This window comes from Streptomyces sp. NPDC005496 (genome assembly GCF_042872045.1).
GTDB lineage: Bacteria > Actinomycetota > Actinomycetes > Streptomycetales > Streptomycetaceae > Streptomyces.
The window spans coordinates 286647-397799 of the sequence record NZ_JBIAJQ010000005.1 but is presented as its reverse complement, the minus strand read 5'-3'; the positions used below and the strand labels follow the sequence as shown (position 1 = coordinate 397799).

At 73.1% G+C, this 111153-nt stretch carries 99 protein-coding genes and 5 pseudogenes (1 of these 104 cut by a window edge); 52 read left to right on the top strand and 52 right to left on the bottom strand.

Annotation, left to right across the window (positions count from 1 at the left end; translation table 11 throughout):
- Together ACFYQQ_RS17860 and ACFYQQ_RS17855 are read left to right on the top strand one after the other, a co-directional pair.
- Positions 1-46 carry the end of a 3-hydroxyacyl-CoA dehydrogenase gene (locus ACFYQQ_RS17860; RefSeq protein ID WP_355783036.1) on the top strand. 1469 nt of this gene lie to the left of the window's left edge, so the window shows 46 of its 1515 coding nt (coding positions 1470-1515); its start codon lies off the left edge, out of view; it ends in the stop codon at positions 44-46.
- The gene (locus ACFYQQ_RS17855; protein ID WP_355783039.1) at positions 43-633 is read left to right on the top strand and encodes a TetR/AcrR family transcriptional regulator; all 591 of its coding nucleotides are present in this window, start codon (positions 43-45) and stop codon (positions 631-633) included. The genes ACFYQQ_RS17860 and ACFYQQ_RS17855 overlap by 4 nt, the downstream gene beginning before the upstream one ends.
- Positions 634-850: 217 nt before the next feature.
- Here ACFYQQ_RS17855 and ACFYQQ_RS17850 read toward each other — a convergent pair whose 3' ends face one another.
- Complete coding sequence (locus tag ACFYQQ_RS17850; protein WP_355783041.1) at positions 851-1351, bottom strand: Lrp/AsnC family transcriptional regulator; 501 nt, start codon at positions 1349-1351, stop codon at positions 851-853.
- A 174-nt stretch (positions 1352-1525) separates the two neighbouring features.
- On the opposite strand from ACFYQQ_RS17850, the gene pdhA (ACFYQQ_RS17845) reads away from it, so the two are divergent.
- From pdhA (ACFYQQ_RS17845) to ACFYQQ_RS17820, 6 genes and pseudogenes are all read left to right on the top strand, one after another.
- Positions 1526-2680: a pyruvate dehydrogenase (acetyl-transferring) E1 component subunit alpha gene (gene pdhA / locus ACFYQQ_RS17845; RefSeq protein WP_355783044.1), complete on the top strand. Its 1155-nt coding sequence runs from the start codon at positions 1526-1528 to the stop codon at positions 2678-2680.
- Entirely contained in the window at positions 2677-3681 is a 1005-nt protein-coding gene (locus ACFYQQ_RS17840) for an alpha-ketoacid dehydrogenase subunit beta (protein WP_355783047.1), read from the top strand. The genes pdhA (ACFYQQ_RS17845) and ACFYQQ_RS17840 overlap by 4 nt, the downstream gene beginning before the upstream one ends.
- Complete coding sequence (locus ACFYQQ_RS17835; RefSeq protein ID WP_388904831.1) at positions 3681-5246, top strand: dihydrolipoamide acetyltransferase family protein; 1566 nt, start codon at positions 3681-3683, stop codon at positions 5244-5246. The genes ACFYQQ_RS17840 and ACFYQQ_RS17835 overlap by 1 nt, the downstream gene beginning before the upstream one ends.
- A gap of 75 nt (positions 5247-5321) precedes the next feature.
- A pseudogene (locus tag ACFYQQ_RS17830) lies at positions 5322-5744 on the top strand (molybdenum cofactor guanylyltransferase); the annotation flags it as partial.
- Between the two features lie 237 nt (positions 5745-5981).
- Positions 5982-6833, top strand: a complete 852-nt coding sequence (locus ACFYQQ_RS17825; RefSeq protein WP_388904864.1) for a DUF6457 domain-containing protein — start codon at positions 5982-5984, stop codon at positions 6831-6833.
- Positions 6830-8200, top strand: a complete 1371-nt coding sequence (locus ACFYQQ_RS17820) for a molybdopterin molybdotransferase MoeA (protein WP_388904830.1) — start codon at positions 6830-6832, stop codon at positions 8198-8200. Before ACFYQQ_RS17825 ends, ACFYQQ_RS17820 begins: the two co-directional genes overlap by 4 nt.
- Positions 8201-8324: 124 nt before the next feature.
- On the opposite strand, the gene ACFYQQ_RS17815 is transcribed toward ACFYQQ_RS17820, so the two are convergent.
- Complete coding sequence (locus ACFYQQ_RS17815; protein WP_355792837.1) at positions 8325-9395, bottom strand: potassium channel family protein; 1071 nt, start codon at positions 9393-9395, stop codon at positions 8325-8327.
- A 259-nt stretch (positions 9396-9654) separates the two neighbouring features.
- Between ACFYQQ_RS17815 and ACFYQQ_RS17810 the strand changes: the two are divergent.
- Together ACFYQQ_RS17810 and ACFYQQ_RS17805 are read left to right on the top strand one after the other, a co-directional pair.
- A pseudogene (locus tag ACFYQQ_RS17810) lies at positions 9655-10302 on the top strand (potassium channel family protein); the annotation flags it as partial.
- Between the two features lie 14 nt (positions 10303-10316).
- Positions 10317-11297, top strand: a complete 981-nt coding sequence (locus tag ACFYQQ_RS17805; RefSeq protein WP_355792834.1) for an NAD(P)H-quinone oxidoreductase — start codon at positions 10317-10319, stop codon at positions 11295-11297.
- Between the two features lie 21 nt (positions 11298-11318).
- Here the strand turns inward: ACFYQQ_RS17805 and ACFYQQ_RS17800 are convergent, their stop codons facing one another.
- A complete protein-coding gene (locus ACFYQQ_RS17800) occupies positions 11319-11978 on the bottom strand; it encodes a hypothetical protein (protein ID WP_356163716.1) in 660 nt (219 codons plus the stop codon).
- Positions 11979-12136: 158 nt separating this feature from the next.
- Between ACFYQQ_RS17800 and ACFYQQ_RS17795 the strand changes: the two genes are divergently transcribed.
- Positions 12137-12679 (top strand): bacterial proteasome activator family protein, encoded by a 543-nt coding sequence (locus ACFYQQ_RS17795; protein ID WP_355782729.1) that lies wholly within the window; start codon positions 12137-12139, stop codon positions 12677-12679.
- Between the two features lie 117 nt (positions 12680-12796).
- Here the strand turns inward: ACFYQQ_RS17795 and ACFYQQ_RS17790 are convergent, their stop codons facing one another.
- The gene (locus ACFYQQ_RS17790) at positions 12797-14440 is read right to left on the bottom strand and encodes a protein kinase (protein WP_355782732.1); all 1644 of its coding nucleotides are present in this window, start codon (positions 14438-14440) and stop codon (positions 12797-12799) included.
- Between the two features lie 350 nt (positions 14441-14790).
- On the opposite strand from ACFYQQ_RS17790, the gene ACFYQQ_RS17785 reads away from it, so the two are divergent.
- Complete coding sequence (locus ACFYQQ_RS17785; RefSeq protein ID WP_356163717.1) at positions 14791-16341, top strand: protein kinase; 1551 nt, start codon at positions 14791-14793, stop codon at positions 16339-16341.
- 104 nt (positions 16342-16445) lie between these two features.
- Here ACFYQQ_RS17785 and ACFYQQ_RS17780 read toward each other — a convergent pair whose 3' ends face one another.
- From ACFYQQ_RS17780 to ACFYQQ_RS17770, 3 genes are all read right to left on the bottom strand, one after another.
- Entirely contained in the window at positions 16446-17477 is a 1032-nt protein-coding gene (locus ACFYQQ_RS17780) for a phosphotransferase (protein WP_355784908.1), read from the bottom strand.
- 65 nt (positions 17478-17542) lie between these two features.
- A complete protein-coding gene (locus tag ACFYQQ_RS17775) occupies positions 17543-17965 on the bottom strand; it encodes a pyridoxamine 5'-phosphate oxidase family protein (protein ID WP_355784911.1) in 423 nt (140 codons plus the stop codon).
- A gap of 83 nt (positions 17966-18048) precedes the next feature.
- Positions 18049-18711 (bottom strand): response regulator transcription factor, encoded by a 663-nt coding sequence (locus ACFYQQ_RS17770; protein ID WP_355784914.1) that lies wholly within the window; start codon positions 18709-18711, stop codon positions 18049-18051.
- 368 nt (positions 18712-19079) lie between these two features.
- Here ACFYQQ_RS17770 and pdhA (ACFYQQ_RS17765) point away from each other — a divergent pair, with 368 nt between their 5' ends.
- Genes pdhA (ACFYQQ_RS17765) through ACFYQQ_RS17755 form a run of 3 tightly spaced genes read left to right on the top strand, consistent with a single transcriptional unit; the run spans position 19080 to position 22680 of the window.
- The gene (gene pdhA / locus ACFYQQ_RS17765; RefSeq protein ID WP_355784917.1) at positions 19080-20267 is read left to right on the top strand and encodes a pyruvate dehydrogenase (acetyl-transferring) E1 component subunit alpha; all 1188 of its coding nucleotides are present in this window, start codon (positions 19080-19082) and stop codon (positions 20265-20267) included.
- A gap of 2 nt (positions 20268-20269) precedes the next feature.
- On the top strand, positions 20270-21250 hold the full coding sequence (locus ACFYQQ_RS17760) for an alpha-ketoacid dehydrogenase subunit beta (RefSeq protein WP_355784920.1): 981 nt from the start codon (positions 20270-20272) through the stop codon (positions 21248-21250).
- A gap of 11 nt (positions 21251-21261) precedes the next feature.
- On the top strand, positions 21262-22680 hold the full coding sequence (locus ACFYQQ_RS17755; RefSeq protein ID WP_388904829.1) for a dihydrolipoamide acetyltransferase family protein: 1419 nt from the start codon (positions 21262-21264) through the stop codon (positions 22678-22680).
- Between the two features lie 33 nt (positions 22681-22713).
- On the opposite strand, the gene ACFYQQ_RS17750 is transcribed toward ACFYQQ_RS17755, so the two are convergent.
- A complete protein-coding gene (locus ACFYQQ_RS17750; RefSeq protein WP_355793489.1) occupies positions 22714-23181 on the bottom strand; it encodes an ATP-binding protein in 468 nt (155 codons plus the stop codon).
- 171 nt (positions 23182-23352) lie between these two features.
- On the opposite strand from ACFYQQ_RS17750, the gene ACFYQQ_RS17745 reads away from it, so the two are divergent.
- The 3 genes and pseudogenes from ACFYQQ_RS17745 (at position 23353) to ACFYQQ_RS17735 (ending at position 24627) form a co-directional block, all read left to right on the top strand.
- Positions 23353-24234, top strand: a complete 882-nt coding sequence (locus ACFYQQ_RS17745; RefSeq protein WP_355793491.1) for a helix-turn-helix transcriptional regulator — start codon at positions 23353-23355, stop codon at positions 24232-24234.
- 32 nt (positions 24235-24266) lie between these two features.
- Positions 24267-24419, top strand: a pseudogene (locus ACFYQQ_RS17740) (DUF397 domain-containing protein); the annotation flags it as partial.
- Between the two features lie 22 nt (positions 24420-24441).
- Positions 24442-24627 carry a DUF397 domain-containing protein gene (locus tag ACFYQQ_RS17735; RefSeq protein WP_355793493.1) on the top strand — a complete coding sequence of 62 codons (186 nt, stop codon included), beginning with the start codon at positions 24442-24444 and terminating at the stop codon, positions 24625-24627.
- Positions 24628-24698: 71 nt separating this feature from the next.
- On the opposite strand, the gene ACFYQQ_RS17730 is transcribed toward ACFYQQ_RS17735, so the two are convergent.
- Positions 24699-25544 carry a serine hydrolase gene (locus ACFYQQ_RS17730; protein ID WP_355788531.1) on the bottom strand — a complete coding sequence of 282 codons (846 nt, stop codon included), beginning with the start codon at positions 25542-25544 and terminating at the stop codon, positions 24699-24701.
- Positions 25545-25784: 240 nt separating this feature from the next.
- Between ACFYQQ_RS17730 and ACFYQQ_RS17725 the strand changes: the two genes are divergently transcribed.
- A complete protein-coding gene (locus ACFYQQ_RS17725; protein ID WP_355788518.1) occupies positions 25785-26483 on the top strand; it encodes a GntR family transcriptional regulator in 699 nt (232 codons plus the stop codon).
- Entirely contained in the window at positions 26480-27775 is a 1296-nt protein-coding gene (locus tag ACFYQQ_RS17720; RefSeq protein ID WP_355788520.1) for an MFS transporter, read from the top strand. The genes ACFYQQ_RS17725 and ACFYQQ_RS17720 overlap by 4 nt, the downstream gene beginning before the upstream one ends.
- 164 nt (positions 27776-27939) lie before the next feature.
- Here ACFYQQ_RS17720 and ACFYQQ_RS17715 read toward each other — a convergent pair whose 3' ends face one another.
- Positions 27940-28764, bottom strand: a complete 825-nt coding sequence (locus ACFYQQ_RS17715; protein WP_355788523.1) for a maleylpyruvate isomerase family mycothiol-dependent enzyme — start codon at positions 28762-28764, stop codon at positions 27940-27942.
- Positions 28765-28908: 144 nt separating this feature from the next.
- Between ACFYQQ_RS17715 and ACFYQQ_RS17710 the strand changes: the two genes are divergently transcribed.
- Positions 28909-29703, top strand: a complete 795-nt coding sequence (locus ACFYQQ_RS17710) for a carbon-nitrogen family hydrolase (RefSeq protein ID WP_355788525.1) — start codon at positions 28909-28911, stop codon at positions 29701-29703.
- 33 nt (positions 29704-29736) lie between these two features.
- Here the strand turns inward: ACFYQQ_RS17710 and ACFYQQ_RS17705 are convergent, their stop codons facing one another.
- Both ACFYQQ_RS17705 and ACFYQQ_RS17700 read right to left on the bottom strand, forming a co-directional pair.
- Complete coding sequence (locus ACFYQQ_RS17705) at positions 29737-30231, bottom strand: LURP-one-related family protein (protein WP_355788528.1); 495 nt, start codon at positions 30229-30231, stop codon at positions 29737-29739.
- On the bottom strand, positions 30228-31295 hold the full coding sequence (locus ACFYQQ_RS17700) for a helix-turn-helix domain-containing protein (protein ID WP_388904828.1): 1068 nt from the start codon (positions 31293-31295) through the stop codon (positions 30228-30230). Before ACFYQQ_RS17700 ends, ACFYQQ_RS17705 begins: the two co-directional genes overlap by 4 nt.
- A gap of 52 nt (positions 31296-31347) precedes the next feature.
- On the opposite strand from ACFYQQ_RS17700, the gene ACFYQQ_RS17695 reads away from it, so the two are divergent.
- Complete coding sequence (locus ACFYQQ_RS17695; RefSeq protein WP_388904827.1) at positions 31348-31785, top strand: cupin domain-containing protein; 438 nt, start codon at positions 31348-31350, stop codon at positions 31783-31785.
- 106 nt (positions 31786-31891) lie between these two features.
- On the opposite strand, the gene ACFYQQ_RS17690 is transcribed toward ACFYQQ_RS17695, so the two are convergent.
- The gene (locus ACFYQQ_RS17690; RefSeq protein WP_355784388.1) at positions 31892-32185 is read right to left on the bottom strand and encodes a hypothetical protein; all 294 of its coding nucleotides are present in this window, start codon (positions 32183-32185) and stop codon (positions 31892-31894) included.
- Positions 32186-32334: 149 nt separating this feature from the next.
- On the opposite strand from ACFYQQ_RS17690, the gene ACFYQQ_RS17685 reads away from it, so the two are divergent.
- The gene (locus tag ACFYQQ_RS17685; protein WP_355784385.1) at positions 32335-34176 is read left to right on the top strand and encodes a thioredoxin-like domain-containing protein; all 1842 of its coding nucleotides are present in this window, start codon (positions 32335-32337) and stop codon (positions 34174-34176) included.
- Positions 34177-34758: 582 nt separating this feature from the next.
- Here the strand turns inward: ACFYQQ_RS17685 and ACFYQQ_RS17680 are convergent.
- The 3 genes from ACFYQQ_RS17680 to ACFYQQ_RS17670 all read right to left on the bottom strand — a co-directional run bounded on the left by ACFYQQ_RS17680 (position 34759) and on the right by ACFYQQ_RS17670 (position 38521).
- A complete protein-coding gene (locus ACFYQQ_RS17680; RefSeq protein WP_355784383.1) occupies positions 34759-35001 on the bottom strand; it encodes a DUF6458 family protein in 243 nt (80 codons plus the stop codon).
- Between the two features lie 79 nt (positions 35002-35080).
- Complete coding sequence (locus ACFYQQ_RS17675) at positions 35081-36373, bottom strand: M18 family aminopeptidase (protein ID WP_355784380.1); 1293 nt, start codon at positions 36371-36373, stop codon at positions 35081-35083.
- A 321-nt stretch (positions 36374-36694) separates the two neighbouring features.
- The gene (locus tag ACFYQQ_RS17670) at positions 36695-38521 is read right to left on the bottom strand and encodes an acyl-CoA dehydrogenase (RefSeq protein ID WP_355784377.1); all 1827 of its coding nucleotides are present in this window, start codon (positions 38519-38521) and stop codon (positions 36695-36697) included.
- Positions 38522-38664: 143 nt separating this feature from the next.
- Between ACFYQQ_RS17670 and ACFYQQ_RS17665 the strand changes: the two genes are divergently transcribed.
- The 4 genes from ACFYQQ_RS17665 (at position 38665) to ACFYQQ_RS17650 (ending at position 42168) form a co-directional block, all read left to right on the top strand.
- Positions 38665-39129 (top strand): SseB family protein, encoded by a 465-nt coding sequence (locus ACFYQQ_RS17665; protein WP_121405079.1) that lies wholly within the window; start codon positions 38665-38667, stop codon positions 39127-39129.
- 158 nt (positions 39130-39287) lie between these two features.
- Complete coding sequence (locus tag ACFYQQ_RS17660; protein ID WP_355784373.1) at positions 39288-40259, top strand: pirin family protein; 972 nt, start codon at positions 39288-39290, stop codon at positions 40257-40259.
- A gap of 149 nt (positions 40260-40408) precedes the next feature.
- A complete protein-coding gene (locus ACFYQQ_RS17655; protein WP_356238068.1) occupies positions 40409-41380 on the top strand; it encodes an ATP-binding cassette domain-containing protein in 972 nt (323 codons plus the stop codon).
- Positions 41377-42168, top strand: coding sequence for an ABC transporter permease (locus tag ACFYQQ_RS17650; RefSeq protein WP_355793560.1), 792 nt, complete (start codon positions 41377-41379; stop codon positions 42166-42168). The genes ACFYQQ_RS17655 and ACFYQQ_RS17650 overlap by 4 nt, the downstream gene beginning before the upstream one ends.
- Here the strand turns inward: ACFYQQ_RS17650 and ACFYQQ_RS17645 are convergent.
- Positions 42149-45277: an ATP-binding protein gene (locus ACFYQQ_RS17645; protein WP_388904826.1), complete on the bottom strand. Its 3129-nt coding sequence runs from the start codon at positions 45275-45277 to the stop codon at positions 42149-42151. The genes ACFYQQ_RS17650 and ACFYQQ_RS17645 overlap by 20 nt on opposite strands.
- Positions 45278-45500: 223 nt before the next feature.
- Between ACFYQQ_RS17645 and ACFYQQ_RS17640 the strand changes: the two genes are divergently transcribed.
- Entirely contained in the window at positions 45501-46601 is a 1101-nt protein-coding gene (locus ACFYQQ_RS17640; RefSeq protein ID WP_355785109.1) for an AI-2E family transporter, read from the top strand.
- On the opposite strand, the gene ACFYQQ_RS17635 is transcribed toward ACFYQQ_RS17640, so the two are convergent.
- Positions 46517-48733: a SpoIIE family protein phosphatase gene (locus tag ACFYQQ_RS17635; protein WP_355785111.1), complete on the bottom strand. Its 2217-nt coding sequence runs from the start codon at positions 48731-48733 to the stop codon at positions 46517-46519. The two genes, ACFYQQ_RS17640 and ACFYQQ_RS17635, sit on opposite strands and share 85 nt — an antisense overlap.
- A 152-nt stretch (positions 48734-48885) precedes the next feature.
- On the opposite strand from ACFYQQ_RS17635, the gene aspS reads away from it, so the two are divergent.
- Entirely contained in the window at positions 48886-50649 is a 1764-nt protein-coding gene (gene aspS, locus ACFYQQ_RS17630) for an aspartate--tRNA ligase (RefSeq protein WP_355785114.1), read from the top strand.
- 78 nt (positions 50650-50727) lie between these two features.
- Here aspS and ACFYQQ_RS17625 read toward each other — a convergent pair whose 3' ends face one another.
- The 4 genes from ACFYQQ_RS17625 to ACFYQQ_RS17610 all read right to left on the bottom strand — a co-directional run bounded on the left by ACFYQQ_RS17625 (position 50728) and on the right by ACFYQQ_RS17610 (position 56108).
- Entirely contained in the window at positions 50728-51204 is a 477-nt protein-coding gene (locus ACFYQQ_RS17625) for a hypothetical protein (protein ID WP_355792773.1), read from the bottom strand.
- 100 nt (positions 51205-51304) lie between these two features.
- Positions 51305-52072 carry a calcium-binding protein gene (locus ACFYQQ_RS17620; protein WP_355792776.1) on the bottom strand — a complete coding sequence of 256 codons (768 nt, stop codon included), beginning with the start codon at positions 52070-52072 and terminating at the stop codon, positions 51305-51307.
- 168 nt (positions 52073-52240) lie between these two features.
- Entirely contained in the window at positions 52241-53965 is a 1725-nt protein-coding gene (gene metG, locus ACFYQQ_RS17615) for a methionine--tRNA ligase (RefSeq protein WP_355792779.1), read from the bottom strand.
- A gap of 196 nt (positions 53966-54161) precedes the next feature.
- Positions 54162-56108, bottom strand: a complete 1947-nt coding sequence (locus tag ACFYQQ_RS17610) for a VWA domain-containing protein (protein ID WP_388904825.1) — start codon at positions 56106-56108, stop codon at positions 54162-54164.
- Positions 56109-56384: 276 nt separating this feature from the next.
- Here ACFYQQ_RS17610 and ACFYQQ_RS17605 point away from each other — a divergent pair, with 276 nt between their 5' ends.
- Positions 56385-58454, top strand: coding sequence for a PhoX family protein (locus ACFYQQ_RS17605; protein ID WP_356163735.1), 2070 nt, complete (start codon positions 56385-56387; stop codon positions 58452-58454).
- Between the two features lie 37 nt (positions 58455-58491).
- Here ACFYQQ_RS17605 and ACFYQQ_RS17600 read toward each other — a convergent pair whose 3' ends face one another.
- Positions 58492-59436: a LysR family transcriptional regulator gene (locus ACFYQQ_RS17600; RefSeq protein WP_356238063.1), complete on the bottom strand. Its 945-nt coding sequence runs from the start codon at positions 59434-59436 to the stop codon at positions 58492-58494.
- Positions 59437-59635: 199 nt separating this feature from the next.
- Here ACFYQQ_RS17600 and snpA point away from each other — a divergent pair, with 199 nt between their 5' ends.
- Positions 59636-60301 carry a snapalysin gene (gene snpA / locus ACFYQQ_RS17595; RefSeq protein WP_356163737.1) on the top strand — a complete coding sequence of 222 codons (666 nt, stop codon included), beginning with the start codon at positions 59636-59638 and terminating at the stop codon, positions 60299-60301.
- A gap of 125 nt (positions 60302-60426) precedes the next feature.
- On the opposite strand, the gene ACFYQQ_RS17590 is transcribed toward snpA, so the two are convergent.
- The 3 genes from ACFYQQ_RS17590 to ACFYQQ_RS17580 form a co-directional block, all read right to left on the bottom strand.
- Positions 60427-61431: an endonuclease/exonuclease/phosphatase family protein gene (locus ACFYQQ_RS17590; protein WP_355786740.1), complete on the bottom strand. Its 1005-nt coding sequence runs from the start codon at positions 61429-61431 to the stop codon at positions 60427-60429.
- Positions 61432-61532: 101 nt separating this feature from the next.
- The gene (locus ACFYQQ_RS17585; protein ID WP_355786738.1) at positions 61533-61961 is read right to left on the bottom strand and encodes a hypothetical protein; all 429 of its coding nucleotides are present in this window, start codon (positions 61959-61961) and stop codon (positions 61533-61535) included.
- A gap of 144 nt (positions 61962-62105) precedes the next feature.
- Entirely contained in the window at positions 62106-62885 is a 780-nt protein-coding gene (locus tag ACFYQQ_RS17580; protein ID WP_355786735.1) for an alpha/beta hydrolase, read from the bottom strand.
- Positions 62886-62963: 78 nt separating this feature from the next.
- On the opposite strand from ACFYQQ_RS17580, the gene ACFYQQ_RS17575 reads away from it, so the two are divergent.
- Complete coding sequence (locus tag ACFYQQ_RS17575) at positions 62964-64334, top strand: PLP-dependent aminotransferase family protein (protein WP_356238060.1); 1371 nt, start codon at positions 62964-62966, stop codon at positions 64332-64334.
- Here the strand turns inward: ACFYQQ_RS17575 and ACFYQQ_RS17570 are convergent.
- Positions 64249-65148: a hypothetical protein gene (locus ACFYQQ_RS17570; RefSeq protein ID WP_355794133.1), complete on the bottom strand. Its 900-nt coding sequence runs from the start codon at positions 65146-65148 to the stop codon at positions 64249-64251. The genes ACFYQQ_RS17575 and ACFYQQ_RS17570 overlap by 86 nt on opposite strands.
- Positions 65149-65337: 189 nt before the next feature.
- Here ACFYQQ_RS17570 and ACFYQQ_RS17565 point away from each other — a divergent pair, with 189 nt between their 5' ends.
- Positions 65338-65889, top strand: coding sequence for an SH3 domain-containing protein (locus ACFYQQ_RS17565; protein WP_355794132.1), 552 nt, complete (start codon positions 65338-65340; stop codon positions 65887-65889).
- A 135-nt stretch (positions 65890-66024) separates the two neighbouring features.
- Here ACFYQQ_RS17565 and ACFYQQ_RS17560 read toward each other — a convergent pair whose 3' ends face one another.
- Positions 66025-66486, bottom strand: a complete 462-nt coding sequence (locus ACFYQQ_RS17560) for a hypothetical protein (RefSeq protein ID WP_355792843.1) — start codon at positions 66484-66486, stop codon at positions 66025-66027.
- Between the two features lie 293 nt (positions 66487-66779).
- On the opposite strand from ACFYQQ_RS17560, the gene ACFYQQ_RS17555 reads away from it, so the two are divergent.
- Positions 66780-67955 carry a PP2C family protein-serine/threonine phosphatase gene (locus tag ACFYQQ_RS17555; protein WP_388904863.1) on the top strand — a complete coding sequence of 392 codons (1176 nt, stop codon included), beginning with the start codon at positions 66780-66782 and terminating at the stop codon, positions 67953-67955.
- A 583-nt stretch (positions 67956-68538) separates the two neighbouring features.
- Here the strand turns inward: ACFYQQ_RS17555 and ACFYQQ_RS17550 are convergent.
- Positions 68539-69642 (bottom strand): annotated as a pseudogene (locus tag ACFYQQ_RS17550) (hypothetical protein); the annotation flags it as partial.
- Between the two features lie 113 nt (positions 69643-69755).
- Between ACFYQQ_RS17550 and ACFYQQ_RS17545 the strand changes: the two are divergent.
- Positions 69756-71222 (top strand): molybdopterin-dependent oxidoreductase, encoded by a 1467-nt coding sequence (locus tag ACFYQQ_RS17545; protein ID WP_388904824.1) that lies wholly within the window; start codon positions 69756-69758, stop codon positions 71220-71222.
- 319 nt (positions 71223-71541) lie between these two features.
- Here ACFYQQ_RS17545 and ACFYQQ_RS17540 read toward each other — a convergent pair whose 3' ends face one another.
- Genes ACFYQQ_RS17540 through ACFYQQ_RS17530 form a run of 3 tightly spaced genes read right to left on the bottom strand, consistent with a single transcriptional unit; the run spans position 71542 to position 73696 of the window.
- Positions 71542-72315, bottom strand: coding sequence for a class I SAM-dependent methyltransferase (locus ACFYQQ_RS17540; RefSeq protein ID WP_388904823.1), 774 nt, complete (start codon positions 72313-72315; stop codon positions 71542-71544).
- Entirely contained in the window at positions 72312-72944 is a 633-nt protein-coding gene (locus ACFYQQ_RS17535) for a DUF2064 domain-containing protein (RefSeq protein ID WP_355792880.1), read from the bottom strand. Before ACFYQQ_RS17535 ends, ACFYQQ_RS17540 begins: the two co-directional genes overlap by 4 nt.
- Positions 72941-73696 (bottom strand): glycosyltransferase family 2 protein, encoded by a 756-nt coding sequence (locus ACFYQQ_RS17530; RefSeq protein WP_388904822.1) that lies wholly within the window; start codon positions 73694-73696, stop codon positions 72941-72943. Before ACFYQQ_RS17530 ends, ACFYQQ_RS17535 begins: the two co-directional genes overlap by 4 nt.
- A gap of 114 nt (positions 73697-73810) precedes the next feature.
- Here ACFYQQ_RS17530 and ACFYQQ_RS17525 point away from each other — a divergent pair.
- The 3 genes and pseudogenes from ACFYQQ_RS17525 to ACFYQQ_RS17515 form a co-directional block, all read left to right on the top strand.
- A pseudogene (locus tag ACFYQQ_RS17525) lies at positions 73811-74542 on the top strand (response regulator transcription factor); the annotation flags it as partial.
- Positions 74543-75079: 537 nt separating this feature from the next.
- A complete protein-coding gene (locus ACFYQQ_RS17520) occupies positions 75080-76219 on the top strand; it encodes a HAMP domain-containing sensor histidine kinase (protein WP_355794698.1) in 1140 nt (379 codons plus the stop codon).
- 175 nt (positions 76220-76394) lie between these two features.
- Entirely contained in the window at positions 76395-77471 is a 1077-nt protein-coding gene (locus ACFYQQ_RS17515; protein WP_356163744.1) for a hypothetical protein, read from the top strand.
- On the opposite strand, the gene ACFYQQ_RS17510 is transcribed toward ACFYQQ_RS17515, so the two are convergent.
- The 3 genes from ACFYQQ_RS17510 to ACFYQQ_RS17500 form a co-directional block, all read right to left on the bottom strand.
- On the bottom strand, positions 77461-78462 hold the full coding sequence (locus tag ACFYQQ_RS17510; RefSeq protein ID WP_356163745.1) for an NAD-dependent epimerase/dehydratase family protein: 1002 nt from the start codon (positions 78460-78462) through the stop codon (positions 77461-77463). The genes ACFYQQ_RS17515 and ACFYQQ_RS17510 overlap by 11 nt on opposite strands.
- Positions 78463-78552: 90 nt before the next feature.
- Positions 78553-79800, bottom strand: coding sequence for an amidohydrolase (locus ACFYQQ_RS17505; RefSeq protein ID WP_355791915.1), 1248 nt, complete (start codon positions 79798-79800; stop codon positions 78553-78555).
- Between the two features lie 76 nt (positions 79801-79876).
- Positions 79877-80053 carry a hypothetical protein gene (locus tag ACFYQQ_RS17500; protein ID WP_355791918.1) on the bottom strand — a complete coding sequence of 59 codons (177 nt, stop codon included), beginning with the start codon at positions 80051-80053 and terminating at the stop codon, positions 79877-79879.
- Positions 80054-80202: 149 nt separating this feature from the next.
- Between ACFYQQ_RS17500 and ACFYQQ_RS17495 the strand changes: the two genes are divergently transcribed.
- Positions 80203-81546 carry a helix-turn-helix domain-containing protein gene (locus tag ACFYQQ_RS17495; RefSeq protein WP_355791921.1) on the top strand — a complete coding sequence of 448 codons (1344 nt, stop codon included), beginning with the start codon at positions 80203-80205 and terminating at the stop codon, positions 81544-81546.
- A 384-nt stretch (positions 81547-81930) separates the two neighbouring features.
- A complete protein-coding gene (locus ACFYQQ_RS17490; RefSeq protein ID WP_355781179.1) occupies positions 81931-82686 on the top strand; it encodes an ANTAR domain-containing protein in 756 nt (251 codons plus the stop codon).
- 24 nt (positions 82687-82710) lie between these two features.
- Here ACFYQQ_RS17490 and ACFYQQ_RS17485 read toward each other — a convergent pair whose 3' ends face one another.
- Complete coding sequence (locus tag ACFYQQ_RS17485; RefSeq protein WP_356163747.1) at positions 82711-83508, bottom strand: hypothetical protein; 798 nt, start codon at positions 83506-83508, stop codon at positions 82711-82713.
- A 572-nt stretch (positions 83509-84080) separates the two neighbouring features.
- Between ACFYQQ_RS17485 and ACFYQQ_RS17480 the strand changes: the two genes are divergently transcribed.
- The 4 genes from ACFYQQ_RS17480 (at position 84081) to ACFYQQ_RS17465 (ending at position 88085) form a co-directional block, all read left to right on the top strand.
- Positions 84081-84284 carry a cold-shock protein gene (locus ACFYQQ_RS17480; RefSeq protein WP_010986199.1) on the top strand — a complete coding sequence of 68 codons (204 nt, stop codon included), beginning with the start codon at positions 84081-84083 and terminating at the stop codon, positions 84282-84284.
- 202 nt (positions 84285-84486) lie between these two features.
- Positions 84487-84765: an SCO5918 family protein gene (locus tag ACFYQQ_RS17475; RefSeq protein WP_355788460.1), complete on the top strand. Its 279-nt coding sequence runs from the start codon at positions 84487-84489 to the stop codon at positions 84763-84765.
- A 669-nt stretch (positions 84766-85434) separates the two neighbouring features.
- Positions 85435-86355: an LAETG motif-containing sortase-dependent surface protein gene (locus ACFYQQ_RS17470; RefSeq protein ID WP_356238054.1), complete on the top strand. Its 921-nt coding sequence runs from the start codon at positions 85435-85437 to the stop codon at positions 86353-86355.
- A 410-nt stretch (positions 86356-86765) separates the two neighbouring features.
- Positions 86766-88085, top strand: coding sequence for a hypothetical protein (locus tag ACFYQQ_RS17465; protein ID WP_356238161.1), 1320 nt, complete (start codon positions 86766-86768; stop codon positions 88083-88085).
- A gap of 22 nt (positions 88086-88107) precedes the next feature.
- Here the strand turns inward: ACFYQQ_RS17465 and ACFYQQ_RS17460 are convergent, their stop codons facing one another.
- The 5 genes from ACFYQQ_RS17460 to ACFYQQ_RS17440 form a co-directional block, all read right to left on the bottom strand.
- On the bottom strand, positions 88108-89208 hold the full coding sequence (locus ACFYQQ_RS17460; protein ID WP_355792791.1) for an ABC transporter ATP-binding protein: 1101 nt from the start codon (positions 89206-89208) through the stop codon (positions 88108-88110).
- 37 nt (positions 89209-89245) lie between these two features.
- The gene (locus ACFYQQ_RS17455) at positions 89246-90064 is read right to left on the bottom strand and encodes an ABC transporter permease (protein ID WP_355792788.1); all 819 of its coding nucleotides are present in this window, start codon (positions 90062-90064) and stop codon (positions 89246-89248) included.
- Positions 90061-90891 (bottom strand): molybdate ABC transporter substrate-binding protein, encoded by an 831-nt coding sequence (modA, locus tag ACFYQQ_RS17450; RefSeq protein WP_355792785.1) that lies wholly within the window; start codon positions 90889-90891, stop codon positions 90061-90063. The genes ACFYQQ_RS17455 and modA overlap by 4 nt, the downstream gene beginning before the upstream one ends.
- 212 nt (positions 90892-91103) lie before the next feature.
- Complete coding sequence (locus ACFYQQ_RS17445; protein WP_356163749.1) at positions 91104-91499, bottom strand: helix-turn-helix transcriptional regulator; 396 nt, start codon at positions 91497-91499, stop codon at positions 91104-91106.
- Between the two features lie 170 nt (positions 91500-91669).
- Entirely contained in the window at positions 91670-92089 is a 420-nt protein-coding gene (locus ACFYQQ_RS17440; protein WP_356163750.1) for an STAS domain-containing protein, read from the bottom strand.
- A 1003-nt stretch (positions 92090-93092) separates the two neighbouring features.
- On the opposite strand from ACFYQQ_RS17440, the gene ACFYQQ_RS17435 reads away from it, so the two are divergent.
- Entirely contained in the window at positions 93093-93488 is a 396-nt protein-coding gene (locus tag ACFYQQ_RS17435; protein ID WP_355788614.1) for a DUF5994 family protein, read from the top strand.
- 54 nt (positions 93489-93542) lie between these two features.
- Here the strand turns inward: ACFYQQ_RS17435 and ACFYQQ_RS17430 are convergent, their stop codons facing one another.
- The 5 genes from ACFYQQ_RS17430 to ACFYQQ_RS17410 all read right to left on the bottom strand — a co-directional run bounded on the left by ACFYQQ_RS17430 (position 93543) and on the right by ACFYQQ_RS17410 (position 97666).
- On the bottom strand, positions 93543-94154 hold the full coding sequence (locus ACFYQQ_RS17430; RefSeq protein WP_355788617.1) for a GNAT family N-acetyltransferase: 612 nt from the start codon (positions 94152-94154) through the stop codon (positions 93543-93545).
- Between the two features lie 549 nt (positions 94155-94703).
- A complete protein-coding gene (locus ACFYQQ_RS17425) occupies positions 94704-94967 on the bottom strand; it encodes a hypothetical protein (RefSeq protein WP_355788620.1) in 264 nt (87 codons plus the stop codon).
- Positions 94964-95680, bottom strand: coding sequence for a DUF5994 family protein (locus ACFYQQ_RS17420; RefSeq protein ID WP_388904821.1), 717 nt, complete (start codon positions 95678-95680; stop codon positions 94964-94966). Before ACFYQQ_RS17420 ends, ACFYQQ_RS17425 begins: the two co-directional genes overlap by 4 nt.
- A gap of 339 nt (positions 95681-96019) precedes the next feature.
- Complete coding sequence (locus ACFYQQ_RS17415; RefSeq protein ID WP_355788623.1) at positions 96020-96367, bottom strand: hypothetical protein; 348 nt, start codon at positions 96365-96367, stop codon at positions 96020-96022.
- A 303-nt stretch (positions 96368-96670) separates the two neighbouring features.
- Positions 96671-97666: a helix-turn-helix transcriptional regulator gene (locus ACFYQQ_RS17410; protein ID WP_356163752.1), complete on the bottom strand. Its 996-nt coding sequence runs from the start codon at positions 97664-97666 to the stop codon at positions 96671-96673.
- A gap of 160 nt (positions 97667-97826) precedes the next feature.
- Between ACFYQQ_RS17410 and ACFYQQ_RS17405 the strand changes: the two genes are divergently transcribed.
- From ACFYQQ_RS17405 to ACFYQQ_RS17395, 3 genes are all read left to right on the top strand, one after another.
- Positions 97827-98135, top strand: a complete 309-nt coding sequence (locus ACFYQQ_RS17405; RefSeq protein WP_355793856.1) for a hypothetical protein — start codon at positions 97827-97829, stop codon at positions 98133-98135.
- A gap of 419 nt (positions 98136-98554) precedes the next feature.
- Entirely contained in the window at positions 98555-98752 is a 198-nt protein-coding gene (locus tag ACFYQQ_RS17400; protein WP_355793857.1) for a hypothetical protein, read from the top strand.
- A gap of 177 nt (positions 98753-98929) precedes the next feature.
- Positions 98930-100117: a tachylectin-related carbohydrate-binding protein gene (locus tag ACFYQQ_RS17395; RefSeq protein ID WP_355793858.1), complete on the top strand. Its 1188-nt coding sequence runs from the start codon at positions 98930-98932 to the stop codon at positions 100115-100117.
- A gap of 123 nt (positions 100118-100240) precedes the next feature.
- On the opposite strand, the gene ACFYQQ_RS17390 is transcribed toward ACFYQQ_RS17395, so the two are convergent.
- Both ACFYQQ_RS17390 and ACFYQQ_RS17385 read right to left on the bottom strand, forming a co-directional pair.
- Complete coding sequence (locus ACFYQQ_RS17390) at positions 100241-101506, bottom strand: tachylectin-related carbohydrate-binding protein (protein ID WP_355791105.1); 1266 nt, start codon at positions 101504-101506, stop codon at positions 100241-100243.
- 911 nt (positions 101507-102417) lie between these two features.
- Complete coding sequence (locus ACFYQQ_RS17385) at positions 102418-102639, bottom strand: hypothetical protein (RefSeq protein WP_355793919.1); 222 nt, start codon at positions 102637-102639, stop codon at positions 102418-102420.
- 547 nt (positions 102640-103186) lie between these two features.
- Here ACFYQQ_RS17385 and ACFYQQ_RS17380 point away from each other — a divergent pair.
- Together ACFYQQ_RS17380 and ACFYQQ_RS17375 are read left to right on the top strand one after the other, a co-directional pair.
- Entirely contained in the window at positions 103187-103504 is a 318-nt protein-coding gene (locus tag ACFYQQ_RS17380) for a hypothetical protein (protein WP_355793920.1), read from the top strand.
- A 342-nt stretch (positions 103505-103846) separates the two neighbouring features.
- Positions 103847-106915, top strand: a complete 3069-nt coding sequence (locus ACFYQQ_RS17375) for an FG-GAP-like repeat-containing protein (RefSeq protein WP_388904820.1) — start codon at positions 103847-103849, stop codon at positions 106913-106915.
- A gap of 183 nt (positions 106916-107098) precedes the next feature.
- On the opposite strand, the gene ACFYQQ_RS17370 is transcribed toward ACFYQQ_RS17375, so the two are convergent.
- Entirely contained in the window at positions 107099-107377 is a 279-nt protein-coding gene (locus ACFYQQ_RS17370) for a hypothetical protein (RefSeq protein WP_355780891.1), read from the bottom strand.
- Between the two features lie 193 nt (positions 107378-107570).
- Positions 107571-108290: a hypothetical protein gene (locus ACFYQQ_RS17365; protein WP_355780894.1), complete on the bottom strand. Its 720-nt coding sequence runs from the start codon at positions 108288-108290 to the stop codon at positions 107571-107573.
- Positions 108291-108566: 276 nt separating this feature from the next.
- On the opposite strand from ACFYQQ_RS17365, the gene ACFYQQ_RS17360 reads away from it, so the two are divergent.
- Together ACFYQQ_RS17360 and ACFYQQ_RS17355 are read left to right on the top strand one after the other, a co-directional pair.
- The gene (locus ACFYQQ_RS17360) at positions 108567-108833 is read left to right on the top strand and encodes a CopG family transcriptional regulator (protein WP_355780896.1); all 267 of its coding nucleotides are present in this window, start codon (positions 108567-108569) and stop codon (positions 108831-108833) included.
- Positions 108830-109273 carry a PIN domain-containing protein gene (locus ACFYQQ_RS17355; protein WP_355780899.1) on the top strand — a complete coding sequence of 148 codons (444 nt, stop codon included), beginning with the start codon at positions 108830-108832 and terminating at the stop codon, positions 109271-109273. Before ACFYQQ_RS17360 ends, ACFYQQ_RS17355 begins: the two co-directional genes overlap by 4 nt.
- Before the next feature lie 434 nt (positions 109274-109707).
- On the opposite strand, the gene ACFYQQ_RS17350 is transcribed toward ACFYQQ_RS17355, so the two are convergent.
- A complete protein-coding gene (locus tag ACFYQQ_RS17350; protein ID WP_355780903.1) occupies positions 109708-110082 on the bottom strand; it encodes a hypothetical protein in 375 nt (124 codons plus the stop codon).
- Positions 110079-111153, bottom strand: a 1075-nt coding sequence (locus ACFYQQ_RS17345; RefSeq protein ID WP_388904819.1) for a tetratricopeptide repeat protein, incomplete at its 5' end; no start/stop codon positions are given. The genes ACFYQQ_RS17345 and ACFYQQ_RS17350, both read right to left, overlap by 4 nt.

The window sequence follows — 111153 nt, the reverse complement described above, 5'->3', positions numbered from 1 at the left end:
GTACCGCCACGGGCACGCCTCCGAGAAGCGGGAGGGCACCTCGTGACCACCGCCAAGCGGGACACGTACACCCCGGAGACGCTGCTCCATGTCGCCGTGCAGGTCTTCATCGAGCGCGGCTACGACGGCACTTCCATGGAGCACCTGTCCAAGGCCGCCGGCATCTCCAAGTCCTCGATCTACCACCACGTGGCGGGCAAGGAGGAGCTGCTGGGCAGGGCCGTGCGCCGGGCGCTGGACGGCCTCTTCGGCATCCTCGACGAGGAGCACGCGCGCGTGGGGCGTTCCGTGGAGCGCCTGGAGTACGTCGTACGGCGGATGGTCGAGGTGCTCACCGCCGAGCTGCCGTACGTGACGCTGCTGCTGCGGGTGCGGGGCAACACGGACACCGAGCGCTGGGCCCTGGAGCGGCGCCGGGACTTCGACCACCGGGTGGCCGAACTGCTGAGGGCGGCGGCCGCCGACGGCGACGTACGGGACGACGTCGAGTTCCGGCTCGCGACGCGGCTGGTGTTCGGCATGATCAACTCGATCGTGGAGTGGTACCGGCCCGACGGCCGGGGCTCCGCCGAGCGCGAGGTGGCCGACGCTGTCGTACGCCTGGTCTTCGAAGGGCTCCGCAAGGAGGGCTGACACTCCTGACGGGGGCCCTGTCCAGGCCCCGGATTCCTACGGGGCCCCCTATGCCTAACTTGGGTTCAACGGGGCCCGTCCGGGCGGCTCACGCCACGGGACCCTGTCCAGGCCGCCCACGCCACGGGGCCTCCTGGCCAGGCCCCCCTATGCCTCACTCGGGTTCAACGGGACCTCCGCCCGAGCCGCCCACGCCACGGGACCCCGTCCGGCCCGCTCACGCCTCGGGTTCCACGTCCTCCTCCTCGAAGACCAGCAGCGTGCGCGTGCTGAGTACCTCGGGGATGGCCTGGAGGCGGGTGAGCACCAGCTCGCGCAGGGCGCGGTTGTGCGGGGTGTGCACCAGCAGCAGGACGTCGAAGTCGCCGCCCACCAGCGAGATGTGGGCGGCCCCGGGCAGCGCCCGCAACTGCTCGCGGACCGTGCGCCAGGAGTTCTGCACGATCTTGAGCGTGATGTACGCCGACGTGCCCTGGCCCGCGCGCTCGTGGTTGACGCGGGCTCCGAAGCCCCGGATGACCCCGTCCTCGATGAGGCGGTTGATCCGCGCGTAGGCGTTGGCCCGCGAGACGTGGACCCGCTCGGCGACGGACCGTATCGAGGCGCGTCCGTCCGCCTGGAGCATCTGCAGGATGTCCTGGTCGATCGGGTCGAGCGGACGGGCGGGCGGCAGCTCCGTCCCGGCCCCAGCTCCCTCGGCCATTTGTTCAGGTGCCATGTCCCCCCGCCTCCCTACCATGGACGTACTGCGTCCATCTCAGGCTGTGCAGAACCGTTTGTCCACAGCCTGGCGGTGCCTGTAGCCAAAATGTGCCGACGACCGAACAATCGGTAGGTGAGGCGCATCACACCCGGTGCGTCTCTCCAGCCGCTCCCACGAGGAGGTGCCGTCATGACGGTCATGGAGCAGCGAGGCGCTTACCGGCCCACACCGCCGCCCGCCTGGCAGCCACGCACCGACCCCGCGCCGCTGCTGCCCGACGCGCTGCCCCACCGCGTCCTCGGCACCGAGGCCGCCGCGCAGGCCGACCCCGACCTGCTGCGCCGGCTGTACGCCCAGCTGGTCCGCGGCCGCCGCTACAACACGCAGGCCACCGCCCTCACCAAGCAGGGCCGTCTCGCCGTGTACCCCTCCACCACCGGCCAGGAGGCCTGCGAGGTCGCCGCGGCGCTCGTCCTCGAAGAGCGCGACTGGCTCTTCCCGAGCTACCGGGACACCCTGGCGGCCGTCGCCCGCGGCCTGGACCCCGTCCAGGCGCTCACGCTGCTGCGCGGCGACTGGCACACCGGGTACGACCCGCGCGAGCACCGCATCGCGCCCCTGAGCACCCCGCTCGCCACCCAGCTCCCGCACGCCGTGGGTCTCGCCCACGCCGCCCGCCTCAAGGGCGACGACGTGGTCGCGCTCGCCATGGTCGGCGACGGCGGCACCAGCGAGGGCGACTTCCACGAGGCGCTGAACTTCGCGGCCGTCTGGCAGGCCCCGGTCGTCTTCCTCGTGCAGAACAACGGCTTCGCGATCTCCGTCCCGCTCGCCAAGCAGACCGCGGCCCCCTCGCTGGCCCACAAGGCAGTCGGCTACGGGATGCCGGGCCGCCTGGTCGACGGCAACGACGCGGCCGCCGTCCACGAGGTCCTCGCCGACGCCGTGCGCCGTGCCCGCGAGGGCGGCGGCCCGACGCTCGTCGAGGCCGTCACGTACCGCATCGACGCCCACACGAACGCCGACGACGCCACCCGCTACCGCGGTGACGCCGAGGTCGAGACCTGGCGCGCGCACGACCCGATCGCCCTGCTGGAACGCGAGCTGACCGAGCGCGGCCTGCTCGACGAGGACGGCGTACGGGCCGCCCGCGAGGACGCCGAGGCGATGGCCGCGGATCTGCGCGAGCGCATGAACCAGGACCCGGTGCTCGACCCCATGGACCTCTTCGCCCACGTGTACGCCGAGCCCACCCCGCAGCTGCGCGAGCAGGAGGCGCAGCTGCGCGCCGAGCTCGACGCCGAGGCGGACGGTTCGCACGGGTCGGAAGGGGCCGGGCGATGACCACCGTTGCCCAGAAACCGGCGACCATGGCGCAGGCCCTCGGGCGCGCCCTGCGGGACGCCATGGCCGAGGACCCGACGGTCCACGTCATGGGCGAGGACGTCGGCACGCTCGGCGGTGTCTTCCGGGTCACCGACGGGCTCGCCGCGGAGTTCGGCGAGGACCGCTGCACGGACACGCCCCTGGCGGAGGCCGGCATCCTCGGGACCGCCGTCGGCATGGCGATGTACGGGCTGCGGCCGGTCGTCGAGATGCAGTTCGACGCCTTCGCCTACCCGGCGTTCGAGCAGCTGATCAGCCACGTCGCGAAGATGCGCAACCGCACGCGCGGCGCGATGCCGCTGCCGATCACCATCCGCGTGCCCTACGGGGGAGGCATCGGCGGCGTCGAGCACCACAGCGACTCCTCCGAGGCGTACTACATGGCGACCCCGGGGCTGCACGTCGTCACGCCCGCCACGGTCCCCGACGCCTACGGGCTGCTGCGGGCCGCCATCGCCTCCGACGACCCCGTCGTCTTCCTGGAGCCCAAGCGCCTGTACTGGTCGAAGGACACCTGGAACCCGCAGGAGCCGCCGGCCGTCGATCCGATCGGCCGCGCGGTGGTCCGGCGTCCCGGCCGCAGCGCCACCCTCGTCACGTACGGCCCGTCCCTGCCCGTCTGCCTGGAGGCGGCCGAGGCGGCGCGGGCCGAGGGCTGGGACCTCGAAGTCGTCGACCTGCGCTCCCTGGTGCCGTTCGACGACGAGACGGTGTGCGCGGCCGTCCGGCGGACCGGGCGCGCCGTCGTCGTGCACGAGTCGGGCGGGTTCGGGGGACCGGGCGGAGAGATCGCCGCGCGGATCACCGAGCGCTGCTTCCACCACCTGGAGGCGCCGGTGCTGCGGGTCGCCGGGTTCGACATCCCGTATCCGCCGCCGATGCTGGAGCGCCACCACCTGCCCGGTGTCGACCGCATCCTGGACGCGGTGGCACGGCTGCAATGGGAGGGCGAGAGCTGATGGCCCAGGTGCTGGAGTTCAAGCTGCCCGACCTCGGGGAGGGCCTGACCGAGGCGGAGATCGTCCGCTGGCTCGTCCAGGTCGGTGACGTGGTCGCCGTCGACCAGCCGGTCGTCGAGGTCGAGACCGCCAAGGCCATGGTCGAGGTGCCGTGTCCCTACGGGGGCGTGGTCACCGCCCGCTTCGGCGAGGAAGGCACCGAACTGCCCGTCGGCGCCCCGCTGATCACGGTCGCGGTCGGAGCGCCCGCGTCGGCGTCCGAGTCCGCGCCCGCGTCCGCGTCCCGGCCGTCCGCGTCCTCGAACGGCGACGGCGACCAGGGATCGGGCAACGTACTGGTGGGATACGGCACCCAGGCCCCGCCCGGGCGCCGCAGGAGGGTCCGGCCGGCGTCGCCGGTGCCCGGGACCCCGTCGGGGAGCCGCGCGGACGGATTCGCGTCCGCCGGAGCCGCGCCCTCCCTCGCGGGAGCCGCCGCGCCGTCGTCCGGGAAGTCCGCCGGGGCGGGGACGGCCGGGTCCGCCCGGCCCGAGGCCGCCGGGACGTTCGGGACGGGCGGTGCCGTGGACGGCCGTGCGGTCGCCGGGCGGACGGAGGGTCCCGTTCCGGTGATCTCCCCCCTCGTGCGCCGGCTGGCCCGGGAGAACGGGCTGGAACTGCGTGCGCTTGAGGGGACCGGGCCCGACGGGCTGATCCTGCGCGCGGACGTCGAGTCCGCGCTGCGGGCGGCCGCCGGCCGGGGTGCCGTACGGGTGCCCGAGGGCCGTGGACCCGCTGCCACCGGTGCCGCCCTCGCCGACGCGGCCTCCGCCGTGCGCGGCGACGGGACCGGAGTCCCGGCCGCCGCCGGGGCGGTCCGGACGCCCGCTGCCGGGGAAGGTGTGCGCGTGCCGCTCAAGGGCGTTCGCGGTGCCGTCGCCGACAAGCTCTCCCGGAGCCGTCGCGAGATACCCGACGCGACCTGCTGGGTCGACGCCGACGCGACCGAACTCATGCGGGCGCGCGCGGCGATGAACGCGGCGGGCGGCCCGAAGATCTCGCTGCTGGCGTTGCTCGCGCGGATCTGCACGGCCGCGCTGGCCCGCCACCCCGAGCTGAACTCGACGGTCGACCTGGAGGCCCGTGAGATCGTGCGGCTCGACCGGGTGCACCTGGGCTTCGCCGCGCAGACCGAGCGCGGGCTCGTGGTGCCTGTCGTCCGGGACGCGCACACGCGGGACGCGGAGTCGCTGAGCGCGGAGTTCGGGCGGCTGACCGAGGCGGCGCGCACCGGGACGCTGACGCCCGCGGACCTGACGGGCGGCACGTTCACGCTGAACAACTACGGCGTGTTCGGTGTCGACGGCTCCACGCCGATCATCAACCACCCGGAGGCGGCCATGCTCGGCGTCGGCCGCATCGTCCCCAAGCCGTGGGTGCACGAGGGCGAGCTGGCCGTACGGCAGGTCGTGCAGCTCTCGCTCACCTTCGACCACCGGGTGTGCGACGGCGGTACGGCGGGCGGCTTCCTGCGGTACGTCGCGGACTGCGTGGAGCGGCCGGCGGTGCTGCTGCGGACGCTGTAGGCCACCGGGGGACGCCGCCGTCCACATGCTGTGCGCGGGGGTGGCAATGATCCCCCGGGCGCCCATACTCGGGGGATGACCGCGCACGAGCCACTCGGCGCCGCCGTCGGCACGGCGGACGCCGTCGCGGCCGGCGTCCCCGCTCCGGGCGCCGCGCCCGCCGCCTATGACGCCGTCGTGCTCGCCGGGGGCGGCGCGCGGCGTCTCGGGGGCGCGGACAAGCCCGGCGTGCGGGTGGGCGGACGGGCGTTGCTCGACCGGGTCCTCGCCGCGTGCGCCGGAGCCGGGACCACCGTCGTGGTGGCCGACCCCAGGGCGACCGCCCGGCCCGTGGTGTGGGCCCGTGAGGATCCGCCAGGCGCGGGACCCGTCGCCGCCCTCGGCGCGGGACTCCGGCACATCACCGCCGAGTACGTCGTGGTGTTCTCGGCCGACCTGCCGTTCCTGACGGCGGGGACGGTACGGCGCCTCCTCTCGGCCCTGCTGACGGGCGACGCCGGCCCGGCCCGCCCCGGCCCGGGAGACGCCGCCGGCCCCGGTGCGGAGAAGGACGGGGGCACCGGCCGCCCGCGGCACCCCGTGCCCGCCACACCGGACGGACCCGGCCCCGCACCCGTCGCACCGGACGGACCTGGCCCCGCCCCCGTCGCACCGGACGGACCTGGCCCCGCCCCCGTTGTGAGCCGCGAACCCACCGATTCCGCGCCCCCCGCCGCTCCCGGCCCCGCACCCGCCGTGAGCCGCGAAGCGACCGGTTCCGCGCCCTGCGCCGCCTCCGGCCCCGCACCCGCCGTGAGCCGCGAACCCACCGATTCCGCGCCCCCCGCCGCTCCCGGCCCCGCCCCCGTCGTGGGCCGCGAACCCAACGGCTCCGCGTCCCCCGTCGCCCCCGCTGTGAGCGCCGAAGTCACCGGCCCCGTACCCCCCGCCGCCCCCGGCAGCGCCCAGCCCGCGCATCCCCGCGAACCCCACCGCGGTGACACCGTCCCGGCCCCGCATCCCGCCGCCCAGGCACCCCGCCCCCCGCAAGGCACCCCTCCCGACGGGGTGCTGCTCACCGACCGGGACGGGCGGGAGCAGCCGTTGGTGGCCGTCTACCGGGCGGAGGCGCTGCGGAGGGTGCTGGAGGGGCTGGCCGGTGCGCGGGGCGGGCTGGACGGGCTGCCCCTGCGGCAGGTCACCGCCGCTCTCGAACTCACCCGTCTCCCGGACCCCGTCGCCTCCTTCGACTGCGACACCTGGGACGACATCGCCACCGCTCGGTCACGCATCAGGGAGCATGGGCTCGTGTTGGATGAATGGATTTCCGCAGTCAAGGACGAACTGGGCATCGACCTGGACGTCGACACCGGCATCCTGCTGGACCTGGCCCGGGACGCCGCGCACTCGGTGGCCCGGCCCTCGGCGCCGCTGACCACGTTCCTCGTGGGTTACGCGGCCGCGCGGGCCGGAGGCGGCCCCGAGGCGGTGGCCGAGGCCGCCCGCAAGGCGTCGGCGCTCGCGCTGGCCTGGGAGGCCGAGGACCTCCCCGCGCCGCCGCCCGCCCCGGCCGGCGAGGGTCCCGTCGTCCGTCCGGACGCCGGATGACCGCCGCTGGCGGCACCCGCAACAGCCAGGAGGACGAGGACTTCGACGTCGAAGAGGCCCTCGCCCTGGTCAAGGGGGAGACCGTGCCCGGCCCCACGAGCAGTCCCGAGCCCGCGCCCGTACCGGAGGGCGAATGGCACGGGCGGCCCGCCGCGCCCGCCGGACACCGGGCCACCCCCTGGCCGCGGGCCCGCACCGCGGCCGAGCGGGCCGGCCGTGCCGGAGCACGCCGGGCACCGGTGTCGGTGCCGCTCGACGCCTCCCTCGGACTGGTCCTCGCCGCCCCGCTCGGCGCGCTGACCGACCTGCCCCCGTTCGACACCAGCGCGATGGACGGATGGGCACTGGCCGGTCCGGGCCCCTGGGACGTGCGGGAGGAGGGCGTGCTCGCCGGGCACGCCGAGCCGGCACGGCTCACCGACGGCGAGGCGGTGCGGATCGCCACCGGGGCGCGCATCCCGCAGGACGTCACCGCCGTACTGCGCAGCGAGCACGGACGGACCGACGACAAGGGGCGGCTGCACGCCACCCGCGAGGTCGTGCACGGGCAGGACATCCGCCCGCGCGGCCAGGAGTGCCGCAGCGGCGACCAGTTGCTGCCCGTCGGCGCGCTTGTCACCCCGGCCGTGCTGGGTCTCGCCGCGGCCGCCGGGTACGACACGCTCGCCGTCCTCCCCCGCCCGCGGGTCGAAGTCCTCGTCCTCGGCGACGAGTTGCTCACCTCGGGTCTCCCCCGGGACGGGCTCATCCGGGACGCGCTCGGCCCCATGCTGCCGCCGTGGCTGCGGGCCCTGGGCGCCGAGGTCCTCGGCGTGCGGCGGCTCGGCGACGACGCCGAGGCGCTGCACCGGGCGATCGCCGGTTCCGCCGCCGACCTGGTCGTCACCACCGGCGGTACCGCGTTCGGCCCGGTCGACCACGTGCACCCCGTGCTGGACCGGCTCGGCGCCGAACTCCTCGTGGACGGCGTCAAGGTCCGCCCCGGCCACCCCATGCTGCTGGCCCGCATCAAGGAGGACCAGCACCTCGTCGGCCTGCCCGGCAACCCCCTGGCCGCCGTGTCCGGGCTGCTCACGCTCGCCGAGCCCCTGCTGCGCGCCCTGGCCGGGCGGACGGCTCCGGAGCCGTACGGGATGCCCCTGAAGGACGGCGTGCACGGGCATCCGTACGACACCCGGCTGATCCCCGTCGTGCTGCGGGCGGAGCAGGCCGTGCCGCTGCACTACAACGGCCCCGCCATGCTGCGGGGCATCGCCGCGGCCGACGCGCTGGCCGTCGTGCCGCCCGGCGGCGCCCGGGCGGGCCAGGACGTGGAACTGCTCGACCTGCCCTGGGCGCTGGCCGGCCTCGGGGCGTGTCTCGCCTAGGGCCTGTCGTTTGGATCAGGTCGGCCGTGACGGACGGTTCGTCCCGGCGACCCCGCGACACTGGCCTGATCCAAACGACAGGCCCTAGCCGCCGAGCGGGCGGGCGGCCGGGCCGGCTGTCCGCCTACGGGTGGGGCGTGCCGTTGCCCGTCCGGCTGATCGTGATCAGGCGGTCGCCCGCCCGCAGCGGCGCGGTGTCGGGCGCGGCGTGGTCCAGCACCCTCCGGTCGCGTACGACGGCGACCACGAGGTCGGCGCAGTCCCGCGGGGCGGCGCCGATCTCCCGTTCCGACACGGCGCGTTCCGTCAGGTCGAGGCCGCTGCCGTAGGTCATCAGGCCCTCCAGGACGTCGGCGGCGTGCGGGCTGCCCACCGAGACGCCCAGCAGGCGCCCGGCCGAGCTGGAGCTGGTGACGACCATGTCGGCGCCGCTCTGCTTGAGCAGCGGCACGTTCTCGTCCTCCCGGACGGCGGCGACGATCGTGGCGCGCCGGTTGAGCTGGCGGGCGGTGAGCGTGACGAGGGTCGCCGTGTCGTCGCGCTGCGGGGCGACGATCACCTGGGCGGCGTGCTGGATCTCGGCCTTGAGGAGGGTGTCGGAGCGGGTGGCGTCCCCGAGCACGGACACCAGTCCGTCGCTGCCGGCCGCGTCCACCGTCTTCTGCTGCGGGTCGACGACGACGATCCGGTGCCTGGGGATGCCCTGCCCGAGCAGCGTCTCGATGGCGTGCCGTCCCTTGGTGCCGTAGCCGACGACCACCACGTGGTTCCGCATCCGCGAGCGCCAGCGGTGGATGCGCACCTGCTGCCGGGTCCGCTCGGTGAGGACCTCCAGGGTGGTGCCGACCAGGATGATCAGGAAGAGCACGCGCAGCGGGGTGATGACGAGGATGTTCGTGAGCCGGGCGGTGTCGCTGACCGGGGTGATGTCGCCGTAGCCGGTGGTGGAGAGGGTGACGGTCGCGTAGTAGGCGGCGTCGAGGAGGTCGACCGAGCCGTCGGAGTTGTCCTGGTAGCCGGAGCGGTCCAGCCAGACCAGGAACGTGGTGAACGCGAGGACCAGCAGCGCCATCGCCAGCCGCCGCAGCACCTGCTGGAGCGGCGGCACGGTGACCTCGACCGGCAGCCGGATCGAGCGGCCCGCCTCGGCGTCGTCCAGGGCCTCCGTGCGCGAGCGGTACCAGAGGGAGCGCAGGATGGAGAAGCGTCCCGCGCCCGGACCGTCCTCCCGGGTGGCCCCGCCCCGCCCGTCCGTCCGGCCCGGGTCGCGTCGGCCGCGGTCCCCGCGGCCCGTGCCCGCTCCGTGCGCTGCTGTCCTGGGCGGTCGTTGTTGTCCGTCCTTCATGGCCTGCTCCCAGCGGCTCGCGGCCCGGTCGGCGGACCGGTACCGGGGCCATGCTCTCGGATCTTGGCCTCCAGGTGGGTAACGTCGGCGCGGGTGACGTCCGTCGATTCGTGGGAGGCCCGCCTTGCGTGACCACACCGTGGTGGTCGGTTTCGGGACGAAAGGGCGGTCGGCCGTCCAGACCGTCTGCGCGACGGGACTGAGGAAGGAACGGATCGTCGTCATCGACCCGGCCTCGAAGGTGATCGAGGCGGCGGCGGCCGAGGGCTACGCGGGCGTGGTCGGCGACGGCACCCGCAGCGACGTGCTGCTGCGGGCCGAGGTGCAGCGGGCCGGCCAGATCATCATCGCCGCGCAGCGGGACGACACGGCCGTGCTGGTGACGCTGACGGCCCGGCAGCTCAACGCCACGGCGAAGATCGTGGCCGCGGTGCGGGAGGAGGAGAACGCGCCGCTGCTGCGCCGGTCCGGCGCCGACGCCGTCATCACCAGTGCCGGCGCGGCCGGGCGCCTGCTCGGCCTCTCGGTGCTCAGCCCCAGCGCGGGCCTGGTCATGGAGGACCTCATCCAGCAGGGCAGCGGACTCGACATCGTCGAACGCCCGGTCATAAAGGCCGAGGTGGGCAAGGGGGTGCGCGAGGTCGGCGACCTGGTGGTGAGCGTCGTACGAGGTCACCGGGTCCTCGGATACGACGATCCCGCCATCGGCACCCTGGAACTGACGGACCGTCTCATCGCGATCGTGCGGGTCTCCTGAAGTAGCCTCGCGGCATGCGAGCGATCACGATTGCCGAACCTGGTGGACCCGAGGCTCTGGTGTGGGACGAGGTCCCGGACGCGGAGCCCGGGGAGGGCGAAGTCCTGGTCGAGGTGGTGGCCAGTGCCGTCAACCGAGCCGATCTGCTGCAGCGCCAGGGCTTCTACAACCCGCCGCCCGGCGCGTCCCCCTACCCCGGTCTCGAATGCTCCGGGCGGATCGCCGCCCTGGGCCCCGGGGTGTCGGGCTGGGCCGTCGGGGACGAGGTGTGCGCGCTGCTCTCGGGCGGCGGTTACGCCGAGAAGGTCGCCGTCCCGGCCGGCCAGCTGCTGCCGGTGCCGGAGGGCATCGACCTGCACCGGGCCGCCGCGCTGCCCGAGGTGACCTGCACCGTCTGGTCCAACGTCTTCATGATCTCCCACCTGCGCCCCGGTGAGACGCTGCTCGTGCACGGCGGCTCCAGCGGCATCGGCACCATGGCGATCCAGCTGGCGAAGGCGGTCGGCGCCAAGGTCGCCGTCACGGCCGGTACCGAGGACAAGCTGCGGTTCTGCGCCGACCTCGGCGCGGACGTCCTGATCAACTACCGCGAGCAGGACTTCGTCGAGGAGCTGGAGCGGGCCACCGACGGAGCCGGCGCCGACGTCATCCTCGACAACATGGGCGCCAAGTACCTGGACCGCAACGTCCGGGCGCTGGCCGTCAACGGCCGGCTGGCGATCATCGGCATGCAGGGCGGCGTCAAGGGCGAGCTGAACATCGGCACGCTCCTCGGCAAGCGTGCCGCGGTCAGCGCGACCTCGCTGCGGGCCCGGCCGCTCGCCGAGAAGGCGGCCATCGTGGCGGCCGTGCGCGAGCACGTGTGGCCGCTGATCTCCTCCGGGCACGTCCGGCCCGTCGTGGACCGCGAGATCCCGATGAGCGACGCGGCCACGGCGCACCGCGTCCTTGAGGAGAGCGGGCACATCGGCAAGGTGCTGCTCGTCGTGCCGTAGGCGCCCGGCCGGGCGGGAGTCTCAGCCGCGCCGGACGCGCAGGGCGAGGAAGGCGAGCCCGAGACCGCAGCCGATGAGGATCAGCCCGCTGCCCAGAGGCAGTATCTGCAGCACGGGCTCCTGCGGCGCGGACCGGGTGACGGACCGCCCTGCGGGGGCCGGGGAGGGCGGCGGCAGCCCGGTGTCCCCGGGCGCCTCGGAGGCGACGGCGCTCTCGGGGACGCCGTCGCTGTCCGCGACGCCGGAGCCGTCCGTGTCGTATGCCTCGGACGTCCCGTCCCCGGCGTCCGCGTCCGTACGGCCCGCGGGCCGGACCGGCCGGTCCGGGCGCTTGCGGCCGTCGGGGTCGCGGCCCGCGTGCGTCGCTCCCGCGTCCTCCTCGCGCGGTGCCGGCTCCTCGCGTCCCGGACGCCTGCGGCCCTCGCCCGCCTCGCTCCCGGCGCGCGACGCGTCGGCCCGGGGGGTGCGCGAGGTGTCCGGCGCCGGGGAGCGGGACGGGCCCGCCGCCGGGGTGCGGGACGACGAGACGGACGGGGAGGGCGGGGCTTCCCGCGCTGCCGGGGCCGCGTACGCGTACGAGGTATGGGTGGTGCCGCCGGCCAGCAGGACCAGCAGCAGGCCCAGTCCCGCCGCGTACGGCCCGTGGCCGCCCTGCCGCTGTGTGCGCAGCCTTGGAGTCACGTCCGTGACCCCCTCCCGGTGCGAGAGTTCGCCAAGATCAACGAGACAAGCCTCACATGAGGTGAGGATCCCGGCATCCCGTCGGGGGCCGAAGGGTGGATCACTGCCCGGCGGGGGCGCCACCGTGATGAGGTGGGCGTGTGCGAGACAATGGCGGCATGGAGATGCCGAGGAACGAACGGTCGCCGGAGAACCCCCAGATCCTGGTCGTGGGCCAGGACGGAATGCCTCTCGGAGGCGCCGGGGACGAGGACTCCCGGGAGGTCCCGGTGACGGAGATGGTGGAACAGCCCGCCAAGGTGATGCGCATCGGCAGCATGATCAAGCAGCTGCTGGAGGAAGTGCGCGCGGCCCCTCTGGACGAGGCCAGCCGGGTGCGGCTCAAGGAGATCCACGCCAGCTCCGTGAAGGAGCTGGAGGACGGCCTTGCGCCCGAGCTCGTCGAGGAGCTGGAGCGCCTCTCCCTCCCCTTCACGGACGAGGGAACCCCCAGTGACGCCGAACTGCGCATCGCGCAGGCCCAGTTGGTGGGTTGGCTGGAGGGGCTCTTCCACGGGATCCAGACGACCCTGTTCGCCCAGCAGATGGCGGCCAGGGCTCAGCTGGAGACCATGCGCCGGGCCCTGCCGCCGGGCGTGGGCGGCGGTGACGACGGCGAGGACCCGCGCGCGGGCGGCCGCTCCGGCGGACCGTACCTGTAGAGCGCGGCCGTCGGGGACGGCGGCGGCCGGACGGAGTCCGGCGACCGTACACACGCAAGGGCCCGGCACTCGTGCCGGGCCCTCGGTGCGCCGGCGGTGGCCGGCGGTCTCAGCCGGTCAGGCCGGGTCGCCCGTCGAGACCCGCAGCTCGATGGAGGGCATGTCCTTGGGGTCCACGTCCGTGCCCGCGGCGGGGAACTGGTCCATGACCGTGCCCTCGCCATAGGTGTTCTCGTCGACCGGCTTCTCCTTCAGCTGCCAGCCGGCGGCCTGGAAGCACGACTTGACGGACTTGATGTACCGGAACGTGAAGTCGGGGACCTTGATCTTGTCCGGGTCGTTGTACGACTCGTCGGGCTCCGTGCACTTCGACGTCTCGATGGTCTTCGTGGTGTCCGGGCCCTTGTGGCCGGCGACCTCGGAGGCGGAGGCCGAGGACGAGGAGCCGCCGTCGCGGCCCTTGTCGTCGTCACCGCCGCCGTTCATCGTGAGCGCCGTGATCAGACCGCCTATCGCGACGAGCGCGACGAGCACCGAGCCGATGATCACGCTCTTGTTGCTCTTCCCGCCGCCGGAACCGCCCTGGGGCGCCTGGTGCGGGGAGAGGTTGTACGGCGGCGGGGTGTGCGAGCCCTGCTGCGGCGCGTACGCCGAGGTCTGCGGCGGAGGCTGGTAGCCACCCTGCTGCGGGTAGCCGTAGGACGGCGCCGGGGTGTGCTGCGGCGACGGGGTGGGCGGGCCGTAGGGACCGGGCTGGTACGGCGTCTGGACCGGGCCGGGCGGGGCCGGGGCCGACTGGTCGACCGGCGGGAAGACGGCGGAGCCGACACCGGAACCGCTCGGCGTCTGCGCGCCCGGCACGATGTTCGGCGCGGTGCCGTGCAGCGACTGGGCCACCCGCAGGCACTCGTCGCGCATCGCCTCGGCGCTCGGGAAGCGCTCGTTCGGGTTCTTCTTCAGCGCGCGGGCGATCAGCGCGTCCACCGCCGGGGGCAGCGAGCGGTTGACCGAGGAGGGCGCGACCGGCTCCTCCTGGACGTGCGCGTACGCGATGGCCAGCGGCGAGTCCGCCTCGAACGGCAGCCGCCCGGTGACCAGTTGGAACAGCATGATGCCGACCGAGTAGAGGTCGCTGCGGGCGTCCACGCCCCGGCCGAGGGCCTGCTCGGGCGAGAGGTACTGCGGGGTGCCGACGACCATGCCGGTCTGGGTCATCGACGTGACCCCGGACTGCATGGCGCGGGCGATGCCGAAGTCCATCACCTTGACGACGTTGCGCTTCGTCATCATCACGTTGCCCGGCTTGATGTCCCGGTGGACCAGGCCCATCTCGTGGCTGATCTCCAGGGCCGCCAGGACGTCCGCGGTGATCTTCAGGGCCTTGTCGGCGGGCATGGCGCCGTACTGCCGGATGTCCTCGTCGAGGACCGACCCGAGCGGGTGGCCCTCGATGTACTCCATGACGATGTACGGCGTCGTCATGCCGTCGAGGTCGTCCTCGCCGGTGTCGAAGACCGAGACGATGTTGGTGTGCGTGAGCTTGGCCACCGACTGGGCCTCGCGGCGGAAGCGCTCGCGGAACGCCTGTTCGCGGCCGAGTTCGGTGTGCAGGGTCTTGATGGCGACCTGGCGGTCGAGCACCGAGTCGTACGCGAGGTGCACCGAGGCCATCCCGCCCTCGCCGAGCAGGTCGCGCAGTTGATAGCGCCCGCCGGCGACCGCACGCCCCGCGTACCGGCCCTGTGCGCCGTCCTGGCTCATGTTTCTGCGTCCCCCATCGGCGCGGCGGCAGCGGCTCTCGTGCGTCCGCGTCCCGCGTTCGGTCCTCGGTGATCCAATGCGCTATTCCCGGCCAAGTCTGCCCGAGGGCAGTGACACGTCAAGCTCGGTGCCCGTTCCGTGACCGTACGCGAAAGAAGCGTCGCGGAAGCGTTACAGGTGGCGTACGGCCGGTACACAGGATTTGCACGCGGGGACCCGCTGCGGGTTTCATGGCCGGTCCATCTCGAATCCAACCCGGACCAGCGCCTTGCGCGGAGCCTGTAGCGTGGCCCGACGGAGACCGTAACAACCACCGCGCAGACCGCGGGCAGAAACGACGGCGAGGACTGATGGCACAGCAGCAGCGCGCTCAGGGCCCGTCCGACCCCGAGGCGACTGGCGGCGGTATGTCAGATGCGCCGGAGATGTGGGGTAACGGCGGGCTGGTCGGCGACGGCCGGTATCGACTGACCCGCAGACTCGGCCGGGGCGGTATGGCCGAGGTGTTCGCGGCCGAGGACGTACGACTCGGGCGCACCGTCGCGGTCAAGCTGCTCCGGTCCGACCTGGCCGAGGACCCGGTCTCCAAGGCCCGCTTCACGCGCGAGGCCCAGTCGGTGGCCGGGCTCAACCACCACGCCGTCGTCGCCGTGTACGACTCCGGCGAGGACGCGGTCGGCCACGGCGTCGTGCCGTACATCGTGATGGAGATCGTCGAGGGCCGCACGATCCGCGACCTGCTGCTCAACGCCGAGGCCCCGGGCCCGGAGCAGGCGCTGATCATCGTCTCCGGCGTCCTGGAGGCGCTGGCGTACTCGCACCAGCACGGCATCGTGCACCGCGACATCAAGCCCGCCAACGTCATCATCACGGACACGGGTGCCGTGAAGGTGATGGACTTCGGCATCGCGCGCGCCCTGCACGGCGCGCAGTCGACGATGACCCAGACCGGCATGGTCATGGGCACCCCTCAGTACCTCTCCCCGGAGCAGGCGCTCGGCAAGGCCGTCGACCACCGCTCCGACCTGTACGCGACCGGCTGCCTGCTCTACGAACTGCTCGCGCTGCGGCCCCCGTTCACCGGTGAGACGCCGCTGTCGGTGGTCTACCAGCACGTGCAGGACATCCCGGCGCCGCCGTCGACGGTGTCGGACACGGTGCCGCCGGAGCTCGACGGGCTCGTGATGCGCGCGCTGGCGAAGGAGCCCGACGACCGGTTCCAGACCGCCGAGGAGATGCGCGGCCTGGTCCAGTACGCGCTGCAGATGCTCTACGACCAGGGCGGCCACACCGGCACCTGGAACACCGGGCCCGTCACGGTGCACGAGGGACGGCACACCCCTGCCGCGGGCTTCGCGGGCGCGGGCATGCTGCCGCATCCCGGCGACTCCGGCACCACGCAGATCCCCTCGCCGCTGCTGCCGCAGTCCGGCGGGGACGACGGCGGCTTCGAGGGACACGGCAACCACGGCAGCGGCCGCGGCAAGCTGTGGATCCTCGCGGTCTTCGCGGTGATCGCCATCGCAGCCGGTGTGGCGCTCGCGCTGAACCACAACGGGGGCGAGGGCGGCGGGGGCAACGGCACCACGACCTCACCCACGGCGACCACGTCCAAGGACAAGGGCGACGACGCGAGCCCGAGCGACGACTCCACGGGCAAGGCCACCGAGGACTCCACGGACAACGGCACGAGCACGGGCACCGGCGACGACTGGACGCCCTCGTACACGCCGTCCGAGACCCCGACGGACGAGCCGACGGAGAAGCCGACGAAGACGACGCCGACCAAGGTGCCGCCGACGAAGACGACCCCGTCGACGAAGCCGCCGGCTTCCAGCGAGCCGCCGCCGTCGGCGGACCCGTCGGGCGGCGAGGACACCGCGGGCGGCGACGGGCTCTGAGCCCGGGTCGGCCCCCGCCACACGCGCGCGTGCGGCCCGGAGACGGGCTCCACGCGCGCGTGCCGCTTTTCCGGGTCCGTCGGGTGCCGGGCCGCCCGCGCCGCTCAGCCCGCGAACGCCTCGCCCACCGCGTCGTACTCCCGGGTCCACCACATCACCAGGGCCGAGGCGGCCGGGAACTGCGGGTCGGCGCGGGTGTCGCCGCGCTCGTAGTGCCAGCGCAGTATCCAGAAGTCGTTGAGGCGCTCCCACCACACGCGGTGCACGGCCGCCGCGAACTCGGCGCCGGAGGCGCCCGCCGAACGCCGGTACGCGCGCGCGTAGGCCCGCACCTTCGCCAGGTCGAGGGTGCCGTCCGGGCGGACGAAGAAGATCACCGCGGCGCGGACGGCCTCCTCGGCCCGGGGCTGCACGCCGAGCCGGTCCCAGTCGACGATCGCGGCCGGTTCGCCGTCCCGGTAGAGCAGGTTGTACGGGTGGAAGTCGCCGTGCACCCACCCCACGGAGCCGCCGCGCGGGGGACGCCGGTCCGCGTGCTCCTCCAGGAGCGCCCGCCGCTCCAGGAGCCGGTGCCGGGCCAGTTCGTCGAAGGCGTCCGGCGGCCGGCGCCGGTTCACGTGCCCGAGCAGGTCGTCGATGAGCGCGCGGGTGTCGGCCGGATCGGCGCCGTCCGCGGGCTTCCCGGGCGCCCGCCCGTCCGCCGGCATGACCCGCTCCAGGCAGGCGTGTACGAGGCCGAGCAGCGCGCCGAGGCGCCGGCACTCCTCGCCGGTGAGCTGGCCGCCGTGCCGGTGTCCGCCGTCGATCCAGGGGTGCAGCGCGTAGGCGTGGCCGCCGACGACGGCGACGGTGCGGCCGTCGGTGGCGGCCAGCGGCGGGGCGACGGGGACCCCGAGGTCCGCGAGGCGCCGGGTGGCGTGGTGCTGCCGGGCGATGGCGGCGGGGTCGGCGGTCTCCGGGTCGAAGTGGTGCTTGAGGAAGTAGCGGCCGCGGGTCGTGCACAGCCGGTAGCCGCGGTTGAGGAGGCCCTGGTCGACGGGCTCGCAGGTGAGCGCGGACCCGGCGGCGTAGCGGCGCAGAAGGGCACCCAAGGGGGGCGCGTGAGTCGTAGGGGGTGGTACAGATGGGCGCGGCACGCGCCAGATGCTAGGGCACGATCCGGACCTCCGACCTCGCGCTTGTCACAGACAGTCGTCTTCGGTCACAGGACGTGCTGGAACCGCCGTTCCAGGCCACCGTCGATGGTGTGCACGGTGGCGAAGCGCGGTTCGATCACCAGATGGACCGGATCGAAGGGCTCGCCGTCCACGAGTTCCGGACCGGGTCCGAGGCGGTCGAGCTCGGCCGGGGTCGGGTCGGCGCTCTCGCAGTGCCCGACGACCTGCACGGACCACAGGCCCTCGCCGGGGCGGGCGCAGCCGAGGTTGTCCGCGCCGTACGCGACGACCCCGCCTCCGCAGGCCCGGTGGTACCCGTAGCCCCGGTGCAGGCGCAGCAGGACGCGTCCGTCCGCGACGATGTGACGGGCGGGGGCGAGGAAGGGCAGCGCGCGCATGCTGGTGGCCGCCCGGCCGTGCCGGACGCGGCCGAGCAGGTCCACGGCGAGCTGTTCTTCGGTGGGCATGCCCACCAATCTCGGGCACCGGGCCCCGGGGAGACAGGGTCGCCCGCCCCGGAAAGAGGAGCCGAAAGTCCCGAACGGCCGTGTCAGGGCCGGCGGCTCTCCGCCTGGAGGCGGGCCACGTAGGCGGCGGCCTGGGACCGGCGCTCCATGCCGAGCTTGGCCAGCAGGCTGGACACGTAGTTCTTGATCGTCTTCTCGGCGAGGTGCAGCCGCTCGCCGATCACCCGGTTGGTGAGGCCCTCCCCGATCAGGTCGAGGATTTTGCGCTCCTGGTCGGTGAGCCGGGCGAGCCGGTCGTCGGCCTTGGGACCCCCGTCGCGCAGCCGTTCCAGGACGCGGGCGGTGGCCACCGGGTCGAGCAGGGACTTCCCGGCGGCGACATCCCGTACGGCCGTGAGCAGCTCGTTTCCCCGGATGGCCTTCAGGACGTAGCCCGAGGCGCCCGCCATGATCGCCTCGAAAAGAGCCTCGTCGTCGGCGTAGGAGGTCAGCATCAGGCACTTGATGTTCTCGTCCGCCGAGCGGATCTCGCGGCACACCTCCACGCCGCTGCCGTCCGGGAGCCGTACGTCCAGCACGGCGACGTCCGGGCGGGTGGCCGGAATCCGCGCCAGGGCGTCGGCCGCCGTCCCTGCCTCGCCGACCACCACGATGTCGGGCTCCACCGAGAGCAGTTCGTGGACGCCCCGGCGCACCACCTCGTGGTCGTCGAGGAGAAATACGGTGATTTTCCCGTCTTCGCGCACGGGGTCAGTTTCACACACGGCAGGAATACCCGCCTGAGGTCAAGTCTTCCCGTGCCCGGGGTGACCGGGATAACGTGCCCGTGTTCCGGCCCCCTGCAAGGCTGTGACCAGCGACTGTTCCCGACTTGAGCGACGCACTTGGAACCCCTCGTGGAAAGTACTTGGAAATCCAAGCAAAATCGCAGGTCAGGCGGGGTTTCACAGAAATGTGGAGCACTGGGTAACGTGCATCTTGCAGGGCGCTCGCCGGGGCACCTGTCACGTCTGTTCCCGGCCGAGCGGCACCCACCCCGTGCGCGGGATCGGGATCAGGCGAGCCGCACTGGCCACCCGGCAACCCCGGGGGCCGGACCGACGGAGGAGCACACGTGACCGTGGAGAGCACTGCCGCGCGCAAGCCGCGACGCAGCGCCGGTACGAAGAGCGCCGCGAGCAGGCGGGCCGGCGCGGCCGCCAAGGCGGCCCCGGGCGCCGAGCCCGAACTCGTCCAGCTGCTGACCCCGGAAGGCAAGCGGGTCAAGGACGCCACGTACGACGCGTACGTCGCCGACATCACCCCCGAAGAGCTGCGTGGCCTGTACCGGGACATGGTGCTGAGCCGTCGCTTCGACGCCGAGGCCACCTCCCTGCAGCGCCAGGGCGAGCTGGGCCTGTGGGCGTCGATGCTCGGCCAGGAGGCCGCGCAGATCGGCTCGGGCCGGGCCACCCGGGACGACGACTACGTCTTCCCGACCTACCGGGAGCACGGCGTCGCCTGGTGCCGGGGCGTCGACCCGACGAACCTGCTCGGCATGTTCCGCGGCGTGAACAACGGCGGCTGGGACCCGAACAGCAACAACTTCCACCTGTACACGATCGTCATCGGCTCGCAGACCCTGCACGCCACCGGCTATGCCATGGGCATCGCCAAGGACGGCGCCGACTCGGCCGTGATCGCGTACTTCGGGGACGGTGCCTCCAGCCAGGGCGACGTCGCCGAATCGTTCACCTTCTCCGCGGTCTACAACGCCCCCGTCGTGTTCTTCTGCCAGAACAACCAGTGGGCGATCTCCGAGCCCACCGAGCGGCAGACCCGCGTCCCGCTCTACCAGCGCGCGCAGGGCTACGGCTTCCCCGGCGTCCGCGTCGACGGCAACGACGTGCTCGCCTGCCTCGCCGTCACCAAGTGGGCCCTGGAGCGGGCCCGCAACGGCGAGGGCCCCACCCTGGTGGAGGCGTACACGTACCGCATGGGCGCGCACACCACCTCCGACGACCCGAGCAAGTACCGGGCCGACGAGGAGCGCGAGGCGTGGGAGGCGAAGGACCCGATCCTGCGCCTGCGCGCCCACCTGGAGGCCGAGGGCCACGCGGACGAGGCGTTCTTCGCGGAACTCGAGACCGAGAGCGAGACGTTGGGCAAGCGGGTGCGTGACGTGGTGCGTGCCATGCCGGACCCGGACCACTTCGCGATCTTCGAGAACGCGTACGCGGACGGGCACGCGCTCGTCGACGAGGAGCGGGCACAGTTCGCCGCCTACCAGGCGTCGTTCGCGGACGAAGGGGAGGGCAAGTAGCGATGGCAGCAGAAAAGATGGCGCTGGCCAAGGCGATCAACGAGTCGCTGCGCACGGCCCTCGACACCGACCCCAAGGTCCTCATCATGGGCGAGGACGTCGGCAAGCTCGGCGGTGTCTTCCGGGTCACCGACGGTCTCCAGAAGGACTTCGGCGAGGACCGGGTCATCGACACCCCGCTCGCCGAGTCGGGCATCGTCGGCACCGCGATCGGCCTGGCCCTGCGCGGCTACCGCCCCGTGGTGGAGATCCAGTTCGACGGCTTCGTCTTCCCGGCGTACGACCAGATCGTCACGCAGCTCGCGAAGATGCACGCCCGGGCGCTGGGCAAGATCAAGCTGCCCGTCGTCGTCCGCATCCCGTACGGCGGCGGCATCGGCGCGGTCGAGCACCACTCCGAGTCCCCCGAGGCGCTGTTCGCGCACGTGGCGGGCCTGAAGGTGGTCTCCCCGTCGAACGCGGCGGACGCGTACTGGATGATGCAGCAGGCCATCCAGAGCGACGACCCGGTGATCTTCTTCGAGCCGAAGCGGCGCTACTGGGACAAGTCCGAGGTCGACACGAGCGCGATCCCCGGCGAGCTGCACAAGGCGCGGGTGGTCCGCGAGGGCACCGACCTGACGCTGGTGGCGTACGGCCCGATGGTGAAGGTCTGCCAGGAGGTCGCCGACGCCGCCCGCGAGGAGGGCAAGTCCCTGGAGGTCGTCGACCTGCGCTCCATGTCGCCGATCGACTTCGACACCGTCCAGGCGTCCGTCGAGAAGACCCGCCGGCTCGTCGTGGTCCACGAGGCCCCGGTCTTCCTCGGTACGGGCGCGGAGATCGCCGCCCGCATCACCGAGCGGTGCTTCTACCACCTGGAGGCCCCCGTCCTGCGGGTCGGCGGCTACCACGCCCCGTACCCGCCGGCGCGCCTGGAGGACGAGTACCTGCCGGGCCTGGACCGGGTGCTCGACGCCGTCGACCGCTCGCTGGCGTACTGAGGGAGAGGGTCGTGACGACGATGACAGAGACCGCCTCCGGGCTCGCCGAGTTCAAGATGCCCGACGTGGGCGAGGGGCTCACCGAGGCCGAGATCCTCAAGTGGTACGTCCAGCCCGGTGACCAGGTCACCGACGGCCAGGTCGTCTGCGAGGTCGAGACGGCCAAGGCCGCCGTGGAGCTGCCCATTCCGTTCGACGGCGTGGTCAGCGAGCTGCGCTTCCCCGAGGGCACCACGGTGGACGTGGGCCAGGTGATCATCTCGGTGGACGTGTCCGGCGGTGCCGGCGCCCCGGCCCCCGAGGCCCCCGTCGCCGAGGCGCCGGCCTCACCGGCCGCCGAGGAGCCGAAGGCCGAGCGCAAGCCGGTCCTCGTCGGGTACGGGGTCGCAGAGGCGTCCACCAAGCGCCGTGCCCGCAAGGGGGCGGAGGTCCGCGCCGACGCCCCGTCCGAGACGTACTACGCGGCCACCGCGATCCAGGCCGAGCTGAACGGCCACGGCGGGCAGCGTCCGCTGGCCAAGCCGCCGGTCCGCAAGCTCGCCAAGGACCTCGGCGTGGACCTCGCGACGGTCACGCCGTCGGGCCCCGACGGAATCATCACGCGCGAGGACGTGCACGCCGCGGTGGCCGCTCCGGCCGCGCAGCCCGTGGCCGTGCCCGCGGTGACCGAGGCTCCGGCCCCGGTGCAGGCCGCCGCCGCTCCGGCGCCCGTCGCCTCGTACGACGGGGCCCGGGAGACCCGGATCCCGGTCAAGGGTGTCCGCAAGGCCACCGCGCAGGCGATGGTCGGCTCCGCGTTCACCGCGCCGCACGTGACGGAGTTCGTGACCGTCGACGTGTCGCGCACGATGAAGCTGGTCGAGGAGCTCAAGCAGGACAAGGAGATGGCCGGCCTGCGGGTGAATCCGCTGCTGCTCATCGCCAAGGCCCTGCTGGTCGCCATCAAGCGCAACCCGGACGTGAACGCGTCGTGGGACGAGGCCGCCCAGGAGATCGTGCGCAAGCACTACGTGAACCTGGGCATCGCGGCGGCCACCCCCCGCGGCCTGATCGTCCCGAACATCAAGGACGCCCACGCCAAGACCCTGCCGCAGCTGGCCGAGTCGCTGGGCGAGCTGGTCGCCACCGCCCGCGAGGGCAAGACCTCCCCGGCGGCCATGCAGGGCGGCACGGTCACCATCACGAACGTCGGCGTCTTCGGCGTCGACACGGGCACGCCGATCCTCAACCCCGGCGAGTCCGCGATCCTCGCGGTCGGCGCGATCAAGCTCCAGCCGTGGGTCCACAAGGGCAAGGTCAAGCCCCGCCAGGTCACCACGCTCGCGCTCTCCTTCGACCACCGCCTGGTCGACGGCGAGCTGGGCTCCAAGGTCCTCGCCGACGTGGCGGCGATCCTGGAACAGCCGAAGCGGCTGATCACCTGGGCGTAGCCCCGGTCGACCTCCTCTCGCGGGGCCGTCTCCTCACGGAGGCGGCCCCGCGAGCCGTTCCGGGCCCGGTGTCCCCGGGACGTCCAGCTCCGCCCACACCGTCTTGCCCACCGGCAGCCGCCGCACGGACCAGCGTGCGGCGAGCAGGCCGACGATGAGCAGTCCCCGCCCGAACTGGTCGTCGTCCTCGGCCGTCCGCAGCCGCGGCAGGCGCTCCCCTCTCGGGTCCGTCACCGCGACGCGCAGCACCTGTCCGGTGAGCGAGGTCTCCACCCGGAACAGGCGGTCCCGCAGGCACCCGTGCAGCAGCGCGTTCGCGCACAACTCGCCGGCCAGGAGCGCGGCGTCGCCGGCGGCGCCGGGATGCCCCCACTCGGCGGCGAGCCGGGCGACCCGTCTGCGGGCCAGCGGGACGTTCCGCGGATACGGGTGTAGCTGACGCAGTCGTAGCGGTCGGGGGCGTGGCGATCGGGATCGCAGGAGCCGTACATGGATGCGCACCTCCTCGTGCGGGGCCGGTGCCCTGGCGGTGTCCGGTCGGGTGGGGGGAGGTGGCTCGGCCGCACGACCCCGGAGCGGGCAGCAACCTGCTTGGGCAGAAAGTTTTCTGTCCAGCTTGTGTGGGAAGCGCGTGCGCCACCAGACTGGGGCGATCCACCGGAGGGACGGAAGATGGCGGGCAAGGACCCCGACCGGGGCCGGACGGTGTCGACCGTGCTGGGGCGCCGACTGGGTGGCGAGCTGCTGCGCATGCGCGAGGAGCGTGGGCTACGGCAGGCCGAGGCCGCCGAAGCGCTCACCGCGTCCGCTCCCAAGGTCGCCAAGATCGAGCGCGGCCAGGTGCCGATGCGTGATCCGGACGTGCGGGCGCTGTGCCATCTCTACGGCGAGAGGGACGAGCCGGCGATCGAACGGCTCCTGGCCCTCGCCAAGGCTGACCGCGAGCGGCGCAAGGCGCACGGCTGGTGGAACCAGTACCCGCAGCTGGGCGCCATGGTCGAATACGTGGCCCTCGAAGACATCGCGACCAACGTGAGGACCTGGCAACTGGCTGTCGTACCAGGTCTGTTGCAGACTCCCGACTACGCGCGGGCGCTCGCCGTCGGCAACGGACACTGGGAGGACCCCGACGAGATCGAACCGTTCGTGGAGTCCCGGATGGCGCGTCAGGCGCGACTCGGCGGAGAGCGTCCGCTCGAACTGTGGGCGGTCGTGCACGAGGGTGCCCTGCGCCAACTCGTGGGCGGCCGACGGGTCATGCGCGAACAGCTCGGCCATCTGCTGGACGCGGCGCGGCAGTCGAACGTCAAGCTCCAGGTGCTGCCCTTCCTGGCGGGTGCTCACCCGGGCATGACCAGCGCCTTCACGATCGTCTCGTTCGCGGAACCGGGCGCGCTCGACGTGGTCCACCTGGACACCACCTCGTCGACTCTCTGGCTGGAGAGCGATACTGATGCCGATCGCCACAACGGGCTGTTCGACCGCATCACCCGGCTGAGCCTCGCACAGCGGGCCTCTGCCGCGCTGATCGACGGAATCCTCAAGGAGATGTAGCAAGCGTAGCCGCATACGAGTTCGTCAAGTCCAGCCACAGCAGCGGCAACGGCGAGTGCGTCGAAGTCGCCCGCAATCTCCCCGGTGTCGTCGCCGTCCGGGACTCCAAGGAGCCGGACGGGCCGGTACTCCGGCTCGCGCCGGGAGCGTGGGCGTCGTTCGCCGCCCACCTGCGCCGACGCTGACGTAAAAGGGGGTCTGGTACGCGTGGCCGCATACGAGTTCGTCAAGTCCAGCCACAGCGGCGGGAACGCCGGACAGGAGTGCGTCGAGGTCGCCCGCAATCTCCCCGGTGTCGTCGCCGTTCGGGATTCCAAGGATCCGGACGGGCCGGTACTCCGGCTCGCGCCGGGAGCGTGGGCGTCGTTCGCCGCCCACCTGCGCCGACGCTGACGTGAAAGGGGCCGGCCGCTCGAAGCGGCCGGCCCCCGGCACATCCAGGTGAGGCACCCAGGGGAGGGTGACTACCTTGCGAAGCCGTAGTTCATCAGCTTCTTCGCGTCCGACGTGCGGTTGGCGACCGACGTGGAGGCGAGGACCGTGCCGATGACCGTCTTGCCGTTGCGCGTGGCGGCGAAGACGAGGCAGTACTTGGCCTCCGGGCCGGAGCCCGTCTTCACGCCGATTGTGCCGCTGTACTCGCTCAGCAGGTTGTTGGTGTTCGACCAGTTCATGTACCGGTAGCCACCGCTCTTGGTGGTCACCTTCTGCTGGGTCGACTTGGTCTTCACGACCGTGCGGAACGTGGAACTCTTCATCGCGCTGCTCGCGAGCTTGGTGAGGTCGCGCGGCGTCGAGTAGTTGGAACCGTGGCCGATGCCGTCGAACGAGTCGAAGTGCGTGTTCGTCATGCCCAGGCTGCGCGCCGTCGTGTTCATCTTGCCGATGAAGGACTTCACGCGGGCGGAACGGGTCGTGCCGCTGCCGAACTTGTCCGCGAGCGCGTACGCGGCGTCGCAGCCGGACGGCAGCATCAGCCCGTACAGGAGCTGGCGGACGGTGACCTTGTCGCCGACGATCAGGTGAGCCGAGGAGGCGTTGTTGGCGACGATGTAGTCGCTGTACGCCTTCTGGATCGTGACCTTGGAGTCCAGGTTCAGGTTCGACTGCGACAGGACGACCTTGGCAGTCATGATCTTGGTGGTGGAGCCGGTGGAACGCTTGGTGTCGGCCGCCTTGGTGTACAGGCTCGCACCGGTGCCGTTGTTCATCACGTAGCCGCCCGCGGCGACGATCGTGGGCTTGGTGACGGCCTGTGCGGGAGCCGCGCTGAGGGCTCCGGTCGCGACCACGGCGCCGCTCGTCATCATCACGGCGACAGCGCGGCGAACGCGTGCGCCCTTAATGCCGTTTATCAAGTTGAATACCCCGAATACGTTAAATGCCCCTGGAGTGCGGTCACATGGGAGTGCCGCGACTCCTCTGACACCTGAGTAGCACGGATGGTTGCACGTCCACGCGGCGGGGGTGGGACTTGTCGCATTCTGGTCGGGTGTCCGCGATCCGGACGGGGCGCGACCATGCGTACGTGTTGTATCTATGCTGTGCGCATGCCTGTCGCTCCCGTGTCCGACGTGCCCGCCGCGGCCGGTGCGTCCACCGCGCCCGCCGTCAAACCGCCCCCCGCGGCCGACCGCGTCTACGCGCACGTCAAGCAGGGCGTGCTGGAGCGCCGCTACGAGGGCGGGACGCTGCTCACCGAGGGCGAACTCGCCGAGGCCGTAGGGGTTTCCCGCACTCCGGTGCGCGAGGCGCTGCTGCGGCTGGAGGTGGAAGGGCTGATCAGGCTCTACCCCAAGAAGGGCGCGCTCGTCCTGCCCGTCTCCGCGCAGGAGATCGCGGACGTGGTGGAGACCCGCCAGCTCGTCGAGGAGCACGCCGCCCGCAAGGCCGTACCGGCCTCGCCCCGGCTCATCGCCCGCCTGGAGGAGCTGCTCGCCCGGCAGAAGGAACAGGCGGCCGCCGGTGACCTGGCCGCCGCCGCCGTCACCGACCGCTGCTTCCACGCCGAGATCGTGCGCAGCGGCGGCAACGAGATCCTCGCCCGCCTCTACGACCAACTGCGCGACCGGCAGCTGCGGATGGGAGTCGCCGTGATGCACGCCCACCCCGACCGGATCACCAAGACGCTCACCGAGCACGAGGAGATCCTGGAGGCGCTGCGGTCCGGCGACGCGGAGGCGGCTGTCGGGATCGTCCACCGGCACGTCAGCTGGTTCTCCAACCTGGCCCGGGGCGAGGTCCGGTGAGCGCCGTCTCCCTGCCCGGCGACCCGCCCGGCGGACGGCGCGCGATCGCCGTCTGGGGCATCGGCGTCTCCGTCTACTTCGTCGCGGTCATCTTCCGCACCTCGCTGGGCGTGGCCGGCCTGGACGCGGCCGACCGCTTCCACGTCAACGCCTCCGCCCTCTCCAGCTTCTCCATCTTCCAGCTCCTCGTGTACGCGGGCATGCAGATACCCGTCGGGCTGCTGGTCGACCGGCTCGGCACCAAGAAGGTGCTGACCATCGGCGTCCTGCTGTTCACGGCGGGACAGCTCGGCTTCGCGTTCTCCCCCTCGTACGGCATGGCGCTGGCCTCCCGTGCGCTGCTCGGCTGCGGCGACGCGATGACTTTCATCAGCGTGCTGCGGCTCGGCACCCGCTGGTTCCCGGCCCGCCGCGGCCCGATGGTCGCCCAGCTGGCGGGCCTGGTGGGCATGGCCGGCAACCTCGTCTCGACGCTCGTGATCGCCCGGCTGCTGCACGGGGTCGGCTGGACCGCGGCCTTCGCGGGCAGCGCGCTCGCCGGGGTCGTCGTCCTCGTCCTGCTGCTCCTGTTCCTGAAGGACCACCCCGAGGGGCACGAGCCCGAACCCTTCCCCCACCGCGGAGTCGCCTTCGTGCGGCGCCAGATCGCCCGTTCCTGGCAGGAGCCGGGCACCCGGCTGGGACTGTGGGTGCACTTCACGACGCAGTTCCCCGCCATGGTGTTCCTGCTGCTGTGGGGTTTGCCGTTCCTCGTCGAGGCGCAGGGCCTCTCGCGGGCGGCGGCCGGCGAGCTGCTGACGCTGGTCGTCCTGTCCAACATGGTGGTGGGCCTGGTCTACGGCCAGGTCGTCGCCCGGCACCACGCGGCGCGGCTGCCACTGGCGCTCGGCACGGTGACCGCGACCGCGCTGGTCTGGGCGGCGGTCCTGGTCTGCCCCGGCGCGCACGCGCCCTTGTGGCTGCTCGTGGTGCTCTGCACCGTGCTGGGCGCCTGCGGGCCCGCCTCGATGATCGGCTTCGACTTCGCGCGGCCCGCGAACCCGCCCGAGCGGCAGGGGACGGCGTCCGGCATCACGAACATGGGCGGCTTCGTCGCCTCCATGACGACGCTGCTGGCGATCGGCGTCCTGCTGGACGCGACCGGTGACAACTACCGCGTCGCGTTCTCCGCGGTCTTCGTGCTCCAGGCGCTCGGCCTCAGCCAGATCTTCCGGCTGCGCGGGCAGGCGGCCCGCCGGGAGCGGGAGCGGCTGGTGGCCAGCCGGGTGGAGACGGTGCACGTCCCCGCCTGACGCGACGGAGCCGGCCCGGCCCCTGTCGCTCGGCGAGGGAAGGGAAGGCACCGCCGGTCCTCGCGGCAGGGCGCCGGAAGGGGTACGCCGGGGCGGGCCGCGGGCCGCGGGCCGCCGGACACGGACTGCGCCCCCGTACGGCCCCGTGGGCCGGGGCCGGCCCGCTACGGAGTGACCGCGAAGTTCCGCAGGATCGCCGCGGTCAGATCCGGGTCGCCCTCCACCTTGATGCGGTCCTCGACGGAGTTGGCGCTGACGCGTCCGCAGGCGAGCCGGACGTAGGTCTCCCAGTCCAGCGTCAGCGTCGCGGCCGGGCCCAGCGAGGGGGTGCCGTCTATCGAACCGCGGCCGTCCGCGTCCACCCGGACCGTGCGCAGGAACTCGACGGGCCCGTGGACGTCGAAGACCACCGCCGAGTTGGCGGGCGCGCCCGCGTCCTTCGCGACCACCTTCGGCAGGGCGGCGAGCAGTTCGTCACGGGTGATGAACGCGCCGGGCGAGTCCAGGTTGCCCGGCTGCCCGAGAGCGGTCCGCAGGTCCTGCTCGTGCACCCACACGTCGAACGCGCGGTAGCGCATGGCCTCTTCGAGCGTCGGCTCCGTGCCCAGCGGGCCGCGCACCTTGGTGTCCGGGCTCCGCGACTCGTTCCGCAGCTGGCGGTTGCGGCGGATGATCGTGTACTCCAGCTCCGACGTCATCTCGGGCGCCGTGTGGTGGCGCCGCACGTCGACCTGCATCTCCATGTACCGCTGGTGCTCGTTCGTCACGTGGTACAGGTCGCGGGGGAGCGTGTGGATCGGCCGCGGGTCGCCCAGCATCTCGCAGTCGAGGCCGATGACGTGCGACACGAGGTCCCGCACCGACCAACCCGGGCACGGCGTACGCCTGTTCCACTCGCCTTCCACAAGCGATGACACCAGCTCCGATATCGCGTCGACGGAATGGGTCCAGGCGTCGGCGTAGGACTGAAGACTGGGATGCAGACTCACGGAACGGGACCCCTCGGGCGGTCGGTACGCGGGCAGTGGGTGTCTTGGAACGCTAAGTTACGCTGCTGTGAGGCACCCCGGCAGTGCTTTGGTGTGACGATCGTAGGCCCGTATAGACGGCTCGAATGCCAGGACGGTGGTAGTGTGCGCGCCTCCCTCATCCAGATCGGTGTAGACGAGGGCGAATCGGTCGATTCGCGCAGGCGCCGAGCCGCCTCCCTCGTACGGGATCAAGCCGGAGTCGATCTCGTCGTGCTGCCGGAGCTCTGGACCACCGGCGCCTTCGCCTACGAGGCTTTCGGCACCGAGGCCGAACCCCTCGAAGGGCCCACGTACGAGGCGATGGCGAAGGCGGCCGGCGACGCGGGCGTGTGGCTGCACGCCGGCTCGATCCCCGAGCGGGACACCGACGGCACGCTCTACAACACCTCCCTCGTCTTCTCCCCCGACGGCCAACTCACCGCCTCCTACCGGAAGATCCACCGGTTCGGCTTCGACAAGGGCGAGGCCGTGCTGATGGGCGCCGGGACGGAACTGGTCACCGCCAGGCTGACCGGGACGACCATCGGACTCGCCACCTGCTACGACCTCCGCTTCCCCGAACTCTTCCGCGGGCTCGTCGACGCGGGCGCCGAGATCCTCGTCGTCCCCGCCGGCTGGCCCGAACGCCGCCGCTCCCACTGGACGCTGCTCGCCCGCGCGAGGGCCGTCGAGAACCAGGCGTACGTGCTCGCCTGCGGAACGGGCGGCACGCATGCGGGAGTTCCCCAGGCCGGTCACTCGATCGTGGTCGATCCCTGGGGCGAGGTGCTCGCCGAGGCGGGCGCCGGCGAGGAGGTCCTCACCGTGGACCTCGACCCCGCGAAGGTCGGCGACACCCGGGAGCAGTTCCCGGCGCTCAAGGACCGGGTGCTGGGACTGCGGGCACCCCGCCGCTGAGACCGGCGCCGGCCGCCGAGGCGGGCGCCGCCCTCAGTCGTCCTCGCCCTCCTTGTCCGCCAGGTGGATGACGCACACCGCCACGGCGATCAGCAGGGCCGCGTCCGCGTCGTCGCGCACCACGTCCACGCCGTAGGTCTCCCGGACGTGCAGCCACCGCCGGGAGATCTGCGCCAGGAGCTCGTTGTCGTAGTCGATGGCGAACTCGCGGTCCAGAATCTTTCCGCTGACGTCCAGCTCCGTCCCGTCCACCAGGGACACCCGGTAGTGGTTGCGCAGCAGCGACAGACGCTTGCGCTTGATGGTCGCCAGGGGGTCGCCGTCCCGCTCGATCACCATCGTGTCGCGCAGGGCGAACATCTTCTGGTGGATGTCGATGAGGACCCGGCCCTGGCCGTCCTTCAGCTCGAAGGTGTCCCGGACCCGCATCGCCTTGCCGTCGACGAGGAACGCCTTGTTGCCGTGCTGGTCCTCGATCCAGTAGTCGTCACCGAAACCGAGCAGTCGTTCGCGTACGAGGTATCTCATGCCATCAGGGCTTCCCCGGCGGCTCCTCCGAAACGCCGCCGGTAGGCCGACGGGCTGAGTCCCGTCTCCCGGCGCAGCCGCTCGCGGAGGTTAGCGGCCGTGCCCAGCCCGCTGTGCCGGGCCACCACGTCGAGCCGTTCCTCACCCCGCTCGATCAGCCGGCAGGCGAGCGCCACCCGCTCGCCGGTGAGCCACGCCAGCGGGGTCGTCCCGAGCTGGGCACGGAACCGCCGGTGGAGGGTGGCCGGGCTGACGGACGCCCGCGCCGCGAGGTCCGCGACCGTCAGGGGGTCGCCGAGACGCTCACGGGCCCAGGCCAGCAGGGGCCCCAGCGACTCGTCCGGCACGTCCGGCAGCGGCCGCTCCACGAACTGGCGCTGGCCCCCGTCGCGGTGCGCGGCGAACACCAGACGCCGGGAGACCGCGTTGGCGATCTCCGCCCCGTGGTCACGGCGGACCACGTACAGCCCCAGGTCGAGCGCCGCGGCACTGCCCGCCGCCGTCAGCACGTCACCCTCGTCCACGAACAGGACGTCCGGCTCCAGGAGCACCCGCGGGTGCAGCGCGCGGAAGGAGTCGGCCCAGCGCCAGTGCGTGGTCGCCCGGCGGCCGTCCAGCAGGCCCGCCTCCGCCAGCGCGAAGGTGCCCGTGCAGAAGCTCATCACGCGGGCCCCGCGCGCGTGGGTGCGCCGGATGGCCTCCCACACGTCGGCGCCGCGCGGCACGACGTTGTCGGGGCGGCCGGGGACGATCAGGGTGTCCGCGTCGTCCACCGCGTCCAGGCCCGGCACCCCGGCCAGCGTGAAGAAGCCGTGGTTCATCCGGACCTCGGGCGTCGGCCCGCAGAGCGTCAGCTCGTACAGCGGCCGGTCGAGACCCAGCTCGGGGCGCGGCAGCCCGAACAGCTCGGTGGCCACGCCCACCTCGAAGGGGTTCGTGCTCGCGTCGACGATCACGGCGACGCGATGGGGACGCGGGGGTGGGGCGTCCGGCGGCGGACCGGGGCGGCGCGGCACGGAACCGTCCGGCACCGGCCGCCCCGCTTGCGAGGATCCTTGCGGCATACGCGATTTCTAGCACTCGCGCGGCGCCCGCACCACGCCCGAGCATGGGGCCATGAGCAGCGAACAGAGCGCACCCGACACCGGTACGGGCCCCCGCGCGGGCCGCGAGCCGGTCTCCCTCGCCGAGGCACTCGGCTCCTTCGACGACCTCTGGAGCCCCCGCATCGTCACCGCCGTCAACGACTACGACGTCCGCGTGGCGAAGGTCGAGGGCGAGCACCTGTGGCACGTGCACGACCACACGGACGAGTTCTTCCTGGTCCTCGACGGGGAGCTGGCCATCTCGCTGCGGGAGGCAGGAGGCGAGCGGACCGTCGTCCTGCCCAAGGGCTCCGTCTTCACCGTCCCCCGCGGCACCGAGCACAAGCCCGTCGCCCCGGCGGGCGCCTCGCTCCTCCTCTTCGAGCCGACCGGCACCCTCACCGTCGGCGACCGCCACGAGGAGATCCCCGACCACGTCGACGCGACGATCGGCCACGCCCTGGACTGACCGGGGCCGCGCGGTCCCGGTCCCCGGGGCGGACGCCGGCACGCGAAAGCCCCCCGCCGCACCGAAGCGGCGGGGGGCTCGACGCGAACCGAGCGCCGGTCAGCCGTTACCGGTAACCGTCCGCCCACATCTCGTCGTCGTCCTCGGCGGCGCGCTCGTCGCCACGGGCGCGCTCACGGACGCCGGCGCCGGGCATCCCGGCGTCCGAACCGCGCCGCTCCCTGCGGTCCCTGTCCTCCATGGGGTCGAGGTCGCGCGGGTTCTCGCGGTTGCGCATGCCCTCGGGGTCCCGCGGGTTCTCGCGGTCGCGCATGCGCTCCTGCATGCCCTCGGGGTCGCGCAGCTCGTCGCGGTCGCGCATACCGGGCTCGCGCATGGATTCGTCGGGCTGTCGTGCCATGAAACTGCTCCCTTGCAGTGACCCCCCTGTCGTATTCCGAGCATCCCTCCGTCACGCCGGGTACGCATCTCGTGGCGTTCTGTTACTCAATGTGACCGGGTTATCCACAGGGAAAAGGGTTCGCGCGGGCCGAGTGGCACCCTTGATCCATGAACCACTCCACCCCGCGCCGCGCTCGCGTCCGCGCCCCCGAGCTGGTCGGCAAGGGCGGCTGGCTGAACACGGGTGACAAGCAGTACAGCCTCGCCGACCTGCGAGGACGCGTCGTCGTACTCGATTTCTGGACCTTCTGCTGTATCAACTGCCTGCATGTTCTGGACGAGTTGAGGGAGCTGGAGGAGAAGCACCGGGACACCGTGGTGGTCATCGGGGTGCACTCGCCGAAGTTCGTCCACGAGGCGGAGCACGAGGCGGTCGTGGACGCCGTCGAGCGGTACGGGGTGGAGCATCCCGTCCTCGACGACCCGGAGCTGGCCACCTGGAAGCAGTACGCGGTCCGCGCCTGGCCGACGCTGGTGGTGATCGACCCCGAGGGGTACGTGGTCGCGCAGCACGCGGGCGAGGGGCACGCCCACGCCATCGAGCGGCTCGTCGAGGAGCTGGAGGCCGAGCACGCGGCGAAGGGCACCCTGCGGCGCGGGGACGGCCCGTACGTGGCGCCGGAGTCGGTCGCGGGCGACCTCCGCTTCCCCGGCAAGGCGTTGGTGCTGCCGTCCGGGAACCTCCTGGTGAGCGACACGACCCGGCATCAGCTGGTGGAGCTGGAGCCCGACGGTGAGACGGTCGTGCGCCGCATCGGCTCCGGCGTGCGTGGCCTCACCGACGGCGGGCCCGGCACGGCCGCGTTCAACGAGCCGCAGGGCCTCGCCCTCCTCGACGACGGCGCGGTGGTCGTCGCCGACACGGTGAACCACGCTCTGCGCCGCCTCGACCTCGCGGACGGCCGGGTCACGACGCTCGCGGGCACCGGTCGCCAGTGGTGGCGCGGGTCGGCGACGGAGGGGCCCGCGCGCGAGGTGGACCTGTCCTCCCCGTGGGACGTGGCCGTGTTCGGCGGGCGGGTCTGGATCGCCATGGCGGGCGTGCACCAGCTGTGGGTGTACGACCCGGCAGGGGGTGCCGCCGGCGGCGGGACGGTCGGCGTCGCGGCCGGCACGACGAACGAGGGGCTGGTGGACGGGCCCGCCGCGGAGGCGTGGTTCGCGCAGCCGTCCGGTCTCGCCGTCTCGGCCGACGGGCAGCGGCTGTGGGTGGCCGACTCCGAGACCTCGGCACTGCGCTGGGTGGAGCCGGACGGGAGCGTGCACACGGCCGTGGGCACCGGCCTGTTCGACTTCGGGCACCGGGACGGCGCCGCCGGACAGGCCCTGCTCCAGCACCCGTTGGGCGTCACCGCGCTGCCCGACGGCTCGGTGGCCGTCAGCGACACGTACAACCACGCGCTGCGCCGCTTCGACCCGGCCACCGGTGAGGTGACCACGCTGGCGACGGACCTGCGGGAGCCCAGCGACGCGGTGGTGGTCGGTCCGGACGTGGTCGTCGTCGAGTCGGCCCGGCACCGGCTGACCCGGCTGCGGCTGCCCGAGGAGGCGGTGCGCGTCGACGCGGTCGCCCACCGCACGCAGCGCGCCGCCACCGAAGTCGCCCCGGGCGCCGTGCGGTTGGACGTCGTCTTCCAGGCTCCGGCAGGCCAGAAGCTCGACACGCGGTACGGGCCGTCCACGCGGCTGCTGGTCTCCTCGACGCCGCCGGAGCTGCTGCTGCGCGGCGGGGGTGCGGGGACGGAGCTGTCCCGGGAGCTGGAGCTGAACCCGGCGGTCGCCGAAGGCGTGCTGCACGTCTCGGCGATGGCGGCGTCGTGTGACGACGACGCGGACATCGAGTACCCGGCGTGCCATGTCCACCAGCAGGACTGGGGCGTACCGGTCCGGCTCACCCCGGACGGCGAGGACCGGCTGCCGCTGGTCCTCGCGGGGATGGACGAGGTCTGACGAGGGGGGAGTTGAGGGCCGAAGGCCGGACGCGCGGGGTGCCGGGGCGCGTGGGTGCCGAGGACGCGGCGTGCGGTGCGGTACGCCGTCCCGAATCGGCGAGGGCGCCGCAGGCGGTGAGGGGAGCGTCCTGAACCGGCGGGCGCGCGTGCGGTGCAGACGAGTGTGCCGGTCCGCGTGCGGTGCGCTGACTGTCCCGAACGGGCGGGGCGCCGCGTGCGTGCGGTCATCGCCCCGGAACGGCGGGGGCCGCGTGCTGTGCGGTGAGTGTCCCGAACGGGCGCGGCGCGTGCGGTGCAGCGAGTGTGCCGGTGCCCGTGCCCGTGCCCGTGCCGGTGCCGTGCCGGCGTGCGGGGCGGTGAGCGTCCCGTACCGGTGCGGGTGCCGCGTGTGGGGCGGACGGCTGCGGGGAGGGCGGCAGTTGACCGTCCTCCCCGCGTTCCGCGCCCGTGTCCGGTACCCCTCGTGCCATGACCGCCCTCGGGGTGCCCCGTCCGCGTGCCCGGCCCGGGCGGCGTCCCCGTCCTCCGGGGGTGCCCGCCGGTGCCGTCACGGCGGCGGCCTCAGCCGACGCCGGGTGTCCTACGCGCCGTAGCCGTCGTTGTAACCGCCCCGGGGACGCTCTTCGGTGACCACCGGGGTGGTGGGCTGTACGACGGTGCGCCGGCGCTTGGCGATGCTGCTGAACGTCGCCACGCCGATCAGTCCCGCGATCATGAAGATGATGCCGACCAGGTCGAGGTTGACCCCTTCCATGTCCCAGTCGGTCGCGAATGTGAGGATCGCCCCTACGGCGATCAATATGATGCACCCGCCCAGGCCCATTGGGTGTCGCCTCCTGTAGCCGACTCGGCTTCTCTTCGGGTCAACTCCGGGTACCCGGGGGCGCGGCGGACATGCCCGGCTAGCCCTCGAGAAACGCGGCGAGGGAGTTGGCCAGCATGAACGGGTCGTCGGCGCCGCAGAGTTCGCGCGCGCTGTGCATGGAGAGGATGGCCACGCCGACGTCGACGGTCCTGATGCCGTGCCGGGCCGCGGTGATGGGCCCGATGGTGGTGCCGCAGGGCATGGCGTTGTTGGAGACGAAGGACTGGAAGGGGACGCCGGCCTTCTCGCAGGCGGCGGCGAAGATGGCACGCCCCGAACCGTCCGTGGCGTAGCGGTTGTTGACGTTCACCTTGAGGATGGGGCCGCCGTTCGCGCGGGGGTGGTGCGTCGGGTCGTGCCGCTCGGCGTAGTTGGGGTGGACGGCGTGTCCGGTGTCGGAGGACAGGCAGACGGTGCCGGCGAAGGCGCGGGCCCGGTCCTCGTACGTACCGCCGCGGGCGAACACCGAGCGCTCCAGGACGGTGCCGAGCAGCGGGCCGTCCGCGCCGGTGTCCGACTGGGAGCCGTTCTCCTCGTGGTCGAAGGCGGCGAGGACGGGGATGTAGGGGAGGTCGCGGGCGGCGGAGACGGCGGCGAGGGCGGCGGTGCCGGCGTGCACGGAGAGCAGGTTGTCCATACGCGGGCCGGCGAGGAGTTCCCGGTCGCGGCCCAGGTACGCGGGGGCCTCGACGGAGTGGGTCATCAGGTCCCAGCCGGTGATCTCGCCGGCGGAGAGGCCGGTCTCCTGCTCGACGAAGGCGATCAGGTCGCCCTCGCGGGGGTCGCCGAGGCCCCAGACGGGCTGGAGGTGGCGCTGCTTGTCCAGCTTGAGGCCGTCGGCGGAGACCGAGCGGTCGAGGTGGATCGCGAGCTGGGGGACGCGGAGCAGCGGGCGGTCGATGTTCACCAGCCGGGTCGTGCCGTCGCGCAGCGAGACGCGTCCGGCGAGGCCGAGGTCGCGGTCCAGCCAGGAGTTGAGGAGGGGGCCGCCGTAGATCTCGACGGCGACCTGCCGCCAGCCGTGGGCGCCGCTGTCCGGCAGCGGCTTGACCCGCAGGTTGGGGGAGTCGGTGTGCGCGCCGACGATCCGGAACGGGGTGTGCGGGGCGGCGCCCTCCGGGACGTACCAGGCGATGATCGCGCCGCCGCGCAGCACGTAGGCGCCGCCGGTCGTGCCGTCCCACGCGTCGGTCTCGGCGACCTGACGGAATCCGGCCTTCTCCAGGCGCTCGGCGGCGTTCGCCACGGCGTGGTACGGCGTGGGTGTCGCCGCCAGGAAGGTCATGAGGTCGTCGGTGTGGCCGCGGTCGAAGCGGGAGGGTGTGCGCATGGGGTTCACCTTAACGACGCACGAGGGCCCGCTCCCCGTGATGGGGAACGGGCCCTCGTGAGGGGGATGTGAAAGGCGGACACCTGACCGGAGGGTCAGAATCCGGCCACCGGCCCGCCGACGTCCACCCGCCGGCCGGCCCTCGGGACCGACCTGGGCCATCCGCTCGCCGGAGCGCCGGAGCGACCTGAGCCATCCGCTCCCCGGCCCACCGGACGACCGCCGCGTCGGACCGACGGCGATCATCCGCTCGCCGGACCGCCGGACCCTCTGACAGCCGCCGGTTGCCGGCAGGGGTGCGTCCCCCGCCGGTGGCGGGTGCTAGAAGGCGGCCTCGTCCAGCTCCATCAGGTCCAGGTCGACGCCCTCGGCGAGCTTGCGCGCGCCGGTGACGCCGGGCAGGACGTTGGCCGCGAAGAACTTCGCCGCCGCGATCTTGCCGGTGTAGAACGGCTTGTCCTTGGCAGACGCGGTCTGGAGCTTCTCGGCGGCCACGGCGGCACCGCGCAGCAGCAGGTAGCCGACGACCACGTCACCGGAGGCCATGAGCAGGCGGGTGGTGTTGAGGCCGACCTTGTAGATGTTCTTGACGTCCTGCTCGGTGGCCGCGAGGTCGGTGAGCATCAGGCCGACGATGGCCTCCAGCTCGACGGCGGCCTTGGCGAGCTGCTCGCGGGCGGTGGAGAGCTCCTCGCCGCCGGTGCCGAGCGCCAGGAACTTCTTGATGTCCTCGGCGAGGGAGTTCAGCGCGGCGCCCTGGTTGCGGACGATCTTCCGGAAGAAGTAGTCCTGGCCCTGGATCGCGGTGGTGCCCTCGTAGAGGGTGTCGATCTTGGCGTCGCGGATGTACTGCTCGATCGGGTACTCCTGGAGGAACCCGGAGCCGCCGAACGTCTGGAGCGACTGGGCGAGCTGCTCGTAGCCCTTCTCGGAGCCGTAGCCCTTGACGATGGGCAGGAGCAGGTCGTTCAGGGCCTCCAGCGCGGTGGCGTCCTCGCCGGCCGCCTCCTTGACCTGGATCTCGTCCTGGATCGCGGCGGTGTGCAGCACGAGCGCGCGCATGCCCTCCGCGTACGCCTTCTGCGTCATGAGCGAGCGGCGCACGTCGGGGTGGTGCGTGATGGTGACCTTGGGCGCGGTCTTGTCCATGAAGTTCGCCAGGTCGGGACCCTGGACGCGCTCCTTGGCGTACTCCAGCGCGTTCAGGTAGCCCGTCGAGAGCGTGGAGATGGCCTTCGTGCCGACCATCATGCGGGCGAACTCGATGATGCGGAACATCTGGCGGATGCCGTCGTGCTTGTCGCCGATCAGCCAGCCCTTGGCGGGGTGGCGGTCGCCGAAGGTCATCTCGCAGGTGTTGGACGCCTTGAGGCCCATCTTGTGCTCGACGTTGGTGGCGTAGACGCCGTTGCGCTCGCCCAGCTCGCCGGTCTCGAAGTCGAACTCGTACTTCGGGACGAGGAAGAGGGACAGGCCCTTGGTGCCGGGGCCGGCGCCCTCGGGGCGGGCGAGGACGTAGTGGAGGATGTTCTCCGACATGTCGTGCTCGCCGGACGTGATGAAGCGTTTCACGCCCTCGATGTGCCAGGAGCCGTCCTCCTGCTGGACCGCCTTGGTGCGGCCGGCGCCGACGTCCGAGCCGGCGTCCGGCTCGGTGAGCACCATGGTGGAGCCCCACTGCTTGTCGACGGCGATCTTCGCGATGTGCTTCTGGACCTCGTTGCCCTCTTCGAAGAGGATGCCGGCGAAGGCGGGGCCGGAGGAGTACATCCAGACGGCCGGGTTGGCGCCGAGCACGAGCTCCGCGTAGGCCCAGATCAGGGAGCGGGGCGTAGTGGTGCCGCCGATCTCCTCGGGCAGGCCGAGCCGCCAGTACTCGGAGTCCATGAAGGCCTGGTAGCTCTTCTTGAAGGACGCGGGGACCGGCGCCGTGTTCGTCTCCGGGTCGAAGACGGGCGGGTTGCGGTCGGCGTCGGCGAAGGACTCGGCCAGCTCGTTCTCCGAGAGGCGCGTCAGCTCTTCGAGGATGCTCTTGGCGGTGTCGGTGTCCATCTCCTCGAACGGGCCGGTGCCGTACAGCTTGTCGCGCCCGAGCACCTCGAAGAGGTTGAACTCGATGTCGCGGAGATTCGACTTGTAGTGCCCCATGGCGACGGCTCCGTAAGAGATCGGGGAGGCCGGAGAACTGGCAGCCTCGTTACACATACCGGCAAGTAGCTACGATGATGCTACCCGTCGGTAATAAGACGCAACCCCGAGTGGGTCATCTGTGACTCAGTAGTCTTTGCGGCATGTACGGCTACGACCAGAACGCGAGCGCTCAGCAGCAGTACGCCCCGCCGCAGCAGCAGATGCCCGGCGGCTACGGCCAGCAGCCGCCGCTGTACCCCGAGCCGTCCCCGCCCTCCCTCGCGGACGCGGTCCGCGCATTCACCACGGGGTCGATGGCCGCCGAGGACTTCCAGCAGATCTTCGCGACCTCGAAGGTCTACTGCCCGCGCGGGGACAACCCCGGCTTCCTCGCGCTGCACAACACCCAGCAGCCCGTGATCCCGATGTTCACCTCGCTCAAGGAGCTGCGCCGGTACGCCGGCAAGGAGTCCAAGTACTTCGTGATCACCGGCGCCGAGGTGATCGACCTGCTGCCGACCGGCTACGGCTTCGTCCTCGACATGGAGGGCGAGCACCGCATGGTCTTCGACGCGAAGGCCGTGGAGCAGATGGTCGACTTCGCCATGCGCCGGATGTACGGCTGACCGCGGCCGTGCCGCGGGCGGTGAGCGCCCGCACGCGCCGCCGACGACGTATTTCGCCCACGACGGACGCCCGGAGGGAATGCCCTCCGGGCGTCCTTCGTTACGGGTAGCAGAAAGTTCAACAATCAACTAAACTCGAAGCCAAGGAGGTACCCGACATGCCTGCAGTGACCGTCGAGAACCCGCTGACCCTGCCCCGTGTGGTCGCGCCCGCCGACGCCGTGGCCCGTCCCGTCCTCACGGTGACGACCGCGCCCGGTGGCTTCGAGGGCGAGGGATTCCCGGTGCGCCGCGCGTTCGCCGGGATCAACTACCGCCACCTCGACCCGTTCATCATGATGGACCAGATGGGTGAGGTGGAGTACGCGCCGGGAGAGCCCAAGGGCACCCCCTGGCACCCCCACCGCGGTTTCGAGACCGTCACCTACATCATCGACGGGATCTTCGACCACCAGGACTCCAACGGCGGTGGCGGCACCATCACCAACGGGGACACCCAGTGGATGACGGCGGGCTCGGGACTCCTGCACATAGAGGCGCCGCCGGAGGCGCTCGTGATGTCGGGCGGCCTCTTCCACGGCCTCCAGCTCTGGGTGAACCTGCCGGCCCGCGACAAGATGATGGCGCCGCGCTACCAGGACATCCGCGGCGGCCAGGTCCAGCTGCTCACCACCCCCGACGGCGGCGCGCTGCTGCGGGTCATCGCCGGTGAGCTGGACGGCCACCAGGGCCCCGGCATCACGCACACGCCGATCACCATGATCCACGCGACCGTGGCGCCCGGCGCCGAACTGACGCTCCCGTGGCGCGAGGACTTCAACGGACTCGCGTACGTCCTCGCCGGGCGCGGCAGCGTCGGTGCGGAGCGCCGGCCCGTCCACACCGGGCAGACCGCCGTCTTCGGCGCCGGTTCCTCGCTGACCGTCCGCGCGGACGAGCGGCAGGACTCGAACACGCCGGACCTGGAGGTCGTGATCCTCGGCGGGCAGCCGATCCGTGAGCCGATGGCCCACTACGGCCCCTTCGTGATGAACACCCGCGAGGAGCTCCAGCAGGCCTTCGAGGACTTCCAGAAGGGCCGGCTCGGTACGGTCCCGGCCGTGCACGGGATGTCCGAGGGCGGCCTGTAGAACCCGCCGGCACCCCGCGGGGACGAGCCCCGGTCCACACCCGGACCGGGGCTCGTCCGTGTGCCCGTACGCGGCGGGTGGTCCCGGTTCCAGGACGCTGAAACCGCCGTGAAACCGCGCTGAAGGCGCCGTGCCGCACGCTCTGCCCCATGACGACAACGACTCCGCACTCCCTCGCCATCGCGGCCAAGGGGCTGCGCAAGGCCTACGGGGACAAGACGGTCCTCGACGGCATCGACCTGGCGGTCCCGGCCGGCACGGTGTTCTCCCTGCTCGGCCCGAACGGCGCCGGCAAGACCACCGCCGTCAAGATCCTCTCGACCCTCATCACCGCCGACGCCGGCGACCTGCAGGTCGGCGGCCACGATCTCGCCGCCGACCCGCAGGCCGTCCGCGCCGCGATCGGCGTCACCGGGCAGTTCTCCGCCGTCGACAACCTGATCACCGGCGAGGAGAACATGCTCCTCATGGCGGACCTGCACCACCTCCCCCGCGAGGAGGGCAGGCGCGTCACCGCGGAACTGCTGGAGCGCCTCGACCTGGTGGAGGCCGCCAAGAAGCCGGTGTCCACCTACTCCGGCGGCATGAAGCGGCGCCTGGACCTCGCCATGACGCTGGTCGGCGGCCCGCGGATCATCTTCCTCGACGAGCCGACCACCGGCCTCGACCCCCGCTCCCGCCACAACATGTGGCAGATCATCCGCGAGCTGGTCTCCGGCGGCGTCACCGTCTTCCTCACCACGCAGTACCTGGAGGAGGCCGACGAACTCGCCGACCGCATCGCGGTGCTGAGCGACGGGAAGATCGCCGCCGAGGGCAGCGCCGACGAGCTGAAGCGGCTCATCCCCGGCGGGCACGTGCGGCTGCGGTTCACCGACCCGGCCGCCTACCGGTCCGCCGCGGCCGCCCTGCGCGAGGCCACCCGCGACGACGAGGCGCTGACGCTGCAGATCCCCAGCGACGGCAGCCAGCGCGAACTGCGCTCCGTCCTCGACTGGCTGGACACGGCCGGCATCGAGGCCGACGAGCTGACCGTGCACACCCCCGACCTCGACGACGTCTTCTTCGCCCTCACCGGCGGCGCCGCCGTCCCCAGCCAGTCCAAGGAGACCGTCCGATGAGCGCCCTCTCCCTCGCCGTGCGCGACTCGAACACGATGCTGCGCCGCAATCTGCTGCACGCCCGGCGCTACCCGTCCCTCACACTGAACCTGCTGCTCACGCCGATCATGCTGCTGCTGCTCTTCGTCTACATCTTCGGCGACGTGATGAGCGCGGGGATCGGCGGCGGCGGCGCCGACCGCTCCGAGTACATCGCCTACATCGTCCCCGGCATCCTGATGATGACCATCGGCAGCACCGTCATCGGCGCCGCCGTGTCCGTCTCCACCGACATGGCCGAGGGCCTCATCGCCCGCTTCCGCACCATGGCCATCCACCGCAGCTCGATGATCATCGGGCACGTCGTGGGCAGCGTGCTCCAGGTGCTCGCCAGCCTGGTCCTCGTCGGCGCCGTCGCCGTCGCCATCGGGTTCCGGTCCACGGACGCCACGGCGCTGGAGTGGCTGGCGGCCTTCGGACTGCTCGCGCTGTTCACCCTGGCGCTCACCTGGATCGCCGTCGGGATGGGCATGGCGAGCCCGAACGCCGAGGCGGCCAGCAACATGGCGATGCCGCTGATCCTCCTGCCGCTCATCTCCAGCGCCTTCATCCCGGCCGACACGATGCCGGGCTGGTTCCAGCCGATCGCCGAGTACCAGCCCTTCACGCCCGCCATCGAGACCCTGCGCGGCCTGCTCCTCGGCAGCGAGATCGGCAACAACTGGTGGATCGCGATCGCCTGGTGCGTCGGCCTGTCCGTGCTCGGCTACCGCTGGTCGACGGCGCTGTTCAACCGCGACCCGAAATGAGCGCGCGGGCTGCCTCGCGCAGCCCGTCCCGCGGCAGGGCGGCGTACTCCGACACCGCGTCGGCGTACGCCGCCCTGTCGGCCTGCTCGGCCGCCTTGCGGGCGCGGTCCGCCGACATGGTCGGCTGGTAGTCGCGCAGTACCCGCAGCCGTTCGGCCAGCGCGATCATCCGGACCGCCGTGCCGTCTCCGGCGGCGAGGCCCGCCATGCCGAGCGCGTGCAGCACCGTCCCGTACACGGGCAGGTCCATGGGCGAGTGGGCCGGGGCCGAGAGCAGGGTCGTAAGGCCCCGGCGCAGTCGCCCGACCGCCTGCGCGACCGGTTCGAGGCGCCCCGCGTGCGCGTGCGCCGTCACCGCCGCCGACTGGATCTTCAGCGCCCACCGGTCGAGGAAGGGATCGCCGCTGTACATCGGGCCGGCCTCGGTGACCCCGTCCATGGCACTGCGCCACAGGCCGAGACCGACCTCCGTCAGTCCCCGGGCGAGCGCGATCTCGGCCCGTCCGCCGAGGTCGGCGCTGTCGGAGTCGTCCTTCTTCGGGTTGCCGGCCTGTTCCGCCTGGCGCAGCCAGTACTCGGCCTCGTCGGGGTCGCCGCGCTGGAGGCAGGCGAGGACGAGGCCCCAGCGGACGCCGATGGTGTCGTGGTCGTCGCCGAGCCGCGGCAGCGCTTCGAGGGCCTGTCGGAGATGGCCGTACGCCGCGTCGCCCTGTTCCAGTTGCAGGCACAGCTGGGCCAGCCGGGAGTGGCCCATGACCTGGAGGAACGGGTTGTCGACCGGCGCCAGCGCGGTGACCGTGCGGCGGGCCGAGGCGAGCGCCCGGTCGATGTCGTGCTCGTACTCCCAGACGTAGGTGGCGACGCACTCGGCGATCCCGGCGAGCAGCGGCTGGTCACTGGCGCACAGCTCGCGCAGCACGGCGTAGTCGGGCGGCTGCATCTCGGGGACCGCGCCCAGCACGGCCGCGATGGCGCGCAGCAGCGTGTCCGGGGGCGCCGGGGGCAGCCTTCGCAGGGTGACGAGCTGGCGTACGACGTGCGGGCCGTAGCCCATGAACAGGCTGGCCGTGCAGAGCACCGCGGCGGCGCGGGCGACCTCCACGTACGCGGGCTCGGGGTGGTAGTGCGACAGCGGCGGCCCGGTGTCCGCGGCGAGGGTGGCCAGGCGCAGGTAGTTGGAGTCGGTGGACCACAGCGCGGCCAGGACGGCGGTGAGCGCGGCGGTGGTGGGGCCGTCCGTGCGGGCCAGGGCGTGCCGCAGGGCCGGTACGAGGTTGTCCTGCTCGGCCCTGATCCGCTCCCAGGCGGCCAGCGGTTCCGAGCTGAAGAACCAGTCGTGGTAGGTGACCCCGAAGTCCCGCGCCCAGTCCAGGAAGCGGCCGACGGCCTCCTCTTCCTCGCCCGCCTCCGCGCGCCGGGCCGCGCTGAACTCCCGTACGGTCTCCAGCATCCGGAACCGTACGCCCGCGGGGGTGTCGGCGACGGTGAGCAGCGACTGGTCGGCGAGCTGTTCCAGCAGGAGCAGGGCGTCCTCGCCGAGGACCCGCTCGGCCGCCTCGCCGGAGAAGCCGCCGGGGAACACGGACATCGTGCGCAGCGCCGCCCGCGCCTCCTCGTCGAGGAGGTTCCAGCTCCAGTCCACGACCGCGTGCAGTGTGCGGTGGCGTTCCGGCACGTCCCGTGCGCCGCCGCGCAGCAGCGCGAACCGGTCGCCGAGGCGGCGCGCGATCTCCGGCACCGACAGCACCCTCACCCGCGCGGCGGCCAGCTCCACGGCGAGCGGCAGCCCGTCGAGGTGGCGGCAGAGCTCGGCCACCGCGTGCGGCGGCAGCTCCACCCCTGGCCGGGCGGCCCGGGCCCGCTGCGTGAACAGCTCGACCGAGGTGCCGAGGCCGAGTTCGGGCAGCGCGAACACCGCCTCCGAGGTGAGGCCGAGCGGGGACCGGCTCGTGGCGAGCACCCGCAGGTCCTTCGAGGACGAGACCAGGGTGCGTACGAGGTCGGCGGCGCCCCGGACGACCTGCTCGCAGTTGTCCAGCACCAGCAGGGCGGGCCCGGAGCCGAGCACGCCGAGGATGCCGGACACCGCCGGGGCCTGGGCGGGCCCGGTCACGGCGGCGGGCCGGGCCTCGCCGGCGCCGAGCGCGGAGGCCACCTCGGCGGCCACGTCCTCGTCGGCGCCGACTCCGGCGAGCGTCACGAAGTACACCAGCCGCTGCTCGGCGCGTCGGCTGACGGCGTGCGCGAGGCGGGTCTTGCCGAGGCCGCCGGGGCCGACGACGGTGACGGCGCGGGAGGCGCGCAGCAGCCGTTCCACCGCCGCGATGTCCTCGTCCCGGCCCAGCAGCGGGTTCGGCTCGTGCGGGACGCCGTGCCGTACGGGCGGCGCCTCGCCGCGCAGCAGCTCCCGCTGGACGGCCTTCAGGGCGGGCCCTGGGTCGGTGCCGAGCCGGTCGCGCAGCTCCCGGCGATAGGTCTCGTAGCGCGTCAGCGCGGCGGACGGGCCGGCCGTCGCCGCCTCGCCGCGCAGCAGCTCGGCGAGCACCTCCTCGTCGCGCGGACGCGCCGCGGCGGCCGCTGCCAGCGGTCCGGCGGCCTCCGTGTGGCGGCCCAGCCGGGCGAGGGCGAGGGCCCGCGCCCGGACGAGCGCGTCGCGGACGGGGGCGCGGTCGGCGCGCAGCGCGGCCACGGGGTCTCCGGGGTCACCGGCCCCCTCGGGGGTGCCCTCCCACAGGGCGAGCCCCGCCTCGGCGGCGGCCAGTGATCCGGCGTGGTCCCCGGCCCTGGCCCGCCCGGCGCTCGTGGTGGCGTGCAGCAGCAGGGCTGAGCTGTCGATCCGGTCCTCGGTGAGGGTGAGCCGGTACCCGGTCGGCGTGCTCGCTATGACGTCGGCGCCCAGCTGCGCCCGCGCCCTGGACACGAGGACCTGGAGCGCCTTGCCCGGGTGCTCCGGCTGCTCGTCCGGCCACAGTCCCGCCACGAGCCGCTCGGTGCTGCAGCCCGAGCGCACGTCGCCCGCGAGCAGCGCGAGCAGGCCCCGGAGCCGGGGCGCGGTGACCTCCCGTCCGCGGTGGGCGACACGCGGCAGCAGGGTCAGGTCGGTGGTCACCCGTGCAGGTTAGCCAAGCCCCGGCCGCGGAAACTCCCGCCGTGGCCCGAACTCGCGCCCGCCCGAAGGGCTTTCGGCCGCGGCGCCCGTTCCGTCCCCGTGCCGGGTACGCGCGCGGGGCCGGTGCTCCCCCGCGGCGTGAGCGGTCCTCTTCCTGACGTCGCGTCACCCGGGCGGGCCGTCCCGCGAGGACACACCGCCCGCCGCGTGATCGGGTGGGGCCGTGCACCTACTTCCCGAAGGCGCCCGGCGGCTGGCCGCCTGGTGCGCCGTCATCCTCCTCGTCGCGGCCGTCGGGTGGGTCGGGATCCAGCTCTGCGGCGAACTGCGCACGGCCGTCGTGCCGGTGCTGCTCGCCCTCCTCGGGACGGCCCTGCTCGGGCCGCTGTACCGGCGGCTGGTGAAGGTCGGGGTCAACCGGTCGCTGGCGGCCGGGCTCACCTGCGTGGCGGTGGTCGTGGTCGTCGGCGGCGCCGTCTACATCGTGGTCGCCGCGCTCGTCGACACCGGCGACCAGATCGTCGCCTCGCTCAAGGACGCCGCGACCTCGCTCGCCGAGCACTTCGGGGCGGCCGGCACCTCCCTGCACGACATCGCCTCGAACTCCAGGGAACTGCTGAGCAAGTTCGGCGGGACCGCCGCCTCCAACGTCATCAGCGGCGTCAGCGTCGTCGGCGAGACCCTCGCCGTGGCCGTGCTCGCGCTGCTGCTCGTCTTCTTCTTCCTGCGCGACTCCCACCGCGCCCCCGGCGCCCTGCGCGCGCTGTCCCCGCACGGCACGGCCGACACCGTGGAGGCCATGGCCAGGCGCGCCTTCCAGGCCGTGGAGGGCTTCATGCGCGGTACGACGCTCATCGCGCTGATCGACGCCGTCTGCATCACCGTCGGGCTGCTGGTCCTCGGCGTCCCCGGCGCCGTCGGCCTGGGCGCGCTGGTCTTCGTGATGGCGTACATCCCCTACCTCGGCGCCTTCATCTCGGGCACGGTGGCGGTGCTGGTCGCGCTGGCCGACCGGGGGTTCGTCATCGCGCTGTGGGCGCTCGGCGTCGTGCTCGCCGTCCAGGTCCTGGAGGGCCACGTCCTCCAGCCGGCGATCCAGAGCCGTACGGTGCAGATGCATCCGGCGGTGGTCATGCTGACGATCACCGGGGGCGCCTCGGTCGCCGGGATCCTCGGGATGCTGCTGGCCGTGCCGCTGACGGCGGCCGCGTTCGGCGTCCTGTCGGAGGCGCGCACGCGCTACGCGGGGGAGTCCTCGGACGCGTCGCCGTCGTCGGACAGCCCGAAGTCCGGCGGGTCGTCGGACTTGCCCGAGGACTCGTAGAGCTCGAACCAGATGCTCTTGCCCTGGCCCCGGGGATCGACGCCCCACGCGTCGGCGAGCAGCTCCATGAGCACCAGTCCGCGGCCCGACGACGCCAGCTCGCCCGGCCGGCGCTTGTGCGGGAGGTCGTCGCTGCCGTCCGTGACCTCCACCCGCAGCCGGCGCTCCCCCGTGTCGCCGCTGAGCTGCGCGACGAGCAGGGCGTCCGCGTCGGTGTGCACGAGCACGTTGGTGACCATCTCGGAGGTCATCAGCACCGCCGAGTCGACCTGGTCGTCGCAGGCCCAGTCGTGCAGCAGCTCCCGCAGCTGCTGGCGGGCGCCCGCGACCCGTTCGGGCTCGGCCTGCGCGACGGTGACCATCGTGCGGCGCACCGGCGGCGCGATGACGTCGGCCGTGCTGCCGCAGCCGCAGCCCTCGCCGATCCGGCACAGCAGCAGCACCGCTATGTCGTCCTCGCGGCGGTCGATCAGCGGGCCGGGGGAGTGGTGCGAGGAGGGTCCGTGCACGGCCTGGACCAGGGAGTCGGCGAGGACGTCCATGTCGCCGTCGTGCTCCTCCAGGATCCGGCGGATCCGCCGCCAGCCGGTGTCCAGGTCGTGGCCGCCGGTCTCGATCAGGCCGTCCGTGCACATCAGCAGGGTCTCGGCGGGCTCCAGGACCAGCCGGGTGGTCGGGTAGTCCGCGTCCGGGTCGACGCCCAGCGGGAGCCCGCCCGCGGTCGGCCGCATCAGCACCGTCCCGTCCGCCATGCGGATCGCGGGGTCCGGATGGCCGGCCCGGGCGATGTCCAGCACGCCGGTCGCCGGGTCGACCTCGACGTACAGGCAGGTCGCGAAGCGCGGGTCCATGCTCTCGCCGTCCTGGGTGACGGAGTCGGTGATCCCGTACAGGAACCGGGAGGCCCGCGAGAGCACCGCGTCGGGGCGGTGCCCCTCGGAGGCGTAGGCGCGCAGGGCGATCCGCAGCTGGCCCATCAGTCCCGCGGCCCGTACGTCGTGCCCCTGGACGTCGCCGATGACCAGGGCGAACCTGCCCGCCCCGGACTTCGTCCGGGAGGTGCCGCCGGGCAGCGGGATCATGTCGTACCAGTCGCCGCCGACCTGGAGCCCGCCGCCGGTGGGCACATAGCGCGCGGCCACCGACATGCCGGGTATCTCGGGGCCCAGGGTCGGCAGCATCGAGCGCTGGAGGCCGTCCGTCAGCTCCCGCTCGGACTCGGCGACGCCCGCCCGCGACAGGGCCTGCGCCAGCATCCGGGCCACGGTGGTCAGCACCGAGCGCTCGTCGGGCGTGAACGAGACCGGATAGGAGAACGCCGCCATCCAGGCGCCCATCGTGCGGCCGGCGACCGTCAGCGGCAGGAACGCCCAGCTCTGCCGCCCGAAGTGCTGGGCCAGCGGCCAGGAGGCCGGGTAGCGGGCCTTGTAGTCCTCGGGGGAGGAGAGGTAGACGGCACGGCCGGTGCGGACGACCTCCGCGGCCGGATAGTCGGTGTCCAGGGACATGTGGGAGAACGGCCCCTCGTCACCCGGCTGGTGCCCGTGGTGGCCGATGATCGTCAGCCGGTCCGCCTCCGCGCCGAAGACGGCCAGCCCGTCCGGGGTGAAGCCCGGCATCGACAAGCCCGCCGCGACCCGCAGGACCTCCTCCGTCGACCGCGCCTCCGCCAGCGCGCGCCCCGCGTCCAGCAGGAACGCCTCGCGCGAGCGGCGCCAGTCGCCGGTGACGGGGGTACGGGCGGCAGCGCCGGGGGGCTGCTCGCTGACCTCCTGGAGGGTGCCGACCAGCTCGTACTCGCCCGTCTCGGGGTGCACGGAGGGCCGGGAGCGGCTGCGCACCGTGCGGATCACACGCCCCTGCTCGTCCATGATCCGCAGCCGGGCCTCCGCCAGGGTGCCCTCGGCGACGGCGAGCTGCACGATGCCGTCGATCTCGTTCCAGTCGACCGGGTGGAAGCGGGAGCGTATGCCCGCCTCCGTCAGGGTCGTCGGCTCGGCCGGCAGGCCGAGCAGCCGCGCGCACTCGGCGTCAAGCGTCACCAGTCCGGCCTCGTTGTCCCAGCGCCAAAGGCCGGTCGCGAGGGAGGCCAGGACCTCCCCCACGGTGGGCAGGGGCTCACCAGTGCGCATTCACCCACTCTAAGGAGAGGTGATCGGGAGCTGCCACCGAGAGTATTCGGGCCGGTGATCTCGGGGCGGCCGGTACCCTTGGGAGATCCGGGCTCCAGCCCGGATGTTTCACGTGAAACAGCCCCCGATCCGCGAAGACTGGATGAACGACGATGCATCGGTACAGGTCCCACACCTGCGGCGAGCTCCGCGCCTCTGACGTCGAGAGCGACGTCCGGCTGAGCGGCTGGCTGCACAATCGCCGAGACCTGGGCGGCATCCTCTTCATCGATCTGCGCGACCACTACGGCATCACGCAGCTCGTCGCCCGCCCCGGCACGGCCGCGTACGAGGCGCTCGACAAGCTCTCCAAGGAGTCGACGGTCCGCGTCGACGGCAAGGTCGTCTCCCGCGGCACGGAGAACGTGAACCCCGACCTGCCCACCGGCGAGGTCGAGGTCGAGGTGAGCGAGGTCGAGCTGCTCGGCGCGGCCGCCCCGCTGCCGTTCACCATCAACGCCGAGGACGGCGTCAACGAGGAGCGGCGCCTGGAGTACCGCTTCCTCGACCTGCGCCGCGAGCGCATGCACCGCAACATCCTGCTGCGCACGGCCGTGATCTCCGCGATCCGTCACAAGATGACGGCGCTGGGCTTCAACGAGATGGCGACGCCGATCCTCAGCGCCACCTCCCCCGAGGGCGCCCGTGACTTCGTCGTCCCCTCGCGTCTGAACCCGGGCAAGTTCTACGCGCTGCCGCAGGCCCCGCAGCAGTTCAAGCAGCTGCTGATGATCTCCGGCTTCGACCGCTACTTCCAGATCGCGCCCTGCTTCCGCGACGAGGACGCGCGCGCGGACCGCTCGCCGGGCGAGTTCTACCAGCTCGACGTGGAGATGTCCTTCGTCGAGCAGGAGGACGTCTTCCAGCCCATCGAGAAGCTCATGACCGAGCTGTTCGAGGAGTTCGGCGGCGGCCGGCACGTCACCTCGCCCTTCCCGCGCATCCCGTTCCGCGAGGCCATGCTGAAGTACGGCTCCGACAAGCCGGACCTGCGCGCCCGGCTGGAGCTCGTCGACATCACCGACGTGTTCGAGGGCTCGGAGTTCAAGGCGTTCGCGGGCAAGCACGTGCGTGCCCTGCCGGTGCCGGACGTCGCCGGGCAGAGCCGCAAGTTCTTCGACGGCCTCGGTGACTACGCGGTCGAGCAGGGCGCGAAGGGCCTGGCCTGGGTGCGCGTGGCCGAGGACGGGTCGCTGACCGGCCCGATCGCCAAGTTCCTGACGGAGGAGAACGTCGCGGAGCTGACGAAGCGGCTCTCCCTGGCCGCCGGGCACGCCGTCTTCTTCGGCGCGGGCGAGTTCCACGAGGTCTCGAAGATCATGGGCGCGGTGCGGGTCGAGGCCGCCAAGCGCGCCGGGCACTTCGAGGAGAACGTCTTCCGCTTCTGCTGGATCGTCGACTTCCCGATGTACGAGAAGGACGAGGACACCGGGAAGATCGACTTCTCGCACAACCCGTTCTCGATGCCGCAGGGCGGCCTGGAGGCCCTGGAGACCCAGGACCCGCTGGACATCCTGGGCTGGCAGTACGACATCGTCTGCAACGGCGTCGAGCTGTCCTCCGGCGCGATCCGGAACCACGAGCCCGAGATCATGCTCAAGGCCTTCGAGATCGCGGGCTACGACCGCGAGACCGTCGAGGAGCAGTTCGCCGGCATGCTCCGCGCGTTCCGCTTCGGCGCCCCGCCGCACGGCGGCATCGCCCCGGGCGTCGACCGCATCGTCATGCTCCTCGCCGACGAGCCCAACATCCGCGAGACCATCGCGTTCCCGCTGAACGGCAACGCGCAGGACCTGATGATGGGCGCGCCGACGGAGCTCGACGAGTCGCGCCTGCGCGAGCTGCACCTCTCCGTGCGCAAGCCGCAGCCGAAGTAGCCGACGACCCGCACGAAGCGGCCCGGAACCGAGGAACGGTTCCGGGCCGCTTCGCTGTTCGCGCGGGGTCGGGTGGGCTCAGGTGTCGTAACGGCCGTCCCAGGGGGCGGCGAAGCCGAGGCGGTCCGGGTACAGCTCCGCCCAGGACTCCTCGGCGTCCTCCCCGGTGACCAGTCCGAACAGCACGCCGTCGACGGTCAGCTGGAAGGGGCGGATCGCGATGTCCGTGTACGCGCGCCGGGGCAGGCTGCGCAGCAGCTTCCCCAGATGGGCGCGGGCCCGCGCGAGGACCGAGTTCTCCCCGTGCGGAGCGCGCTGCTGCTCGGCCCAGGTGCCCGCGCACCAGACCTCCGAGTCGCGGTAGCGGCCCTCGGCGTCGAAGGTGTGGAGCGCCACGTACAGGCGCTTGTGCTCTTCCCAGCCGTCGTCGGGACGGAACCCTTCGGGAAACGCGTATGTGATCGACGCCAGGAACTGGCCGTCCGCGTACCGTCCGATGGTCTCGGTGCGGTGCTTGGGCTCGTAGGCGATCGGAATGACCTGGGGGACTGCCATGGCGAAACCATACGGGTGAGCGGGGACATGTCACCGGCGGGGTCGGCCGCCGACGCGGGAGGCCCCGGGTGCCCGGCACCCTGCGGTGCCGGGCGGCCCGCTACTTCAGGGCGACACCGTCGCCGTAGGCGGTGACGGCGCTGGTCGTGCCGGTGCCGGCGAACTTCCAGCGCCAGGTCCCGGAGGAACGCGCGGTGACCGTCGTCCGCAGCTTGCCGCTGCTGTCCGTGGTCGCGGACTTGACCGTCGTGTACGTGGAGGACCCGGACTTCTTGAACTGCAGCGCCACCGACTGGCCGCTGTAGCCCGCGTAGACGTTGGTGTCCCAGTTCGCGCGGGTCAGCGCCCCGGTGACGGTGAGGGTGCCGCCCGAGGCGACCGGCTCCGGCGAGGCCTGCGTGGCCGTCAGCTTCGCGTACCGCTTCACCTTGACCGGCGCGCTGTCCTCCAGGTCGTAGAAGTCGCCGTCGTTCGCGGCGGCCTCCGCGGTGAAGTGCCAGGTGCCGGCGGAGCTGTTCTTCAGGTCGTAGTAGTCGGAGCGGTCGGCCTCCAGGGTGAACTGGAAGACGCACTTCCTGGTCGTCGTCGACGGCCGGGTGCAGTCGGCCGAGCCGGCGTGCACGATCCGGTCGTCGGGGCTGACCAGCTTGGCGCCGTAGATGTCCTTGATCCCGGAGCCGTCCTTGGCGGTGGCGGTCACCGTCAGCTTCTGCGCCGCGCTGACACCGACGTCGACCGTCGTCCTGCTGAAGGACAGGGAGGTGAAGACGGTGTCGCCCTTGCTCACGTCGGCCTGTGCCGCCGGCGTCAGGAACGAGAGCAGTGCCAGGGTGCCGACGGCAGCGCCCGCGGCGGTACGAATACGCATGTTTCTCCACGAATGACGATCCGGATCCTGGTCCGGGCGAGTAGGAGACACACGGCACGCGATGTTGGTTGTACGGATCTTGTGAAGGTCGGCACGTGCATGACGGAAGGGGTGGCCGGGCGCCGGTGCGGCGTGCCCGGCCACCCCCTCCGTCCGGGGCGTGTGCCGCTACTCCGGGGCGCCGCCGAAGCGCTCCTTGTACGTCTCCAGGTCCTCGTCCGTGAGCTTGGCGAAGAGGACCGGCGGGACCGTGAACGGGGTTCCCGCCGGGACCGAGGTGAGGGCGCGGGCCTCCTCGGGGGTGACCCACGTGGCGGTGTCGTCCGGCAGCGCGAACGCCGAGCGCATCGCCTTGGAGGAGGCCGGGATGAAGGGCTCGGAGACCACCGCGTACAGGTGGATCAGGTTCATCGCCGTGCGCAGCGTCAGGGCCGCGCCCTCCTGGTCGGTCTTGATCTCCAGCCAGGGGGCCTTCTCCTCCAGGTAGGAGTTGCCCGCCGACCACAGCGCGCGCAGCGCGGCGGCGGCCTTGCGGAACTGCAGCGCCTCCATCTGCTCCTCGTACTCGGCGAGCAGCCGCGCGATCTCCTCGCCCAGCTTCGCCTCGGCCTCACCGGCCGCCTTGCCCGCCGGGACCTCCTCGCCGAAGCGCTTCTTCGAGAAGGACAGCACGCGGTTGACGAAGTTGCCGAGGGTGTCGGCGAGGTCCTTGTTCACCGTGGCCGTGAAGTGCTCCCAGGTGAAGGACGAGTCGTCCGACTCGGGGGCGTTGGCGATCAGGAAGTAGCGCCAGTAGTCCGCCGGCAGGATCTCCAGGGCGTGGTCCGTGAAGACACCGCGCTTCTGCGAGGTGGAGAACTTGCCGCCGTAGTACGTCAGCCAGTTGAAGGCCTTCACGTAGTCGACCTTCTTCCACGGCTCGCGCACGCCCAGCTCGGTCGCCGGGAACATCACGGTGTGGAAGGGGACGTTGTCCTTGGCCATGAACTCCGTGTAGCGCACGTCGGCCGCGCCGTCCGGCTCGTACCACCAGGACTTCCAGTCGCGGTTCTCCCCGGGAGCGGCGTCCGCCCACTCCTTCGTCGCGCCGATGTACTCGATCGGGGCGTCGAACCAGACGTAGAAGACCTTGCCCTCGGCGGCCAGCTCCGGCCACGTGTCGGCCGGGACCGGGACGCCCCAGTCCAGGTCACGGGTGATCGCCCGGTCGTGCAGGCCCTCGGTCAGCCACTTGCGGGCGATGGAGGAGGCCAGCTGCGGCCAGTCCTCGGAGGCGCCGTCGATCCAGGACTCCACCTCGTGCTGGAGCTTCGACTGGAGCAGGAAGAGGTGCTTGGTCTCGCGCACCTCCAGGTCCGTCGAACCGGAGATCGCCGAACGGGGGTCGATCAGGTCCGTCGGGTCCAGGACGCGGGTGCAGTTCTCGCACTGGTCGCCGCGCGCCTTGTCGTAGCCGCAGTGCGGGCAGGTGCCCTCGACGTAGCGGTCGGGCAGGAAGCGGCCGTCCGCCGGCGAGTACACCTGGCGGATCGACCGCTCCTCGATGAAGCCGTTCTCGTACAGGCGGCGCGCGAAGTGCTGGGTCAGCTCCGCGTTCTGCGGGGAGGAGCTGCGGCCGAAGTGGTCGAACGCCAGCTGGAAGCCGTCGTAGACCGCCTTCTGCGCGTCGTGCGCCTGGGCGCAGAACTCGTCGACCGGCAGGCCCCGCTCCTTGGCGGCCAGCTCGGCGGGGGTGCCGTGCTCGTCCGTCGCGCAGATGTAGAGCACGTCGTGGCCGCGCTGGCGGAGGTACCGGGAGTACACGTCCGCCGGGAGCATGGACCCCACCATGTTGCCCAGGTGCTTGATCCCGTTGATGTACGGAAGGGCGCTGGTGATGAGGTGTCGAGCCATCGCGGGCTGCTCCCAAGTCGCTACGTGCGGTGACGGATGTCGATTCCGGCTGCACCGCCGGGCCGTCGTACGAACCTTGAAATCGTAGCCGACACGCGTGGGCCGCCCGCTTCCCGTTTTACGGGGTGGGAAGCGGGCGGCCGGTCGAGCGCGGGGACCCGGCCGGCGGGAGCGCCGGGGGCGGGTCCGGCCGGGGCTACGGGCGCCAGTTCGCGAGGATGCCCTCGTAGACCTCGGCGTCCGTCAGCTCGCGCGGGGCGGGGCCCGCGTGGAAGAAGGCGGCGTTGTCCGCCTTCAGCTTGCGGAGGTAGTCGAAGCCCTTGGCCTCGTGCTCGCCGAACGCGACGAAGGAGAAGAAGAGGGGCAGCTTCGCCGCGTCCTCCAGGGCCTGGTTGGCGGGGCCCTTGGCGTCCGGGGCGCCGTCCGTCTGGAAGACGACCAGCGCCGGGTCCTTCGTGCCCGACTTCTCGTAGTGCGCCACGATCTCCTCGACCGCCGCGTGGTAGCTCGTACGGCCCATGCGGCCGAGGCCCTCGTGCAGTGCGTCGATCCTGCCCTCGTACTCGGACAGGGTCAGCTCGCCGGTGCCGTCCAGCTCCGTGGAGAAGAAGACGACGTGGACCGTGGCCTCCTTGTCGAGGTGCGCGGCGAGGGCGAGGACCTGCTCGCCCAGGGCCTGGGCGGAGCCGTCCTTGTAGTACGGGCGCATGGAGCCGGAGCGGTCGAGGACGAGGTAGATCTTGGCTCGCGTGCCGGTGAGGTCCCGCGTCTTGAGGGCGGTACCCGCTTCCTTGTACGGGGGGACCAGGGCCGGGGCCTCGGACTTCACGCGGGTGAGGGGGACGGCGGGCCTGCCCTGCGGCGCCGTCTTCTCCGACGCGGCCGTCTCCGACGTGACCGTCTCGGCCGACGGGGCCTTCTCCGACGCGGGCGCCTTCTCCGGCGTGGTCGTCTTGGCCGACGGGGCCTTTGCAGGCGTGGCCGTCTTGGCCGGCGCCGCCGTCTTCTTCACGGTGGCCTTCTTGGCCGTGGTCGTCTTGGCCGCGGTCGCCGTCTTCTTCGGCGTGGCCGCCTTCTTCGCGGGGGCGGTCTTCTTGGCGGTGGCCGTCTTGGTCGCCTTGGCCGGGGTGGTCGCCTTGGCCGGTTCGGCGGGGGTCTCGGCCTCGGCTTCGCCTTCGGCCTTGTCGTTCCCACCCGCACCACCCGTGCGGCTCTCGTCTTCGGCTGCGAGTGGCCCCTGCTCGGCCTGATCGCCGTCGGCGTCCGCGGGAGCGTCCGCCTTCGCGGCCTCGGCCGCCGCGGGCTCCGCCTTCGGCTTCGCTTCCGCCTCGGGCTCCGGTGCCTTCTCGGCCTTCGGCGCGCTCTTGGCCTCGGGCGCCTGCTTCGGCTCCGAGGTCGCCTCAGCCGCGGCCTTGGGCTCCGCTTCCGGGGTGGCCTCGGCCTTCGGCGCGGGCTCCGGGGTGGCCTCGGCCTTCTCCGCCGGTTCCGGCGTGGCCTCGGGTTCCGGTTCCGGTTCCGGAGCCGCCTCGGGCTTCGCCTCAGCCTCGGGCTCGGGCTTCGCCTTAGCCTCGGGCTCGGGCTTCGCCTTAGCCTCGGGCTCGGGCTTCGCCTTAGCCTCGGGCTCGGGCTTCGCCTCGGGCTCCGCCTTAGGCTCGGCCTCCGTTTCGGGCTCCGGAGTGGCCTCGGCCTTGGTCTCAGCCTCGGGCTCGGCCTTCGCCTTGCTCGCAGGCTCGACCTCGGCCTCGGGCTCGGCCGCGCCCTTGCTCTCGGGCTCGGCCGCGACCTCGGCCTTGGCCGCACCCTTGCTCTCGGCCTCGGCCGCACCCTTGCCCTCGGGCTCGGGCTCGGCCTCGGGCTTCGTCGTCGCCTTCGGCTCCGGTGTGGGTTCCGTGGCGCGGGGCTTGGGGACCGTGACGTTGTCGAACGCGGCCGAGACCAGCTCGTCCACCACGGACGGGTCCGGTTCGGCCGACGGTGCGGGCACCTCGACGGAGGACGCGGCCGCCTTCGGCTCCGTGGCGTCCGGCTCGGTCGCCGGGGCCGGAACCGTGGGAGCCGTCGCCTCCCGCGAAGTCTCCGCGTCGGCGTCACGACCCTTGCGTGAGCGGCCGAACGCATTCCGCAGGAGAGTGAGAATGCCCATGTGCGCAACCCTTCGCGTGAGTTGATGCCCGTCAATCCCTGGCCAGGACGGACACGTAAGGTTAGCGGCCACAGAGGGTGATCTTGTCCGGGGTCCGGGCCCCGGGACAAGGGCTGACGGGACCCCGTTCCGTAACGTTCCCGGGCTCCGGCCGCGCCGCCCCCAACACCTCTGTGGATAACAGCGGTTCACCCCCGCTTCACCTCGTGTCCCCGTTTCGGCACGCGCGGCCACCTAGCGTCACGCTGACACCGAGGGAACGTCTGGGGAGACAAAGTGCGCAAGCTGCTGCCGTTGATCGGATCGTCCGGCTCACATCCCGGCGGCCGGTCCGCCCTGACCTGCCGGTTCCGCTGTGGCGACGCCTGCTTCCAGGAGGTGCCCAACACCAGCGGCAACGCCTACGTGGGCGATGTGATCGCCGGTGCGCTCAGCCGCCGGTCGGTGATGCGGGCGGCCGCCGTCGTGACGGTCGCCACCGCGGCAGGCACGGCCCTCGCCGGCCCCGGCGCCCCGCGGGCGGCGGCCGCCGCCGGTGCCGCTCCGGCCGCGAAGGACAAGGGCAGGGCCGCGCGCGGGCTGCGCTTCGAGGCCGTCGCCCCCAACACCACCGACGCCGTGGTGATACCCGACGGGTACCGGCAGAACGTCGTCATCCGCTGGGGCGAGCCGATCCTGCGCGGTGCTCCCGCCTTCGACCCGGAGCACCAGAGCGCCGCGGCCCAGGCCGGCCAGTTCGGCTACAACAACGACTTCCTCGCCCTGCTGCCGCTGCCCGGCGAGCGCGGCAGGCAGCTGCTCGTCGCGAACCACGAGTACACGGACGAGGTGCTCATGTTCCGGGGGTACGACCCCGCGAACCCCACCCGCGACCAGGTCGAGATCGCCTGGGCGGCCCACGGGCTGTCCGCGGTCGTGGTCGAGGAGGACCGCCGCACCGGTCGCCTCACCGCCGTCACCCGGCACCACCTCAACCGCCGCGTCACCGCCACCACCGAGTTCCGGCTGACCGGCCCCGCCGCCGGTTCCCCCCTCCTGCGGACGTCCGCCGACCCGACCGGCCGCAAGGTCCTCGGCACCCTCAACAACTGCTCCGGCGGCACCACTCCGTGGGGCACCACGCTGCACGGCGAGGAGAACTTCAACCAGTACTTCGCGGGCGGCACCCGGGACACCGACAAGCGGTACGGCATCGGCACCGGGGCGACCGAGCGCAAGTGGGAGCGGTTCGACAAGCGGTTCGACATCGCCCAGGAGCCGAACGAGGTGCACCGCTTCGGGTACGTCGTGGAGTTCGACCCGTACGACCCGACCTCCACGCCCCGCAAGCACACCGCCCTCGGCCGCTTCAAGCACGAGGCGGCCACCGTCCGGCTGACGGACGACGGCCGCCCGGTCGTCTACACCGGCGACGACGAACGCTTCGACTACTTCTACAAGTTCGTCGGCAGCAAGCGGATGAAGAAGGGGTCGGGCCGTGCGGTCCGCGAGCACAACCTCTCCCTCCTCGACGAGGGCACGCTGTACGTCGCCCGGCTGACCGGTGACTCCCCGGCCGCCGAGTTCGACGGCACCGGCAAGCTCCCCTCCGACGGCGAGTTCGACGGCAGCGGTACGTGGATCCCGCTGGCCACGGCGACCGCGCACGGTGCCGTCTCGCACGTCGAGGGCATGACGGCGGAGGAGGTCTTCGTCTTCACGCGCCTCGCGGGCGACAAGGTGGGCGCCACCAAGATGGACCGGCCCGAGGACATCCAGCCCTCGCCGCACACCGGCAAGGTGTACGTCGCGCTGACGAACAACTCCAACCGCGGCAAGACCGGCTACGCGCCCGCCGACGAGGCTAACCCCCGCAACGCCAACAAGCACGGGCACATCCTGGAGCTCACCGAGCGCCGGGGCCGCGCCGAGAGCACCGACTTCGCCTGGTCGCTGTTCCTCGTCGCGGGCGACCCCGCCGACCCGGCCACGTACTTCGCGGGCTTCCCGAAGGACCGGGTCAGCCCGATCTCCTGCCCCGACAACGTGGCCTTCGACCCGCACGGCAACCTGTGGATCTCCACGGACGGCAACCAGCTCGGCTCGCACGACGGCCTGTTCGGGGTCGCGACGCGCGGCGAGCGGCGCGGTGAGCTCAAGCAGTTCCTGACGGTGCCGACCGGCGCCGAGACCTGCGGCCCGCTCGTCCAGGACCGGCGGGTGCTGGTCGCCGTCCAGCACCCCGGTGAGATCGACGGGGCGACGGTGGAGAAGCCGGCGAGCGTCTGGCCGGATGGACCGGGCACCATCGTGCGCCCGGCCGTGGTCGCGGTGTGGCGCGCGGACGGCTGCGACATCGGCGTCTGAGCGAGGACCCGGACGACGGGTGCGCGCGCGGGGTGGGTCAGCGGGTCGGTGCGAAGGCCCGGTGCTCGTCCCGCTCGCGTTCCAGCCACTCCCGGTACGCCGGTGCCAGCAGCGCCGTCTCCCAGTACGCCTCCGCGAGGGCCGGGTAGACCGCGTCGAGCGCCGCGTCCGTACGGGCCGCGAGCAGCAGCCGTACGCCCAGCGGGTCGCCCTCGATCCGGCGGACGGCCGCGTCGGGCCGGGACGGCGAGGTGGGCTGGCAGACCGTGACGACCTCGCCGGTCGCGACGAGGGCGGCGGCCGTGTGGTAGTCGCCGTGCAGGACCCGCGGGCTGAGTCCGGCCGCGCGCAGCATCCGGTGGACGGCGTCCCACTCGCCGTCCACCGTGGGGTCGACCATCCAGCGGTCCCCGGCCAGGTCGGCCAGGCGGACCAGGGCCCGGTCCGCCGCCGGGTGGTCGGCGGGCAGCGAGACGAACTGGGGCTCGCGCTCGATCAGTACGCGCAGCCGCAGCCCTTCCGGGACGCGCAGCGGGGAGCCCTCGACCTCGTGCACGAAGGCGATGTCGAGCTGGCCGTCGGCGACCATGCGCAGCAGGGCGTTCGGCGAGACGTTCATGTGCAGGATCGGTTCCTGCCGGCGTCCGCGCAGGCGGCGCAGCCAGCCCGCGAGGGCGCGGCTGGCCGTGGAGCCGACGCGCAGCTGGGGGCCGTCCGCGGTGGCGGCGCGGGCCTCGGCGACCAGGGAGCGCATCTCGGCCACCAGGGGGCGGGCGCGGAGCAGGACGAGACGGCCGAGCGGGGTGGGGCGGCAGCCGGTGGGCTCGCGGGTGAACAGGGCGCCGCCCAGCTCCTGTTCGATGCGGCGCAGCTGGGTGCTCAACGAGGGCTGGGCCACGCCGAGGTGGCGCGCGGCACGGTGCAGACTGCCGGTGTCGGCGATGGCGCACAGCGCTCTCAGATGCCTCACCTCGAGGTCCATGTCCCGGGAGCCTAAGGCGGAACCGGGCCTCGCACCAGATGTACAAACCGCAAGCAAATCCGGCGAGTTGGACGGCCCCGCGGGACGGCCGAGGAGCGCCGATAGCCGCGTCCTATCGCCCTTTGCCATCATCACAGCCGCCGCACAGGCACCGACACTCACCGATGACGACTTCACCCCCCACCCGAGGAGTCATCGCATGAGGGTCTCCCTGCACCTGTCCCGTCCCCTGCTCGCGGCCGCCGTCGGCCTCGGCGTCACCGCCGCCGGTCTGGGCGCCGTCCCGGCCTCGGCGGCACCCGAGCCCGCTCCCTACGCCGGTTACACCGGCTCGGCCGCGGAGGCCGACGCCAACCAGGCGTTCTTCGAGGCGGTCATCAAGTCCGTGGCGGAGAAGCGTGCCGCCAACCCCGGTGCCGCCTCGGTCACCGTGATCTACAACGCGTCCAGCGCGCCCACGTTCGCCACGCAGATAGCCCGCAGCGCCTCGATCTGGAACAGCTCGGTGTCGAACGTGAAGCTCCAGTCGGGCTCGAACGCCGACTTCCGGTACTACGAGGGCAACGACTCGCGCGGTTCGTACGCCTCGACCGACGGTCACGGCAGCGGCTACATCTTCCTGGACTACGCGCAGAACCGGCAGTACAACTCCACCCGCGTGACGGCCCACGAGACCGGGCACGTGCTCGGGCTGCCGGACCACTACTCGGGTCCGTGCAGTGAGCTGATGTCCGGCGGCGGGCCCGGCACGTCGTGCACCAACGCGTATCCGAACGCGACGGAGCGCTCCCGCGTCAACCAGCTGTGGGCGAACGGCTTCGCGAAGGCGCTGGACAAGGCGCTGGCCAAGGCCGACGCCCGCTAGGGACTGTCCGGCCGGCCGGTCTCGCCCTCCCGGCGGGCCCGGCGCCGGCAGTCACCCCCCATGGGTACGGACCGCCCCTGCACGGGCGGTCCGTACCGCTGTCGTCTCAGGACACGGCCCAGGGCTCATCCCCGCCGGTGGAGGGTGAGGTCGACGACGAGGGCGCGGTGGTCGGTGCCCGCGAGGTGCAGGAAGCGGGCGCCGCGTGCGGAGAAGTCCGCGGAGACCAGTACGTGGTCGATCTGGGCGCCGAAGCGCGGGGCGGTGCGCGCGGGCCAGCTGGGCGTACGGGGTGATCCGGAGAGGCGGGCGCCGTCGAGCAGCCCGGCGTCGAGGATCCGGCGGAACGCGGCGTGGTCCTGGGAGGCGTTGAAGTCGCCCGCGACGACGGTGGAGCGGCCCCGGTTCCGGGCGGCGTGGTCGCGCAGCGCGCCGAGCTCCTCGCGCCACGGGCCGAGCCCGCCGGGCAGCGGCGGCATGGGGTGGGCGAGCTGGAGGTGTACGGTGTGGCCGCCGACGTCGGCGACGGCGCCCGGCATGCCGAGGGTCCCGGGCACGGGCGGGGTCCGCGTGAGCGGGAACCGGCTGAGGATCAGGGACCCCTCGGAGCCGCCGGCCTCGACGGCCGACCGGTGCGGGAGGCGTGCGCCGAAGGTCCTCACGAGCCGCGCCTGGCAGGTGTACTCGCACTCCTCGACGAAGACGACGTCGGGCCGCTCCCGCCGGATCGCGGTGACCAGCGCGCCGGTGCCCCCGCCGAACTGCACGTTGGACGTCAGCACCCGCAGCGCGGCGACGGCGTTCCCGGCGGGTTCACCGGTCCTGCCGTACGGCTCCAGGTACCAGGCCAGCGTGCCGAGCACGGCCAGCGCCCACACGAGCCCGGGGCGCCAGCGGGCGAACGCGGCGAGCAGCAGGGCGAGTCCGGCGGGCACGAGCAGCCACGGCAGGAACGCCAGCAGCTGCGGCACGGGTGTGACGCCGTCGCGGTCGGCCGCCCGGCAGCCGGCGACGACGCTCACCCCGGCCAGCAGCAGCCCGCTCGCCAAGGCGGCCGGGACGCGGGTCCCGCGCCGGGGGCCGGTCCGTCCGGCCGGGTCCGTGGCCGGTCCGGCCGCCGTCGTGTCCAAGGCCGGCCTCCCGCTCCCCGCGCGTCGTGTGCCCGGATCCTCCCCCGAAGACGGGACGCGGGGGCTGATGGTTGCCGCACGGGTCCTGCGGTGTGGGTGCCTCAGACGGTGCGCGCCGTGCGGTCCCCGGTCGCCAGGGCCCAGATGACGAAACCGGCGATGGCGATGGAGATGAGCGACCAGACGGGGGCGTACGGCAGGAACATGAAGTACTCGATCATGTAGAGGGCGGCCAGGCCGATGCCCACGCCCCGCGCCCAGTCCATGCCCTTGAGGACACCCCAGCCGGTGACCGCGACCAGGGCACCGAGGACGAGGTGGATCCAGCCCCAGGTGGTGAGGCTGAACTCGTACACGTAGGAGCCGATGGCCTGGTAGACGTCGTCCGTGGCGATCCCCGCGATGCCGTTGAGGATGCCGAGGACGCCGCCGATCATCATCAGGATCCCGGCGAAGACGGTGCCGCCCTCGGCCCAGGACGAGCTCCTGGAGCGGGCGGCCGTGGGAGTTGACGCGGTGTGCTGGGTCATGGCGGTCTCCTCTGCGCGATGTCATCGCAGCTTCGTCCCGCGCATGCCTCCCCCGCATCACGGATGGGCCGGACGGGTGACCTGCCGTCCGCGTCACGGATGGGCCGGACGGGTGACCTGCCCGCGGCGGCGCGCGGCCGGGCCTCAGCCGTCCAGCCGGGCCAGGAACGCGGCCAGCGCCTCGTCGAACTCCGCGGGGCGCTCCAGGTTCGGCAGGTGGGCCGCCGACTCGATGATCCGCAGGGTGGCGTCGGGGATCGCCGCCCGCATCGCCTCGGCGTCGGAGACCGGGGTGTAGGTGTCGTCGGCGCCCACGACGACGAGGGCGGGGACCGTGACGCGGGTCAGCAGCTCGCGGTAGTCGGGGCGTTCGGCACGGCCGCGCAGGGCCGCCGCGGCTCCCCGCGGGTCGGTCGCGGTCATCATGCGGTGGACGTGCGCCGCGACCCCTGCGTCCGCGTACGGCGCGACCATCCGGTGCAGCACCTCGTCGGCGTACCCGCGCATCCCCTCGCGCAGCAGGCGGTCCGCCGCCTCGCCGCGCGCCTTCCTGCCCTGCGGGGTCTCGGCGGCCGGGAACGTGTCGGCGAGGACCAGGCCGCGAATGCGTCCGGGGAAGCGCCGGTAGCACTCCATGACGATCTGGCCGCCCATGGACAGCCCGCCGAGGACGAAGTCGTCCACACCCAGGTCGTCCAGGAGGGCCGCGATGTCGTCGGCGAAGACGCCGAGCGGGGTGACCCCGGGGACGACCGGGGAGGCGCCGTACCCCCGCAGGTCCGGGGCGATCACCCGGCGTTCGGGGGAGAACGCGGCGATCTGCGGGCGCCACATCGTGCGGTCGAAGGGGTGGCCGTGGACCAGGACGAGGGGCAGCCGGGAGGAATCGGTGCCTTTGTCCTCGTATGCGAGGAAGGGTGCCATGGGTCCGACCCTAGGGTTCCCCAACTCCTCGGTGCAATAGGATCTTTGCTCTCGGTGCAATGCGAGAGGGGCGGGGACATGGGGGACTACCGGCGGATCGCCGACGGGATCGCCGACGACATCGCCGCCGGGCGGCTGCGGCCCGGTGAACGGCTGCCCACCCAGCGGGCCTTCGCGCGCCGCCGCCACATCGCAGTCTCGACGGCCGGGCGGGTCTACGGCGAACTCGTGCGCCGCGGGCTCGTGGTGGGCGAGGTCGGACGCGGCACGTTCGTGCGGGCGGCGCCGGTGCCCTCGGGCCGCGCCCTCGCCGAGCCCGCCACCACCGCGCCGGTCAACCTGGAGCTCAACTACCCCGTCGCGCCCGGCCAGTCGGAGCTCCTCGCCGCCGGTCTCGCGCCGCTGCTGCGCCCCGACGTACTGGCGCGGTCCCTGCGGACGGCGCCGGCGGCCGGTACGCCCGAGGCCCGCGAGGCCGCCGCCGGCCTCCTCGCCACCGCGGGCTGGCGCCCCGCGCCCGCCCGGGTGCTGTTCGCCGGCAACGCCCGCCAGGCCGTCGCGGGCACGCTCGCGTCCCTGGTCCGGCCCGGCGGCCGCGTCGGCGTGGAGTCCCTGACGTATCCGCTGGTCAAGGAGATCGCGGCACGGCTGGGCGTGGTGCTGGTGCCGCTGGCCACGGACGGCGAGGGGCTGCGCCCGGACGCCCTCGCCGCGGCGCACCGCACGGCTCCCCTCTCCGCCCTGTACGTCCAGCCGACCCTGCACAACCCGACCTCGCTGACGACGAGCGCCGGCCGCCGCGCCGAACTCGCCGGGACCGTCAGGGACTTGGAGCTGCCGGTCGTCGAGGACCGCATCTGGTCCTTCCTGTACGAGGGCGACGAGCCGCTCGCCGCGTACGCCCCGGAGCGCACCCATGTCGTCGACGGGCTCTCCAAGCGGGTGGCGCCGGGACTGACCGCCGGTTTCCTGGTCGTGCCCGAGGGGCGGCAGGAGGCGGTGGCGGCGGCGCTCAGGTCCGGCGGGTGGACGGCGGGGCGGTTCGCTCTGGAGGCCGCGGTGCGGTGGATCCACGACGGTACGGTCGACCGGCTGGTCGCCGCCAAGCGGGCGGACGCGGCTCGCCGGCAGCGGCTCGCCGCCCGGCACCTGGACGGCTTCGACGTGAGCGCGGACCCGCGGGCGTACTACGTGTGGTGGCGGCTGCCCGCGCCCTGGCGGGCCGACACGTTCACCGCGGCGGCCGCCCGCCACGGCATCGCGGTCACCCCCGGGCCCGCCTTCCACGTCGCCCCCGGCGGCCGGACGCCGGCCGGGGCGGGGCCGCCCGCCGTCCCGCAGGTCGCCACGGCCGCCGACGCCGTCAGGCTCGGACTCGCGTCGGCTCCGGAGGAGGAACTGGCACGGGCCCTGCGGACCCTCGCCTCCGTCGCGCGATCCGCTCCGTGAGCAGTGCGCCCAGCGCCAGCGCGAGGCCCAGCCCCAGCAGCAGCCAGGAGACCGTGCGCAGCGTGCCGGTGAGGGTGTCGTAGACGGCTCCGACCGCCGCGTGGGACACGTCCGCGGGCAGCCCGGACAGGGTCATCCGGCGGCCCACGGCGATGGCGACGCCGAGCAGCGCCGCCCCGAGGGCCGTACCGAGCCCCGCCGCCAGCACCGCCCGCCGGCGGCACACGGCGACCAGCACACCCGCCACCGTCAGGACGACCGTCGAGACGGGGAGCCAGAATCCGGCGATCTCCAGCACGTGGTACCCCTTCCGGAGCTGGGCCAGGTCGGCGGACCGCACCACCGTGATCTCGGTGTGCTCGACCGGGATGCGGTTGGCGAACGGCACGTGGTCGTCCGAGAGTTGGCGCCTGACCTGGGCGGCGACCGGTGCGACGTCCAGGGTCACGGTCCGCTCGTCCTCGTCGCGCAGCGCCCGCATGACGGCGTCGTGGGCGGCCGCGTTGGCGGTGTCCCACGCGACGTGGAAGGCCGGCGTCTGGGTGAACGACCGTACGGCGGCGTGCACGAAGGAGCGCACGGGCCGGCGCAGCCGCGGCGCCACCTCGATCTCGCGCATGATGCCGTCGGTCGTGGCCGCCGCGATCGCGTCGCGGACCGCCGGATCGGCGGCCAGCGGCGCCGTCGTGGCCTCGTAGCGGCCGCTGTCGCCGATCTCGTACGTCGCCCATGACGCGAGGGCACCGGCCGGCGCGAACAGGCAGGCGAGGGTGAGCAGCACTGCCGACAGGGCGCTCCGGGCACGTAGGGACACCCCGTCAGGACAGTCCCCACGAGCCCCACTCGCGAGCTGTTTGGGTGCATATGGGTGCATATGACAAGCCCTTCGGGGGAGCGGGGTCCCGCTGCCGCCGAAACAGCCCCGACAGGCCCGTGATGACGGGCTCCGGTGGAGGGCTCCCCCGAACGGGTGTTACCTGTATCTGGGGAAAGGAGGCCGATCATGCGCACCACCCCGGCCCTGCGGACCTGTGCCGCGGCCCTGTTCACCGGCGGCGTGCTCAGCGTCGCGGTGGCGGGCACATCGACGGCGGCCCCGTCGTCCCAATCGACCGGTAGCGGCTCGGACAGCCCCGTGTGGGGCACCGTCGTCTCGAGCGGCGACCTCAACCTCAGACAGCTCCCCACCAGTTCCTCCGCGCTCGTCGGCAAGCTCCCGCCCGGGAGCGAGGACCGCGTCCAGTGCGCGGTCAAGGGACAGAGCGTCCTCGGCAACCCGTACTGGTTCTGGCTCGCCGGAGCACAGGCCTGGGCGAGCGCCGCCTTCGTCGACATCGGCGACCAGGGGGTGCCGGGCTGCTCGGACCCCTGCCCTGGCTGGAAGGACCGGGCCCGGGACTCCTCGTGGAACTGCAACCCCGCGAGCGACCCCTCCGACGACCGGCACGCCTCCGGCTCCGGCTACTGGAGCTTCAGCGCCTCGGGTTCCTGGAGCTGGAGCGTGACCGTCTCCTCCTCCGGTTCCTGGCAGTGGAGTTCGGGAAGCGCGGGATGACCGGCAGTCCGTGAGTGCGGACGCCTCACCGGTGAGGCGCCCGCACCAGCAGGAGGCCCCGGCTTCGAGCCGGGGCCTCCTGGTACGTATCCCGTCGCCCGCGACGGGTCCGACCCACCGTCAGGCGCCCGCCGGTCAGCGCGGGTCGGGGTGGCCCTCCGCGTCCTCGTGCGTGTAGTAGCGGTAGAACAGCGCGACGTAGACGCCCGCCGCGACCGCCAGCGCCATCAGCACCGACCACAGGACGGACGAGTGGGACTGGCTGTGCAGGAACCCGAGCGCGATGCCGGCGAAGGCGGCCCACGCCAGCGCGTGCAGCTCGCGCCGCAGGTGGGGCGCCGCCACACGCAGCGCGGCCCAGACCGCCATGAAGACGATGGCGCAGACGAAACCGAAGAGCACGTTCCAGCCGGTGACGGCACCGGCGTCGCGCCTGATCTGCGCGGCCCAGAACCCGTAGACCAGACCGAGCACCACCGGGACCACGACGATGTGCATACGGGCGCCGAAGACGTCCGGCCGGGCGGACGGCGTGCGGGCGCCGCCGGTGCTTCCTGACGTGCGTGGTGTCCCTGACGCGGGTGCCGCTTGAGCCATGGGAACACTCCTTCCTCTCCTCGCCCCCGACTTCCAGGGCACACCTCGCACAGGGGCCTGGCAAGTCGGGATGCGGGGCTCCGCGCACCGTGTTTCGCTGGGCCTCATGAAGCTCGTACTCTTCGGCGCCGGGGACCACGCGCTCGCCCACGTCCGCGGACCGGAGCAGGACGCCCGCCCCCGTGCCCGGGTCCCGGTCGCCTGCTGACGGGGACGGTGCGGTCGGCGTGAACGGCCTGCGGCACACCTCGCGGCGCGGCCGGCGGCGCCGCGGCGACCTCGGTACGTGGTCCGTGCTCGACCGGCTGCCGCGCGCCGGACGGGAGGCGGACCCCGCCGCCCGCCAGCGGCTGCTGCGGATCCACGGCCGCAGCGTCGCCTGGGTCCCGCCGTTGGTCCTGCTGCTCGGCATCGCCGTCCTGGACTGGAACACCTCGGGCGAGTTCCGGATCATCTCGTGGATCGTGCTGGTGCCCGGGATCGCGGCGGCGATCTGCGGGGTGTGGGGCACCGCCGTCTTCGCCCTGCTGGCGGTGGTCGCCTACTTCACCGTGGACACGTCCTGGCCGCACCAGTACCAGACCGGGCTGCCCGACTTCATCCTCGTCGTCGCGGGCGGGGTCCTGGCGACGCTGGCCTGCGCGGTCCGGGTGCGCGGCGAGCGGCGCATGGTGCACATGCGGGACGTCGCGGAGACCACCCGGCGCGCGGTGCTGCGGCCGCTGCCCCCGGGCTGGGGCGGCCTCGACCACGCGGCCGTGTATCTGTCGGCGGACGTCGAGGCCCGGGTCGGCGGCGACTTCTACGACATCCAGCCGGGCCCCCAAGGCACCCGCGTCCTGCTCGGGGACGTCCAGGGCAAGGGGCTGGGCGCGGTGGAGACGGCCGCCGCGCTGCTCGGCACCTTCCGCGAATCGGCGTACCACGAGGCGGCCCTCAGCACCGTCGCCGAGCGGCTGGAGGTACGGATGCTGCGGCACGCCGGCTACTGCGTCGCCGTCGGCCGGTCCGACGGCGACCGGTTCGCCACCGGCGTCCTGGTCGGCTTCACCGAGGACGCGCCGGACGAGATCGAGGTCGTCAACTTCGGCCACGAACCACCGCTGGTGATCGGCCCCCGCGGGGTCCGGTCCCTCCCGCCGGGCGACGGGCTGCCGGTCGGGCTCGGCGAACTGGGCCCCGGGCTGCCGCCGGTGCTGCGCGTGCCGCTCGCCCCGGGGGAGACGCTGCTCCTCGTCACCGACGGGGTGACGGAGGCGCGGGACGCCGGCGGTGACTTCTTCCCGCTCTTCGACCGGGTCGCCGCCGCGCTGGCCGCCGACCCGCGCGCCGCCGAACCCCGGCGGCTGGTCCGGCTGGTGCGCGACGGCACGCTGCGGCACAGCGGCGGCCGGCTGGAGGACGACACGACGATCTTCGCGGTCCGCCGCCCGGCGACCGTCACCAGCCGGTCAGCAGCAGGTGGTTGAGCAGCAGCGCGAGGACGGTCTGCGCGGCGAGCCAGCCACGCGGACGCGTCAGCAGGGCGCCGGCGGCGGGCAGCCAGACGGCGAACGGCAGCCAGATCCGCTCGGTCTCCGCCTTGCTCATCCCGGAGAGGTCGGCGGCGAGGATCGCAAGCGCGGCGGCGAGCACCAGCAGCGCGAGCCGCTGCTCCCCCGAGAGCGGGCGCCCACCGAGAAGCCGACGCCACCCGGACCCGGGACCCTCGGACCCCGCGTCTTGGGACCCCGGGCTCTCGGACCCGCCTCCGGGACCGTGCGGGCCGATCGCCAGGCCGGTCACCGGGTCGGTCACCGGGGCGGTCGCCAGGCCGGTCACGGGGCCGGGCGGCGACCCGTTCGCAGAGCTGGTCAGGGCCCCGGTCGGCAGGCCGGTCACCGGGCCGGTCACCGCGACGCCCGCCGGGCCGGTCGCGGTCCCGTTCGTCTGAGCGCCCGCCGGGCCGGTCGCGGTCCCGTTCGTCCGGGCGTCCGCCTGGCCGGTCGCGGACCCCCCGGCCGGAGCGTCCGCGTCCGCCGGGAGCGCCCCGGTCCGGCGGGTGAGGGAGCGGGCGGCCGTGCGGGCGAGGGGAGCGGCCGTCGCCGTGGACCGGCGCAGTCCCGCCACGGCCGCCGGTCCCACCACGAGCACCGTGCACGCGAGATTGGCCCACACCCAGTAGCCGTACGGCCGGATGCCGCCCGCCCCCTCGTAGTAGCGCTCGACCAGCAGCCGGTACGCCTCCCACCAGTCGAAGCCCAGCAGCGCGAACACCAGCGGCACGACGGCGGCGCCCGCGAGCAGGAACGGCAGGACGCGCCGCCGCCGCCGGCCGAGCAGCAGCACCGTGCCGGCGACCAGCGCGATCAGCATCAGCCCGTACGAGAGGTAGCCGGTGAGGCCGAAGAGGAGGCCGGAGCCGAGCGCCGCCGTCCTCGGCCGCCGTCCCGTGACCGCGAGCGCCAGCAGGGCCACCGCCCAGGCCGCGACCGCCGCGAAGTAGCCGTCCGCGGAGGTGCCCGCCCACACGGCCGCCGGGGCCGACACGAGGAACGGCGCCGCCCGCCTGGCCAGGTCCTCCCCGGCCAGGGCGCGCACGGTGACCAGCACCGCCACGGCCGCCGTCGCCCCGACCACGATGCACCAGACCCCGGCCCACGCCCCGCCCCCGAGACCGATCCGGTCCAGCAGGACGAACGTGAGGGTCGCCGCCGGGGGATGCCCCGCGACGTGCGGCGGCCAGTGGTCGGGGGAGTGCAGCAGGATGTGCCCGGTGAACTCCCGCAGGGCGCGCGGGATGTCGTCGAAGCGGTCGATGACCTGGAGGTACTCGTACGCGGTCGTCAGCCGCCGGGCGATGCCGCGCTGCCAGCCGTCGACGAGCGCGAGCGAGAACGTCCACGCCGTCACCGTGGCCCACGCGGCACCCAGCAGCGCCCGCCACGGCAGCCGGGCGGCCAGCCTCGGCCCGTACGCCACGACGGCGGCGGCCACCACGAGCGCGGCGGGGGTGCCGGGACCCATATGGGGTTCCCAGTACGCGTACAGGGGCGGCCAGCCGACGTGCAGCGTGCCGTCGTCCCGCTCGATCGCGGTTCCCACCAGGACGGCGGCGACGACGAGCAGCGCCGCCACCAGGACGGCGGCCAGGTCACGGAGGAGGTCTCGGGTCACATCGGCACGCTAGGCGGCGGCGGCCCGCACCGGGTGACTGCGCGCGCCGACGTCAGCGTTTCGTCATCGGTCCTGAGCCCTTTCGGAGGGGGGTGCCGTCCTACGGTCGGGACATGCGCGACCCACAGCTCCCCGCATCCCGCGTCCTTCGTCCGCTGTCCCGCCGCTCCCCCGCCTCGCCCACGTCCCCCGCCTTCTGGCGCAGCCCCCTGCGCGGGCCCTGGTTCACCTCGGTGCTCGGTGTCGTCCTGCTCGTCGGGATCACGGTGCTGTTCGTGACGGGCCTGCTGTCCTACGCGGCCTACAACCCGGGCCTGGACCCGGTGAACGACAAGACCCCGGACAAGGGCCTGCTCGGTTTCTACCTCTTCTCCTGGCCGACGGACCCGGTGTGGCTGTACCGCCTCACCCAGGGCGTGCACGTCACGCTCGGCCTGGTGCTGATCCCCGTACTCCTGGCGAAGCTGTGGTCGGTGGTGCCGAAGCTGTTCGCGCTGCCGCCCGCCCGGTCGCTCGCGCACGGGCTGGAGCGGATCTCGCTGCTCCTGCTGGTCGGCGGCGGCCTGTTCGAGTTCATCACCGGCGTCCTGAACGTCCAGCTCGACTACGTCTTCCCGGGCTCCTTCTACCCCCTGCACTTCTACGGCGCGTGGGTGTTCTTCGCCGCGTTCCTGACGCACGCGGTGCTGCGGGTGCCCACGGCCCTGCGCAACCTCCGCCACCTGCGCACGGAACCCCGGCCGGCACCCGCCGGACCGGACTCCGGGCAGAGTCCCGCGGACGCGGGTGGACCGGCGTCCGCCGGCCGCCCTGCGTCCGCTGAGCGGCCTGCGTCCGCTGAGCGGCCCGCGTCGGCCGGCCGCCCCGCGTCCGTTGAGCGGCCCGCGTCCGCCGGCCGCCCCGCGTTCCCGGACGTCGCGGCGTCCGCCGAGGGGCTGGTGTCGCCGGACCCCGCCCCGCCCACCGTCTCCCGGCGCGGGGCCCTCGGGCTGGTCGGCGGCGGCTCGCTGCTGCTGTTCGTCACGACGGCGGGCCGCAGCTTCGACGGGCCGCTGCGGGAGACCGCCGTGCTCGCCCCGCACGGCGGCCCCGAACCGGGCTCCGGGGCCGCCGCGTTCCAGGTCAACAAGACGGCCGCGGGGGTGGGCATCGACCCCGCCGAGACCAGTGAGGAGGCGTGGCGGCTCGTCGTCACGGGCCGCACCGGGACCGTCCGGCTGAGCCGCGCCGCACTCCTGCGGCTCCCGCAGCACGGCGCCGCCCTGCCCATCGCCTGCGTGGAGGGCTGGTCGACGTCCGACCAGTGGTGGCGGGGCGTACGGCTGCGGGAACTGGCCGCGCTGGTCGGCCACCCGGACGGCGCGGACGTGCTCGTCGAGTCCCTCCAGCGGCACGGCGCGTTCCGCAGGGCGGCCCTGCGCGCCAACCAGGTCGCCGACCCGCGTTCCCTGCTCGCCCTGCACGTCAACGGCGAGCCCTTGACCCCCGACCACGGCCACCCCGCGCGCGTCATCGTCCCCGCGGCGCCCGGCGTGCACAACACCAAATGGGTGGCCCGCACGACGTTCGGAGACCTGTGATGCCCGCCCGACCGCGCATTCCCCTCGGCAGCCCGCTGCAACTCCTGCTGCTCGGCTGCTCGTTCGCCCTCGCCGCCTACGCCGGGGTACGGCTGCTCGCCGACGACTGGGTGGGCGTGGCCCTGTGGATCGTGGGCGCCGCGCTGCTGCACGACCTGGTGCTGCTGCCGCTGTACGTGGCGGCGGACCGGGCCGTCGGCGGGGCGCTCGGCACGGCCGGCCGCCGGGAGTGGCGGAACTTCGTCCGCGTCCCGGCGGCGCTGTCGGGGCTGCTCCTGCTGGTCTGGTTCCCGCTGATCAGCGGGCAGGTGGCGGACCGTTACACGTCGGCCACGAGCCTGTCGGGCGACGGGTTCCTGGCCCGGTGGCTGTTGATCACCGCGGTGCTGTTCGCGGGCTCGGCGGCGCTGCTCGCCCTGCGGGTGTCGAGGGCGTCGCGGCGGCGCAGCGCGACGAAGGAGCGCCCGCCCGCGGCCCACTGAGCCTCGGCGCGGAAACCGGCCCGGCGGGCGTGCCGCAGCAGCGCCGGGGCGCCGAGCCGGGCCCAGGGGAAGGGGGTACCGGCGGCGCCCCGGCCGTCGGAGACCCGTACGTGCACCCGCTCGTCCACGTCCACCGGGGCGCTCTCGGCGATCAGCAGGCCGCCGGGGGCCAGGAGCCGGGCGATCCGGCGCAGCAAAGTGCGGGGTTCGCCGCCGATGCCGACGTTCCCGTCGATGAGGAGCGCGGTGTCCCAGCGGCCCTCGCCCGGCAGCGGGTCGAACACGGACCTCAGCAGGGCCTGTCCGCCGAGCCGCAGCGTGTGGGCGACGGCCGCCTCACTGACGTCGACGCCGAGGGCCGGCCGGCCGCGGGACGCGAGCGCCGCGACGAGCCGGCCGGGGCCGCAGCCGACGTCGAGGACGGCGCCCTCGCACCGCCGCAGCACCTCCAGGTCCACCACGTCGGCGTCCGCGCACCACCGCTCCACCTCCAGCGGCAGCAGCCAGCCGTCGTTGCGGCGCAGGTACAGGGGTCCGCGGCCGGCGCGCAGCGCGTCGGCGTAAGGGTCGGCACACCAGGCGGGTGCGGCGCTCTCGGTGGGTGCGCTCATCGTCCGGCGACCGCCGTCAGCCGGGTCAGTTCCGCCGCGAACCGTCCGTCCGGCGCCGCCCCGGCGACCCGCGCGGCGTCGGGCGCGGTGTCGACGTCCCGCAGCACGGGCAGGTCCCGTACGCGCAGGCCGGCCGCGGTCAGCCGCCCCCGCTGCACGGCACCGGTGGCCGCCGTCGACATCGGGACCCCCCGCAGCAGGTCCGGATCGGGTTCGGCCAGGCCCAGGGCCCAGAAGCCGCCGTCCGCGGCCGGCCCGAAGAAGGCGTCGCCCTCCCGCCAGTCGACGGTCAGGAGCGCGGGCGTCACCTGCGGGGTGTCCATGCCGATCAGGAGGGCGGGGCCGGCGCAGCCCGCGAACGCGGCGGCGAGGCGTTCGTCGAGGCCGCCCGCGCACTGCGGTACGACGTCGAAGCCGGGCGGCAGCCAGCGTCCCGGTGTCCCGTCCAGCACCAGGACGCGGCGCCGGGCCGGGGCGGCCAGCACCGCGTCGAGGGTGTCCGCGAGCGCGGCCTCGGCGAGCGCAGCCGCCTCCTCGGGCGTGAACGGCGGGGTGAGCCGGGTCTTCACCCGCCCCGGGCGCGGCTCCTTGGCGATGACGAGGAGGGTGGTGGCGTGGGCGGTGCTCACTGGGCGGTGCCTCCTAGGGAGAGGGGGACGGGCGCGGTGGCGGGCGCGGCCAGGACCCGGCTCATGTCGCGGACCGCCTGCCAGGTGCCGCGCCAGGTGCCGGTCACCTTGGAGGCACCGCTGCGCGGCAGGTACGGGACGTCGTGCTCGGTGACGTGCCAGCCGGCGTCGGCGGCGCGGACGACCATCTCCAGGGGGTAGCCGCTGCGCCGGTCGGTGATCCCGAGGGCGAGCAGCGGGGCACGGCGGGCGGCCCGCAGCGGGCCGAGGTCGTGCAGGCGCAGGCCGGTCCGGCGGCGGAGCATCCGGGACAGCGCGAGATTGCCCGCGCGGGCGTGGGCGGGCCAGGCGCCGCGGCCCTGCGGGCGCCGCCTGCCCAGCACCAGGTCCGCGCCTCCTTCGCGCACCTCGCGGACGAAGGTCGCGAGCAGCGAGGGGTCGAGCGAGGCGTCGCAGTCGCAGAAGCACACGATGTCCGCCGTGGCCGCGGTCAGTCCCGCGTGGCAGGCGGCGCCGAAGCCGCGGCGTTCCTCGTGGACGACGGTCGCGCCGAGAGCGCGGGCGAGGTCCGCCGAGCCGTCCGTGGAGCCGTTGTCCACGACCAGCGCCCGCCAGCCGGGCGGGATGCGGTCGAGGACCCAGGGGAGGGCCTCGGCCTCGTTCAGGCAGGGCAGGACCACGTCGACGGATGCCGTGTCCGTGGCCGGGGCCGATTCCGGTTCCGATGCGGGAGAGGTCGTCACGGGTTTCACCCTACGAACACAAAGGGGACAAAGCGGACTCGGGCTCCTTACGAAACACGGACGTCAGGGGTTCGGACCGCCGCGGGGGCGCCACGGGGACCGGGGCGGTGCGAGGCTGGCGGCATGGAGCAGCAGCCGTACCAGTCACCGGAGATCAGGGGTGCCCGGCGCGACCGGGGGGCCGCCGGGGGCGCCCGCGTGCTCGTCGTCGACGACGACCCCACCGTGGCCGAGATCGTCTCCGGCTATCTGGACCGCGCGGGTTACGTCGTGGACCGCGCCGGTGACGGGACCGAGGCACTCGCCCGGGCGGCCGCCCACTGGCCTGACCTCGTCGTCCTGGACCTGATGCTGCCGGGGATGGACGGCCTGGAGGTGTGCCGGCGGATGCGGGCGCGGGGGCCGGTGCCGGTCATCATGCTCACCGCGCGCGGGGACGAGGACGACCGGATCCTCGGCCTGGAGGTGGGCGCCGACGACTACGTCACCAAGCCCTTCAGCCCGCGCGAGCTGGTGCTGCGCGTGGAGTCCGTACTGCGCCGCACCGGACCCGCCGCCGGGGCCCGCCCGCTCCGCGCGGGCGGCCTGACCGTCGACCCCGGTGCTCGTCGGGCCACCAAGGACGGTGTCGAACTCGCCCTGACGGTAAGGGAGTTCGACCTGCTCGCGTTCCTCCTGCGCCATGCCGGACGGGCCTTCGGGCGCGAGGAGCTGATGCGCGAGGTCTGGGGCTGGGACTTCGGCGACCTGTCGACCGTCACGGTCCACGTCCGCCGGCTGCGCGGCAAGGTCGAGGACGACCCCGCGAGGCCCCGGCTGATCCACACGGTGTGGGGCGTCGGCTACCGCTTCGAGGGCCCCGCCGCCGTACCCATGCCCGCCCCGGACCGCGCGCCCGCCGTAGAGGACCCAGCGCCGGGACCGACCGGGGCGCCTGCCGGAGAGGACCCCGGGCCAGATCCGGACGGGGCGTCTGCTGAAGGGGACCCCGCGCCGGAGCCGGACGGGGTGCCCCCGTATGCGGGCACCCTCCAGAGCCCCACCCCGGCCTCCCCTGCCGTACCCGGCCCCACCCCGGCTTCCTCCGCCGCATCGGGCCACGCCACGAACCCACCCGCCCCCAGCTCGCCTTGGCCTCCCGACCCCGCACCCGGGACGACGGCCACCTCCGATCCCACTGCCCCCGCACCCGGGACGACGGCCACCTCCGATCCCACTGCCCCCGCACCCGCTGCCCCCGCACCGCCCGAGCCCGCCGCTCCCGAGCCCGCCTCGCCGCCCGGGCCCGCCGCCCCCGAGACGTCCTCGGCGCCCGACCCCGACCTGTCCCCACCCCCCGCCTCCACCCCCGGCGGGGTCCTCCCGCACGTGCCCACGCAGGAGCCGTAGCCCATGCGCGACATGCTGCTCATAGCCCTCTTCGCCTTTCTCGGGGCCGCCGCGGCCGGGCTGTTCGGGGCGTTCGTGCTCTGGCTGATCCGGCGGCGCTCGCTCACCGCCTCCCTCGCCGTGGTGGCCGCCGTCGCCGTGACCGCGATGCTCGCGGGCACCCTCGCCGTCGCGTGGGCGATGTTCCTGTCCCCGCACGACCTGACCGTGGTGACGACCGTGGTGGCGATGGCCGCCGTGGTCTCGCTGGCCACCGCGCTGCTGCTCGGCCGCTGGGTCGTCGGCCGCAGCCGCGCCCTGACCCTCGCCGCCCGCTCCTTCGGCGACGGCGGCGCCTTCGCCGCCCCCGCGGGTCCGGCCACCGCCGAACTGGCGGCGCTGAGCCGGGAGTTGCAGGCCACGAGCGCCAAGCTGGCCGAGTCCCGCGACCGCGAGCGCGCCCTGGAGACCTCCCGCCGCGAGCTGGTCGCCTGGATCTCCCACGACCTGCGCACCCCGCTCGCCGGGCTGCGCGCGATGTCGGAGGCGCTGGAGGACGGGGTCGCCGCCGACCCCGCCCGCTACCTGCGCCAGATCCGCACGGAGGTCGAGCGCCTGAACGGCATGGTCGGCGACCTCTTCGAACTCTCCCGCATCCACGCCGGTTCCCTCGCCCTCTCCCCGTCCCGGATCTCCCTGTACGACCTCGTCGGCGACGCCCTCGCCGGGGCGGACCCGCTGGCCCGCGAGCACGGCGTACGCCTGGTCGGGGACCGGGTCGAACCGCTGCCCGTGGAGGTGGACGGCAAGGAGATGAGCCGTGTACTCGGCAACCTCCTCGTCAACGCGATCCGCCGCACCCCCGCCGACGGGACCGTCGCGGTGGCGGCGGAACGCTCGCCGGAGGGCGTCGTGCTGTCCGTCACCGACGGCTGCGGCGGCATCCCCGAGGAGGACCTGCCGCGCGTCTTCGACACCGGCTGGCGCGGCACCCACGCCCGGACGCCCCCGGCCGGCGCCGGCCTCGGACTCGCCATCGTGCGCGGCATCGTGGAGGCCCACCAGGGCCGCGCCGCCGTACGCAACGTCTCCGGCGGCTGCCGCTTCGAGGTGACGCTCCCCACCCTGCCGACGACGTTCCCCGGCACGGAGGTGCGGGCCTAGGGGCCGTAGACCGGCCTCTTCCCCGGTACGCCGACGGTGTGAACGCCGGGGACGGGCGCCGGGCGCAACCGCCCGGCAGGCGCCGGGTGTTCGCACGTACGGCCCCCGCGAGGTCCCCCGTTTGCACGCGCAGCGGTTACGGTGCTGCCGTAGGTGATCGATGGGGGAGGGAACGATGCCCGGAACCGTGCTGCTGCTCGCGGCCTCGCCGGTGGGCAGGGGATGCCTGGTGGACGCGGCCTCCGTGCTCCCCGTCCTCGCCGCCGTGGCACCCGCCGTGCTGTCCGGCGCCGAGACGGCGAACGTGGTCGAGCTCGCCGACCCGCTGGACCCCCAGGCCGTCCTCACCCGCCTGCGCGCCGCCGCGACGTCCGCCGGACCGCTGACCGTGTACCTCACCGGCCAGCTCCAGCTCGACCGCAGGCAACGGCTGCCGCACCTCGCGCTGGCGCGCACCACCCCGGCCACGGTCCGCTACACGGCGTTCCCCTGGCACTGGGTCCGCGAGGAGCTGCGGCTGCGCCCGCCGGGCACCACCACGCTCTTCGCCGACCTGCACGCGGACGCGGAGGCCTGGCAGGCGCTGGCGTCCCAGCCGCTCACGGCCGGCCCGGGCGTGAGCCTCTACGGGCGGATCGCGCCGCCCCCGCCCCGCCGTACGGTGGCGGCACCGGCGTACATGAGGTCCCTGGCCACCATCCTGCGCAGCGGCCACCGGCCGGTGCCGGAGCAGCTGCACCAACTGGCCCTGACGCGGGCGCTCGCGGACGGCGACGCGCCCGGGGTCGTGCTGTCGGCGGAGGGCAGGGTGCCGGTGGCGCCCGACCCGCACGCGGCGATCACCGCCGCCGTGCAGGCCGGCCGGCACGCGGAGGCCGCCGCGCTGGCCGAGCAGTGGGAGCGGACGGCCGTACGCGCCCACGGCCCCGCCTCCGAGCAGGCGCTGCACTGGATGGAGGTCCGGGCCGACCTCGCGATGTTCGCGGGCGATCCCGTCCACAGCTGCCGGGCCTGGCTCGCGGTCGCCACCGTACGGCTCGGCGCCGGGCAGTCCCCGGACGCGCCCGCCGTGGAATCGGCCGCCGACCGCGCCCACCACCAGTGGGGCCGCATCGAGGACGCGGGCCGGGCCCGCGAACTGGCCCCCGCCCTGGCCGAGCTGCGCCGCCGAGTCCCGGGCCGCCGCGAGGGCGCGCTGCTCCACATCCAGCGCCGCCTCGACGGACTCCGGTCCGCGCAGCTCACCGGCTGACGGACTCCGGGGCCGCGCCCGCGAACTCCCGCATGCCGTCCTCGAAGGCCACCTCCGGCTTCCAGCCCAGGTCGGCCCGGAGCCGGGCGGAGTCCGCCGTGATGTGGCGGACGTCGCCCAGCCGGTACTCGCCGGTGACCACCGGCCGCGGGCCGCCGTGGGCGGCGGCGAGGGCGTGCGCCAGCTCGCCGACGGTGTGCGGGTCCCCGCTCCCCGTGTTGTACGCGGTGAAGGTGCCGTCGGCCGGACCGGCCTCCAGCGCCAGCACGTTGGCCGCCGCCACGTCCCGCACGTGCACGAAGTCCCGGCGCTGCCCGCCGTCCTCGAAGACCCGCGGGGACTCGCCCCGGGCCAGCGCGGAGCGGAAGAACGCCGCGACGCCCGCGTACGGGGTGTCGCGGGGCATGCCGGGCCCGTAGACGTTGTGGTAGCGCAGCGACACCGCCCCGCCCCCGGTGCTCCTGGCCCAGGCGGCGGCCAGGTGCTCCTGCGCCAGCTTGGTCGTCGCGTAGACGTTGCGCGGGTCGGCCGGGGCGTCCTCCGCGACCAGTCCCGGGACCAGGTCGTCGCCGCACACCGGGCAGGCGGGCTCGAAGCGGCCGGCGGCGAGGTCGGCCTCGGCGCGGGGGCCCGGGCGCACGACGCCGTGGCGCCCGCAGGCGTACCGGCCCTCCCCGTAGACCACCATCGAGCCGGCCAGCACCAGCCGCCGCACCCCCGCCTCGGCCATCGCCGTCAGCAGCACCGCCGTGCCGAGGTCGTTGCGCGAGACGTACTCGGCGGCGTCGGAGAAACCGTTGCCGAGCCCGACCAGCGCCGCCTGGTGGCACACCGCGTCCACCCCGGGCAGGGCCTCCGCCACCGACGCCGGGTCGCGTACGTCCCGGCCCTCCCGCACGTCGTAGACGACCGCCTCGTGGCCCCGCGCGCGCAGTGCCGTGACGATCTCCGACCCGATGAACCCGGCTCCGCCGGTGACCAGTACCCGCATGCCGCCCACGCTAGGGGCGCGGCCGCGCCGCGTCGCGGACCGCGCGCCGCACGTCACCACTCCGTAAGACCGGGGCGTACGGGCGCGGCGTCAGTGGACGAGGTACGCCAGCGCCCCGGACACCAGCGTCCGCACCCCCGGCACGACGGTCGACAGGTCCGGTGCGAAGTGCGGGCTGTGATTGCCGGGGACCGCGGCGAACTTCTCCATCAGGTCGGTGCCCGGGGCCGCGTCCCAGACGTCGGCGGGCGTGCTCGTCACGAACCAGTAGGAGTAGGGGAGCCGCCCGCCCTCGTGCTCCGCGAGCCGCGCGAAGTCCTCGCTGCCCATCGCGGGCCCGGGGTCGAGGATCGTCCCGGCGCCGAACACCCTGCCGTGCACGGCGGCGACGCGGTGGTCGGTCTCGGGGTCGTTCACCGTGACCGGGAAGGTGTTGCCGACGGTGACGTCCGGCTCGCGCGGGCAGCCGGCGCTCGCGCACTCACCGGCCGCGATCCGGCGGATGGCGGCGATCATCCGGTCGCGGACCTCGTCGGACTGCGTACGGATGTTGAGTTCGACGCGGGCCTCGGCCGGGATGATGTTGTGCCGGGTGCCCGCCTCGATGCGGCCCACCGTGAGGACGGCCGGCTCGCGGGCGGCGATCTCCCGGCTGACGACGGTCTGCAGCCGCGTCACCAGGTAGGCGGCCGTCACCACCGGGTCCACCGTCGACTCGGGCCGCGAGCCGTGCCCGCCGCGCCCGTGGACGACGATGTCGATGTCCGTCGAGGCCGACATGATCAGGCCCGGGGAGTGGGCGTAGAGCCCGACGGGGCCGGGTGCCGCGTGCTGGCCGAGCAGCACGTCGGGCCGCGGGAAGCGCTCGTACAGACCGTCCCCGACCATCAGCGCGGCGCCCTCGCCGGTCTCCTCGGCGGGCTGGCCGACGACCAGGAGGGTGCCCGACCAGGTGTCGCGGCCCGCCGCCAGCGCCTCGGCCGCGCCGGTCAGCCAGGTCACGTGCAGGTCGTGTCCGCAGGCGTGCATGACGCCGTCGCGCTCGGAGGCGTAGGGCAGTCCGGTCTCCTCGGTGACCGGGAGCGCGTCCATGTCGGCGCGCAGCAGGACGGTGGGCCCCTCGCCGTTGCGCAGCAGCGCGGCGACTCCGGTGCCGCCGACGCCCTCGGCCGTCTCGTAGCCGGCCGCGCGGAGCCGGCCGGCGAGGGCCGCCGCCGTGCGGTGCTCGCGAAGCGACAGTTCGGGGTGGCGGTGCAGGTCCCGGTAGAGGTCCTCCAGGGCGGGGACCGGGAGGTCGGCGGTGAGGTCCAGCGCGGTGCGTGCGGCGGCAGAGGTCACGGCGTCAGCGTAGGCGCCGGGCGGCGGGTGCGGCAGGCGTGTGACGGGTGTTCTCGCCGGGCCGCGGGCCCTTCGCTCAGGGCAGCCGCGGATCGGCCCCGCGGGCGGTGTCCGGAGCGTGGACGGTGTGCGGGGCCGCGGGGAGCCCGTCCGCCCTGGCGGGACCGGCGTTCGCGGCCGTGACCAGCGCGGCCACGGCGACCACCGCGGCACCGAGGCCGCGCAGATGGCGGGCGGAAAGGCGTCGGAGCACGGCGACCTCGCAACAGCGGCGTGTTAAGCACGTTTAATGCGCCGCTTAACGTAGAGCCACCCATGGGCCAAGGGCAAGACGCACAGGGGGAGTTAAACGAAAGTCAAAAGGCGTCCGGATGTAACTCCCCTTAATGGCATGCTTAATTCATGGCGGAGCGCGACGACCCGGGGATCATCGGGCGCAGGGTGCAGCAGCTGCGGACGGAACGCGGTCTGACACAGAAGCAGTTGGCGGAACCGGCGTACACGCCGGCCTACATCTCCACCCTGGAGGCCGGCCGCGTCCGCGCCTCCGAACCGGCGCTGCGGCACATCGCCGAGCGGCTCGGCGTGGCCTACGACGAGCTGGCGACCGGCCGGCCCGCCCACCTCGCCACCGGCCTGCGGCTGCGGCTGACGGACGCGCAGCGAACCCTCGCCACCGGAGAGGCCGAGGTGGCCGCCGAGCAGTACGGCGCGCTGCTCGCCGACGCCGAGGCGCACGGGCTCGTCGCCGAACAGGCCGCCGCCCTGCTGGGCCTCGGCGAATGCGCCCTGGAGACAGGGGACCTGGAGACCGCCCGCACCCGCTTCGAGCAGTCGGAGCAGCGGCTCGGGGACGCCCCGCTGCCGCTGCGCGTCCCCGCCCTGCGCGGCCGGGCCGTCTCCCACTACCTCGCGGGCGAACTGCGTTACGCCTGCTACCTGTTCGAGTCCTCGCTCGACGAACTGAACCGCACCGGCCTGCACGACCCCGACGCGCTCCTGCTCCTCTACACGGGCGTCATCGCGCCCTACATGGACATGGGCGCGCACGCCCGCGCCGCCCAGGCCGCCGAGTTCGCGCTCGCCCTGGCACCCCAGGTCGGCGACCCCGCGCTGGTCGCCCGCATGCACCGCTCCGTCGCCCGCACCCTGCTCGCCGAGGGCCGCACCGCCGAGGCCGACGCGTCCCTCGCCAAGGCCGCCGAGCTCTACCGCCAGCTCCAGATCCGTACCGAACTCGCCAACTGCCACTGGATGCGCGGCTACCTGTACGCGCAGAACGGCGAACTGGAGCGCGCCGAGGCCGAGTTGCGGGAGGCCCAGACCATGCTCACCGCCAAACGCGCCGCCCTCTACACCAGCCAGGTCAACGTCGAGCTGGCCGACGTCCTGCACCGGCGCGGGAAGTCCGAGGAGGCTGCGGCGCTGCTGCGCGAGGTGCTGGGCGACCTCAGCTCCGAGCGCGGCGCCGTGCACTCGGCGGGCGCCCACCGCCTCCTCGGCATCATCGCCGAGGACGCCCGCGACACGGACGCGGCCGAGGAGCACTACGTCCGCGCCATGAGCCTGCTGGAACGCGCCGGGGCCGCGGGCGACCTCGCCGACCTGTGCCGCCTCCTCGGCGACCTGCTGCGCCGCACCGGCCGCGTGGAGGCCGCGCTCGACGCCTACCGCACGGGCCTCGGCCACCGCACGGCCCCCGGCACCACCACCCTCGGCCCAGCCCCGGCCCAGCCCCCGCTCTGACGGGTCGGGGTTCGCCCCCGCACCTGCCCGCCGCACCGGAGGATTCCCGAGCCCGGTCGCGAGCCGTCCGCTTGGATCCGCCCCCGTGGGTACTCGGACGCGAACACGCACTCCGCCGGACACGGCTGGTCGACGGGCGAGGCGCGGAAGGAGGCGGTGGCCGTGCGGTCGAGGAAGGGCGGTTGCGGCTCGTCGGGCTCCGGTGACGACTCTCCGGACGCCCGTGAGCCGAACGGCGACGACGGCACACACGACAACGGGGTGGACCCCGGAACCGCAGGACGGACGGCGGCGGGAGCGGACCCCGGTGCCGGGGGCGGCGACGGTTCGCCGCCACCCGGGCCCCGGGGGCGGCCCGGTCCGGACACCGCGCCGGAGTGCCGCGTGGACGAGGCCCCGGAGTTCCGGGACGCCTCCGCCGACGGGGCGGCCGATGCCGACTTCGAGGTCGCCGTGGCGATCGCGGACGCCGTCTGGGACGTACCGCCCGAGGAACTGCCCGGGCGGCTGTGCGCGGCGGCCGTCGAACTGCTGCCGGTCAGCGGGGCCAGCATGTCGCTGCGCAGCGACGGACTGCCCGTGCGGCTGGGCGCGAGCGACGCGACCGCCGCCCGGATCGCGGACGTCCAGGGCACGCTGGGCGAGGGCCCCTGCCTGGACGCCGCCGCGGCCGGAACCGCCGTCATCGCCTGTGACCTGACGCGGGGCGCCGACGCGGGCCGCTGGCCCGTCTTCGCCGAGGAGGCCACCGGTGCCGGTGTGCGGGCGGTGTACTCGCTGCCGCTGGGCGACGCGCGGGTGTGCGTCGGCACGCTGGACCTCTACCGGGACTCCCCCGGCGAACCGACCCGGCGCGAGCTGAGCACCGGACGGCTGGTGGCCGGGGTCGTGACGGTCGCCCTGATGTCCCTGCCGCGCGGGGAGTGGACGGGGATGCGCGGCGACGACTCGTGGCTGAGCCGGCTGACCTCGGACCACGACGAGATCCACCAGGCCATCGGCATGATCATGGCCCAGCTCGGCATCGGCCCGGAGGACGCGCTGGCCCGGCTGCGCGCGTACGCCTTCGCGGACGGCAGTACGGCGGGCGTGGCGGCCCGCGAGGTGCTCGCGCACCGCAAGCGGTTCCACCGCGAGTAGCAGGCGGGCGTCACCGCCCCCGGGTCACCGCCGCCTGGTCGACGGCGCCCCGGCGGCCCGGTCGGCCAGGACGGCCTTCAGCCGCTGCGTACCGCGTTCGGCGGCCCGCGCGGTGGACTCCTCGTCGGTGCCGTACAGCCCGCCGTCGGTGAGGACGAAGGCGCTGTCGCCGACGCGGACGGCGACGATGTCGAGGGTGAGGGTGGCGGGGATCTGCTCGACGTCCCCGCTCACGGTCATCCGCAGCCCCTGCCGCGCGTCCCCGAGCCCGGGCAGCGGCGACTCCACGAGCTGCACCGCCCGCTCCACCCCCTGTCCGTCCGTCGCCGTGAACTCGCCGCACCGCGCGGGCAGACCCCGCAGCCACTCCATGGAGGCGTCCAGCCGGGAACGGTCGTACGCGGCGACCACATGGCGCAGCTGGGCCCCGTTCTCGGTGTCGTCGAAGCCGACCACGGCCCGTCCGCCGGATGGCTCTCCCAGCAGCGCGTCCTCGTACAGCCCGTCGAGCAGCCGCCGGCAGTCCGCGTCCTGCGCCGTGCCCTTCAGCAGGGCGTCGTGCCAGGTGGCGGCCCCCTCGGTGGGCGCCCACCGGGAGCCGAGGTCGTCGAGGGCGAGCCGCGCGTGCGCGGCCTGCGCGTCGCTGAGCGCTGCGGCGGCCGCGGGCGCCGCCTGCCGCCGCTCGCCCGACGCCCTCGTGTCACCCGCGCCCGCGTACGTACCGGCGCCCCGGCCCGGGCCGCCGCCGGCCGAGCAGGCCGCGCTCGTCAGCAGCGCGCCCGCTGCCAGGGCCGTGGCGAGAACGCGGGGCAGACGGTGCATGGCGGTACCTCCAGCGGTGCGGGGCGACGCGTCCGGGCCTTCGGGCCGGGCAGGGGAGTGTCCGCGCCCCGGTCCCGGGTGCCGCGGGTGATCACTCGTGCCCGTCTGCCTCAAGGCACCATTCCTCGTACGCGTCCACCACCGCGCCGGACCGTACGGGTGACGTACGAGTGACGTGGGTGACACCGCGGGCGCCCGTCCGGTGTCCGTCGGCCCCCGGCGCGCGGGAGGCCGCTCGGTCTTGGGGGGACTGGAAAGGCCGCTGAGCCCTCCAACGAGCCCCGACGGATATCTGTCGTGGCGGAAGCAGAAATCGCCGGGATGCGCCGACAGGTTTTGTTATTTCTTCGGAAGGGGTGGCATAGTGGCCCGCCCTCTCCGGCAGCTGCCGTGCTACTGTCGATTTCAGTTGCAGTTGTGGTTCCCAAAGTCTTGGAGCGCACCACCCGGTCAGTACTGGGCGGTTCGCTTCTGAATTTCCGGTGTTTTTCTCCGGACGGGGCAATCATCGCGGCGACCGCGGGTCCGCACAGTGCGGGCCTTCGAGCACTGCTCCCGTAAGGAGATATGACATGGCTACTGGTACCGTGAAGTGGTTCAACGCTGAAAAGGGCTTCGGCTTCATCGAGCAGGACGGCGGCGGCGCTGACGTCTTCGCCCACTACTCGAACATCGCCACCCAGGGCTTCCGTGAGCTCCAGGAAGGCCAGAAGGTGACCTTCGACGTCACGCAGGGCCAGAAGGGCCCGCAGGCCGAGAACATCGTCCCCGCCTAGTCCTGGGACACGGCTGACGCCTGACCCACGGGTTGGCTGACGCGTTACAGGTGGCCGGGGCCCGCACCACGGGGTGCGGGCCCCGGCCACCTGCTTTTTCGTTTTCCGGGCATTTTCGAGTACGGCTTTCCGCGCTTTCTGCGCCGCGCAAGGCCCTGTTCCTCGTCCGGATCAGCACTGAATTTCGCCCCGCGGAGGCACCATGCGTTGTGTGATCGCCCGTTTCCCGTTCGACCTCATCAAGAGCGAGGTGGAGCACTCGATGTCGGGTGTCCGGCCGGAACCCGTCACCGGTGGATCCGTGACCGTCGGCTCGCACACGTACCCCATCAAGCAGGTCGGCGAAGTGATCACCAAGCAGGACCGCCGTGACTTCACGGAGTCCGAGGTCGCCCGCGCGCTCACGCGGCTCGGCTTCACCTGCCGTCCCGCCGCCGCTCCGGCCGCCCCCGCGGCGCCGAGCTGGACCGAGACGGCGTAACCCCGAGCGGTACTTCCCCGGCCGGTCCGGCCGGGACGGACGCGGCGGTCGCAGCAACACGCGACCGGCCGCGTCGACTGCTTTCCGGCCCCCTTCACGCACGGCCTTCCGCCGTGCGTTCCCCTTTTCCCGGACCCGGACCCGGACCCGCCGTCCGTGCCCACTCTCGGACCGGCTCCGCCGTGCGTGACCCCCTCTTGGGCCGGCTCCGCCGTTGCGTCACTCCTCTCGGACCGGCTCTCCCGTGTGTCTTCCGGGCCCGGTCCGACCCAGCTCTCCGCGGCCCTGTCTGCGCTGCGGTGAAGTCCCCGCCAACCGGCGTCAGTTGGCGGCGACCCGGTTCACATGCGGGCGTGGGCAGTCCAGTTGTCCGTTCCTTCGTGACCTGGATCGTCGTGCCCTCACGGCGGTGACCTCGGCGCATCTCACGCGGTCGCCGGAATATCCGGTTCCCTGTGTGGCCGTCATGTGACGACCCGTGAAGTATGTGCGCGTTCAACAAGGTTGACAGTGCTCACGCGTTGGCCGACGATGTGGTCGCACCGTGGCACATGTGACCAATGAGCCCGGTGTTTCTTCGACCCTTGATCCCCGGTGCGGCCGGCCCCCGGCTGCTTTGTGCTGCCCGCTGCCGTCGCCCGGGTCTCGCAACCTCACGATGGGATCCGCATGTCCATAGCGAGACGTGTCACGATGCGCTGCCTGCTGGGGACGGGCGCGGCGGTCGTCGCCCTCTCCGCCGTCACGACCAGCGCGTACGCCACCGACACACCGGGCGGCGACGGCTGGGACGGGGCCGGCCGCGGATACACGTCCGGACAGGGGCCGGGCACGGTGACGGAGACGGATCGCTGCCAGTTCTCCCTGGACGGCAAGGAGTTCGCTGACTCCGTCCGCGTCGACGACCTGAACCTCCGGCCCACCGAGGACGGCAAGGTGCACATCAAGGTGCGGGCCGCCGAGGACGCCGCGACGTGCACGGCGTCGCTCGCCGCCTACCGGACGCACGGCGCGACCTTCAAGACCTCCGGTGTCCAGGTCTTCCACGACTTCGACACCGTGACCGTGAAGCGCGGCGAGACGGACTCGCTGGACATCTCGGTGCCGGACGCGGGCTGCTTCGCGCAGGTCGACCTGTACCGGGGCAAGGTCAAGTTCGACGGCCGGACCGACGCGAACGACGGCTTCGAGCACGGTGACGTGCCGCAGGGCCCGGACCGCCCGGTCATCAAGGACAAGCTGATCGCCGCGTGGAACGGCGGCACGAAGGACTGCACGTCCGAGACGCCCGGCACGCCGGAGACGACCCCGCCGGCGTCCACGCCCCCGGCGTCGACCGCGCCCGCCTCGACCCCGCCCGCGTCCGCCACCCCGTCGGCCTCGAAGCCGGAGTCCACGCCGTCCGACGCGGAGTCCACCACGCCCGCGGCGCCCACGCCCGCCGGAGGCGAGTCCACTCCGGAGGGCGACCTCGCCGAGACCGGCGGCGGCAACACCCTCCCGATCGCGGGCGGCGCCGCCGCTCTGCTCGCCGCCGGTGCGGCCATCGCCGTGGCGACCCGCCGCCGTACGGCCAAGTCCCGCTCCTGACCGACCCCGTCCCCACCGAAGGGCCCGGCGCTCCCGCTCACAGGGTGCCGGGCCCTTCCCCGTCCCCGGGCGCGGGCGGCCCGCCCGCCGCCGTGCGGACGGCCCTCCGGAACCGGTGGCGACCGGCCCACCTACGGGCGGTGCGGATAGATACGGGGTAATTTGTCCGGTAATTTCCGTGACGGGTACGGGCGGACAGGGCTCGTACGCACCCGTGCGGTCCGTCGTGCTCACGGGGGTGGTGGAGGGTGGACGAGGCCAGGGCCGTGGGCGTCCGGACCGTCGGTGCCGAGGGGCGGGCGCCCTCACCGGGGCCGCGCGCCACGGCGCCGCCCGAGACCGGCCGCTCCTGGCCCGCCCTCGTCGCGTGCGCCTTCACCCTCGCCCAGCTGCTCCTCGTGGACCCCCGCATGGGCCTCGGCTGGGACGAGGTGGTGTACGTCAGCCAGGTCAGCGCGCACAGCCCGGCGGCGTTCTTCAGCGCGCCGCGTGCCCGCGGGGTGTCCCTGCTGGTGGCGCCGGTCGCCTCCTGGTCGTCGTCCACCGGGCTGCTGCGGACGTATCTGGCGCTGCTGTCGGGGCTCGGCCTGTTCCTGGCGCTGCGGGCCTGGCGCGGACTGTTCCCGCCGCGCACCCTCGCGCTCGCGGGGGCCCTGTTCGCGACGCTGTGGGTGACCCTGTTCTACGGACCCCAGGCCATGCCCAACTACTGGGTCGCCGTCGGCGCGCTGGCGGCGGTCGGCCTGTTCCTGCGGGCCCGCGCGGACCGCCGCGACCGCCGCTTGCTGTGGGGCTTCGGCGTGAGCGTCGCGCTGATGGCGTGGATGCGGCCCACCGACGCCGTGTGGACGGTCCTGCCCCTGCTGGCCGTCGCCGTGCGCGCGCGGCGGTGGGGCCTGCTGGCGGCGCCGGCCGCCGGGCTCGTCGCGGGCGCCGCCGAGTGGGTCGTCGAGGCCTACGCGGGCTTCGGCGGCCTGGGCGAACGCCTGGCCGAGGCCGCCCGCATCCAGGGCGGCCTGGGCTGGAACATCGCCGTCCTGGACCAGCTGCGCAGCATGGACGGACGCGCCCTGTGCCGCCCGTGCGGCGGGCCGCTGCCGAGCACGGCGGTCCTGCTGTGGTGGTTCGCGCTGCCGCTGCTCGCCGCGCTCGGCGCGGCGGTCGCCGTGCGGACCCGGCGCCCGGCACGCACGCTGCTGCCGCTCGCCTGCGCCGTGACCGCCGGCATTCCCTACCTCCTGATGATCGGGTACGCCGCGCCGCGCTTCCTGCTCCCCGTCTACGCCCTGCTCGCGATCCCCGTCGCCGACGCGCTGGCCTTCCTCCTCACCGCCCCGGCCCGGGCCTGGCGCCCGGTGACCGTGACGCTGGTGTCGCTCGGACTCGCCGCTCATCTCGCCGTGCAGTACGCGGTGCTGGAGCGCGCCGTGGACCGTACGACCGCCGCACACCGGGACTGGGCCCGCACGGCCGCCGCGCTGCACCGCATCGGCGTACGGCCGCCCTGCCTGCTCACCGGCGAAGAGGCCATCCCCATCGCCTTCTACGCCGGCTGCTCCTCCGCCAACGTCACCGGCCACAACGCGAACATCACGCGGGAGGGCGTCGAGCGGGCCACGCGGCGGATGCCGGTCGCCGCGCTGTCGGAGCCCGGCGGCCGGCCCCCGCCCTACGCCCGCACCTGGCGGCCGCGGCCCGTCGCCGGGATGTACGCCTTCGTCGCCCCCTGAGCCGCGGCCCCCTGACCGGTGGTCAGGCGGGGTACGCGTGCGTCTGCGTGGCCTTGACCGTCGCCCAGACCGGGGCGCCGGGGTGCAGGCCGAGTTCGGCGGCGGCGACGGTGGTCAGGTCGGCGGCGAGGGGGAGTTCGCCGGTGAGGTCCGCGCGGATCTGGTCGCCGTGGGTCTCCAGGCCGGTGACCCGGCACTGCCACAGGTTCCGGGCGCTGGAGCCGGTCGGGCGGTCGCGGTGGAGCGTCACCGCGGCCGGCGGGAAGGCCACGAAGACGGGACCCGACAGGTTCTCGGTCGTGGTGATCGCCGGGCCCGCGTCCAGGGTCACGGTGTGGCCCTCGGCCCGGCCCCGGTAGAGGTTCAGGCCGACGAGCTGGGCGATGTAGTCCGTGCGCGGATGCCGGGCGATGTCGGATGGGGTGCCCTCCTGGACGACCCGGCCCTGCTCGACGACGACCAGCCGGTCCGCCAGCACCATCGCGTCCAGTGGATCGTGCGTGACGAGGACGGCGACGGCCTCGAAGTCGGCCAGATGGCGCCTGAGTTGGGCGCGTACGTCGAGCCGGGTGCGGGCGTCGAGCGCGGCCAGCGGTTCGTCCAGGAGCAGCAGCCGGGGGCCGGTCGCCAGGGCCCGGGCGAGGGCGACGCGCTGGGCCTGCCCGCCCGAGAGCCGGCGCGGTCTCGCGTCCGCGTGCTCGGCGAGCCCCATCCGCTCCAGCCATCCGGCGGCCCGCTCCCTGGCCGCCGCCTTCGGCAGCCCCTGGCAGCGCGGCCCGAACGCGACGTTGTCCAGGGCGGACAGATGCGGGAAGAGCAGGTAGTCCTGGAAGACGACGCCCACCGGTCGGGACTCCGGCGGTCTCCCGTCCAGGGAGGCCCCGTCCAGGTGGAGGCGGCCGCCCTCGGAGAGCGGTGTGAGCCCGGCGAGCGCCCGCAGCGCGGTGGTCTTTCCGGCCCCGTTCGGCCCGAGCAGCGCGACGACCTCACCTGGCGCGGCACGCAGCTCGACGTCCAGCCGGAAACTCCCGCGCTCCACGAGCAGCCGCGCGTCCAGCCCCTTCGCGGACGGTGTGTGGCCGGTGGGGGCCGGGGTCCCGGGGTGGTCGGCGGTGTCCGTCATGACGGTTCCCTCCGGTGGTGGCGCGGTCGGCCGTGGCTCATGACGCTGTCATCCAGCGGTCCCGCAGCCCGGCCAGCACGGCGATCGACACGACCAGCAGCACCAGGCTCAGCGCGATCGCCGCGGCCGGGTCGTTCTGGAGGGCGAGGTAGACGGCCAGCGGCATGGTCTGCGTACGGCCGGGGAAGTTGCCGGCGAACGTGATCGTCGCGCCGAACTCGCCGAGCGCGCGGGCCCACGCCAGCACGGACCCCGCAGCGATCCCGGGCGCGATCAACGGCAGCGTCACCCGGCGGAACGCGGTGAAGCGGGACGCGCCGAGGGTCGCCGCCGCCTCCTCGTAGCGCGGATCGGCGGCCCGCAGCGTGCCCTCCACGCTGATCACGAGGAACGGCATCGCCACGAACGTCTCCGCGACCACCACCCCCGCCGTCGTGAACGGCAGCGTGATCCCGAAGGCCGAGTCGAGCCACTGCCCGACGACGCCGTTGCGGCCGAGCGCGAGCAGCAGGGCCACACCGCCCACGACCGGGGGCAGGACGAGCGGCAGTGTCACCAGGGCGCGCACGAAACCGCGGCCGGGGAAGTCGGTGCGCGCGAGGAGCCAGGCCAGCGGCACGCCCATCACCAGGCTCGCCGCGGTGGCCGCCGTCGCGGTGACTATCGACAACTGGAGGGCCTGCCAGACCTCCGGACTGGTCAGCTGCTCCGGAAGACTGCGCCACGGAGCCCGGACCAGCAGAGCGACCAGCGGCAGCAGCAGGAAGACCAGGCCGACGAGGGCGGGCAGCAGGAGGGGCAGCGGGGCCCTGCCCCGCGCGCCGGTCCCGGCCCGCCCGCGCCGCCGGCCGGTCACGGCGCGAGGAACCCGGCGGACGTCAGCACCCGCTGCCCGTCGGCGGACCGCACCAGCGCGATGAACGCCTTCGCCACGGCGGTGTCCCGCGCGTCCTTGAGCAGGGCGATCGGGTAGTCGTTGACGGCGTCGGCCGACTCGGGGAACTCCACGCCCTCCACCTTGTCACCCGCCGCCTTCACATCGGTCTTGTAGACCACCGCGGCGTCGGCCTCCTTCAGCTCCACCTTGGTCAGGGCGCTCTTGACGTCCTGCTCGTAGGAGACCGGGGTGAGCTTCACGCCGCTCGCGTCCAGCGCTTTCTGCGCGGCGGCGCCGCACGGCACCGTCCGGTCGCACAGCACGACCTTGAGGCCGGACCTGCCGAGGTCCTTCAGCGAGGAGACCTTGTCGGGGTTGCCCGGCAGGGTGGCGATCTCCAGCTGGTTGCGCACGAAGGTCACCGGGGCGCCGGCCGTGCCCTTCGCGTCCGTCACGATCGCCATCGTCTTGGGGCTGGCGGCGGCGAACACGTCGGCGGGGGCGCCCCCGGTGATACCGGCGGCCAGCGTGTCACTGCCCCCGAAGTTGAAGGTCACCTCCGTACCGGGGTGGGCCTTCTCGAACCGCGCGCCCAGCTTCGTGAAGCTCTCCTTCAGCGAGGCGGCGGCGAATACGGTCACCGTCCCCGAGAGCTTCCCGGACTCCCCCGACCCGGCCGCGGAGTCCGCGTCCGCGTCCGATCCGGAGGAGGAGCAGGCGCTCACGGCCAGCAGTACGGCGGTGCCCGCACCGGCCGCCCGGAGGGTCCGGCGGATACGGCGCGTCCGGCGCGCGGAACGGGTCATCACGAGAGCACTCCTCTGGACGTTCGGACGGGCCTACGCCGATCATACTTCCGCAGATGCGAGCCGAAAGTCTCCTGTCGCATCGCATGAGCCGGTCCAGAAGCCGTAGATGCACGCATGTGCGTTTCTACGGTGTGATGCGGGCGGAGGCGCGCACGCGCCCCGGCCACGGCAAGGGGCAGCGCCGGCCGGTGGGGTACGTCCGCGGGGATCTACGTGCGGTCGATGTGCACGCTGGTGGACTTCACGCGAGCGGTGGCCTCCATGCCGACCTCCAGGCCGAGTTCCTCCACGGCCTCACGGGTGAGCAGGGAGACCAGCCGGTGCGGGCCGGCCTGGATCTCCACCTGGGCGGCGACGTCACCGAGCTTGACGGCGGTGACGATGCCGGGGAAGGCGTTGCGCACGGAGGTGAGCGAGGCGCCTTCCTCCTCGGCACCGCTCTTCGCGAGCTCGACCGAGAACGCCGCCAGGTCCCGGCCGTCGACGAGCCGCCGGCCGCCCTCGTCGCGGTGCGTGGCCACCCGGCCGGCGTCCGCCCACCGTCGCGCGGTGTCCGGGCTCACGCCCAGCAGACGGGCCGCCTGGCCGATGGTGTAGGACTGCATGCGCGCCAACATAGGCGCGAAAACCTGGCACCCGCAAACCTCGGGTGCCGTCCTCCCGGGCACTCCCGTGCTCGGGAGCCCGGCACCGTCAGCCGTTGCGCCGCAGGCCGCCTGACACCGCGCGGACCGCGGGGGACTCACCCCGCGGTCACGCCGAGGCGCCGGGTGCGCTACGGGGCCCGGTCGTCGTAGGGGGCCGGGCCCGGAGCGGGCCGTCCCCGGACGTGCCGGGCAGCCGCTGTGGCCCGGTCCGCCGGTACGCCCCGCCAGGCGTCCTGGGCGCTCGCGTACCGGGGGAAGCGGCCCCGGAGCCCGGCCGCTCCGAGCACCAGGCCCAGGCCCGGCCGGGTGTAGACGACGCGGGTCCAGCCGAGCCGCCTCCGGCAGTCCTCCCACGCGGAGCAAAGGGGCTCCAGGACACTGCCGTCCATGAACGTCACCCTGCGTATGTCGACGATGAGGAACCGGCGCGCGGTGCCCTGGCGCGCTTCCTCCAGACCGCGGACGAGAGCCGGGACCGTCGTCAGGTCCAGCTCCCCGTCGGCGCGGACGACCCGGCACTCGTCGAACAGGTCGGGCTGAACGGCCATCGCCCCAACTCCTCTTTCCTCGTTCCGCCCTCAGGAGGAACCGCGCCTTGCGCAGGGCCTCTGTTGCGCGGGTCGGGACTGCACGGAGAGGGCCGGGGGCTCGGGCTGCCGCCTGGCCAGCGTATGGCTCCGCGCGCCGACCGGCCGTTCCGCTTCGGATCCGGCGCACGGGGGCCCTGGCGTGACCGCGCCCAGCCGGTTTCCCTCCGGGTCGTGGCCGAACTTGTCCGGGGCGCGAGCGGATCTCCGGAGAGGGGGTGGTCGTGGGGCGGGCGAGGGCGCCCGTGCCACCGATCGGGACGGCAGCCGCCCCGGGCCCCGTGTCCGGTCGGGGGACGGTGGTGCGGAGGCCCCCCGGTCGCCGACGTCCCCGTCCCGGACCGGCGGAGTAGGCTGGGGACGCCGAGGACTCGTCGTACGCCGGTGGTCAGGCCGGTCTCGTCCTCTGTTCACGACGACGCCGGGCGTCCATCGCCCGGGGCAGGTTCCGCCCTATGACGGCAGAAGGCGTCCGACGTACGAGTCCCGCTGCCGAGGCGTGTCCGGCGGTGCGGCGCCCCGTCGCGGACCGCGCGCCCGTCCTTGCCGCGCACCGTCCCGCCCCTCGCGGCGCCCGCGCCCCCGTCCCCGACGAGCGGTACGGCGAGCGCGTCAACGACCTTACAAAGTAGGCGTGTTGGCGCTCCCGCAGTAGGCGTGCCGGTGCTCCCGCACCCCCTTCGCCCGCCACGTCCCGCACGGCGAAGGGGCTCATGCGCACCATGACCGGAGGGGCCCGCGCGTCCTGAGGGTCGTCCCCTTCCGCCTCCCGACCCACTGTTTCTCCCGTACCGAACAACGCGACGGACAGCCCGAGACCCCGGCCGGACCACTCGCCCCGAGGCCGAGGAGGCGCGGCCGTCAGCCGGTTCGACCGTTCGTCGCGCTCGTCCGCTCCGCCCCGAAGTCCGCCGTACACGAGCCCTCGGCACGCCGAAGCCGTGCCCCAGACAGGAGCGCCTCCATGGCCACCGCCCTCCAGCCCCTGCCCGCCGAGCCCCTCGTCCGGCTCCGGCTGGCACCGCCCAGCACCTCGCCGCGTCCCATCGACGGGGCGTGGTGGCCGCGCTCGCGCGACCTCCTGGTCGAACTGCCCTTACTGCTCGGCGGGCTGCCGGCCGCATGGGGCCAGATCACCGGCGTCACCGTCAACACCGCGATGTGGCCGGCGGGGCCCGGCCGGATGCTCGTCGCCAACCACGTCGTACGGCTCCGCCGGTCCGCGGGTTCGTACGGCAGGCACACCGTCTGCCTGCTCAGCCCCGGACACGGCCGCTGGGACCTGCTGGTCGTGCCGCCGGAGGCCGACGCGGCGGCGGCCGTACCGCTGATGGCGGCCGCGGCGGGTGAGGCACCCTGAGGCGACCGCCGACGTCTCCGGGGACGCGACCGCCGGTGGTGCCGGGACGGTTGGTCAGCGCGGGGGTCTGCGGATCCACACCTCCTGGGCCCACGCACCCGGCCCCGTACCGGCCTCGGAGCCGGGACTCGTGCGGGGGCCTGCTCCGGGCGGGTTGCGAGGGCCCAGTCCACCGAGTCTCGTCCAGCCCCAGGAGTGCAGGGCCCTCGCCGCCACGTTCGCGTGGCCGTTCGCGTCGGGCCGGTTCACCGATGCGACGACCAGGTCGCTCCCCAGCCGGGCCAGCAGCCGCTCGGCCATCCGGGTCGCCACCCCCTGGCGCCGGTGACCCGGCAGCACCATCAGCTCGGCCAGCAGGAACGTCCGCCCGGAGGCGGTGAGTTCCTCGACGTCCGGCGGCAGCTCGCCCCGGAAGTCCGACCACCAGTCGCCGGTGCGCGCGACCCGGAATCCGTAGACGCAGCCGGCCAGGCCGTGCGCGTCGGCGACCACCATGTCGAAGTCGGGCTGCTGGACGTGCTGTTCGAACCGGCGCAGATAGCTCTGGCGGTCGCGGTACTCGGCACCGGCGACACCGCGGTACGCCGTCACGTGCACGTCCGCGACGGCGTCCCGTTGCTGCTCGGCCTGCCACCGGGACAGTCTGCGCAGGTACACCTCGGCCATACGGACCTCCCCCGCCGCGGGACGGACACCCCCGGACTCGGCATCGTGACAGGGCCGGCCCACGCGGTAAACCGGGCGTCGGGATCCGGGGTGGCCGTCGCGGTTCCGCGCGGCGGCCGGACTCCGTCCCTGAGGCCGGGGGAGAGGTCGGTGGCCGGAGGGGGCGGACCGCGCGGCGGGGAGGGGCGTGACGCGCGCTGTCCGCGTCGAGGTCGCCGTCGGGCGCGTGCGGGCGCGGGCCCCCGGTCCGGATCGTGCGTGGCGATCCGGTGCCGCCGTCGCCGGTGCCGCCGCCGGGGGCGCCGTCGGCGGACGGCCGATGTGCCGGAAACCCCGGTGACCGCACGGTAGTCCGGCCCGGGCACCGACAATCCCGGCCGCCCGGCTCGCTCGGGGGCCGGTCCCTCGGGGTCCCGGAGCGGTTCGCCCGGTCGGGGGCCGCCGACCGGGACGTGGCGCCCCCGCGCGGTCGGCCGGTCTCACTCCAGGGTCAGCAGGGCCGGTCCCGGTGCTGCCGGGGCGTGTGAACTCGCCGTTGCTGTAGGGAAGTTACCGGCCCTCCCGGTTGGCGTCCCGTCCGTCGTCCGGAGGGGCGGAGACCGGCGGGGCGGCGCCGTCGCCGGGACCCCGGCCGGTACCCCGTGGGCCGGACGGGACCCGGCTCTCGGGGCGCCGGCCCGGCAGCGGGCGGCCGTAGGAGTGCGCGGCGATCCGGCCGGCGTGCAGGGAGTTGAGCCGCCGGATCACGAAGGCCGCCACGGCGGTGAGGACCATGTACGCGGTGAGGGTCAGGACGACCTCCACGACCGTCACGTCCCCGCGACGAGGGGAGCGGGCGGACCGGGGGCGACCACGGGCACGGCAACCGCGCCCGCGACCGCGTCATCCTCCGGCACCGGCGTCGACTCGTCCCGTACGGGCGCGGACGGCGCCGGTGTGGACTCGTCCCGAGCCGACGCGGATGGCACCGGCGTGGACTCGTCCCCAGCCGACGCCGACGGCACCGGCGGGGCCTCGTCCCGTACCGGCGTCGTCTCTGTGTCTGTCCCGGGCGCATCGGCACCGTGCCGGGACTCCTCCGCTGCGATCAGCGCGCTCGCGGTCAGCGGGGCGGCGCCGGGATCGGACGCGGCGGCCATGAGGCGCTCGGCCGCGGCGGTCCCGGTGCCGGGCGGGACGACGAGCAGGTCCCAGCGACCGACGGAGTACGACAGCAGCAGGACCTTGTGCGGATCCAGCTCCTGCGTGAACCAGCCGACCTTCACCACGTGCCCGCGACCCGCCACGTGGCGGGGGACGGCATCCCAGTGGGCTGGGTTGACGGCGACGCGCGTGACGCGGCCCCACAGCGGTTCGAGGGCATCGACCAGCCCGGGCAGCTCCCGCGCGAGGTCGCGCGAGCGCGGCCACCAGGCACCGTCCAGGAGGCCGCCGGACGCGGTGGGGCCCTTGAGCGCGAGGCGGGGAGCGATGTCGTCCTGCTGCTTCTGCCGCGGCAGCTCGCGGTCTTCGTAGGTGGCGGACATGGTGCCGACCCGTCTCCGGGACGGCCTGTGGACGGCCCGGTGTCACCTTTTCTCACCGAGAACGATCCCGGCGTGGCAGCCGGTATGCGAAATGCCCTCGGTATCTCAAAGCTACTCCGCGGAGCGGACGGGCGCGTCGTCCTGGAGGACCGTCTTTCCCGCCGTGACCGTTGACGACGGCGATGTCAGCCCCGCCGGCGCCGCGTCCCGGCCGGAACATCGTGGGCCGGACATGCGGGCCCGACGCGGCGCGCGCGTCGCCGTCAGCGCAGCGTGCGTCGCTCGGTGTGCCCGGAGAGCCGGGCGCCGGCCAGGACGAGGGCGACGGCGCCCGCCCGGTCACAGCCGTAGGAGTCGCTCCGTGATCTCCCGGTACTGCCGCAGCGCGTGCCGGAACTCCTCCGCCTGCGCCTGGGCGTCCTGGTCCTGCCAGCCCGCCCGGAGGCTGCGGCGCCGTTCCGCGAGGGCCTTCGCCAGTTCCGCGGTGACGTCGTCGAGGGCGCTCTCGGCCGACTCCAGGGCCTCACGAGGGGTGTCGGCGAAGTCGAGGAGGGCCTGCCGCAGACGCTGGGAGACCCGGTCCCGTTCCTCGGCGGGGAGCAGCGGCTCCGGCCCCGGTACCCGGCGTGCGCCGGCTCCGGAACCCTTGTCCGGGGGCTGCTGGGCGCGTGCCTGGTCGTACATCATCGTGTCGTCACTTTCCTGTGCGTCGCGCCGACCGGGTGCCGGCCGTGCCCTCGTGCGGATCAGGCCGAGCCCGCGGGCCCTGTTACGCGCCCAGGACCCCGACATCCGGACGGGGGTCCTCGACGCTCCCCGCCCGCCCGGTCGGCCCGCACCGTCCCGCCAGTCAACGCCCGGCGACGGCCGCTGTCAACGAACTCCTGGCGACGGAGAGTTGCGGGCCGGTCACCTGCCCGGGAGGCGAGTCGTGGCCCCGGAGGCACGTCCGGCCGTTCTCGGCGGCCGCCCTCCGCGCCCTTCCCGCCGTCAGGGGCGGGCCGGGAGCCAGCCCCGCTGCACGGCACGGACCCCGGCCTCGAACCGGCTGCGCGCGTTGAGCCGGTCCATCAGTTCGGACGCGATCCGCCGTGCCGTACGAGGGGAGACCCCGAGGCGTTTGGCGATCGCCTCGTCGGTGTGGCCCTCGGCCAGCAGCCGCAGGGCGGTCGCCTGCTGGCCGGTGAGCCCGTTCCGGTCGACGGGGACGACCTCGCCGAGCGGCCGGGCGGACTCCCAGGTGGTCTCGAAGAGCGCGCACAGCGCGGTGAGCGTGCCGTGTCCGGTCAGGAGGACCGCGCCCGCGGCCGTGTCGTCGCTGCTGACCGACATCATGGCGATCCGCCGGTCCATGAGGATCATCCGGGTCGGCAGGGACGGCACCGTACGGACCTGACCGCCCAGGCCGGCCAGCCAGTCGGCGTGCTCGACGGTCGGCCGGCTGGTGCGGACGCTGTCCAGGTAGACCGTGCGCATACGCACCCCGCGGCGCAGCAGGTCCTCGTTGAGCGGCCGGGACGCGGCCATGTTCTCCGCGGTCTGCGGCCCGCCGGGGGCGAAGGTCAGGAACTCCTCGGTGACCTCACGGGTGAGCACGGCCAGCCGGTCGCGTATCTGGTCGAGCCCGACGAGCTGTTCCACTCCGGGATGGCTGGTCGCGGGGCGGAGCTCCGCGTACTCGGAGATCAGCTGGGCGGCGGCCGCCCGCGAGGCTTCGAGACGGTGCTGGTGCGCTGCGAGCTGCGCCTGCTGCCGGGCCATCAGGACCTCCATCCCGATGTCGGGCGACACGGCGCGCAGACGGCCCGCGTCCCCGGCGGCGGGGCGCACCAGGGCCAGCTCGCTCAGGGTGTCGAGGGCGTCCCGCACCTCCTCCTCCGACAGCTCCACGACCGCGGTCAGCGCGGTGACGCCGGCCGCCGGGTGTCTGAGCATCGCGCGGTACACGGTCTCCGCGACGGAGTCGAGGCCAAGTGCGGTCGTCATGTGATCCCCCAGATCCCTGCGTGGAACATCCCCTGCCCGTCGGGGATCTTCGCAGAGAGTGGGTGAATCGTCACAGAGGGAGGGACGGAACAGGCCCAGGCCGCAACCGTCCAGCCCGCGAAACTCCCGCGCCAGCGCCCGCGTTGAGACGCTGGAGCCCATGTATCTGGTCCACGCGCAGCTGGAGTTGTCCGACGCCGCGCAACTCCCGCCCGGCATACGGGCATCGGTGCGACGCGCGATCGATCCCGCGGACCGTGTCGAGCACGTCGCCGTGCATCCGCGCCCGCCTCGGGGGCTCATCCTCGGCCTCTATCTGCTGGCGGGCGCCCTGGAGGAGGCGGAGGAGCGGGCCGTCCTGGTCTGCGAACGGCTGCTGCGCGCGATGCCCGAGCTGGCCGGGGCCCGGCTGACCGGCGCGGGGGTGCCGGTCCTCCCGCTGGCGTTCGTACCGCAGCCGGTGGACTGAGGACTGAGGGGGGGTCGGGGAGCCGTATCAGGACGGGTACGGGGCGGGCGCCGGATGGCCGATGACCGTCCGGGGCGGTCGGCGGACACGAGTCCGGGACGGTTGACGGCCGACGGATACGGCTTCGGGGGCCGGGCGCCGGATACGGGCGGTCGGTGGACGCGGGTCCGGGGCGGTCGCCGGATACGAGCCCCGGGGTGGCGGACGCGAATCGAGGGCCGGATGTCCGGGGGACGGCGCCGTGGACGGAAACGGCCTGCGTGGACGCATCAGTCCAAGGCCCTTTCCGTCCATCCGTGAACCCTTTCCGCGGGCCTGAGCTGCGACGAACCTATGGGGGACCGGCCAGGCCGACCGCCACCGCGGAGCGCGACGCCAGCCGGACACCACCGCTCACCCCGGAAGGAACGGAACCCGTCATGCTGCGTACTCGCATCGCCCAGGCCGCCGCGGTCGCCACTCTGGCCGTCGCCGCGTCTCTTGCCGCCCCGGCCCTCGCGTCCGTGGCCGGAACGGACACGGCTCCGGCCTCCTCCGTCCTCGCGGACGCCGGTTGGCAGGTCACCCCGCAGGACGCGGGCTGGCAGACCGCCCCGGCTGACGCCGGCTGGCAGTAGGCGAGCGGCCGGCCGTCGGCGCGTACGCACCGGCCGCCGGGACCGACACCGACGGGGCCACGGTCACCGGCCCCACCCACAGGCGCAGTCCGCCCCTTTCGGCACGCCGACACGCCTGCGAGCAGCACGCCTCCTCATACGTCCGTACGACCACAACCGCCCCAGGGGGAACGGGACATGATGAACATCCGCACGACCGGCCGCAGAGCCGCGGGCATGCTGGCCGCCGGAGCCCTCGGCGTCGGGATGCTCACGGCGACCGCCGGTACGGCCGACGCGGCCACCACCTGCTCGGGCGGCGTCAGCATCTACGGCGTACTCGACGACGGCAGGCTGACGTACAGCCAGATCAACCCGGCCACCGGCGACCTCGCGAAGGTGCTCGTGGGACCGGACCTCGGCTTCGAGCCGAAGGCGATGGCGACTCTGAACTTCAACACGGTGCTGGTCACTTCGACCTCCGGCGCCCTGTACCGCGTCGACGTCAGGACCAACAACCTGAGCCTCGACCTGATGAGCGCGCCGGTGCGGATCGCCGACAGCGGCTGGACCCACGACAAGCTCACCTACGACGGTCACGGCCATCTCTACGGCACCACGGCCGCCGGCCTGCTCCTCCGCTACAACGTGACCGAGGACAAGCCCGCCGGCTCCCAGCACATCGGCGTACGCACCGAGGTCGGCACGGGGTTCGTTCTGAAGACCCTCACCGCGACGGGCGACGACCGGCTCGGCGCCACCACCGAGGACGGGCGGCTGCTCGACTACTCGATCGCGGGTGCGGGTTCCTGGAAGAGCAACGCGCTGAAGCCGTCGGGCTGGTCCGGTTTCAACCAGCTCGTCTCGCCCGGCGGGGGCCTGTACTACGGCCGCCTGTCCACCGGCGCCATGTACTGGTACAAGGACGCCAACCCGATCGACGGATCCGGTACGGACATCTCGTACCACCTCGACGACCCGGTCAACACCAGTGGCTGGACGCAGAAACTGCTGTCCGCGCAGCCCGCCACGTACAACTGCACCACCACCACGACCACGGTCGACCGCGACGACATCGCCGCCGTCAAGGCCGCCGGCCGGCAGATGATGAACAACAAGGACGCCTCGTGGGCCACCTCGGCCCAGTGGTCCTGCCTGGAGACGCTCTGGGACCACGAGAGCAACTGGCGTTGGAACGCGACCAATCCGTCCTCGGGCGCCTACGGCATCCCGCAGGCGCTGCCCGCCACCAAGATGGATGTGGCCGGTGACGACTGGCGGGAGAACCCGCTCACCCAGATCAAGTGGGGTCTCAGCTACATCGACGGCCGCTACGGCTCCCCGTGCGGAGCGTGGAACTTCTGGCAGGCCAACCACTGGTACTAGAAACGCTGTTGGCCCCAGGTCGTGTCCGCCCCCCTCGGTGGTGGCGGGCACGACCTGGGGCCGTCGCCGCAACGCGAGGAGGTGGCGCCCCCGGCCGGGGACGCCACCTCTTCGCGTGTCCGCTCAGTCCACCGGGGAGATGAAGCCCGCGATGTCACCGGCGTTGAGCGGGTTGTTGTTGGTCTTCCAGTTGTACGTGGTCTTCTTCACCATGTCGCTCTCGTTGCCGCCGACGGTGGTGACGTAGTCGCCGCTGACCGCGACCACCAGGTTCACGTGGTTGGCGTCCCCGCCGCCGTGGTAGCCGTAGACGACGGCGTCGCCGACCTTCGGGGTGCTGTGCAGGGTGCCGTTGTTCTGGCCGTAGGTGTAGAGGCTGCCGGCCTCCGGGGTGACCCCCGTCGTCTTCACGCCGACGTTCGCCCACACGTAGCGGACGAACTCCGCGCACCAGGCGCCGTTGTAGTGGAAGTCGAAGTCGTAGAAGTCCTTGCCGACCTGGGCGTTGGCCACCTTGGCGATCTTCTCGCCGGTGGTGGCGGTGGGCGCCGGGGGCACGTAGGCGCAGTTGTTCGCGTAGGCCGACAGCAGGGTCTGCGTCCAACCGGAGGCGTCCACCGGGTCGTTGGGGTGGTAGGCGATGTCGGAGCCGTCGCCGTCCGTCGGGTCGACGTCGTGGTACCAGTACATGCCGCCGCTCGTACGGCCGTAGTACAGGCCCCCGCCGGGGGAGGTGAGCGAGTCGACCGCGGACCAGCCGTCGCTCTTGAGCGTGGCGCGGGTCCAGTCGTTCACGCCGTCGATCTTGTAGCTGTACAGCTGGCCGCCGGAGGTGGAGGCGATGATGCGGTCGTCGCCGGCCGCGGCGAGCGTCTTGAGGACGAAGCCGGTGTCGATGACCACGTGCTGGCCTATGTGCGCGGACCCCGAGGGCTTGGGCTGGGACACGAGGTACTGGTGGAGCTGGCCGTCGACCGTGCCGTAGAGGTGGCCGGCGCCGTCGTACACCATCTTGTCGAAGGTCCAGCCGCCGTCCCAGATCTTGGTGACGGCGGCCAGGGTCAGCGAGGTGTTGTTCGTCTGGACGTCGACCCGGTAGAGGTCGCCGGTGGTCGAAGTGACCAGAACCGTATTGAAGTTGAGGGTCGCCATCGCCTTCGGCGTGAAACCGAGGTCCGGACCGGTCAGCGTCTTCACCCGGTCGCCGGTGTTCGGCTCGATCTGCGTGTACGTCAGCCGGCCGTCCGAGAGCGTGCCGTAGATCGACACGTCACCCGTGCACGAGGCGGCGGCCTGCGCGACCTGGCCGGTGACGGTGACCAGCCCGAGGGACATCGCACCGACCGCGAGGGCGGCGGAGGCACGGCGGACGGCGTTGCTCAGCTTCATGTTCTCTCCTGCGGCATGGAAGTCGAGCGGGCAGGCCACGTCCCTGACCCGGACAGCTGCCCTGCAGGTGCAGCTGTGAGGGCCGTGACGGGTGTGGCGCCCGGTGGCAGAAGCCACTTTCGCCGCAGGTCACGGCAGGGGGAAGGCGATCCGCGTGGACGCAAGAGTCCCTGGCCGGTTGCGTCCTGAGGCCGTCTAGAGGGGCACGAGGACGCCCGTGGGCACGGGGGCGCAGGCGGGATGGCTGAAGCCGGGTGCGCGGGGGTGGGAGGGGGCGCGCGGGGGCGCGGGAGAGCCCGGGGGCGGCATGGGGGGAGAGAGACGGCCGGCTGTCCGTCCGGGCCGAGAGCTATGGGCTACGGGCTGCCCGGCCGAGGGCTACGGGCTGCCCGGCATGGGGCGGGACAGTGGGCGCGGGTCCGGCGTGGCCCTGACGGGTCCGGCAGGCGTGTGTGGGGGGTGTCCACGCGAGCCGTGGGCGAGGGCGCCGCGTGTCACCGGCGGGGCGCGGCTGCGCGCCCGGTCCGGCCGGGACCCCGACCGCGGCGGTTCGGGCTGCTATGCCTGACGTGGAGGCCGCAGAGACCACGACACCCCCAGGTTCACGACCTGGGGGTGTCTCTGGCACCGGGCCGGGGGTCGGCCCCGGCCGCGGACTGGATGATCAGTGCCCATGGGGCGCGCCCGTACCCGGACCGGATGCGTACGCATCGTCGGACAGGACGGACTCGTCCTCCCCGAAGTCGGGCGGAGCCTGGAAGGGATTCGTCACCGGGGTGGGCGACGCCGCGGCGGAACCGCGAGGTGCTCCCTCCGGAGCGGAGAAAAGCGAGTTCAGGTCGACGGTAGGTCTCCCATTCGGACAGGGGCAAGCAGGAGGCCGGCGTGCCCGGTACGGGCACGGGGCGGTCCTACAGCTTGCTCATCTTGGAGTACGGGCTCATGATCCGCTTCTGCACGGAGCCGAAGTCGACGAGCACCGCGATGCCGTCCTCGATGCCGATCACCTGGCCGAGGCCGTACATGTCGTGCGTGACCCGGTCGCCCACGGCGAACTCGCTCACAGGCGGCGTGACCGGGACCTTGAAGGGGCTGGTAGGCAGATAGCGCTTCGGTGCGGCTGGCTTAGTCATTGACTCCAGTATGCGCCTGCCCGAATCCGGCCGCTGCGGCCTTCGCGTCCGATACCCGCCAAAGACCCGGACCGAGGGCAGCACTTCGCAAGATCGAACAGGGCTCGCCGGGACCGGACGGGGCTACGGAATGCCCGCCAGGCGCCGCCGCGGGCAGCCGGTGACCTGCGCGTGCGAGGTGCGCGGACCTGCCTGACGGGACCCCCGGCAGGCTCCCATCCGGACGTGTTACGCAGGTCACGGGCGGTCTCCGCGGGTTCCAGGCGATCGCTGCGAACGGACGGGACGTACGGCCTGGCCCCCGCTCCGGGCTACGACGCCCTGACCTGCGGCACCGCGTTGATCACGCCGGCCTGGCACGGCCAAGCCGGCCAGCCCTCGACTCCGGTGTCCAGAAATCCGTCCCGGCCGACACCTCACGAGCCGGGATCGCCGGCCCGCAGCCCCCACAGCCCAGCTCCGCCGCTCCCCCCCCCGGACAGTCGGAGCGGCGTAGGACGGGGCTCCCACCGCATACCTCCGACAAGGGGCCTGTTTGGATCAGCGCATGACAGCAGTGGACTCACCGGACGAGACGCGCCAGACGCGGGCTGAGCTGGCGGTCTGGTTCGGCGGGGCGTCCACGGGGTGCTGGCTCGTCTGCCCGTTCTGGATCCTGGTCGCCTTCGTGGCCCTCCCCCTGGCACTGGTGGGCCTGGTGCGGGCGGGCATCGAATACCGCGCGTCGAAAACGGGCGCGACGAGCAGGCGGCGAGCGGTGGTGGGCGGCGCCCTGTCGCTCCTGGGCGCGACGGCGGCGATCGCCTACATCACCTTCCTGGCAACCCACCCGAACCTCCCGGTCCAGGGCCTGGGCCCGAACTGAGGGGTCTGCGTACTCCTGCGCGGAGGGCGAGAACGGCGAAGGGCCGTCAGCACCGGAACCGTACGGTGTCGCCCTCGACGTGGATGAGGAAGTCACCGATCTGCTCGGTGCCGGGCGAACGGAACCAGGGCCAACCGGTAGTCCGGCGTCGGGCGTTGGCGCAGGTCACCACGTGTCATGGCCGAACTGGGCCGCTGCTAGTATCCGGCCACCCGGACGATGGTTCGGACATCGACGTCTTGTCGTGCGGCCCTGCCCCGCCATCCGTCGTACGAGTCCCCCGCTTTCCTTGCTCTCCTGGCTTTCATCTCCCTCAACTCCCGTCTCCTGTGGAGGAACCGAGTGGGCAGACGTGCCCTCATACGCGGTGGTCTCGCCGCCGCCACCTCACTCACGCTGGCCATGGGCCTCGGACCGCTGGTCCTCGACGCGCACGCGGACGGACCCGCCGAGGTGATCATCCCGGCGGAGACCTCGCTGCGGCCCCAGACCGTCCTGTTCAGCGCGGGACCTTCGGGGTTCCTGCGCTATGAACCCGGGCGCGGACACCTTTGGACCACGTACACCGGTAAGGACACGGTGGTGGACCCCTCGGCTGCCGAGGTCTGGGGCATACCGGAGTTCGGCGCCGGTTCGGACGTCGTCGCCCGTTACGACGACGACGCGCGGACCGTGACACTGCGGGACATGGCGGCCGGGGGGACGGCCACGACGATCCCGCTCCCGAGCCGGCACACCTACCAGGGGACGCTCGGACGGACCGTCGTGACGACCGCTTGGGCGGGGACGGGCGACGACCTGACGTGGCATCTCTTCGACGTCCGGGCCGACGGTACGGTGCGCGACCGCACCGTGGCGGGCGTCCCGGCCGGCATCACCTCGGTGACCGGCGGCGACTCACCGGTGGCGGACGCCCACGGCATGGTGGTCCTGTACAAGGCCGACGGGACGTTCCGGCGCGGCTGGCTCGACGCCGACCAGGGCCGGCTGGTGGAGCTGCTTCACGACCCGACGGGCAACGGGAGCGGGACCGTGATCCTCACCGCCACCCATCTGCTGTCGTGGAATGGCACCACCGTCTCCGTCTATTCCCGCGACGACCTGAACGCCGTCGTCCGTACCGTGCCCCTGGCGAACGACGGGCCGACGCACCTGCTGGGCATGGTCGGCGACACGCTCCTGGTCTCCCGCTACGACTCCTCGCTGGGCGCCATGGACGGCGCCCTGCCCGTCTGGCGCGTCGACGCGCTCGCCACCGACGGGTCGACGACGGGGACCGTACTGGCTCGCTCGCGCAGCGTCTCCCCCGCCGTCCCCACCCCCGACGGCGGCCTCCTGATACCCGGCAGCGGGTCCGCCACCGCTGACTGGGGAGTGAACCTCGTCCGCGCCGGCGCCGACGGCACTCCCGAGGTCGAGAAGGTGGCCGCCGCCGAACTGGAGCCCGTGGCCGACCCCGTGCAGGAGCTCACCCTGGCCGGCGGGCGGCTGACCGTGACGGAACACGACTGGGACCGGGGCCGTACGTACATGTACGGCCGGACGATCGACGTGACCGGTGGCACCCTGGCGGCCGGCTCGCGCACAGCCCAGGGCGTCACCGACGACAACCCCCACCTCGTCGGCACCGGGGACGGCCGCACGGTGGTCTGGAACCCGTGGGTGTCGGGCGGCGACCGTGTGCCCCGGTCCGTGGGACCGACGGGCTCGCTGCCCGGCACACCCGTCGACGCCGAGCACGACTACGTCCGCGTGTGGGACGCCGGCGGCCGACACGTCGCGATGGCCGCCGAGTACACCGACGAGACGGCGCCGCAGACGCGCGTGATCGACCTCGACACGGGCGACACGGTGCTGGCCCTGCCGGAGCAGGGTACGGCGATATGGGGCACCACCATGTGGGTGCGGGACGGCAACGACAGTGCGGTGCCGGTCGACGTCCGCACGGGCAGGCGCGGCGAATCCGTGTGGTTCGGGCGAGGGTGCCTGCTGGAGGACCTGCAGGCGGCCGGGCGCTGGCTGCTGTGGTCCTGCGTGGGGTCGGCGGAGAGCCAGGGCGTCTACGACACCGTCGCCAAGACCAAGCTGACCCTCACCGAAGGGGCCTGGGAGACCGCGAAGCTCGGTGACGGGTTCGTCGTCACCGGCGTCGGCGACCGGTTCGAGGTCACCGACGTCCGCAGCGGCACACCCGTCACGCACTCGGCGGGGGCCTTCCAGTCGGGGCAGCCCTGGGACGTCGACCCGTACACCGGTCTGATCGCGTACGTGGACGCCAGGGGTGACACCCATGTCGTGTCCAGCGGCGTCCCCGTCTCGGCGCTCTCCCCGCTCGACGCGGCCGTCGCGGGCACGGCCGACGTGAAGGGCGGTGCCGCGAGCTGGAACCCCAAGTGGTGGCTGTCGAAGGCGGCCTCCTCCTGGCAGCTCGTCATCAGGAACAAGGCCACCGGTGGCACCGTGCGCCTGCTCACCGGCCGTGCGGCACAAGGCGTGATCCCGGCGTCGTGGAACGGGAAGGACGGCGCGGGCAAGCTGGTCGGCAACGGTGCCTACACCTGGACGCTGACCGCCGCCCCGGCCGACGGACAGGGCGCGGCCCTGACGCAGACCGGCACCGTGAAGATCACAGGCGCGACGCCGGTCCGGCGGGACTTCGCGACCTCGGACGGCTTCGGTGAGCTGCTCACCCTCAACAGCTCGGGCGGACTGACGTACCAGTACGGCACCGGCACCGGCACCCTCACCGGCAAGAAGACGGGTTCCGCATGGCCGACGAACGCGAAGTTCGTTCCGTACGGCGACGTGAACGGCGACCGGTGCAACGACGTGCTCGTGCGCTACGCCGGCGGCACGCTGCGCGCCTACCACCCCGCTTGCGGGGCGGCGGTGACCCCGTCGACCGCGTACACCTCGCTCGGCACGGGCTGGGAGCAGTACGACGTGCTGACCTCGCCGGGGGACGTCAGCGGTGACGGCCGGGCGGACCTGATCGCCCGTCAGTCATCGACCGGGGACGTCTACCTCTACAAGGCGACGAGCACGGGGAAGCTCTCGGCCCGGGTGAAGATCGCGTCCAAATGGACGGGTTACAAGAAGATCCTCGGCGCCGGTGACCTGAACGGCGACGGCCACGGCGACCTGCTGGCGCAGGACAAGTCGAATGACCTGTGGCGGTACGACGGCACGGGGGCGGGCACCTTCAAGAGCCGGGTCAAGGTGTTCGACGACTGGGGCTCGTCGTACAACGTGGTCGTGGGCGCGGGCGACCTGACCGGCGACGGCAAGGCCGACTTCGTGGCGCGCGACACCGCGGGCAACCTGTGGCGCTCCAACGGCACCGGCAAGGGCACCTTCGGCAGCCGTACGAAGATCGCCACGGGCTGGCAGGGGTACAAGGGCGTGTTCTGAGCCGGAGATCGTCTCGTCGGACACCGAGCCCCTGGGGTCGGTGCCCGACGAGACGACATCACTCCGGCGACTGACGGCGGACAGCAAAAGGCCCCGGTCGGCGACCTGGGCCTTGCTCATGGAGCGGGTGACAAAGACAGACGATCACTCGTACCGAAGTCCGGGAACCGTCGCCTGGGACACCTACGCGGCGCCGGTCTCCGGGTCCTGGTCCGCAGGACGGGGCTTCCGTGCCAGGCTCAGGAGGCCGACGCCGAGCATCGCGACGGCGCATCCGTACTGTGGGTCCGCCCACAGGCCGGTCAGGAAGCCGACGCACACCGCGAGCGCGGCCGCCGCCCACCACCGAGGCCGGGCCAGCTTCCCGAGGTTCAGGATGGACACGGGGACGCGCCCCGCGACCAGCGCCCAGACGGCCAGAGCCACCACCCCGCCCGCACAGACGGTCAGGACGACCTTCATGACGAACACTGACTTCCCCCCCACTTCCGGCGACCGCGCAACGATAGCGGTGCCTAGTGCCGGAGGTCGTGGCTCGACGACCGTCGGCTCTCGCCGGTCACGGCTTCAACTGGTGCGCGGTCGCAAGGGGCCCAGGATGCCGGCGGCCTCGGTGCGGACACCGGCGTCTCTGCGCCGACGACGGGCGCCGCGTTCAGTGTTCGCGGAGGCCGCATTCAGCCGCGTACAGGGTTGATCCCGGGATGATCCCAAGCGGGGTTCGAGTCAGTTGAATGCACGCGGCGCCGGTCGAGTCGGCCGTCAGCGCTTCGATGCGTACCGTCATTGCAGGCTGCACGAAGGGCGGCACGTGCAGTTCGGCCTCAGCGGGCGGCGGGAGGGGAGTGCCTTCGAGGACGCCGATGGCCGTGAGAGTGCCGTCGGTTTGAGGCTCCGTCTCCTCGATGGTCAGTCGCCAGTGAAGGTCCGCTTCGGCGAGGAGTTGCCTTCCGTAGCGTCCGTGGGCGAGAAGGACGGCGTGACTGCAGCGCATACGTCGCGCTATGGCGCAGCAGAGCGGGACATCGGTGCCGTAGACGGTGTCCACCCGATTCCGGTCGGCGGGCGGCAGGGCGCACAGTGCGTCAAACAGGAGGCCCAGCGCTGCGTCTTTGATGCGTGGCCGTTGGCCGTGCTCGACGAGATCGAGCAGGATCGGGGTGGCCGCGTAGGCGGCCGGGAACACCATGCCGGCGTGGTCACACACGAAGCCGCCACCGGCGAGAAGGGATGCCGCGTCACCCGTCTCGTTGGCGGTGGTGGACACCGTCAGCCGCCGCAGTGCGTGGGCTACGCGCTCTGGATCGTCGCACTGGTGGCCCGTCGGGTTGGGTATCGCGGACCAGTTCACGGCGTCGACGGCGTCGAGGGACACACTCGCATTCTGCCGGAGCCCGCTACGGGCAGGGTAGGCACAGCGCGGATGACCAGTGCCCCACACCCGGGACCCCGACTGTCTTCGCCAAGGACGCCGAGGGCACCTAGCAGCTCTTCCCCGACCCGCGCCCGGTCACGACGGCCGTGCGCGGCCCCTCTTCACGGAACTAGTCCGGCACCGGGGCGGGGCCCGTGAGGTCGGCCCGGCCGGTCCTCGGCAACGGGACGCAGGTGGGCGCATACATCAATCCGGTACATGGACTAGTGTTGGTACATGTCCATGAAGCGCACGAACGTATACGCGGACCCCGAGGACCTGGCGATCATCAAGGAGGCTGCCAAGCGCCGGGGTATAAGCGAGGCCGAGATCATCCGCCAGGGCATCCACCTCGCAGCCATGGCGAACCGGGTCTGGGACGAGCCGCTGTTCTCGCGCACCTTCGAGGGGCCGGGGCGCACGTTGCCCAAGTCGGAAGTCCGCGACACGGTCGCCGATGCCATCCGGCGTGAGACCGGCTCGGGCTCCGGATCCGCCGCGTGATCATTGTCGTCGCCGATACGTCCGGCCTCCTGGCAGCGCTGGATTCGGCTCACCCGGAACACCGGGCGGCGAACGAGGCCATCATGGCGGCGGGCTTGCTGGTCGTGTCCCCGCTCCTGCTGGCCGAACTGGATCACGTGGCGACGCGCGAGCTCGGCAGGGAGGCTGCCATCAGCGCGGTCGACGACCTGCGGCGCTGGGTGAGCCGGGGCCGTGTCGTCCTGCCGGAGATCACGGAGGACCACTTGGGCGCCGCCCAGTCCGTCCGTGTCCGCTACGGTGCGCTGGACCTCGACCTCGCCGACGCGGTGAACGTGGCGCTTGCCGCCGACTACGACACGGACGCGATTCTCACCCTCGACCGACGAGACTTCCGGGCCGTACGCCCGTTGGGCCACTACAAGGCGTTCCGGGTGCTCCCCGACGACCTCCCGCTCTGACGCAGGACCCTCGACGGTCAAGTGCCCGCTCCCACAAGCGGCTTGGGCCCCGCCGCGCAGCAACGGCACCCCGATTGAAACAAGCCCCAGGCCGCTGGCCTGGGGCTTCAAAAGAGCGGGTGACGAGAATCGAACTCGCGCTCTCAGCTTGGGAAGCTGAGGGCATTTAAGGCTTGCTCTCGGCCTGACCTGCGACGGAGGCAAACAGGCGCACGGTAGACCGTCGATCGGTTACCCGCTATTCCCCGTGGTTCCCCGCTCGATCTGGCACGGGTCTGGCACGACCTCTTCGTCCCGAACTCTCGGCAGGTAGTCCCCGGAAGGGTCTTGGGTGCTCAATCAGCCGCGGATGGCTCTTGAGGTACAGCCTTGGTCTTTGAGGTTGCTGTACTTCCGTGCTGTACAGCAGTACGCGTAGGTGGTGCTCTGTTGCGTCAGGTTGCTGAAGGCTCGTCGGCGATGAGGTCCAGAAGCTGGTCGGGGGTGAGAGCGGCGAGCTCGACGGAGCGGTCTGCGCATACGAGCCGTGCCGCCACCTGCTGCGCCCTGAGGTCTTGGGCGCGTTCGATGAGTTCGCTGGCGCGGCGCCGTTTGCGGATGCGGTCGGCGATGTCCGCGACCGCGAGCATGGCAGATGGGATGGACACGACCAGGGACGTCACCGCGACGGGATCGACGCCCTTGGTGTCCGGATCGTTCGCCGGTTCCGTAGTCGGAGCTGGTTCGGGTTGGTAGCCCCAGCTCGAGGTCAACGCGGCGAAGCTCTTCTCGGCAGTTTCGGCGTTCGCTCCGAAAAACTCGATGATCATGTTTCCTCGTTTTCGTCGTCAGTGACTTTCAGTAGCTCATCAAGCTGGTCAACAGCGTCTGCGAAGCCAGCCTTGGCGGCAGCGGCTCGACTCGTCTGAAACATCTCTCGGGCCCGTCCGCGTTCACCTGCGGCCAGCAGAATTTGCCCCAAGTACTTCCCGACGACCGCGATGCCATCCGGCCGCTGAAGCTGCAAAAGGAGCTGAAATGAGGTGATCAGCCTCGGCGCCGCCGCGTCGAGATCCTGGCGACTCAGATCGATTTGCGCAAGGGCCCAGTTGGCCGCCGCGATGCCGTCCATATCACCGAGCTGCTCATTGACTTCCAAGCGCTTGAGCTGCAGTTCGAAAGCCTCATCGACCTCGCCCCGCTGCTGGAGGATGTCGGCGATCTTTGACCAGGTGACCGCGACCGAGCTGGTGTCACCGATTCGCTCGAACGTCGGCAGGGCGATCTCGCGGCGGATCCGCAGCGCCTCGTCGACCTCGCCCCGCTGCTGGAGGATGTCGGCGATCTTTGACCAGGTGACCGCGACCGAGCTGGTGTCACCGATTCGCTCGAACGTCGGCAGGGCGATCTCGCGGCGGATCCGCAGCGCCTCGTCGACCTCGCCCCGCTGCTGGAGGATGTCGGCGATCTTTGACCAGGTGACCGCGACCGAGCTGGTTTCACTGATCCGCTCGAACGTCGGCAGGGCGATCTCGCGATGGATCCGCGATGCCTCGTCGACCTCGCCCCGCTGCTGGAGGATGTCGGCGATCTTTCCGCAGGTGACCGCGACCTCGCGGGTGTCGCCGATCCGCTCGAACGTCGGCAGGGCGATCTCGCGGTGGATCCGCAGCGCCTCCTCGACCTCACCCCGCCGCTCGACGATATCGGCGATCTTTGACCAGGTGATCGCGACCGAGCTGGTGTCGCCGATCCGCTCGAACGTCGGCAGGGCGATCTCGCGGTGGATCCGCAGCGCCTCCTCGACCTCACCCCGCCGCTGGAGGATGTCGGCGATCTTTGACCAGGTGATCGCGACCTCGCGGGTGTCACCGATCCGCTCGAACGCCGGCAGGGCGTAC

Excerpts from the sequence above, each read along its gene's own strand:
- ACFYQQ_RS17515 (WP_356163744.1), top strand. The coding sequence starts at position 76,395 with ATGCCCGGAACCGTGCTGCTGCTCGCGGCCTCGCCGGTGGGCAGGGGA.
- ACFYQQ_RS17705 (WP_355788528.1), bottom strand. The coding sequence starts at position 30,231 with ATGAGATACCTCGTACGCGAACGACTGCTCGGTTTCGGTGACGACTAC.
- ACFYQQ_RS17790 (WP_355782732.1), bottom strand. The coding sequence starts at position 14,440 with ATGAGCCAGGACGGCGCACAGGGCCGGTACGCGGGGCGTGCGGTCGCC.
- ACFYQQ_RS17370 (WP_355780891.1), bottom strand. The coding sequence starts at position 107,377 with ATGAAGGTCGTCCTGACCGTCTGTGCGGGCGGGGTGGTGGCTCTGGCC.
- ACFYQQ_RS17385 (WP_355793919.1), bottom strand. The coding sequence starts at position 102,639 with ATGACTAAGCCAGCCGCACCGAAGCGCTATCTGCCTACCAGCCCCTTC.
- snpA (WP_356163737.1), top strand. The coding sequence starts at position 59,636 with ATGAGGGTCTCCCTGCACCTGTCCCGTCCCCTGCTCGCGGCCGCCGTC.
- ACFYQQ_RS17785 (WP_356163717.1), top strand. The coding sequence starts at position 14,791 with ATGGCACAGCAGCAGCGCGCTCAGGGCCCGTCCGACCCCGAGGCGACT.
- pdhA (WP_355783044.1), top strand. The coding sequence starts at position 1,526 with ATGACGGTCATGGAGCAGCGAGGCGCTTACCGGCCCACACCGCCGCCC.
- ACFYQQ_RS17350 (WP_355780903.1), bottom strand. The coding sequence starts at position 110,082 with ATGATCATCGAGTTTTTCGGAGCGAACGCCGAAACTGCCGAGAAGAGC.
- ACFYQQ_RS17395 (WP_355793858.1), top strand. The coding sequence starts at position 98,930 with ATGATGAACATCCGCACGACCGGCCGCAGAGCCGCGGGCATGCTGGCC.
- ACFYQQ_RS17670 (WP_355784377.1), bottom strand. The coding sequence starts at position 38,521 with ATGGGGCACTACAAGTCGAATCTCCGCGACATCGAGTTCAACCTCTTC.
- ACFYQQ_RS17380 (WP_355793920.1), top strand. The coding sequence starts at position 103,187 with ATGACAGCAGTGGACTCACCGGACGAGACGCGCCAGACGCGGGCTGAG.
- ACFYQQ_RS17840 (WP_355783047.1), top strand. The coding sequence starts at position 2,677 with ATGACCACCGTTGCCCAGAAACCGGCGACCATGGCGCAGGCCCTCGGG.
- ACFYQQ_RS17665 (WP_121405079.1), top strand. The coding sequence starts at position 38,665 with ATGTACGGCTACGACCAGAACGCGAGCGCTCAGCAGCAGTACGCCCCG.
- ACFYQQ_RS17565 (WP_355794132.1), top strand. The coding sequence starts at position 65,338 with ATGCGCACCACCCCGGCCCTGCGGACCTGTGCCGCGGCCCTGTTCACC.
- ACFYQQ_RS17480 (WP_010986199.1), top strand. The coding sequence starts at position 84,081 with ATGGCTACTGGTACCGTGAAGTGGTTCAACGCTGAAAAGGGCTTCGGC.
- ACFYQQ_RS17585 (WP_355786738.1), bottom strand. The coding sequence starts at position 61,961 with ATGACCCAGCACACCGCGTCAACTCCCACGGCCGCCCGCTCCAGGAGC.
- ACFYQQ_RS17485 (WP_356163747.1), bottom strand. The coding sequence starts at position 83,508 with ATGCACCGTCTGCCCCGCGTTCTCGCCACGGCCCTGGCAGCGGGCGCG.
- ACFYQQ_RS17690 (WP_355784388.1), bottom strand. The coding sequence starts at position 32,185 with ATGGCACGACAGCCCGACGAATCCATGCGCGAGCCCGGTATGCGCGAC.
- ACFYQQ_RS17435 (WP_355788614.1), top strand. The coding sequence starts at position 93,093 with ATGGCCACCGCCCTCCAGCCCCTGCCCGCCGAGCCCCTCGTCCGGCTC.
- ACFYQQ_RS17520 (WP_355794698.1), top strand. The coding sequence starts at position 75,080 with ATGCGCGACATGCTGCTCATAGCCCTCTTCGCCTTTCTCGGGGCCGCC.
- ACFYQQ_RS17655 (WP_356238068.1), top strand. The coding sequence starts at position 40,409 with ATGACGACAACGACTCCGCACTCCCTCGCCATCGCGGCCAAGGGGCTG.
- ACFYQQ_RS17850 (WP_355783041.1), bottom strand. The coding sequence starts at position 1,351 with ATGGCACCTGAACAAATGGCCGAGGGAGCTGGGGCCGGGACGGAGCTG.
- ACFYQQ_RS17680 (WP_355784383.1), bottom strand. The coding sequence starts at position 35,001 with ATGGGCCTGGGCGGGTGCATCATATTGATCGCCGTAGGGGCGATCCTC.
- ACFYQQ_RS17495 (WP_355791921.1), top strand. The coding sequence starts at position 80,203 with ATGGCGGAGCGCGACGACCCGGGGATCATCGGGCGCAGGGTGCAGCAG.
- ACFYQQ_RS17600 (WP_356238063.1), bottom strand. The coding sequence starts at position 59,436 with ATGGACCTCGAGGTGAGGCATCTGAGAGCGCTGTGCGCCATCGCCGAC.
- ACFYQQ_RS17510 (WP_356163745.1), bottom strand. The coding sequence starts at position 78,462 with ATGCGGGTACTGGTCACCGGCGGAGCCGGGTTCATCGGGTCGGAGATC.
- ACFYQQ_RS17410 (WP_356163752.1), bottom strand. The coding sequence starts at position 97,666 with ATGACGACCGCACTTGGCCTCGACTCCGTCGCGGAGACCGTGTACCGC.
- ACFYQQ_RS17795 (WP_355782729.1), top strand. The coding sequence starts at position 12,137 with ATGGAGATGCCGAGGAACGAACGGTCGCCGGAGAACCCCCAGATCCTG.
- ACFYQQ_RS17405 (WP_355793856.1), top strand. The coding sequence starts at position 97,827 with ATGTATCTGGTCCACGCGCAGCTGGAGTTGTCCGACGCCGCGCAACTC.
- ACFYQQ_RS17575 (WP_356238060.1), top strand. The coding sequence starts at position 62,964 with ATGGGGGACTACCGGCGGATCGCCGACGGGATCGCCGACGACATCGCC.
- modA (WP_355792785.1), bottom strand. The coding sequence starts at position 90,891 with ATGACCCGTTCCGCGCGCCGGACGCGCCGTATCCGCCGGACCCTCCGG.
- ACFYQQ_RS17445 (WP_356163749.1), bottom strand. The coding sequence starts at position 91,499 with ATGCAGTCCTACACCATCGGCCAGGCGGCCCGTCTGCTGGGCGTGAGC.
- ACFYQQ_RS17635 (WP_355785111.1), bottom strand. The coding sequence starts at position 48,733 with ATGCGCACTGGTGAGCCCCTGCCCACCGTGGGGGAGGTCCTGGCCTCC.
- ACFYQQ_RS17580 (WP_355786735.1), bottom strand. The coding sequence starts at position 62,885 with ATGGCACCCTTCCTCGCATACGAGGACAAAGGCACCGATTCCTCCCGG.
- ACFYQQ_RS17700 (WP_388904828.1), bottom strand. The coding sequence starts at position 31,295 with ATGCCGCAAGGATCCTCGCAAGCGGGGCGGCCGGTGCCGGACGGTTCC.
- ACFYQQ_RS17835 (WP_388904831.1), top strand. The coding sequence starts at position 3,681 with ATGGCCCAGGTGCTGGAGTTCAAGCTGCCCGACCTCGGGGAGGGCCTG.
- ACFYQQ_RS17390 (WP_355791105.1), bottom strand. The coding sequence starts at position 101,506 with ATGAAGCTGAGCAACGCCGTCCGCCGTGCCTCCGCCGCCCTCGCGGTC.
- ACFYQQ_RS17440 (WP_356163750.1), bottom strand. The coding sequence starts at position 92,089 with ATGGCCGTTCAGCCCGACCTGTTCGACGAGTGCCGGGTCGTCCGCGCC.
- ACFYQQ_RS17805 (WP_355792834.1), top strand. The coding sequence starts at position 10,317 with ATGCGAGCGATCACGATTGCCGAACCTGGTGGACCCGAGGCTCTGGTG.
- ACFYQQ_RS17660 (WP_355784373.1), top strand. The coding sequence starts at position 39,288 with ATGCCTGCAGTGACCGTCGAGAACCCGCTGACCCTGCCCCGTGTGGTC.
- ACFYQQ_RS17625 (WP_355792773.1), bottom strand. The coding sequence starts at position 51,204 with ATGGCAGTCCCCCAGGTCATTCCGATCGCCTACGAGCCCAAGCACCGC.
- aspS (WP_355785114.1), top strand. The coding sequence starts at position 48,886 with ATGCATCGGTACAGGTCCCACACCTGCGGCGAGCTCCGCGCCTCTGAC.
- ACFYQQ_RS17400 (WP_355793857.1), top strand. The coding sequence starts at position 98,555 with ATGCTGCGTACTCGCATCGCCCAGGCCGCCGCGGTCGCCACTCTGGCC.
- ACFYQQ_RS17675 (WP_355784380.1), bottom strand. The coding sequence starts at position 36,373 with ATGCGCACACCCTCCCGCTTCGACCGCGGCCACACCGACGACCTCATG.
- ACFYQQ_RS17465 (WP_356238161.1), top strand. The coding sequence starts at position 86,766 with ATGGGCCTCGGCTGGGACGAGGTGGTGTACGTCAGCCAGGTCAGCGCG.
- ACFYQQ_RS17745 (WP_355793491.1), top strand. The coding sequence starts at position 23,353 with ATGGCGGGCAAGGACCCCGACCGGGGCCGGACGGTGTCGACCGTGCTG.
- ACFYQQ_RS17620 (WP_355792776.1), bottom strand. The coding sequence starts at position 52,072 with ATGCGTATTCGTACCGCCGCGGGCGCTGCCGTCGGCACCCTGGCACTG.
- ACFYQQ_RS17415 (WP_355788623.1), bottom strand. The coding sequence starts at position 96,367 with ATGATGTACGACCAGGCACGCGCCCAGCAGCCCCCGGACAAGGGTTCC.
- ACFYQQ_RS17460 (WP_355792791.1), bottom strand. The coding sequence starts at position 89,208 with ATGACGGACACCGCCGACCACCCCGGGACCCCGGCCCCCACCGGCCAC.
- ACFYQQ_RS17725 (WP_355788518.1), top strand. The coding sequence starts at position 25,785 with ATGCCTGTCGCTCCCGTGTCCGACGTGCCCGCCGCGGCCGGTGCGTCC.
- ACFYQQ_RS17470 (WP_356238054.1), top strand. The coding sequence starts at position 85,435 with ATGTCCATAGCGAGACGTGTCACGATGCGCTGCCTGCTGGGGACGGGC.
- ACFYQQ_RS17730 (WP_355788531.1), bottom strand. The coding sequence starts at position 25,544 with ATGATGACGAGCGGCGCCGTGGTCGCGACCGGAGCCCTCAGCGCGGCT.
- ACFYQQ_RS17685 (WP_355784385.1), top strand. The coding sequence starts at position 32,335 with ATGAACCACTCCACCCCGCGCCGCGCTCGCGTCCGCGCCCCCGAGCTG.
- ACFYQQ_RS17610 (WP_388904825.1), bottom strand. The coding sequence starts at position 56,108 with ATGGGCATTCTCACTCTCCTGCGGAATGCGTTCGGCCGCTCACGCAAG.
- ACFYQQ_RS17775 (WP_355784911.1), bottom strand. The coding sequence starts at position 17,965 with ATGCCCACCGAAGAACAGCTCGCCGTGGACCTGCTCGGCCGCGTCCGG.
- ACFYQQ_RS17360 (WP_355780896.1), top strand. The coding sequence starts at position 108,567 with ATGTCCATGAAGCGCACGAACGTATACGCGGACCCCGAGGACCTGGCG.
- ACFYQQ_RS17560 (WP_355792843.1), bottom strand. The coding sequence starts at position 66,486 with ATGGCTCAAGCGGCACCCGCGTCAGGGACACCACGCACGTCAGGAAGC.
- ACFYQQ_RS17475 (WP_355788460.1), top strand. The coding sequence starts at position 84,487 with ATGCGTTGTGTGATCGCCCGTTTCCCGTTCGACCTCATCAAGAGCGAG.
- ACFYQQ_RS17540 (WP_388904823.1), bottom strand. The coding sequence starts at position 72,315 with ATGAGCGCACCCACCGAGAGCGCCGCACCCGCCTGGTGTGCCGACCCT.
- ACFYQQ_RS17650 (WP_355793560.1), top strand. The coding sequence starts at position 41,377 with ATGAGCGCCCTCTCCCTCGCCGTGCGCGACTCGAACACGATGCTGCGC.
- ACFYQQ_RS17420 (WP_388904821.1), bottom strand. The coding sequence starts at position 95,680 with ATGTCCGCCACCTACGAAGACCGCGAGCTGCCGCGGCAGAAGCAGCAG.
- metG (WP_355792779.1), bottom strand. The coding sequence starts at position 53,965 with ATGGCTCGACACCTCATCACCAGCGCCCTTCCGTACATCAACGGGATC.
- ACFYQQ_RS17820 (WP_388904830.1), top strand. The coding sequence starts at position 6,830 with ATGACCGCCGCTGGCGGCACCCGCAACAGCCAGGAGGACGAGGACTTC.
- ACFYQQ_RS17760 (WP_355784920.1), top strand. The coding sequence starts at position 20,270 with ATGGCAGCAGAAAAGATGGCGCTGGCCAAGGCGATCAACGAGTCGCTG.
- ACFYQQ_RS17430 (WP_355788617.1), bottom strand. The coding sequence starts at position 94,154 with ATGGCCGAGGTGTACCTGCGCAGACTGTCCCGGTGGCAGGCCGAGCAG.
- ACFYQQ_RS17545 (WP_388904824.1), top strand. The coding sequence starts at position 69,756 with ATGCGCGACCCACAGCTCCCCGCATCCCGCGTCCTTCGTCCGCTGTCC.
- ACFYQQ_RS17695 (WP_388904827.1), top strand. The coding sequence starts at position 31,348 with ATGAGCAGCGAACAGAGCGCACCCGACACCGGTACGGGCCCCCGCGCG.